The organism is Vibrio sinaloensis (assembly GCF_023195835.1).
GTDB lineage: Bacteria > Pseudomonadota > Gammaproteobacteria > Enterobacterales > Vibrionaceae > Vibrio > Vibrio sinaloensis_C.
This window is the reverse complement of record NZ_CP096200.1, coordinates 1,038,087-1,153,429: the sequence shown is the minus strand read 5'-3', so window position 1 is coordinate 1,153,429 and position 115,343 is coordinate 1,038,087. Positions and strand designations below refer to the sequence as shown.

At 47.5% G+C, this 115,343-nt stretch carries 101 protein-coding genes, 1 other RNA gene and 1 pseudogene (2 of these 103 cut by a window edge); 35 read left to right on the top strand and 68 right to left on the bottom strand.

Going from position 1 to position 115,343, the window contains the following annotated elements; genetic code table 11:
- The 5 genes from MTO69_RS18695 to MTO69_RS18675 all read right to left on the bottom strand — a co-directional run.
- On the bottom strand, positions 1-2,671 hold the 5' portion of the coding sequence (locus MTO69_RS18695) for a hypothetical protein (RefSeq protein WP_248334918.1). The gene continues 863 nt to the left of window position 1, outside the view; the window shows 2,671 of its 3,534 coding nt (coding positions 1-2,671); it begins with the start codon at positions 2,669-2,671; its stop codon lies beyond the left edge, outside the window.
- Positions 2,672-2,717: 46 nt separating this feature from the next.
- The gene (locus MTO69_RS18690; protein WP_432715666.1) at positions 2,718-13,712 is read right to left on the bottom strand and encodes a DUF11 domain-containing protein; all 10,995 of its coding nucleotides are present in this window, start codon (positions 13,710-13,712) and stop codon (positions 2,718-2,720) included.
- Positions 13,713-13,980: 268 nt separating this feature from the next.
- Positions 13,981-14,448, bottom strand: a complete 468-nt coding sequence (locus MTO69_RS18685) for a DM13 domain-containing protein (RefSeq protein WP_248334916.1) — start codon at positions 14,446-14,448, stop codon at positions 13,981-13,983.
- 155 nt (positions 14,449-14,603) lie between these two features.
- Positions 14,604-14,771: a hypothetical protein gene (locus MTO69_RS18680; protein ID WP_248334915.1), complete on the bottom strand. Its 168-nt coding sequence runs from the start codon at positions 14,769-14,771 to the stop codon at positions 14,604-14,606.
- Positions 14,772-14,783: 12 nt separating this feature from the next.
- Positions 14,784-15,992: a NupC/NupG family nucleoside CNT transporter gene (locus MTO69_RS18675; RefSeq protein WP_248334914.1), complete on the bottom strand. Its 1,209-nt coding sequence runs from the start codon at positions 15,990-15,992 to the stop codon at positions 14,784-14,786.
- A 532-nt stretch (positions 15,993-16,524) separates the two neighbouring features.
- Between MTO69_RS18675 and MTO69_RS18670 the strand changes: the two genes are divergently transcribed.
- A complete protein-coding gene (locus tag MTO69_RS18670) occupies positions 16,525-16,980 on the top strand; it encodes an exoribonuclease R (RefSeq protein WP_248334913.1) in 456 nt (151 codons plus the stop codon).
- A gap of 57 nt (positions 16,981-17,037) precedes the next feature.
- Here MTO69_RS18670 and tdh read toward each other — a convergent pair whose 3' ends face one another.
- Together tdh and MTO69_RS18660 are read right to left on the bottom strand one after the other, a co-directional pair.
- Positions 17,038-18,069, bottom strand: a complete 1,032-nt coding sequence (gene tdh / locus MTO69_RS18665; protein ID WP_248334912.1) for an L-threonine 3-dehydrogenase — start codon at positions 18,067-18,069, stop codon at positions 17,038-17,040.
- Positions 18,069-19,265 carry a glycine C-acetyltransferase gene (locus tag MTO69_RS18660; RefSeq protein ID WP_248334911.1) on the bottom strand — a complete coding sequence of 399 codons (1,197 nt, stop codon included), beginning with the start codon at positions 19,263-19,265 and terminating at the stop codon, positions 18,069-18,071. The genes tdh and MTO69_RS18660 overlap by 1 nt, the downstream gene beginning before the upstream one ends.
- A gap of 232 nt (positions 19,266-19,497) precedes the next feature.
- On the opposite strand from MTO69_RS18660, the gene MTO69_RS18655 reads away from it, so the two are divergent.
- On the top strand, positions 19,498-20,436 hold the full coding sequence (locus MTO69_RS18655) for a LysR family transcriptional regulator (protein ID WP_248334910.1): 939 nt from the start codon (positions 19,498-19,500) through the stop codon (positions 20,434-20,436).
- Here the strand turns inward: MTO69_RS18655 and MTO69_RS18650 are convergent.
- The 4 genes from MTO69_RS18650 to MTO69_RS18635 form a co-directional block, all read right to left on the bottom strand.
- Entirely contained in the window at positions 20,382-20,780 is a 399-nt protein-coding gene (locus MTO69_RS18650) for a hypothetical protein (RefSeq protein ID WP_248334909.1), read from the bottom strand. The two genes, MTO69_RS18655 and MTO69_RS18650, sit on opposite strands and share 55 nt — an antisense overlap.
- 96 nt (positions 20,781-20,876) lie before the next feature.
- Positions 20,877-21,260 (bottom strand): cytochrome b562, encoded by a 384-nt coding sequence (locus MTO69_RS18645; protein WP_248334908.1) that lies wholly within the window; start codon positions 21,258-21,260, stop codon positions 20,877-20,879.
- 81 nt (positions 21,261-21,341) lie between these two features.
- Positions 21,342-22,085, bottom strand: a complete 744-nt coding sequence (locus MTO69_RS18640) for a phosphatase (RefSeq protein ID WP_248334907.1) — start codon at positions 22,083-22,085, stop codon at positions 21,342-21,344.
- A 34-nt stretch (positions 22,086-22,119) separates the two neighbouring features.
- A complete protein-coding gene (locus MTO69_RS18635; RefSeq protein ID WP_248334906.1) occupies positions 22,120-22,566 on the bottom strand; it encodes an SRPBCC family protein in 447 nt (148 codons plus the stop codon).
- Between the two features lie 162 nt (positions 22,567-22,728).
- Between MTO69_RS18635 and MTO69_RS18630 the strand changes: the two genes are divergently transcribed.
- The 5 genes from MTO69_RS18630 (at position 22,729) to MTO69_RS18610 (ending at position 29,991) form a co-directional block, all read left to right on the top strand.
- On the top strand, positions 22,729-25,596 hold the full coding sequence (locus MTO69_RS18630; RefSeq protein WP_248334905.1) for an HD domain-containing phosphohydrolase: 2,868 nt from the start codon (positions 22,729-22,731) through the stop codon (positions 25,594-25,596).
- Between the two features lie 366 nt (positions 25,597-25,962).
- Positions 25,963-27,465 carry a glucose-6-phosphate dehydrogenase gene (zwf, locus tag MTO69_RS18625; RefSeq protein ID WP_248335619.1) on the top strand — a complete coding sequence of 501 codons (1,503 nt, stop codon included), beginning with the start codon at positions 25,963-25,965 and terminating at the stop codon, positions 27,463-27,465.
- Positions 27,462-28,178 (top strand): 6-phosphogluconolactonase, encoded by a 717-nt coding sequence (gene pgl / locus MTO69_RS18620; RefSeq protein ID WP_248334904.1) that lies wholly within the window; start codon positions 27,462-27,464, stop codon positions 28,176-28,178. The genes zwf and pgl overlap by 4 nt, the downstream gene beginning before the upstream one ends.
- A gap of 35 nt (positions 28,179-28,213) precedes the next feature.
- Positions 28,214-29,662 carry a decarboxylating NADP(+)-dependent phosphogluconate dehydrogenase gene (gene gnd / locus MTO69_RS18615; RefSeq protein WP_248334903.1) on the top strand — a complete coding sequence of 483 codons (1,449 nt, stop codon included), beginning with the start codon at positions 28,214-28,216 and terminating at the stop codon, positions 29,660-29,662.
- A gap of 191 nt (positions 29,663-29,853) precedes the next feature.
- Positions 29,854-29,991: a hypothetical protein gene (locus MTO69_RS18610; protein WP_248334902.1), complete on the top strand. Its 138-nt coding sequence runs from the start codon at positions 29,854-29,856 to the stop codon at positions 29,989-29,991.
- 58 nt (positions 29,992-30,049) lie between these two features.
- On the opposite strand, the gene MTO69_RS18605 is transcribed toward MTO69_RS18610, so the two are convergent.
- Entirely contained in the window at positions 30,050-31,801 is a 1,752-nt protein-coding gene (locus MTO69_RS18605) for a sigma-54-dependent Fis family transcriptional regulator (protein ID WP_248334901.1), read from the bottom strand.
- A gap of 247 nt (positions 31,802-32,048) precedes the next feature.
- On the opposite strand from MTO69_RS18605, the gene exaC reads away from it, so the two are divergent.
- A complete protein-coding gene (gene exaC, locus MTO69_RS18600) occupies positions 32,049-33,569 on the top strand; it encodes an acetaldehyde dehydrogenase ExaC (RefSeq protein WP_248334900.1) in 1,521 nt (506 codons plus the stop codon).
- A gap of 49 nt (positions 33,570-33,618) precedes the next feature.
- On the opposite strand, the gene MTO69_RS18595 is transcribed toward exaC, so the two are convergent.
- The 3 genes from MTO69_RS18595 to MTO69_RS18585 form a co-directional block, all read right to left on the bottom strand.
- A complete protein-coding gene (locus MTO69_RS18595; protein ID WP_248334899.1) occupies positions 33,619-33,789 on the bottom strand; it encodes a hypothetical protein in 171 nt (56 codons plus the stop codon).
- A 116-nt stretch (positions 33,790-33,905) separates the two neighbouring features.
- Positions 33,906-34,676, bottom strand: coding sequence for a sulfite exporter TauE/SafE family protein (locus tag MTO69_RS18590; RefSeq protein WP_248334898.1), 771 nt, complete (start codon positions 34,674-34,676; stop codon positions 33,906-33,908).
- Between the two features lie 80 nt (positions 34,677-34,756).
- Positions 34,757-35,584: a DUF6279 family lipoprotein gene (locus tag MTO69_RS18585; protein ID WP_248334897.1), complete on the bottom strand. Its 828-nt coding sequence runs from the start codon at positions 35,582-35,584 to the stop codon at positions 34,757-34,759.
- Positions 35,585-35,779: 195 nt separating this feature from the next.
- Here MTO69_RS18585 and MTO69_RS18580 point away from each other — a divergent pair, with 195 nt between their 5' ends.
- On the top strand, positions 35,780-36,208 hold the full coding sequence (locus tag MTO69_RS18580; RefSeq protein WP_248334896.1) for a DUF3010 family protein: 429 nt from the start codon (positions 35,780-35,782) through the stop codon (positions 36,206-36,208).
- A gap of 74 nt (positions 36,209-36,282) precedes the next feature.
- Here the strand turns inward: MTO69_RS18580 and choV are convergent, their stop codons facing one another.
- The 12 genes from choV to MTO69_RS18520 form a co-directional block, all read right to left on the bottom strand.
- Positions 36,283-37,467, bottom strand: a complete 1,185-nt coding sequence (gene choV / locus MTO69_RS18575) for a choline ABC transporter ATP-binding protein (RefSeq protein WP_248334895.1) — start codon at positions 37,465-37,467, stop codon at positions 36,283-36,285.
- A gap of 2 nt (positions 37,468-37,469) precedes the next feature.
- Complete coding sequence (choW, locus tag MTO69_RS18570) at positions 37,470-38,312, bottom strand: choline ABC transporter permease subunit (RefSeq protein ID WP_248334894.1); 843 nt, start codon at positions 38,310-38,312, stop codon at positions 37,470-37,472.
- Between the two features lie 54 nt (positions 38,313-38,366).
- Complete coding sequence (locus MTO69_RS18565; protein WP_248334893.1) at positions 38,367-39,305, bottom strand: choline ABC transporter substrate-binding protein; 939 nt, start codon at positions 39,303-39,305, stop codon at positions 38,367-38,369.
- Between the two features lie 30 nt (positions 39,306-39,335).
- Positions 39,336-41,036: a choline dehydrogenase gene (betA, locus tag MTO69_RS18560; RefSeq protein ID WP_248334892.1), complete on the bottom strand. Its 1,701-nt coding sequence runs from the start codon at positions 41,034-41,036 to the stop codon at positions 39,336-39,338.
- A 22-nt stretch (positions 41,037-41,058) separates the two neighbouring features.
- Positions 41,059-42,519 carry a betaine-aldehyde dehydrogenase gene (betB, locus tag MTO69_RS18555; RefSeq protein ID WP_248334891.1) on the bottom strand — a complete coding sequence of 487 codons (1,461 nt, stop codon included), beginning with the start codon at positions 42,517-42,519 and terminating at the stop codon, positions 41,059-41,061.
- A 14-nt stretch (positions 42,520-42,533) separates the two neighbouring features.
- Positions 42,534-43,130, bottom strand: coding sequence for a transcriptional regulator BetI (betI, locus tag MTO69_RS18550; protein WP_248334890.1), 597 nt, complete (start codon positions 43,128-43,130; stop codon positions 42,534-42,536).
- A gap of 447 nt (positions 43,131-43,577) precedes the next feature.
- Entirely contained in the window at positions 43,578-46,022 is a 2,445-nt protein-coding gene (locus MTO69_RS18545) for an EAL domain-containing protein (RefSeq protein ID WP_248334889.1), read from the bottom strand.
- Positions 46,023-46,395: 373 nt separating this feature from the next.
- Complete coding sequence (locus tag MTO69_RS18540; RefSeq protein ID WP_248334888.1) at positions 46,396-47,505, bottom strand: linear amide C-N hydrolase; 1,110 nt, start codon at positions 47,503-47,505, stop codon at positions 46,396-46,398.
- 244 nt (positions 47,506-47,749) lie between these two features.
- On the bottom strand, positions 47,750-48,163 hold the full coding sequence (locus MTO69_RS18535) for a GFA family protein (protein WP_248334887.1): 414 nt from the start codon (positions 48,161-48,163) through the stop codon (positions 47,750-47,752).
- Positions 48,164-48,296: 133 nt separating this feature from the next.
- Positions 48,297-49,304, bottom strand: a complete 1,008-nt coding sequence (locus tag MTO69_RS18530; protein ID WP_248334886.1) for a DUF2955 domain-containing protein — start codon at positions 49,302-49,304, stop codon at positions 48,297-48,299.
- Positions 49,294-50,358, bottom strand: a complete 1,065-nt coding sequence (locus MTO69_RS18525) for an HlyD family secretion protein (protein ID WP_248334885.1) — start codon at positions 50,356-50,358, stop codon at positions 49,294-49,296. The genes MTO69_RS18530 and MTO69_RS18525 overlap by 11 nt, the downstream gene beginning before the upstream one ends.
- Before the next feature lie 512 nt (positions 50,359-50,870).
- The gene (locus MTO69_RS18520; protein ID WP_248334884.1) at positions 50,871-51,389 is read right to left on the bottom strand and encodes an ATP-binding protein; all 519 of its coding nucleotides are present in this window, start codon (positions 51,387-51,389) and stop codon (positions 50,871-50,873) included.
- Positions 51,390-51,551: 162 nt separating this feature from the next.
- Between MTO69_RS18520 and MTO69_RS18515 the strand changes: the two genes are divergently transcribed.
- Positions 51,552-52,613, top strand: coding sequence for an N-acetyltransferase (locus tag MTO69_RS18515; RefSeq protein ID WP_248334883.1), 1,062 nt, complete (start codon positions 51,552-51,554; stop codon positions 52,611-52,613).
- Here MTO69_RS18515 and MTO69_RS18510 read toward each other — a convergent pair.
- Positions 52,610-53,008, bottom strand: coding sequence for an ASCH domain-containing protein (locus MTO69_RS18510; RefSeq protein ID WP_248334882.1), 399 nt, complete (start codon positions 53,006-53,008; stop codon positions 52,610-52,612). The two genes, MTO69_RS18515 and MTO69_RS18510, sit on opposite strands and share 4 nt — an antisense overlap.
- 156 nt (positions 53,009-53,164) lie before the next feature.
- Here MTO69_RS18510 and MTO69_RS18505 point away from each other — a divergent pair, with 156 nt between their 5' ends.
- Positions 53,165-54,196, top strand: coding sequence for a phage integrase (locus MTO69_RS18505; protein WP_248334881.1), 1,032 nt, complete (start codon positions 53,165-53,167; stop codon positions 54,194-54,196).
- Positions 54,197-54,319: 123 nt separating this feature from the next.
- Here the strand turns inward: MTO69_RS18505 and MTO69_RS18500 are convergent, their stop codons facing one another.
- From MTO69_RS18500 to MTO69_RS18490, 3 genes are all read right to left on the bottom strand, one after another.
- The gene (locus MTO69_RS18500; RefSeq protein ID WP_248334880.1) at positions 54,320-55,363 is read right to left on the bottom strand and encodes a GMP reductase; all 1,044 of its coding nucleotides are present in this window, start codon (positions 55,361-55,363) and stop codon (positions 54,320-54,322) included.
- A gap of 438 nt (positions 55,364-55,801) precedes the next feature.
- Complete coding sequence (locus MTO69_RS18495; RefSeq protein WP_248334879.1) at positions 55,802-57,430, bottom strand: methyl-accepting chemotaxis protein; 1,629 nt, start codon at positions 57,428-57,430, stop codon at positions 55,802-55,804.
- Between the two features lie 377 nt (positions 57,431-57,807).
- Positions 57,808-58,248 carry an Lrp/AsnC family transcriptional regulator gene (locus tag MTO69_RS18490; RefSeq protein WP_248334878.1) on the bottom strand — a complete coding sequence of 147 codons (441 nt, stop codon included), beginning with the start codon at positions 58,246-58,248 and terminating at the stop codon, positions 57,808-57,810.
- Positions 58,249-58,388: 140 nt separating this feature from the next.
- On the opposite strand from MTO69_RS18490, the gene MTO69_RS18485 reads away from it, so the two are divergent.
- The 8 genes from MTO69_RS18485 (at position 58,389) to MTO69_RS18450 (ending at position 65,247) form a co-directional block, all read left to right on the top strand.
- The gene (locus tag MTO69_RS18485; RefSeq protein WP_248334877.1) at positions 58,389-58,973 is read left to right on the top strand and encodes a LysE family translocator; all 585 of its coding nucleotides are present in this window, start codon (positions 58,389-58,391) and stop codon (positions 58,971-58,973) included.
- Positions 58,974-59,040: 67 nt separating this feature from the next.
- A complete protein-coding gene (locus MTO69_RS18480) occupies positions 59,041-60,720 on the top strand; it encodes an RluA family pseudouridine synthase (RefSeq protein ID WP_248334876.1) in 1,680 nt (559 codons plus the stop codon).
- Between the two features lie 29 nt (positions 60,721-60,749).
- Entirely contained in the window at positions 60,750-61,238 is a 489-nt protein-coding gene (locus MTO69_RS18475; protein WP_248334875.1) for an OsmC family protein, read from the top strand.
- Positions 61,239-61,319: 81 nt separating this feature from the next.
- Positions 61,320-62,519 carry a DEAD/DEAH box helicase gene (locus MTO69_RS18470; protein WP_248334874.1) on the top strand — a complete coding sequence of 400 codons (1,200 nt, stop codon included), beginning with the start codon at positions 61,320-61,322 and terminating at the stop codon, positions 62,517-62,519.
- Positions 62,516-62,830, top strand: a complete 315-nt coding sequence (gene yqfB / locus MTO69_RS18465; protein WP_248334873.1) for a N(4)-acetylcytidine aminohydrolase — start codon at positions 62,516-62,518, stop codon at positions 62,828-62,830. Before MTO69_RS18470 ends, yqfB begins: the two co-directional genes overlap by 4 nt.
- 99 nt (positions 62,831-62,929) lie before the next feature.
- Positions 62,930-63,514, top strand: coding sequence for a TetR/AcrR family transcriptional regulator (locus MTO69_RS18460; RefSeq protein WP_248334872.1), 585 nt, complete (start codon positions 62,930-62,932; stop codon positions 63,512-63,514).
- A 74-nt stretch (positions 63,515-63,588) separates the two neighbouring features.
- Positions 63,589-64,620: an NADP-dependent oxidoreductase gene (locus MTO69_RS18455; protein WP_248334871.1), complete on the top strand. Its 1,032-nt coding sequence runs from the start codon at positions 63,589-63,591 to the stop codon at positions 64,618-64,620.
- 9 nt (positions 64,621-64,629) lie between these two features.
- On the top strand, positions 64,630-65,247 hold the full coding sequence (locus MTO69_RS18450) for a glutathione S-transferase family protein (protein WP_248334870.1): 618 nt from the start codon (positions 64,630-64,632) through the stop codon (positions 65,245-65,247).
- A gap of 279 nt (positions 65,248-65,526) precedes the next feature.
- Here MTO69_RS18450 and MTO69_RS18445 read toward each other — a convergent pair whose 3' ends face one another.
- The gene (locus MTO69_RS18445) at positions 65,527-66,405 is read right to left on the bottom strand and encodes an NAD(P)-dependent oxidoreductase (RefSeq protein ID WP_248334869.1); all 879 of its coding nucleotides are present in this window, start codon (positions 66,403-66,405) and stop codon (positions 65,527-65,529) included.
- A gap of 289 nt (positions 66,406-66,694) precedes the next feature.
- Between MTO69_RS18445 and MTO69_RS18440 the strand changes: the two genes are divergently transcribed.
- The 3 genes from MTO69_RS18440 to yghU all read left to right on the top strand — a co-directional run bounded on the left by MTO69_RS18440 (position 66,695) and on the right by yghU (position 69,921).
- On the top strand, positions 66,695-68,092 hold the full coding sequence (locus MTO69_RS18440) for an alpha-amylase family protein (RefSeq protein ID WP_248334868.1): 1,398 nt from the start codon (positions 66,695-66,697) through the stop codon (positions 68,090-68,092).
- 151 nt (positions 68,093-68,243) lie between these two features.
- Entirely contained in the window at positions 68,244-68,894 is a 651-nt protein-coding gene (locus MTO69_RS18435; protein ID WP_248334867.1) for an HAD family hydrolase, read from the top strand.
- Between the two features lie 166 nt (positions 68,895-69,060).
- Positions 69,061-69,921, top strand: a complete 861-nt coding sequence (yghU, locus tag MTO69_RS18430; RefSeq protein WP_248334866.1) for a glutathione-dependent disulfide-bond oxidoreductase — start codon at positions 69,061-69,063, stop codon at positions 69,919-69,921.
- Between the two features lie 35 nt (positions 69,922-69,956).
- On the opposite strand, the gene MTO69_RS18425 is transcribed toward yghU, so the two are convergent.
- Both MTO69_RS18425 and MTO69_RS18420 read right to left on the bottom strand, forming a co-directional pair.
- Positions 69,957-70,103: a hypothetical protein gene (locus MTO69_RS18425; RefSeq protein WP_248334865.1), complete on the bottom strand. Its 147-nt coding sequence runs from the start codon at positions 70,101-70,103 to the stop codon at positions 69,957-69,959.
- 85 nt (positions 70,104-70,188) lie between these two features.
- A complete protein-coding gene (locus MTO69_RS18420) occupies positions 70,189-71,118 on the bottom strand; it encodes an endonuclease/exonuclease/phosphatase family protein (RefSeq protein ID WP_248334864.1) in 930 nt (309 codons plus the stop codon).
- 253 nt (positions 71,119-71,371) lie between these two features.
- On the opposite strand from MTO69_RS18420, the gene MTO69_RS18415 reads away from it, so the two are divergent.
- The 5 genes from MTO69_RS18415 to MTO69_RS18395 all read left to right on the top strand — a co-directional run bounded on the left by MTO69_RS18415 (position 71,372) and on the right by MTO69_RS18395 (position 79,546).
- Positions 71,372-73,855, top strand: a complete 2,484-nt coding sequence (locus MTO69_RS18415) for a bifunctional diguanylate cyclase/phosphodiesterase (RefSeq protein ID WP_248334863.1) — start codon at positions 71,372-71,374, stop codon at positions 73,853-73,855.
- A 122-nt stretch (positions 73,856-73,977) separates the two neighbouring features.
- On the top strand, positions 73,978-74,307 hold the full coding sequence (locus MTO69_RS18410) for an EF-hand domain-containing protein (RefSeq protein ID WP_248334862.1): 330 nt from the start codon (positions 73,978-73,980) through the stop codon (positions 74,305-74,307).
- A gap of 168 nt (positions 74,308-74,475) precedes the next feature.
- Complete coding sequence (locus MTO69_RS18405) at positions 74,476-75,135, top strand: TetR/AcrR family transcriptional regulator (protein ID WP_248334861.1); 660 nt, start codon at positions 74,476-74,478, stop codon at positions 75,133-75,135.
- Positions 75,132-76,445: an efflux RND transporter periplasmic adaptor subunit gene (locus tag MTO69_RS18400; RefSeq protein ID WP_248334860.1), complete on the top strand. Its 1,314-nt coding sequence runs from the start codon at positions 75,132-75,134 to the stop codon at positions 76,443-76,445. The genes MTO69_RS18405 and MTO69_RS18400 overlap by 4 nt, the downstream gene beginning before the upstream one ends.
- Positions 76,445-79,546 carry an efflux RND transporter permease subunit gene (locus MTO69_RS18395; RefSeq protein WP_248334859.1) on the top strand — a complete coding sequence of 1,034 codons (3,102 nt, stop codon included), beginning with the start codon at positions 76,445-76,447 and terminating at the stop codon, positions 79,544-79,546. Before MTO69_RS18400 ends, MTO69_RS18395 begins: the two co-directional genes overlap by 1 nt.
- A 53-nt stretch (positions 79,547-79,599) precedes the next feature.
- Here MTO69_RS18395 and MTO69_RS18390 read toward each other — a convergent pair whose 3' ends face one another.
- The 5 genes from MTO69_RS18390 to MTO69_RS18370 form a co-directional block, all read right to left on the bottom strand.
- On the bottom strand, positions 79,600-82,725 hold the full coding sequence (locus tag MTO69_RS18390; protein WP_248334858.1) for an efflux RND transporter permease subunit: 3,126 nt from the start codon (positions 82,723-82,725) through the stop codon (positions 79,600-79,602).
- Positions 82,726-82,728: 3 nt separating this feature from the next.
- Positions 82,729-83,880: an efflux RND transporter periplasmic adaptor subunit gene (locus MTO69_RS18385; protein ID WP_248334857.1), complete on the bottom strand. Its 1,152-nt coding sequence runs from the start codon at positions 83,878-83,880 to the stop codon at positions 82,729-82,731.
- 478 nt (positions 83,881-84,358) lie between these two features.
- On the bottom strand, positions 84,359-84,967 hold the full coding sequence (locus tag MTO69_RS18380) for a YitT family protein (RefSeq protein ID WP_248334856.1): 609 nt from the start codon (positions 84,965-84,967) through the stop codon (positions 84,359-84,361).
- 154 nt (positions 84,968-85,121) lie between these two features.
- Positions 85,122-86,486, bottom strand: a complete 1,365-nt coding sequence (locus tag MTO69_RS18375; RefSeq protein ID WP_248334855.1) for a diguanylate cyclase domain-containing protein — start codon at positions 86,484-86,486, stop codon at positions 85,122-85,124.
- 4 nt (positions 86,487-86,490) lie between these two features.
- Positions 86,491-87,486: an ABC transporter substrate-binding protein gene (locus tag MTO69_RS18370; RefSeq protein WP_248334854.1), complete on the bottom strand. Its 996-nt coding sequence runs from the start codon at positions 87,484-87,486 to the stop codon at positions 86,491-86,493.
- Positions 87,487-87,714: 228 nt separating this feature from the next.
- On the opposite strand from MTO69_RS18370, the gene MTO69_RS18365 reads away from it, so the two are divergent.
- Entirely contained in the window at positions 87,715-88,425 is a 711-nt protein-coding gene (locus MTO69_RS18365; protein WP_248334853.1) for an SDR family oxidoreductase, read from the top strand.
- 11 nt (positions 88,426-88,436) lie between these two features.
- Here the strand turns inward: MTO69_RS18365 and MTO69_RS18360 are convergent, their stop codons facing one another.
- Positions 88,437-88,577, bottom strand: coding sequence for a DUF2256 domain-containing protein (locus tag MTO69_RS18360; protein ID WP_248334852.1), 141 nt, complete (start codon positions 88,575-88,577; stop codon positions 88,437-88,439).
- The gene (locus tag MTO69_RS18355; RefSeq protein WP_248334851.1) at positions 88,567-89,805 is read right to left on the bottom strand and encodes an NADH:ubiquinone reductase (Na(+)-transporting) subunit B; all 1,239 of its coding nucleotides are present in this window, start codon (positions 89,803-89,805) and stop codon (positions 88,567-88,569) included. The genes MTO69_RS18360 and MTO69_RS18355 overlap by 11 nt, the downstream gene beginning before the upstream one ends.
- A 162-nt stretch (positions 89,806-89,967) precedes the next feature.
- Between MTO69_RS18355 and MTO69_RS18350 the strand changes: the two genes are divergently transcribed.
- Positions 89,968-90,447 carry a peptide-methionine (S)-S-oxide reductase gene (locus MTO69_RS18350; protein WP_248334850.1) on the top strand — a complete coding sequence of 160 codons (480 nt, stop codon included), beginning with the start codon at positions 89,968-89,970 and terminating at the stop codon, positions 90,445-90,447.
- Between the two features lie 44 nt (positions 90,448-90,491).
- On the opposite strand, the gene MTO69_RS18345 is transcribed toward MTO69_RS18350, so the two are convergent.
- Together MTO69_RS18345 and MTO69_RS18340 are read right to left on the bottom strand one after the other, a co-directional pair.
- Positions 90,492-91,181, bottom strand: a complete 690-nt coding sequence (locus MTO69_RS18345; protein ID WP_248334849.1) for a flavin reductase family protein — start codon at positions 91,179-91,181, stop codon at positions 90,492-90,494.
- A 70-nt stretch (positions 91,182-91,251) separates the two neighbouring features.
- A complete protein-coding gene (locus MTO69_RS18340; RefSeq protein ID WP_248334848.1) occupies positions 91,252-91,749 on the bottom strand; it encodes a fasciclin domain-containing protein in 498 nt (165 codons plus the stop codon).
- Positions 91,750-91,983: 234 nt separating this feature from the next.
- Here MTO69_RS18340 and MTO69_RS18335 point away from each other — a divergent pair, with 234 nt between their 5' ends.
- Both MTO69_RS18335 and MTO69_RS18330 read left to right on the top strand, forming a co-directional pair.
- Positions 91,984-92,289, top strand: coding sequence for a DUF6482 family protein (locus tag MTO69_RS18335; RefSeq protein ID WP_248335617.1), 306 nt, complete (start codon positions 91,984-91,986; stop codon positions 92,287-92,289).
- 105 nt (positions 92,290-92,394) lie between these two features.
- Positions 92,395-93,270, top strand: coding sequence for an AEC family transporter (locus tag MTO69_RS18330; RefSeq protein WP_248334847.1), 876 nt, complete (start codon positions 92,395-92,397; stop codon positions 93,268-93,270).
- Here the strand turns inward: MTO69_RS18330 and soxR are convergent.
- Positions 93,235-93,708 (bottom strand): redox-sensitive transcriptional activator SoxR, encoded by a 474-nt coding sequence (gene soxR, locus MTO69_RS18325; protein ID WP_248334846.1) that lies wholly within the window; start codon positions 93,706-93,708, stop codon positions 93,235-93,237. The two genes, MTO69_RS18330 and soxR, sit on opposite strands and share 36 nt — an antisense overlap.
- A 93-nt stretch (positions 93,709-93,801) precedes the next feature.
- Here soxR and MTO69_RS18320 point away from each other — a divergent pair, with 93 nt between their 5' ends.
- Positions 93,802-95,010 (top strand): MFS transporter, encoded by a 1,209-nt coding sequence (locus MTO69_RS18320; RefSeq protein WP_248334845.1) that lies wholly within the window; start codon positions 93,802-93,804, stop codon positions 95,008-95,010.
- A 32-nt stretch (positions 95,011-95,042) separates the two neighbouring features.
- Here MTO69_RS18320 and MTO69_RS18315 read toward each other — a convergent pair whose 3' ends face one another.
- Together MTO69_RS18315 and MTO69_RS18310 are read right to left on the bottom strand one after the other, a co-directional pair.
- Positions 95,043-96,956, bottom strand: a complete 1,914-nt coding sequence (locus MTO69_RS18315) for a methyl-accepting chemotaxis protein (protein ID WP_248334844.1) — start codon at positions 96,954-96,956, stop codon at positions 95,043-95,045.
- A 240-nt stretch (positions 96,957-97,196) separates the two neighbouring features.
- Positions 97,197-97,532 carry a zinc ribbon domain-containing protein YjdM gene (locus MTO69_RS18310; protein ID WP_248334843.1) on the bottom strand — a complete coding sequence of 112 codons (336 nt, stop codon included), beginning with the start codon at positions 97,530-97,532 and terminating at the stop codon, positions 97,197-97,199.
- 164 nt (positions 97,533-97,696) lie between these two features.
- On the opposite strand from MTO69_RS18310, the gene MTO69_RS18305 reads away from it, so the two are divergent.
- The gene (locus MTO69_RS18305; RefSeq protein WP_248334842.1) at positions 97,697-98,173 is read left to right on the top strand and encodes a peroxiredoxin; all 477 of its coding nucleotides are present in this window, start codon (positions 97,697-97,699) and stop codon (positions 98,171-98,173) included.
- A 129-nt stretch (positions 98,174-98,302) separates the two neighbouring features.
- On the opposite strand, the gene MTO69_RS18300 is transcribed toward MTO69_RS18305, so the two are convergent.
- The 9 genes and pseudogenes from MTO69_RS18300 to MTO69_RS18260 all read right to left on the bottom strand — a co-directional run bounded on the left by MTO69_RS18300 (position 98,303) and on the right by MTO69_RS18260 (position 104,102).
- Positions 98,303-98,881: a DUF1294 domain-containing protein gene (locus tag MTO69_RS18300; protein WP_248334841.1), complete on the bottom strand. Its 579-nt coding sequence runs from the start codon at positions 98,879-98,881 to the stop codon at positions 98,303-98,305.
- Positions 98,882-98,977: 96 nt separating this feature from the next.
- Entirely contained in the window at positions 98,978-99,502 is a 525-nt protein-coding gene (locus MTO69_RS18295) for a DUF4823 domain-containing protein (RefSeq protein WP_248334840.1), read from the bottom strand.
- 194 nt (positions 99,503-99,696) lie between these two features.
- Positions 99,697-100,341: a lysophospholipid acyltransferase family protein gene (locus tag MTO69_RS18290; RefSeq protein WP_248334839.1), complete on the bottom strand. Its 645-nt coding sequence runs from the start codon at positions 100,339-100,341 to the stop codon at positions 99,697-99,699.
- Positions 100,342-100,350: 9 nt separating this feature from the next.
- Positions 100,351-101,283, bottom strand: coding sequence for a phosphatidate cytidylyltransferase (locus tag MTO69_RS18285; RefSeq protein WP_248334838.1), 933 nt, complete (start codon positions 101,281-101,283; stop codon positions 100,351-100,353).
- Positions 101,276-102,037, bottom strand: coding sequence for a CDP-alcohol phosphatidyltransferase family protein (locus MTO69_RS18280; RefSeq protein WP_248334837.1), 762 nt, complete (start codon positions 102,035-102,037; stop codon positions 101,276-101,278). The genes MTO69_RS18285 and MTO69_RS18280 overlap by 8 nt, the downstream gene beginning before the upstream one ends.
- A gap of 317 nt (positions 102,038-102,354) precedes the next feature.
- Positions 102,355-102,663: a transposase gene (locus MTO69_RS18275; RefSeq protein WP_004413754.1), complete on the bottom strand. Its 309-nt coding sequence runs from the start codon at positions 102,661-102,663 to the stop codon at positions 102,355-102,357.
- A gap of 190 nt (positions 102,664-102,853) precedes the next feature.
- Positions 102,854-103,282, bottom strand: a pseudogene (locus MTO69_RS18270) (GNAT family N-acetyltransferase).
- 254 nt (positions 103,283-103,536) lie between these two features.
- Positions 103,537-103,824 carry a type II toxin-antitoxin system RelE/ParE family toxin gene (locus MTO69_RS18265; RefSeq protein WP_248334836.1) on the bottom strand — a complete coding sequence of 96 codons (288 nt, stop codon included), beginning with the start codon at positions 103,822-103,824 and terminating at the stop codon, positions 103,537-103,539.
- Positions 103,821-104,102, bottom strand: coding sequence for a type II toxin-antitoxin system Phd/YefM family antitoxin (locus MTO69_RS18260; RefSeq protein ID WP_000086647.1), 282 nt, complete (start codon positions 104,100-104,102; stop codon positions 103,821-103,823). The genes MTO69_RS18265 and MTO69_RS18260 overlap by 4 nt, the downstream gene beginning before the upstream one ends.
- Positions 104,103-104,397: 295 nt before the next feature.
- Here MTO69_RS18260 and MTO69_RS18255 point away from each other — a divergent pair, with 295 nt between their 5' ends.
- Entirely contained in the window at positions 104,398-104,640 is a 243-nt protein-coding gene (locus MTO69_RS18255; protein ID WP_045957228.1) for a type II toxin-antitoxin system Phd/YefM family antitoxin, read from the top strand.
- A gap of 6 nt (positions 104,641-104,646) precedes the next feature.
- A complete protein-coding gene (locus tag MTO69_RS18250; RefSeq protein ID WP_248334835.1) occupies positions 104,647-104,943 on the top strand; it encodes a type II toxin-antitoxin system RelE/ParE family toxin in 297 nt (98 codons plus the stop codon).
- Positions 104,944-105,026: 83 nt separating this feature from the next.
- Here MTO69_RS18250 and MTO69_RS18245 read toward each other — a convergent pair whose 3' ends face one another.
- From MTO69_RS18245 to MTO69_RS18180, 13 genes are all read right to left on the bottom strand, one after another.
- Positions 105,027-105,878, bottom strand: a complete 852-nt coding sequence (locus MTO69_RS18245) for an IS3 family transposase (RefSeq protein ID WP_248334819.1) — start codon at positions 105,876-105,878, stop codon at positions 105,027-105,029.
- Positions 105,875-106,183: a transposase gene (locus tag MTO69_RS18240; protein WP_004413754.1), complete on the bottom strand. Its 309-nt coding sequence runs from the start codon at positions 106,181-106,183 to the stop codon at positions 105,875-105,877. The genes MTO69_RS18245 and MTO69_RS18240 overlap by 4 nt, the downstream gene beginning before the upstream one ends.
- A 2,731-nt stretch (positions 106,184-108,914) precedes the next feature.
- The gene (locus MTO69_RS18235; RefSeq protein ID WP_248334834.1) at positions 108,915-109,337 is read right to left on the bottom strand and encodes a GNAT family N-acetyltransferase; all 423 of its coding nucleotides are present in this window, start codon (positions 109,335-109,337) and stop codon (positions 108,915-108,917) included.
- A 138-nt stretch (positions 109,338-109,475) separates the two neighbouring features.
- The gene (locus MTO69_RS18230; RefSeq protein ID WP_248334833.1) at positions 109,476-109,904 is read right to left on the bottom strand and encodes a GNAT family N-acetyltransferase; all 429 of its coding nucleotides are present in this window, start codon (positions 109,902-109,904) and stop codon (positions 109,476-109,478) included.
- A gap of 423 nt (positions 109,905-110,327) precedes the next feature.
- Positions 110,328-110,388, bottom strand: an RNA gene (locus MTO69_RS18220) — hammerhead ribozyme type II.
- 79 nt (positions 110,389-110,467) lie between these two features.
- On the bottom strand, positions 110,468-111,319 hold the full coding sequence (locus tag MTO69_RS18215) for an IS3 family transposase (protein WP_248334825.1): 852 nt from the start codon (positions 111,317-111,319) through the stop codon (positions 110,468-110,470).
- Positions 111,316-111,624 (bottom strand): transposase, encoded by a 309-nt coding sequence (locus MTO69_RS18210; RefSeq protein WP_039453493.1) that lies wholly within the window; start codon positions 111,622-111,624, stop codon positions 111,316-111,318. The genes MTO69_RS18215 and MTO69_RS18210 overlap by 4 nt, the downstream gene beginning before the upstream one ends.
- 186 nt (positions 111,625-111,810) lie before the next feature.
- Positions 111,811-112,257, bottom strand: a complete 447-nt coding sequence (locus tag MTO69_RS18205; RefSeq protein ID WP_248334832.1) for a GNAT family N-acetyltransferase — start codon at positions 112,255-112,257, stop codon at positions 111,811-111,813.
- A gap of 152 nt (positions 112,258-112,409) precedes the next feature.
- A complete protein-coding gene (locus MTO69_RS18200) occupies positions 112,410-112,712 on the bottom strand; it encodes a type II toxin-antitoxin system RelE/ParE family toxin (RefSeq protein WP_248334831.1) in 303 nt (100 codons plus the stop codon).
- Positions 112,700-112,957, bottom strand: coding sequence for a type II toxin-antitoxin system Phd/YefM family antitoxin (locus MTO69_RS18195; RefSeq protein ID WP_248334830.1), 258 nt, complete (start codon positions 112,955-112,957; stop codon positions 112,700-112,702). Before MTO69_RS18195 ends, MTO69_RS18200 begins: the two co-directional genes overlap by 13 nt.
- Positions 112,958-113,147: 190 nt before the next feature.
- Positions 113,148-113,579 (bottom strand): GNAT family N-acetyltransferase, encoded by a 432-nt coding sequence (locus MTO69_RS18190; RefSeq protein WP_136678155.1) that lies wholly within the window; start codon positions 113,577-113,579, stop codon positions 113,148-113,150.
- Between the two features lie 604 nt (positions 113,580-114,183).
- Positions 114,184-114,648, bottom strand: a complete 465-nt coding sequence (locus MTO69_RS18185; RefSeq protein WP_348983346.1) for a GNAT family N-acetyltransferase — start codon at positions 114,646-114,648, stop codon at positions 114,184-114,186.
- A 618-nt stretch (positions 114,649-115,266) separates the two neighbouring features.
- Positions 115,267-115,343: the 3' portion of an IS3 family transposase gene (locus tag MTO69_RS18180; RefSeq protein WP_248334819.1), read on the bottom strand. The gene runs 775 nt beyond the window's last position; 77 of the gene's 852 nt are visible here — the last part of the coding sequence; its start codon lies off the right edge, out of view; its stop codon occupies positions 115,267-115,269.

Sequence of the window (115,343 nt, the reverse complement as noted above, 5' to 3'; positions counted from 1 at the left end):
CGATCCGTCCTTTTCCGTTGTTCTCATCAACAAACTGATTTTCTTGATAAAAGTCGACATTGGAAGTCAGGTCAGCTCGCTGGCCTACTACCAGATTGTTTTTGCCTTCGTAATTATCATCAACATAGGTAATGTATGGAGTATAATTTTCGGTAATGTCGTAACTGACTGTTGCTTCAGTCGCCTCCCCTCGATCGCCAGTGGTGTATTGCGCACCAAGTGACAGATCTTGAAATACACGGAACTCAGTACCCACCGAAACACTGTCGTTATCATCGTACTGACTGGTTTTATCAACGGTCGACTGACCCTTAACGTAAACGCTGTTGTCGCTATCCCAAATATAGTCCGCTCTTAAACCGGCTAACGTTCCCTTGCCTTTTTTGTTTTCACGATTGAGCTCATCAACTTGCTTAGCTGCAGCAGACAGTTTTACGTGATCGGTTAACTTAAACTGAGCTTCCAGTTCAGCCTGTTGGGTATCGGTCTCTTTAGTGCCGTCAAGCTCCGTTTCTTCAATCGACGTATATCGAGTCGCAAAGCTCAATCGATCCGATGCTTGCAATCTTAGCTCTGTACCATAGGACAGTTGCTCTAAATCATCACTCTGACTGGCATAACTGTAGCCCGCATCTTTAGATTTATACCAAGCTTTCACATCGTTACCCACCGCGCCAAAGGTGCTAGGTGCGATGTCGTATAAACTAGCCACACCCTTGATCTGAATCGAGTCACCTTTGCGCTCATCGAAGCCTTCACCAATTGGAGTGAAGGTCAAACCGCCATCAAAGGAGACAAAGTTAGAGTCGGTTTGACGACCTTCACTATGGGCCCATTCCGCTTTGATGTATGTCCCTTCGGTTGCGCGTAAGGTTAAATCAGCGCCAGATGATTGATAATCTTGGGCATCACGCTCTTCCGTGGCGTAATTAAGGCCAACACCCACATAGTCGTTTAACCAGCCTTTGGCACGACCGCCATAGGTAAGCGATTCTTTTACCGCTGAGCCTTTGGGCACATACTCATAGTCAACCGCCAGATAATTTTCAAAACCATCGGTAGGGGTATCATCGATTACACTACCAAAGCTATCGGAGATGATATTGCTCAGCGGACGCAATAAGATGATGCGCCCTTGATACGGGTTAATTTCATAGTCCCGTCCGGACTGGAGTGGTACTTCTCGCTCCGAGATTCCCGAGTCTTTATTCACTACCTTAACGTAGACTTTATCGCTTCCCGGTACTAATTCTCCATGGCGCAAGAAATACAACGAGCCGCCTGTACCGAGAAACTCATCGTGTGCAAACGATGAATCAGCGGAAGCAGCAAAGCCCACAATATTGAGTCTGTCCTCGCCATATTTGGTGGTGGAACGGGTGCGGTAATCCCCCTTAAAACCATACAAACTACGGTTATAGTCGTTATTGTCTGTACCTGTGAGACCTGTGTTGTAATTGCCCCATAGTACCCGCGATTTATCGTACTCTAGGTCGAGATAGACTTTACCTTTAGTATTGACCACCTTTTTAATGTTGGCGCCATCACCGTAATCACCATAATAGAGTTCGTCATCCTCTTCTAAAATGTCGAAAACTGTTGAGCTTTCTGCAGCAAATGGATGATTAAAGATGTCTTTTATACGACCATTTTTACTATCGAAGTGGGTGGTCAATCTCAGTTTGTCGCCAAACTTGCCTTGACTAAAGTAAGCGATTCGCCCTTGGTTATATATGTCGTATTGGTACTGATCATTAACCCTAAGCGCGCCAGTACTACCCGTTACTTCATTCCTACCGATATACACATCGGCCAAGCCAGCTTGGGCGTAATACACATCGGGGATACGCACATATAACTGATAACGGCGCTCATCACCGTTATCAAAGATAACTTTTGTTGGGAAAAGATAAGCATCCGCAGGTAAGAACTGCTCGGCGTAGAGTTCTCCGTCTTCAACTTCAAACTCATCTTCACCAATCACGACCTTGTCGACACCTTTAAGCCCAGTACCGATAAATTTTGCCAGACCTGAATTAGTGGGAATGTTGTGCCGCATTAGCTGAGCACGACCAAAGCTTCGCGCCAACTGCTCTTCACTTTGGTTACGATCAATATCGACTTCGGAATCGGGACGAACCAAATCAATAACACCGATGGTGGTGATATCCATATTGTCGTCTTTGTCCCACGCCTTGAATCTGAATTGCAACTGATTACCGACTTCAAATGCGTAGTCGATATCGGTACTACCATCCCAACTGATATCGATGTCGTTCGCCACCTCGGTACCTTCAATCACTTTAAGTGGCTGAGATAAACTACGATCTTCACCTCGGAAGATCTCGATTTGGTAGCGCTTCATGTAGTAGCTGTAGTTTGAGCTGACCGTAAAATTGACCGAATCCGATAGCTTGCCTTGATCAACCTCCAGTTCATCACTGACACTGACATCCAATACAGGCTCAAAACGAGTGATATCCCGGCTGGCCCAAATCGCACCTTCATCAAGGTAGATGCGTGAGCTATCTTCTTGCTGATGGACCTCAACCTCGATGCCGGTGGTATCGGTATCAAGCTTTTGCAACTGACTAGTATCTTTTGCCACTGCCATTATCGGAATGGCAGCGACAATACTTACTGCCAAACGTGTCATGTTGAATGTTTTCATAATTCTTCCACCAATCGCGTTTGTTTGTCGTTATAGTTGTTCACGATTAATCTTCATCCTCTACCGCCACACTGAAATTGAACTTTGTCAGTTTGTTCGGTGATATTCTCTGCACACGTGGGTTCTCACTAATGACTTTCATCCCTGTCGGTAAAGAGTCGGTATCTACCTTAATCAAGAAGTTTTGTCCCTTCTTATCTAATACCCACTGATCGGGCACGTGATAACGGCCATACTCATCGGTTTCAATCACAATTCCCTCAACCGTAAGCAAGCGAACACCAGGCACACCGTCTTCGTAAATCCCCTTGTTCTCAATAACGATCTCCCAAAGGTAGTGATCGCCATCCTTATAGAGATGTCGAGTTACATTGAGATTCTCCGCCGACAAACCTTGCTCTCGGTCGCCAATGTATTGCGTCGAGCGGAGCTCTTGCTTATCAAACACAATTCGGGTGCCCGACTTGGTTACGATGCTGAAATCAAAGCCCTGATCAGTGCGCGTTTCGAACTGAAATACCACTTTATTGCTGTGTGGCAAGGTACGGTTATTCGATAGGCCGAATAGCTTATCTACTCGGTAACCTGCCACCAGTGCCGAGTCTTTCACTACTGTTGATTTCGGCGTATAGGTGCCTGTGGTGTAGTTGTACTGGTATTGACCAGGGTTCATTATCTCGATGCCATAAACTTTAGCCGAATGCTGGCCCTTGTTATGCTCGGTGTCTTGCAAATGCTTTTCAGTCCCTTGATATTGAATGGTGGTCGTACCCGCGATGTAATCTCGGTCATCAATATCCACATTAATGTCAACGTCGAACGCCGTCGCATCCGCCTGGAAACCATCTCTGTTATGGTCTTCAAACACCTTACCTATAATGGAGGCGGTATCGAACACCTTATCAGGCATTACCTCAACGGTTGCTGTGGCTGTGTTGGACTTCTCTTCCAGCGCTCCTAATGCCTGCCCTTCCGGTGGCGCCATCACTACCGCTGAGTTGACATATTTACCAAAAGTCGCGCCGACAGTAACACGTAGTAGGTAGCGGATGCGTACTTGCTCGGTAATCGTCTTCTCTGCCCCACCATAGGCAAGCATGTCACCAACGTTAAAGGTTAGAGAGTTGGTGACTGCTGGATCATCAGTACTGATTACGTCATCGTTGGTATCAAACTGACCGTCCGGACCACTATTGGTTATCTCGGTTGAGCCCGGAACATAGGCAAAACCGGACGGGTAGCGGTCAACCAGCTTAACATTCTTAAATTCTGACTCGTTGTTGTTGACGATGGTCACTTCATATTCAACCACATCACCTACTTGAGCCTCTGTTTTCAGCGCTTGTTTAGCAACAACGAGATCACCTTCGTTATCGGCAAATTTCTTGACGTGAATAGTCACATCGTCCGAACCACTGATTCCCGTCGCAGGATCAGTCACGGTGAAGGTGTTGGTAATATCGTCATCAAGCCCTTTGTTCAGCTGGCCAGTAATCTTAATTTCGTAACCGTTACCCATATATGGCAGCAGATCGAGCGAAAGTGCACCGTCAGGCAACATCAGATCTTTATCAGTAAACTCAGCTTTTTTCTGACCACTTGGCCACTCTTCGATAGTGCCTTTCCAGGTTGTGAACAAGGCATTGCCGTTAGCCCCCACCAGCTTAGTGATTTCATCAACCATTTGCGCGCCAGTGATGGTTGCCGAGCCCTCATTACTCACACGCAGAATGTAAGTCAGCTCTGAGTCGTCGTTTGTGTACTCAGCGTTATCACCTTTATCCGTAGTTTTATCTATAGCAAAGCTAACGGCCTGTGGCGTGATCATCGCACTGACGGTTTCCACTGAAGCATTTCGCGTCGTCGCCGTTGCTGACTGCGCTTCGTCAATCTTATGCGTGGTGTTAACAATCTCACCCATTGCGCGCGAGTCTGTCGTACCCGTTATCGCGATCTCCACCGTGTCACCAGGCGCAATGTCACCGGCAATGTTTATGTCATCATTAGCTGACAAGGTGCCGACGTTAATATTGGTGCGCGGGTCATTACTGGTTGCGCTAATTGTCCAATCGGTAAAGGCACCAACGACTTCACGGTTACCGCTTGCGATATCTGGCCTTGTTGGAACCTTCATTCCTGAGATGGAATTTCGCAGGATAATATCGTTGGCGAAACCTTTACTGTCGTTAAACAGATTAATACGGAAGGTCGCTTGCTGACCTGCGGTGTAAATCGGGTTATCAGCAGATTCGCTAATGACGACGTTGTCAGGCTCAGGAAGCAGAGTTGCCACCGCGCTAGACCGCTGAGGACGGCCACTGTTGTTGATCACCATGGTCGCTTTGTTGTCGATTTGACCGTTAGCAAACTCATTGACCTTGCCTGTGATCACAAGCTCTAAGGTGTCGTTAGGTGCCAGATCTACAGTAGCGTCTACCTCTTTGTTGCTGCCGCTTGGATCCGGAGCGATCTGAGTCAGGTCGCTCCCTTTTTTAACTTCTATATTCCAAGTAGAGAATGCGGCTTCTTTGGCACCGTTGACCGTGTCTACCGTCATGGAAGCGAGTAAATCCTTAACTTGGATACCAGCAACAAACGCTTCGTTCTGGTTGGCAACAATAACTCGGAACACTGACTCTTTACCCGGCTCATAAGTCATCTCGGTATCCGTGCCAGTTTCGCCAACATACTTTTCGAGGGTCAATGAAACCGGTCGATGCTTGATGATCGCCTGAGCAGCTAAGGTTGGTTGACCAGCAAAGTCGACACTCGCCTGGTTGATAATATCCGTTGTCGCATAACGATTCACTGTGCCATCAATGGTAAAGGTCACCGAGCTGTTTGGCGCAATATCAGCCAAGGTATCAATGTCTGGGTTACGACCACTTGGCGTAGATGACAAGGAAGAACTGACATCACTAAACTCGGTCTTAATTGTCCAGCTTTCAAATGCGGTCCCGTTAGTACCATCAACCAGGGTAACCAGTACATCGCTGATGATATCTTTGATTTCCACATCATTAGCAAAGCCTTCACCATCATTGCTCACCGTCACGACAAACTGAGCGCTCTGCCCGGCCTGATAAAACTCGCGGTCGGCCGTTTTCGTTAAGGTAATATCCGCGGGCTTAGGCTTAATGGTCGCGCTTGGCTCGAACTCTTTGCCATCGTATGTCACTTTCGCTCTGTTAACGATTTCGCCAATGGCTTTGGCATCCACCTCACCGTGGATAGTGAAAATCACGGTATCATTCGGAGCCAAATCGATGTTGGTGTTGATATCGCTATTCCAGCCATAGGTTGAAATGTCGACGGAAGTCATCGGGTCGTTGGCCGAATAGTCAACCGTCCAGCGACTAAACGCCTGTCGGTCAACGCCATCTGCAGTCGACACCATTACAGCAGAGATGAGGTCTTCTAACACAATATCATTAGCGAATGCCGCATCCTTGTTGACGATTTTGATTTCAAAACCATTCACTGTTCCCGGAGTGTAGAGTGGGTCGAATGGTTCTTTAGTCACTTCTATAGACGGAACAAGCGGTGTGCTAACGGCATCATCTTCTAGTGTTTTGCCATCGTACTCGACGGTCACCAGATTTCGCACTTCACCAATAATTTCAGGCTTAAGCTGACCTTTAATGGTAATAGTGACAACGTCTTGCGGCTCAATATCGACACTGTGTTCAATGAAGTTAGCCGATAGCGCGGGCAAGTTTGTCGTTCCGTTGGCTGATACCCCACTGATTTCAATTGTTGCAGGGTCGAACACTGAAATCGTGCTGCCATAGATGGTTTCGGCACTGATGCGGTCAACCAAATCAACAACCTTCACGTCGGTCGCCCAAACGCGTTGCGTATTGGTCAAGACAATCGTGTAAGTTAAGGTGTCTTGCGCTTGATAAACGCTCTTATCGACGCTCTTAGAAACCGTCACTTCCGCATCAAGAGGCAAGTATGTTGCTTCATCACTAGAAGGTTCAACATTGTCTGCGGTGACGTTTACACGGTTAGTAATCGCTCCAATCACGTTACTGTTCACCGTCCCTTCTAGGTGAAGTTGGATCTGTGACCCTGGCGCTAAGTTAAACTCACCACTAAAGCCATCAGGTGCGTCAAAGTCAGTTTGCGAAATCACCGCCGTTTTGCTTGCTGTAGGATCAACAATTGTCATCGAGCTTGCTGCTTTGTCCCACGAATCGAATACAGATCCGGTGAGTAGGCTATCTACTACATCAGCGCGAATAGTCGACGCAATATCTTCTACTTTGACGTTTTGCAGGTAACCCGCACCAGTGTTTTCAATCACAATATCAAAGCCGATTGAATCACCCGGTGCGTAAACGGCTGGAGACAATGACGCTTGCTTGGTTACTTTCAGTGCCCCTAGCTCTGGATAGATGAAATGTTGTTGCAGGTCGTATTGCTTATTGTTGACATACAAGGTGTTACCAAACTTGCCAACCGCATCATCTCTGACTTTGCCAACCACTTCAATTTTCAGCACCGTCGGCTCTGAGCCTGCCGCGCCTAATTTTACTATCGCATCAATATCACCGGTGGTTTGAATCGCACTGGCATCATTGTGCACCGCCGTTACATTCGATACGAAGGTTGCTGTCGTCGACCAAGATTGCAATGCTGTTTGCATCGAGCCGTCAGCCGTCTCGACCATGAACTTAGAAACTTCATCTTCAACCCGTACATCAGCATTCGAGTCAGCTCGGTTGGCGATATACATGGTATAACGTACTTCACTACCCGGCGTGTAACTTGGGGTGTCTGTTGACTTAGCAGCGATAATATCCGCTTCGCCCTGTCCCAGCACAATCGAGTTCGAATCCTGTCCATCAACTTTAGCAACATTGGTAATGGTGCCCGTTGCGTCAGCATCCACTGTACCCAACAAACCAAACACCACTTTGTCACCTGGCATCAAGTCGAATGTCGCATCAAGCGGTTTGTTACCCGCGTAATTACCCGAGATTGAGAATCGGTCACTGCTTGGCTGTTCAAGAATCGTGGTTGATAAGCCGCTGAACGCCTTAGCACCTGTTGAGGTGTTGATAGCATTCAGCTTGTCGATAATAGCAACGTCATTAGCGATACCTTCACCACGGTTCTCAACCGTAATTGTGTAGCTCACCTGGCCAGCAGGGTTGTATTCACAGCCACTACCACTATCCGATGGGAAGCGACAGCTACCACCATCCGCCGTCGTATTGGTAACCAGTTTCTCGAATACGAGATCTGGCGCCACTGGCGGGATTTCTGGCGTGGTGACTTCATTGTTGCCAGCCGTTGCCTGGTTAGCATCGATAACACCGAGTGCGTCAGGTCGAATAGTGCCTTTAATGACGAACTTGATCTCTTCACCCGGCGCAATATCGGCAACAATATCTAAATCACCGTTGGCGTCATAAGACGGTAGATAAGTGTCGACATCGCTGTCTATACCATTCGTTATGGTGTGAGTTATTTGTGTATCGTTCAGCGCCTGAGTAACGCCGCCACCTAACACTTCTACCGTGATGTTCGACAGCATGTCACGTAACACGGCGTTATCACGCCAAACAGGTTGAGTATTGGTTACCGTGAAGTGGTAGATGACTTCTTCGCCAGGCTTGTAAGTATCGCCGTTCGAGTAGGGTCTGCCACCAATTGAAATGATCTCTTTACTCACCTCCAGACTTGAGGTTTCTGGCTTGATTTGCGACTTACCAAATCCAGACCCGTTATATTTAGGCGTAATGGTGACCGCGGTCATCGCATCATCACGGATTTGTGATTCAACTTTGATATCAATCCAACCACCCGGAGCAATCGATAGCTTCGCAATGTCGATATCCACATCGCTGCCACCAATGAACGATCCAATATCGGTCACTTCTTCAGTTGATGTCTCAACTGTTACTATCCAACTCGCAGGTTGATAGACCACACCTTGTTGGTTATCGGGTTGGCCTGCTGCGATCTGTGCTAACTTCGATTTCAGCTTACTGAAGCTCTCAGTCAGACTCGCGTCATACTCTGTGCCTTTGCCTTTGTTGTCGAGACGCAAATGGTAGACAACCTTCTGACCATCTGGTGTGTGGTTATAAGTCGTTTTCTGTGCCGCATAACTCGCATCTGTGTATGCTTTGTGCAGCTTTTTCACATCTGGAGCCAGCATATCTACCCTTTCAGAAGGAAGATTATGCTTGTTATTTACCTTAGCGGTGTTCTGGATTGAGCCAACCGCTTTTTCCGAGATCTTAGCTTTGATGGTGTATCTAACAAATGTTCCGTCCGGATCAAACGTACTGCCCGCCAAATCAAATTCAGTATCGATGTTAGCGTTATTCGTCACACTTCCCGCATCCGAGAGAGTTGATTTGTCGACATCGGTTTTGATGGTCCACTGAGTAAAGGCACGACCTGTCGATCCGTCAAAGTACTCTGTGGTGATACCCGCGATATCATCAAAGATCGGCACATCCTTGAGGTGGACGTTGTTCTTGTTGTTAAGCAAGATTTGGTACTCGATGTAGCCGCCCGGAGTGTAACCGCCAGTCAGTTCAGTGGTGCCATCAACATCGTATATTTTGCTAACATGTTTCTCGAACTCGTATTTCTCAGTATCCGCTTTAGACTCGGCACTCACGGTATCGCCATCGACCTTAAGCAAGTTAACAATGTTGCCAACCGCGTTCGGGTTTACCTTTGCTCGGACGATATATTCAATGGTCTCGCCCGGCGGAATTGAGGCGTGAGTATTTATGTCTTGGTTATCAGCAATCGTCTTGTCGAGATCAACTTCAGCATTTGGATTGCCACCAAGCACTTTAGGTTCAATCGTCCAGCCATTTGGGAAAGCTAACCCTTCACTACCATCAATCAAACCCACTTTGATCGTCGAAAGTGTATCGACTACCGGAATATCGTAAGCGCCCCCCTTACCGTCATTCTTGATCGTTAGGTGGTAAGTCAGCTCTGAATCTGGTTGATAGTTTTTCTGCTCTACGGTTTTGGTAAAGGTTAAGTGATAATCGTATGGCTCAACCGTGATACCGCCAATCGTGATGTCACCAACCGCATCATCACGGACTACACCCTCTACGGTGTATAGCACATAGTCTCCACCCGCGACGTCAATCGTTGTGGTTATGTTTTCGTTATCCTTGACGACACCATCTAAAGTACCGTCAGTCGTACCGTCGCCGCCATCGCTGTCTTCTTTTTCTACAGCAACAGAGAAGATGTCATTAAACGGATTAGCATTGGTACCATCGAGCAGCAGAACGCTAATACCCTTGATATTTTCAGCGATTCGATGGTTGTTAAAGTAACCTGTATTTGAGCTCACTTTAACTTTGTAAGTTAACGTATCACCCGGTGCATAAAAGGCACTCTCCTTACCATTTACCAGCAATTCACGAGTCGTCGTGCCACCACTGTCTACTCGCTCCATTTCATGATGAGAAACGTGTGACTCTTCCGTTACCTGTTTGTAATCACGGAAAATATAGGCATCGTTCGCAATGATAGGTTCTAAGACCCCTACACCATTACGTGAACCAATGACATTGTCCTTTACACGAGCTTTGATCTTAACGGTTCGCGTTTCTCCCGCATCAAGAGAAAATGATTCGTTAACACCTCCTGGTGGATAGACCAAGTCTTCATTGGTTTGAGCCTGCCAACCCGCGCCGTCACCATAGTCGAACTGCCAGTATTCAAACGGAGACTGGTCTTCATAGTCTTCAAACTGATTGTTCTTTTGGTTAGCAAGAACCGACTTGATCTCTTTTAGCGGGTCAACCAATTTTAAGTTGTCCGCATTGTTTTCACTGTTGTTTTGCAGATAGATGAAATAGGTAACATCTTCGCCAGGCGTAAAGCGAGTCACATCCGCCGTTTTGAGGATAGAAACGTTCAGCTTAGCGTCACCGCTGTCGCCGATTTCAGCTGTCGCTGATTGATCAAGGTTATTAACCGGGTCGTGAATCTCTACCGTGTTGGAAATTTCTTCCCTTTTATAGTCATTCTTTACCAAACCGCGAATGGTATAGCTGACATAGCCTACACCTTGCGTAGTTTGAGGATCGATATCAATTCGTGTGTCTATATTGCCATTGTCTGGGTAGTTTGACTTAACATCTGGATAGCTACCCGTTTTGAAAGGCGCGTTGTTACTGTCGGTACTGGCTTTAATGGTCCAATCCGAGAAAGCATCCATGCCCGCTATGTCGTCGCTGACTTTCACTTCGTTCGCGTAGCCTGCACCACGGTTGTATACCGTTACATCGAACTCGACCCACTGGCCGGGCACGAACTCATTCTCTTTGGTTGTCTTCACCACCACCACATTGGGCGCTTTCGGATAAACAACCGCCGCGTCCTGCATACCAGACTGTGAATCGGAATCCGGGGTTTCAATCACCGCGCTATTATCAATTCGCTTATAGATGATTTCATCGCCATTGCTGCGGTCAATCTGCGCAGTAATGGTGTAAACCACTTCAACGTTGGGTGCGATCTGAGCAACCGTATCAAGATCTTTGTTATCTTCAAATGTCCCGACATCAGTATATGCGCTGTTACCGTTCAGCAGCGGGTTGTCCGAGATGATGTCGGCGCTAATCGTCCAGGAAGAGAAAACTTTCTTGGTTACATTATCGGGCTCTAGTATCCCAGCCTCAATTGACGAGATAGCGTCTTTGACTTTTACATTGGTCGCGTAGCCATTTCCCTTTGCGTTTATCAGACGTAAACGGTAGGTAATCTCGTTATCGGTTTTCGAGTAACTGGTTCGCTCTGAATGGAAGTTAGCGTCATTGTTGGTTTTGACCTCTTTGATCAAATTGATACTGAAATCACGCGGATCTGACCCTCTGTCAGCATAGACAGAGTCATCCACCGTTACGCTATTCTGGATATGACCGTTTGCCAACGGATTTGTCTTGGCTTCAATGGTATAGATGATGTAACCATGGGGTTCGATAGTCGCGTCGACATCGAGAATATCAGGGCTATTGATGCTACCACTGATACCTGTGTCTGATGCGGTTGAAGGCGAGCCATTTTGTTTGAAGGCTTGCGCCGTAATGGTCCAACTATCAAAGGCTTTGATTGTTGTACCGTAGATATCAACCGTCTCAAGCGTATCGATAGCATCTTCAACATGGACTTGGTCAGCAAAGCCATCCCCATCGTTATCGACACGAATAGTGTAAGTGAGCACATCACCGGAAGAGTAGTAACGTGAGTCAACATCTTTACTCGCGCGCAGGTTATCTTCAGGCATCTGAACACCAGAGCCCTCTTCAGTGACGTTATCGCTACACGCTGGATTGTCATCAACAATTAACCCGACACTCGACTCGTTTACTTCCGCGGTGAGTTTGTAGCTAACAAACTTACCTGGCGCAATGTCTGGTGACACTGTCACTGGAGAGGTAGTCCAAGTGCCATAGCTGTACTGGCCGTGATCGGTGCCCAAATCATCTTCAGCACTAACCGGCTCCAGCTTCCAGCGCTTAAATGCTTGCCCCTGCCCCGCGCCTGCCGCCATATCAGTTTGGACACAGGTTAAGTCATCGACCACTTGTAGGTTGTTAGCAAAATATTTGGATGAGGAGTTAGACACCTTAATCTCGTACTCAACCGTATTGCCCGGAATGTACTCAGACTCTTTGGTGGTTTTTACAATTTTGATTTCCGCGTCGGTGACGTTAAGCGTACGCTCTGCACCAAAAATGTTGCTGATTTGAGCATCTTGCTCTAAATCCCCAGCAGCGCTAAAAATGGCTGCATTGGCGCCTTTAACTTCACCAATAGCGACAGGCGATATGTTGGCTTTGATCTGGTAAGTAATCGACTCATTAGGAAAAATTGAAACCTGGTCATCAAAATCCACATCTGTTTGCGAGCCTAAGTCTTTGTAGCTCGATTGAGAGTTAGCGCCGATATCAGCCACCTCAATACTCCAGTAAGCGAATGGATTACCCGAAAGGTCGCTACTGTTATGTTCCGGCTTAAGGTTATTACCTAAGCCCAAGTCTGAAATCAGTTCATTGATGTTGTGCTTAACATGGTAACCATAAGCAATGCCCTGACCCGTGTTACTGACTTCAACAGTAAAGAGACGTTCAGAACCAACTAGATATGGCGAAGTTTTGTTGAGCGTGTGCTCAATGCTCACAATAGGCTGTGCGGGAGGCGTCGTTCTCTGAGGAGTTTCGATGTCACCATCTTTAGTATGAGCAGTCGCTGAAGTGACAATATCACCAACCAAGTTATCAGCCACCGTGGTTGATATCGTGTAGGTAAGTTTGCCGCCTACTGCCACTTTCGCATCGCTAACTTCTAGATCACCACTAGCGGCAAAGCTGCCCAGTTCGCTGTCACTACCGGTTTTTTTGCCGCTAATGGTGACATTGCTAAATGGGGAGGACGCAGAGCCAGTCACATTTTCTACCGCTAACGACTGAAACGCCTGACTGATATCAAGCCCTTGTACTTGGTAGCTGCCGGTATTGGTTACCGTCAAGGTATAGGTGAGCTGAGCACCAACCTGATACTCACTTTTATCAACCGACAGGTCTAATTCATATTGATACGGGACTGGGGTAAAAATGCTTGGCGTTGTTGGTACGAAGACTTCCGAACTGCCATCACCATCGATATCCGCTCGGACGGTAGTCTTATCGAGGACAATCTCCCCAATAGCCTCACTACTGACGTTTGCCTGCACTTGATAGACAATGTGGCCATATGGAAACAAAACCGCATTTTCAACATTAAGATCGGCATCAACACTGCTAAAAACACCAGGTTTTGAACCCCAACTGCTCGATGCTCCAATGGATAAAGCGCTGAATGCGTTTACGCTGCCCGATTCGCTTTCCACTTTAGTCTGCCAAATGGGATCACTGACTGTAATACCTCGCAACGTTTTGGCGGAGGTATTTTTAATCAAGACTTGATAATCGATCGTCTGCGAGTTTTGATAGTTAGCACTAACAGGACTCACCGTTACTTCGATATCCGCTGCAGACACAGCAAATACCGAGAAGGCTGTCAAAACAGTTATCCAGGTTGAGAAGTAAGAGAAAAGTTGCTTTAACAAAACGTTGTAATCCTATGAGCAATAATCATCTGCACACGATACGTAATCTGGCGAAAGGTGGAGGAAGCTACGCATTATTAGTTTCAGCACTCTAAAAATGTCATTGCTTTGTCAGACTGTATCCGAAGACTGCAAAATGTATCTAATTGTAACAAGCCCAATAAAAACATTAGCGAATCAGTGTTGAGCCGTTGTTGACCTATCGGTAGCGCGCCGAAGTAATAAACTGACCGAATGTTTCACACCAAACCACCACAGTGTTGTAATTTTCGAGTGGAAAATTCTGGGGTAATACCAGCATAAACCGATCAAATGTTTTCACCTCTCCCACTTCAACCATTTGATGTTTAATAGCAGTAAAGTCTTTCTCAGTTTCGATAAAAGTAGGAGAAAAATAGAGGCGGTAATCGGGCCCAGGAGCAAGCTCACCGATAAAAGCGACATGATCTTCGCTTATCGACAGCGAGCCTTCGCCCCAGTGCAGCAAGTCACTATCTCTGCGATCGCGCTGGAAAGTACCGGTGTATAGGGCGTGGTCGGTAATACGCTGAACGTCGTCGACATCCGGTGAAGGCGGTTGAATAACAATAGGCAAGGCGTACACTCCGAGCGCAAAGCCTATCGCTAAACTCATCAGATGGGTGATGAGTAGCAAAGTCCTTTTCATAGCGATACTCACTACATAACATATACAGTCAAATGTATATGATTTTTAATGAGATATCAGCTAAATGCGATTGAGTTACTGGGAAGTTAACACTGTTTTTCTGCCAAAGTCACATTTACATCAGTTATAGACGGCGGTGTAACAACTAAACCGTCTTACGCAATCAGTGCGGCACCGTGCAAAACAATCACCGTGGCCGTCAGTTTGGCGCGCATCGATTGGTAGCCTGTCGGTTGGTCTTCTTTCTCGGTTTTGCGCACCACTTGCTCGGCAAACCATACTAAGCCCGAATAATTTTCTATTCGGGCTTTTTGTTTAGTCATGGCGCAGTTGAATTAAAGCAAGATAAAGATGCCGGCCAGACAAGCGCTCATTAGGTTGGCTAACGTACCGGCAAGGACCGCTTTAATGCCGAGATTGGCCACTTCAGAGCGTCGATCTGGCGCAATAACACCGATTGACCCTAGTTGAATTGCGATTGAACCAATATTGGCGAATCCACATAAGGCGAAGGTTACAATCACTTGAGTATGTTCAGACAATAGTGCTTTGTGTTCGACAAAGTCGATAAAGGCCACAAATTCATTCAAGACTATCTTTTGGCCGATGTAGGAGCCGGCCATCAACACCTCGTTGGCGGGTACACCAATCACCCAAGCAAGTGGGGCAAACAGATAACCAAATAGTGCTTGAAGGGTGATGCCACCAAAGCCCACAGCTTCGCCAAGAGTTTCTAGCCCTGTATTGACCATAGCAATCACGCTAACGAAAGCGATGAGCATAGTACCTACAGCGACCGCCACCTTCATGCCATTCATGGCACCGCTTGCCAACGCATCGATCACATTGCTCTCTTGCGCTTTGTCCATTTCGATATCGGACTGATCGATAGGCGTGTCGCGCTCGGGAACAATGATTTTTGCCATCATCAAACTGCCCGGAGCCGCCATGAAACTCGCCGCAATCAAATATTTCAGCTCTACACCTAAGCCCGCATAGCCACCTAATACGCTCCCCGCAACGGAGGCCATACCACCAGCCATCACCGCAAACAGTTCAGAGCGTGTCATACGCGAAAGGAAAGGACGAACTAGCAGTGGTGATTCACCTTGCGAGAGGAATATGTTACCCGTTGCCACCAAAGACTCCGCTTTGCTGGTTCCCAAAAATTTCTGGATGGCACCGCCGATAAACGCGATGACTTTTTGCATTATGCCCAAGTAGTAAAGGGCGGAAATGAGAGCACTGAAAAAGATGATGATAGGAAGAACGCGAACCGCGAAAATGAAACCGCTGTTGGCAAGATCGCCAAAGAGAAATGCGATCCCTTCGTCGGCAAACCCGAGCAAACTTGAGACGCCACCACTCAAACTGGTTAGCGCCGCTTGCCCCCATGGGAAATAGAGCACTAATGCGGCAAACGCGACTTGAAGCAGTAACGCGCGCGACACGGTTTTCCAATTAATCGCACCACGACTTTCTGACAACAAAACAGCACAAAGCAGCAGAACCGCGATTCCGATTAAACCAAATAAAACATTCATTAAAGATTACCTCTACAAGCATTGAATTAGCAGCTGGTCCGGTCCGTGGGGTCATTCACCATTCCGTGTGACGGCTTGTATTGGTAGAGCTGTGATTCTCAACCGGGCGGAAAGTATAGCGCCCCAAATGAGACTTTCATCACATATTTTCACGCAAACGTTCAAGCGCACAATAAACGTTCAAAAGCGAGCAAATTAAGTAGGCAATAAAGGTCACTGGTTTAAATTAGTGTTTACTTATATGGAGTTAGCGCGATAAATATTTTGGACAGAGATCACAGTGACATAAAAATCGAGCGTTTTTTTAGCCGATTTACTGGCGTAATTATCAATAGCTTCTAGTTTTAGTTAGGTAATACTTAACGTGCTCATCAGAACAGGCTGGCACACTAATAACGTCTAGGCTAAACCCACACACAAACCCCGCCAATGTGCGGGGTTTGCCGTTTCTAACACTCTGGCTGAGGGGCAACTGGTAATTTGTCGCCACCACGCTAGAATACCCAGCTAAATTTCTTGCCTGAGAGCGATTATGTCACTTGATTATACTTACGATGCCCTATCTTCGATGCGCCGAGAAGAGCTTGAAGAACTGAGCTTACGCATGATTCATCGTCTGGTTCCAGAGGAATCGATGTCAGAGCTGTTTACGTTTGATAGTGATGAGGTCACCTCACCAGATAAGCAGCAAGAAGCGCAATTTGATGCCATGTTGCGCATGAGTGCGATTGCGCTGAGCGAACTTCCCGCACTGTTTTCAGAATCAGAGAACAAGCAGCAAAACATCCTACGCATGCAACGCTTATTGCTGTGGCATTTCTACGCGGTCTCTTTTCACTTAGAACAAGCCATTGCGCTTGAAACCCACTGTAATCATGTTGAGGTGCTACTCAAGCAGCCACCACAGAACGCGTTGGAATGGGTCACGACTCTGACCGCTCTACTTCGTCAATATGCACAAGTCGCACAAAAAAAAAGTAACAATTAACAGTAAAAAGCCGAGCGTTGAGCTCGGCTATAAACACTTTCTTTATGCTGTTGGGGATTACTCCCAATCAAGAATAACTTTACCAGACTGGCCGCTACGCATAACGTCAAAGCCTTGTTGGAAGTCGTCAATCTTGTAATGGTGAGTTATGATTGGCGATAGATCTAAGCCAGACTGAATCAAGCTTGCCATCTTGTACCAAGTCTCGAACATTTCACGTCCGTAAATACCTTTGATGACCAAGCCTTTGAAGATAACCTGGTTCCAATCGATGCCCATGTCTGATGGTGGAATACCGAGTAGCGCAATACGACCACCGTGGTTCATTGTCTGTAGCATTGAGTTAAATGCTGAAGGTACGCCAGACATCTCAAGACCCACATCAAAGCCTTCCGTCATACCAAGCTCACCCATCACGTCTTCAAGTTTCTGCTCAGCAACATTGACTGCGCGAGTGACACCCATCTTACGAGCCAGGTCTAGTCGGTATTCGTTGACATCAGTAATCACCACGTGACGCGCGCCAACGTGTTTCGCCACTGCCGCGGCCATAATACCGATAGGACCAGCACCTGTGATCAGGACATCTTCACCGACTAGGTCGAACGATAACGCTGTGTGTACCGCGTTACCGAACGGGTCAAAAATGGAGGCTAGATCGTCAGAGATCCCCTCAGGGATCTTAAACGCGTTGAAGGCTGGGATCACTAGGTATTCGGCAAATGCCCCTTCACGGTTGACGCCCACGCCGACTGTGTTGCGACACAAGTGAGTACGGCCGCCACGACAGTTACGACAGTGGCCACAGGTAATGTGCCCTTCGCCTGACACGCGGTCACCGATTTCAAAACCACGCACTTCTTGACCAATACCGACGACTTCACCCACATACTCGTGGCCAACAACCATAGGTACAGGAATGGTCTTTTGCGACCACTCATCCCAGTTGTAGATATGAACGTCAGTACCACAAATCGCGGTTTTCTTAATTTTGATCAGGATGTCGTTGTGACCAAGCTCAGGCTTGTCGACTTCAGTCATCCAAATGCCTTCTTCAGGCTTCAATTTTGAGAGTGCTTTGATTTTCATTATTTGATGATCTCCATGTCAAGGCCCACTTCAATAAAGGCATCGATAGCGCGATCGAGTTGCTCACGAGAATGTGCCGCTGACATTTGGGTACGAATACGAGCCTGACCTTTTGGTACCACAGGGAAAGAGAAGCCGATAACGTAGATGCCTTTTTCTAGCGCGCGTTCAGCAAACTCAGCCGCGACTTTTGCATCACCCAGCATGATTGGGATAATAGCGTGGTCAGCGCCGCCCATAGTAAAACCCGCCGCTTCCATACGTGTGCGGAAATGTGCCGCGTTTTCCCATAGACGGTCGCGCAGGTCGCCGCTCTCTTCAAGTAGGTCAAGAACGCGGATGGACGCATTCACGATTGCTGGCGCCACTGAGTTAGAAAATAGGTATGGACGCGAGCGTTGACGCAGCCAGTCGATCACTTCTGCTTTGCCAGAGGTGTAGCCGCCAGAAGCGCCGCCCATTGCTTTGCCTAGGGTACCTGTGATGATGTCGATACGGTCGACAACATCGTGATACTCGTGCGTACCTGCACCGGTTTTGCCCATAAAGCCAACCGCGTGCGAGTCATCGACCATAGTCAACGCGCCGTACTTGTCAGCAAGGTCACAGATGGCAGGAAGGTTAGCGACTACGCCGTCCATTGAGAATACGCCATCCGTAACGATGAGAATATGGCGCGCACCCGCCTCTTTTGCAGCGATAAGTTGCTGCTCTAGCTCTTGCATGTTGTTGTTTGCGTAACGGAAACGCATCGCTTTACACAGACGCACACCGTCAATGATTGAAGCATGATTCAGTGCATCAGAAATGATCGCATCTTCTTTGCCGAGAATGGTTTCAAACAGTCCCGCGTTAGCATCGAAGCAAGAGGTGTAAAGGATAGTGTCTTCTTTACCCAAGAACTTAGACAGCTTTTGTTCGAGTTCTTTATGGATGTCTTGAGTACCACAGATAAAGCGCACCGATGCCATACCAAAGCCGTGCACATCCATGCCCTCTTTACCAGCTTCAATTAGATCAGGATGATTCGCCAGGCCAAGATAGTTGTTGGCGCAGAAGTTCAATACTTCCTCACCACTGGCGATTTTCACTGCCGCTTGCTGTTGAGAAGTGATAACACGCTCTGATTTGTAAAGACCTTCCGCCTTTACTTCTTCAATTTGTTGTTTGATTTGGTCGTAGAATGCAGAGGACATTTCCAATTCCTTGTTCGTTATTGTCGTCAGCTAGGCTGATGCATTGTCTTCAGCATAGCTGTTGAAGACAGAAATTTGGTTTGATAAGTGTAATCTAAGCTTAGAATTTTCATTATCCGTTCAGTTGGAAAAACATTAGTGAATCCAAAGCACAAATAATGGCGTTTAATGATGACGCTAAAGGAGCCGCAGGGTAAACTAGCTCATCCCTACTGCAACCCGATGTAAGCTGATGAAAAACACCCAACTGATTGCCCTGCTGCCCGATCTCGCCAGTTTTATCTTGATCGTCGATGAGGGCAGCTTTACCGCCGCCGCGAAACAGCTCAACGTCACCCCTTCGGCACTGAGTAAACTGGTGACAAGGTTGGAGGGCGCACTCTCGGTTAAGCTGTTTGAACGAACCACACGCAAATTGATCATTACTCGCGCCGGGCAACAGGTGTACGATCAAGCTAGGGTGATGGTGAATGCCGCCAAACAAGCGGTTGAGATCTCAACCACCCAGCATCAAGCGTTAAGTGGCGCGCTAACCGTCGCGGCGCCAGAAGCCTTCTTAAACTCTGTACTGCAGCCGCATGTGATGCCCTTTTTAAAGCAGTACCCGGATATTCAGCTCAAGCTTCGTGTCGCCGATGGCGAAATCGACTTAATCCGTGATGGCATTGATGTGGCGTTCAAGCTAACCGATAAGCCAGACGAGAACTTAGTATTAAAAGAAGTGAGCAAAACCAATCTGGTGCTGTGTGCCAGCCCGCAATACATCGCTCAACGAGGTATGCCTAATCATCCGACGCAGTTGCTCGATCATGACTGCTTGTATCTAGCCGAAACCGACCGCGACCATATTTGGGATTTTTTTAAAGAAGACGAATATCACTCGGTACCCGTCAGTGGCCGATATGCAGTCAACCATTCGCAGATGCGTTTAACCGGGGTAAAAAACGCACTGGGTATTGGAATTTTCCATGATTTCGTGATTGCCGATGCACTGCAAAAAGGTGAAGTGGTCCCTGTATTGGCCGACTGGACGATCAAAAGTAATTATCATGGTGCGATCGCACTGCAATACGCACAGACCAAATACATGCCGGCAAGATTAAGAACGTTTATTGATTATATCAGCGAGAAGTTAGTGGGAGAGAGTCGTAACGGGACAGCATTGAACTGAGCACGCGGCGGCGCGCGTGGGATAGCGAGCTGAAAGCGTTCACTTAGAGCCAAAAAAGTGTACGCATCGAACTTCGCTAAAGTGGTTCTGCGTGCGTGTTGGGGTGTTGGAAAAGCATCTTGATGAAAGCAAGAGAAATGGCTGAAAGGACACGGCTTACTGTGTTGAGTTTGTGCCGTACCCTCTTCAATCTGAACCAGTTCGAAACCGTTAATGGTACAGAGCGTCGCCCATACGCCAGCACTGGCGCCGTGGGCATTAATCACTGGCATCAGAGTCACAAGCACCCAGCTAAGGGCACTTGCAAACAACATGTTACGCTTGAAGTTAGACGCTCTGATCATGGTCGCTCTCAACGGTTAGAGCGCCAATATATAATTTCTTGTTAACAAGCTCAGTAAGTTAGAGTGAAAAATCCTGCTTTGATCATGGTTTTTCTGTTAACCAAAAATCTTGCTCCAGATACTTGGGTTACGCTTATCATGGTACTCTTCACGTAACGCATCGACTTCTCTAAGCGCTTGTTTCGCCGCAGCCAAATCTCCATCGCTCAGCTTAGCATCCACTTTTGCTAACGCTACTGAGAGCTTGTTGAAGCCCTCTAAATAGAGATCTGTTTTCTCTGGTGGGTACTCTCCTTGCTTGGATTGCTCAACAAGCGAGGTTAAATTGGCAATGGCAACCTGCATCGGCTCGATTTGCTCGGCCTGAGCCGCTTGCTTGAACTCGACTTTCATCTGCTTCATTGTCGCTTTTAGGTCAAAGTCTGCTGCGTACGTTTGGGCCGACAAAGCGATGGCAAAAATGGGAAGTAACTTTTTCATTGTTGTTATTCTGTCTAAGTGATCCGAAGCGACAAGTCTACTGGAAGCGCAGAGCGATAATAAATCGATTTTTGTATCAAGTTATAAATCTTGATACTCGCTGATCGTATCTCGGCCACGCAGCGCCAAAAAATCCAAAAATTGCTTGGCGGAATGAGTAATGACTTGTCCGCTTTCTACCCCGACTTCATCAAGCATTTGTGACACTAAGTTCAGATTGCCTATATCTGCACAAAAATGTGCATCACTGCCGGTGGTAAAGAACACACCGATTTGTTTACCCAGCTCTGCTATCTGATAACACCTCTCGACACTCCCCACACGGCTATTGCCTTTTAAAGTGGTGTTGTTGATTTCAATCGCCACATTGTACTGTTTCGCGCATTGCAGCACTGGTTCAAAATCGAAATCGAAGTTGGGATTGCCAAGATGACCGAGCGCATCCACATTGCCACTCTTAATGGTATTGATTAATGCTTGGGTATGGGTGTGCTTATCACTTGGGATAAATACTGGCTCGTGGAAACTGCCAATCACCCAGTCCAGGCTTTTATAAGAGCTAGGATGGACATCTATGTCGCCAGCAAGATTGAGAATGTTCGCTTCAACGCCTCGAATGACCGCGATTTCGTCAATAAACCGAGGTAACACACGTTGATTGGAAAAGAACCAGTAGTGCGGCGCGCCGGGCATAGACTCGGCATGATCCGTAGTACAAAACATGGTAAGGCCATTCTGTTTTGCGCTGCGCGCATTTTCAATCAGGGTGCTATACGCATGACCACTGGCATAGGTGTGCGTATGAGTATCAACGACTAATTTCATTTTCTACCACATTGTCTAACTAGGAAGCGCTATGTTAACAGTCTTGCTCGGAAAGTGCCTTAATCAATGGCAGCGCCTGTTCCCAGCCACGGTTAAACATAGCGACAAAATCTGGATGCGTTTCTATGGTTACGGTCAGCAACACGGATTCGTCCGTTTGCTCGATATGATAACACTCTTTGCTACCGATCCATTTTGTCGCCGAGTCGCTATCGAGCTGCTGCACTCTGTCGGGGCTAAACACCGCAACGTGGTGATATTCTAGACGCTTGTTCGGCTCAATCACGTCAATGACGGCGCGAGTACCACCGGTATCAGGGTCAAAAAACAAGATCTGCTCGCCTTGTGCCCACTGGCCTGAAAACTGTGATTTGGGAGAAAATGCGCTCGCCCACTGGCCATAGGACTCTGGGCTGATCAATGTCTCCCAGACGGTTTCCGCTGTGGCATCCACCTCGATTTGATAGGTCAAACTCAACATAAATATCCCTTTTTAGTTAGTTCTTATTGGTTATAGACCACTTTTTGCTCTTTTCTAGCGTTCGCTACTGTAAAACAACGAGATAACAGAAATATGGCTGACTTTTTTGCAGGTTGGTGAGTTTGTTCGATACTTAAGAGGTGTTCACTTTGTGGTGTTTTTATGAAAAAGCAACGCTACTCGCTTAGTATGCATATTACAACGCTGTTTTTGGTTCTCACCTCCTTGGTGGGGGTTGTGCTTATTGCCATTAGCTATCAGCATGCACAACAGCTATTAACTAGCAGCGCAAAAGAGTTGAGTCGAGAAAATAGCCGTAAGTTGGAGTCGACGTTCCAAGTGAGAGCAGGCCCTATCTTCACCACCTTGGACTTTATGGCGCTCAGCGATAGCATAACAAACTTTGCTGCGCCCTCTAATCACCCTAGATTTTGGCGCTCTTTGCAACTCATCTTTGAGCGCAACCCGGGCGTCGTCGCCCTCTTTTATGTCAATGAGCAAGGCGACTTCACTATCGCAAGAGAGCTTCGTAGCAGCAGCGACTATAGCGAGTTTGACGCTCCGCTATCAGCCTCAATTATGGTCAATGTCGCGCTCCACAGCGGCAGTAACGAATTCTTCTTTTTAGACAAAAACCTAGAACAAGTCGGCTATCGAAATAGTAACGACAATACGTTTGATCCACGCAACCGTTCTTGGTATCAAAACGCCGCTGCGGACGGGCTTATCCGGCTGTCTGAGCCTTATGCCTTTTACTTTTTAAAGACAACCGGAGTGACCCTGTCTCGACGTTCAGCCGACGGCAAAAGCGTGGTTGGCGCCGATTTTACCCTGTCATCGCTGTCAGAGCAGTTGAGTCAAATGGGCTACTCTTCCAACACCCAACTGATGCTATTCGACGACCAATTTGAGGTACTGGGCCACCACAATACTGGCCTCAAGGACGATCAGTTGACCCAGCCACATTTATCTAAGACAGTGTTCGCGTCAGTGCTTAACCGTCTTTCTAGTCAAATACTGTATGAAACACCTGAATACCAGCAGCAGCGATGGTCGGTGACTCTCACGCCAGTTCAGCTCAACAGCACTACGAGACTATTATTGGCCGAGGCAACGCCGCAAGACGATCTCCTCAGGCCACTACTCTCACTGCGTGACAAGCAGGTCACGGTCGCCATGGTGTTATTGTCGCTGAGTTTCGTAGTGGTTTGGTTTGTGGCCAAAAGGCTAGCTCAACCACTGCAAGCTTTGATGCATCAAACCGACAATATTGCCCGCTTTGATTTCAAGAAAACCCGCTACTCGCGCAGCATGATAAAAGAGGTGGCCAACCTCACTAAGTCAATTGAGCTGATGGAGCATACTCTGTTTGACTTGCTCAGGTTGCTGCGTGAAACCGCCAGCAATCAAGACTTCTCGGTACTGGCAAAAACTATCGCTCACCAAAGCTTTCTGGTCACTCGCGCAGAAACCATAGTGCTGTTTACCAAAGATGAAAAACAACACCTTTTAACCAGCGTGGCCAATCACGCCATCATACCATTCAAAATCGATATCAATACCTTGATCGACTCTATTCCCTGGGTAAGAACGGAGCTCAAGAAAGGCGAGATAGTTCACCTAAACCGTGACGACGTCGGGTTAGCCAAATTCCGTGAGCAACTTTATAATTCGGATGTTTATCTGTTTCCATTACACAACCGAGAGAAAGCCTTAGTCGGCGTACTATTGCTTGGCTACGAACGTGCTATCACTCCAGAGCAGTCAGACAAACACGCGTTCCTCAAAGAGCTATTGAGTTTTGGTGAAATTGCCAAAGAAAACATCGACCGCATTGAGCAACAAAAAGAGATGCTCAATGCCTTTGTTGAGCTGATCGCCTCGGCCATCGATACCAAGTCGCCCTACACGGGCAGTCACTGCCAACGGGTACCTGAGCTGACGAAAATGTTAGTCACCGCTGCGGATAAAGATAAGCAGTATTTCCCCATATTTTCCATGTCCAAAGATCAATGGGAGGCACTGCATCTTGCCTCTTGGTTGCATGACTGCGGCAAAGTCACCACACCAGAGTATGTGATTGATAAAGCGACCAAACTCGAAACCATCTACGACAGAATCCACGAAATAAGAATGCGCTTTGAGCTGCTCAAGTCCCAAGCCGAGATTGAATATTGGCAAGGCATCGCGGGCGGCGGCGACGAAATACAGCTTAAGCAGGCGTTGAGCGATAAGCACCAGCAACTGGATGATGATTTTGCCTTCATTGGCCAATGTAATATTGGCAGCGAATCAATGAGTGATGAAGCGGTAGAGCGTCTGAAGCGCATCAGTCAGTACACCTGGACAAGAACACTGGATGACCAAATCGGGGTGTCCTGGATTGAGAAGCAGCGCGCCGGTCACAAAGCTCAACTGCCAGTGCAAGAGCCTCTGCTCAGTGACAAACCGGTCCACTTCGTGACTTGGCAACAAGACGCCAAACCGCAAGATATCTGGCAAGAGACGTTTGTGCTAACGCCAGGCGAGCTTAAATACAATCGCGGCGAACTGTACAACCTCTCGGTCACACGCGGTACGTTAAACGATGAAGAGAGATTCATTATCAATGACCATATTATTCAAACCATTATGATGCTGAACCGCCTACCCTACCCAGAGCATCTCAAACAAGTGCCCGAATATGCGTGTGGGCATCATGAGCGTATGGATGGTAAGGGCTATCCGAGAGGTCTAAGTGAAGAGCAATTATCTATTCCTGCCCGAGTCATGGCGATTGCCGATGTGTTTGAAGCACTGACATCCAGCGACCGTCCTTATAAGAAAGGCAAAACGCTCTCTGAGTCGGTCGACATCATGACCGATATGGCGATTAGCGGACATATCGACCCGAAACTCTATTTGCTGTTTTTAGAGCAAGAGATAGATCAAAGCTATGCCAAGCGTTTCTTAAATGAAGAACAACAAGGTTCGATTGACCGAGCTCAGCATATTCTACGGGTCAAGAGCTATCTGAGAAGTCAGTTTTAAACCCAACGCTGAAGAGTCAAATTTAGAGTAAAAACGTAAAATTAGTCTATTAGGCTTAAAACGAAGTGATTAGCGTAATATCAATGCCTTAGCTAACAAATGTGTCATTATTTAATCGATTGCCCGCTCAAAGGTTGATGTATATCAAAGAGTCATAGACAATACCCTGCCAACTGAGGATTCAGCTCTCAATTTTCACACCATTTTTTGTGATACGGAGAGGTTTGGCGTGTTTATTCTGTTTTGCCTATTAATACGATAGGCAGAGCCGACTTTATACTTTTAGGTGTCGTTGATACGGTTGGTGACCTATTGGTGCCAACCCATGAGGCACATGCTAACTACCTCGTTTTTAAGGGAAAGATGATGGTAATACCAGAAAACAGCAGCATCGTTATTTTTGGTGCTTCGGGAGACTTAACCTACCGCAAGTTAATCCCAGCTTTGTATCACCTCTACTCAAACAAACAGCTACCAGAGAATTTCGCCATTCTTGGTGTCAGCCGCACTGAGTACAGCGATGAGTCTTACCGAGAAAAGCTTAAGCGCTCGCTGCAAGAGATGGAAAAGACCGAGCCAGCCACTCTTGATGCCTTTATCAATCATCTTCACTATCAAGCCATCAACACCTCTGACAGTGCCGACTACAGTAAGCTCTGCACCAGACTTGACCAGCTTTCTGAGCAATATCAGTTCGATCAGCGCAATACTTTGTTCTATCTCGCGACGCCACCAAGCCTTTACAGCGTTATTCCGGCCAGCCTTGCTGAACATGGTCTTAACAACGAAGAAGACGGTTGGAAACGACTGATCATCGAGAAGCCGTTTGGTTACGATTTGGCCTCTGCACAAAAACTCGATAAAGAGATTCATGAGCACTTCCAAGAGCACCAAATTTACCGTATCGACCATTACCTAGGAAAAGAGACGGTCCAGAACCTACTCGTGTTCCGCTTCTCCAACGCGATGTTTGAGCCACTATGGAACCGCAACTTTATCGAGTATGTCGAGATCACTGGCGCAGAATTTTTAGGCGTCGAGGAACGTGGTGGCTATTACGATAACTCAGGCGCCGTGCGTGATATGTTCCAAAACCACCTGCTGCAAGTGTTGGCGATGGTTGGCATGGAGCCGCCGGCGCAAATAAACGCTGATTCGATGCGTGATGAAGTGGTCAAAGTGCTGCAGTGTTTGAAACCGCTCGATCAAGACGACTTACGCAACAATCTTGTGCTGGGTCAATACACTGAATCCGATGTTCGCGGCGAGTTCTTGCCAAGTTACCGCAATGAGCCGGGCGTGGCAGAAGATTCACGCACGGAAACCTATGTCGGTCTTAAAGCGTACATCAACAACTGGCGTTGGAACGGTGTGCCTTTCTACGTGCGCACCGGTAAACGCCTACCAACGCGCGTGACCGAAGTGGTTATCCACTTTAAACAAACGCCACACCCAGTGTTTGGTCACAATGCGCCTGAGAATAAGCTCATCATTCGAATTCAACCGGATGAAGGCATTCAAATGAGCTTTGGCCTCAAAGAGCCTGGCGCTGGTTTTAACGCTAAAGAGGTGAAAATGAACTTCCATTACGCTTCTTTGCATGAAACACAAATGTTAACCGCCTACGAACGCTTACTGCTTGATGCGCTGAACGGTGATGCGACCTTGTTCGCTCGCAGTGACGCCGTAGAAGCGTGTTGGCAATATGTACAACCGATTCTCGATTTCAAACAAGATCCACAAGCGCTGTTTGGCTACGCTTGCGGCACATGGGGGCCAAAAGAGTCTGACGACCTATTGCAACGTGATAATCGTGCGTGGCGTTTCCCATGTAAAAACCTAACTGACACGGATTACTGTGAACTATGATCAACCACAAGATTTTTCAAACAGCTCAACACGTTGTAGAAAGCTTAGCCGATGATATGCAAGCACTGAGCGAGCAAAATCGCCCTGTGCATATTTCTTTATCTGGTGGCAGCACGCCGAAAATGCTGTTCAAGCTGTTGGCGCAAGCTCCTTATGCGCAAAGTATTCAATGGCATAACCTACACTTCTGGTGGGGTGACGAGCGCTGTGTCGCACCGGATGACGCAGAAAGCAATTACGGCGAAGCTAATGCATTGCTGTTTAGCCAGGTCAATATCCCAGCAGAAAACATCCACCGTATTCTGGGTGAGAACGAGCCTATGGGCGAAGCCGAGCGCTTTGCCAAAGAGATGAGCGATGTGATTCCATGTGAAAATGGCACACCTGTTTTTGACTGGATTTTGCTCGGTGTCGGCGCTGATGGTCACACCGCTTCACTGTTCCCTGGTCAGACTAACTACGCAGACGAGAACCTATCTCTGGTTGCGTCTCATCCTGAATCTGGTCAGCTTCGCGTGTCAAAAACCGCGAAAGTGCTCGAAGCAGCAAAACGAATCAGCTACCTAGTGTTAGGCGCTGGCAAAGTCGATATCGTACACGAAATTCATACTACTCCGGCCAGTGAGTTGCCTTACCCGGCAGCGAAGATCCAGTCTAAGACTGGTGAAACAGAGTGGTACTTAGATTCAGACGCAGCAGCAAAAATCGCGTAACGCGAGTGCGCAAATAAATAGATTGGAGAGAAATAATGAAAGGTGATATCGGTGTAATTGGCCTCGCAGTAATGGGTCAAAACCTTATCCTAAACATGAACGACCACGGCTTTAAAGTGGTGGCTCACAACCGTACTGCTGCGAAAGTAGACGAGTTCCTACAAGGCCCAGCAAAAGGGACTAACATCATCGGTGCTTACTCACTTGAAGAGCTCGTTGAGAAGCTAGAAGCGCCACGTAAAGTGATGCTAATGGTTCGCGCCGGTGAAGTGGTCGACAAGTTTATCGAAGCGCTAGTACCTCTATTGGACAAAGGCGACATCATCATTGATGGCGGTAACACGAACTACCCAGACACTAACCGCCGCGTGGCTGCCCTGCGTGAGAAAGGCATTCACTTTATCGGTACTGGCGTATCTGGTGGTGAAGAAGGTGCGCGTTTTGGTCCTTCTATCATGCCAGGCGGCTCACCAGAAGCGTGGGAAGCGGTAAAACCTATCTTCCAAGGTATCTCTGCGAAAACTGACGCTGGCGAGCCTTGTTGTGATTGGGTTGGTAACGACGGCGCTGGCCACTTCGTTAAGATGGTACATAACGGCATCGAATACGGTGACATGCAGCTTATCACTGAAGCTTACCAGTTTATGAAAGATGGCCTAGGTATGTCTGCAGACGAAATGCAAGCCGTTTTCGCAGACTGGAACAAGACTGAGCTAGACAGCTACCTGGTAGAGATCACCGCTGACATCCTTGGCTACAAAGATGAAGACGGCGAGCCTCTGGTTGAGAAGATCCTCGACACTGCCGGCCAAAAAGGTACTGGTAAATGGACAGGTATCAACGCACTAGACCTAGGTATTCCACTGACGCTTATCTCTGAGTCTGTATTCTCTCGCTGCCTGTCAGCTCTTAAAGACCAACGCGTTGAAGCAGAGTCTCTATTCGGTAAGACAATCACACCAGTAGAAGGCGACAAGCAAGAGTGGGTTGATGCACTTCGTCAAGCGCTACTCGCTTCTAAGATCATCTCTTATGCTCAAGGCTTTATGCTGATGCGTGAAGCGTCAAACCAGAATGGCTGGGATCTAAACTACGGTAATGTTGCCCTAATGTGGCGCGGTGGCTGTATCATCCGCTCAGCGTTCCTAGGCAACATCCGCGACGCGTACGAAGCGAACCCAGATATCGCTTTCCTTGGTTCTGATGACTACTTTAAAGGCATCTTACAAAGCAGCCTACCAGCTTGGCGTAAAGTGGCGGCCAAGTCACTGGAAGCGGGTATCCCAATGCCTTGTACTATCTCAGCGCTTTCGTTCCTAGATGGTTACACGACCGCTCGCCTGCCAGCGAACCTACTTCAAGCTCAACGTGACTACTTCGGTGCTCACACTTATGAGCGTACTGACCGTCCACGTGGTGAGTTTTTCCACACTAACTGGACCGGTACAGGTGGCGATACGGCATCGACTACCTATGATGTATAACTGAAGGGATGAGTTTGGGGTTTATTCATACCCCACACTCATACTATAATTCTCGACCCATGGAGGATGTTAACCGAGTTAACATCCTCTATTTTTTGAAACCTGCAACAAGGAGTCTTGCGTCACAGTGATGCAGACAGTGGTGATTTACGTAACCGGGACGGTTATCACTCATATTTGAGGTTCTTAACATGACTATTAATAAGTACTTTGTTTTTGTTCCAAGCGCACAAAATAACAAGCTAACAAAGGAAGAACAGCAATTGTTAGAGAAGGAAGCTCAACGTCAGGCTTTAGTAAAACAGGCGCAGCAACAAGGCGGACTGTAAGGCTAGGTTTCAAAACAAGAAGGAGCTCGATTTGAGCTCCTTTTTTTGTCCGCGATTATCAGACACCCAGCGCTTTTAGCTTGCGATAGATGGTATTTCGGCTCACCCCTAGCACTCGTGATACTTTACTGATATTGCCATCATGGGCCCGATAAGTATCAAGCAAGGTTGAGTTCACCGTCGATTGTAGATCCTTGGCCGGTTGCGCTCGACTCAGCGACTGATGTTGCAAAATCTGTTTCGACAAATGGCTGGGAATATCACTCAACGTCAGTTGCGCTTGCTCACTGGCAATCAGGCAAGTGACTTTGAATAAATTGTCCAGTTCACGCAAGTTGCCGGGCCAGTGATATTCACACAAGGTATCGAGCAAAGCGGGTGACAGGGTTTGATGATGTGGCTTGTACTTGCTGTGCAGTTGTACGATAAGGGCACGTTTATCACTGCGTTCTCTTAGCGAAGGTAACTCGATAACCAATCCGTTGAGACGGTAGTAAAGATCTTCTCGAAAACGCCCTTCAACCACCAACTTTGCAAGGTCTTGGTGCGTGGCGGCGATGATTTGCAGATCCACTTGATGGCTGCGCGCCGAGCCAACAGGCATCACCACTTTTTCTTGCAACACGGTTAGCAGCCGGCACTGAGCATCCAGTGGCATTTCACCAATCTCATCCAAAAACAGGATGCCGCCGTCGGCTTGGCGAATTCGCCCTACATACCCTTTGCTGTTCGCCCCCGTAAAGGCGCCAGGCGCGTAGCCAAACAGCTCTGATTCGATCAGATCTTTAGCCAGCGCGCCACAATTTACCGTCACCAAAGGCGCACGGCTTCTCTCGCTCTGCTTGTGTAGCGCTTTAACGAACTCTCCTTTGCCGACCCCGGTCTCGCCGAGGATCAGTAGACTAATGTCTTTGCCTAATACCTTGTTCGCTTGCTGCCACGCGCTTTCTACCTTGTCTTCGCCACTATGCAGCTCACTGGCCGCAGTGACGTATGATTTACTCACCGTTGCGTGATTTAGCGAATGTTGCTTAAACACCAACGCCGTTTGCCGCTTTGAACGCTCCAGTAGCGTATCGATTTTTTCTCCGAGCATATTGGTTTGACGTGTCAGCTCACAAGCTACGTGATTGTGAGCCACAACTCGCCCATCGTGGTCGGCAATGACAATCCCTTGCCAACCTGTATTGAGCACCGATTCACTTAACGCTAGGTCGATTTGGATTGCCGCCTCTGGAATATGGGTCAACAAGCGGTTTTCTACTAGCTGCACCATATTCTGCACCAGAAGCTGTGTGGTCACATCGTGTTGGGCTTGCTCACTGGTGACATCCAATATGCCAACCAACTCTCCGCGATGATCAAACAATGGGCTAGCAGAACAACTGATAAAGCGATGTTGTTTGATAAAGTGTTGCTCTCCAATCACTGATACCGCTCGTTGTTCATACAAAGCCGTACCGATGGCGTTGGTCCCTTTCAGCCGCTCTTGCCAACAGTTTCCCGACTCCAATGCAATCTCGAGCAGCTTTTCGCGAAAGCGATCTTGACCCCAGCTTGCAAGAATCACCCCCTCGTTATCGGTCAGAATTAAACGGCTATCTGTACGGCTCAACACCTGATTAAACAGAGGCAGAGCGGCTTGCTCTACTGCTTCAATCACAAGCTTGTTTCGGTAACGTCGCTCTTTCATCACTGAATTGGACAGCACAGTATCTTCAGGACGTTTGATCTCTCTTAGCCCCGCATCACTACTGCGGCTCCAAGAAGAGGTGAGCCAATCATTCGCTTGTCTGTTTTGTAATTGCATAGTTGTTCCATTTTTGAGCAAAAGGAGTGTGCCATTTTGGAGCAGTTGAACATTTTGTTAACACTTCCCATCGTTAACAAGTGCTCAGCATCTCGCAACCCAAGCCTTGTCTACTCTAGCTCGGCCAATAGAATGCAACAAGTTTTTAACACTTGGTCTGTGATTTGCGTTTAGTCCATTCAACACTTCGGTGTTTGAGCTTGCTTAATCATTCAATACAACAACGAGATATCAATAAGGAAATAGTATGATCTACGCACAACCGGGGAGCACAGAGTCTGTTGTTTCATTTAAAACGCATTACGATAACTACATTGGTGGAGAGTGGGTGAAACCTGTTAGCGGCGAGTACTTCGATAACACTTCGCCCGTCAATGGACAGCCCTACTGTAAAGTCGCTCGTTCTGGAGAGGCGGACATCAATCTTGCGCTCGACGCCGCGCACAAGGTTCGCGCAAGCTGGGCGACAACCAGTGTCACTGAACGTGCCAACATCCTACTCAAAATTGCCGATCGAATTGAAGAGAACCTCGAGGAGCTCGCGGTCGCAGAAACATGGGAAAACGGTAAGCCGGTGCGAGAGACACTAGCCGCCGATTTACCGTTAGTGGTCGATCATTTCCGCTACTTTGCCGGTTGTATTCGCGCACAAGAAGGCAGCGCCGCAGAACTTGATGCCACCACAGCCAGCTACCACTTCCCAGAACCAATTGGGGTCGTTGGACAAATCATCCCTTGGAATTTTCCAATGCTAATGGCAGCGTGGAAGCTGGCTCCTGCCCTCGCTGCTGGGTGCTGCGTGGTGTTGAAACCCGCCGAACAAACGCCGACCTCCATCTTACTGTTGATGGAAAAAATCGGTGATTTGATTCCTGCCGGGGTGATCAATGTGGTCAATGGCTATGGTGACGAAGCGGGCCAAGCATTAGCCACCAGCAACCGCATTGCAAAACTGGCGTTTACTGGCTCGACTCAGGTCGGTAACCACATCCTAAAATGCGCCGCCGATAACCTGATACCGTCGACAGTTGAGCTAGGCGGTAAATCGCCCAACATCTACTTTGCCGATATATTCGACCATGAAGACGAGTATCTGGATAAATGTATCGAGGGCACCTTACTAGGCTTCTTTAACCAAGGAGAAGTCTGTACCTGCCCTTCCCGCGTTTTAGTACACGAGTCGATTTACGATAAGTTTGTCGCCAAGCTCTCAGAGCGCGCCAAAACCATTAAGCAAGGCAACCCACTCGATACCGATACGCAGGTGGGTGCTCAAGCTTCGCAAGAGCAGTTCGATAAAATCCTCAGTTACTTAGAGATTGGTCGCCAAGAAGGGGCTAAGGTGGTGTTTGGTGGTGGCATCTCCGAGCAGCCGCAATCACTCAATCAGGGATACTACATTCAGCCGACCATGTTGGAAGGCCATAACAAGATGCGCATCTTCCAAGAAGAGATCTTTGGCCCAGTGATTGCGATTACTAAGTTCAAAGACGAAGCCGAGGCGCTCGAAATTGCCAACGACACGGAATATGGACTAGGAGCAGGCGTCTGGACCCGTGATGCTAACCTTGCCTACCGCATGGGACGCAATATCGAGGCGGGACGAATTTGGATCAACTGTTACCACGCTTACCCAGCACATGCGGCGTTCGGTGGCTATAAGAAGTCTGGGATTGGTCGTGAAACCCATAAGATGATGCTTGATCACTACCAGAACACCAAAAACCTACTCATCAGCTATGATGTCAATCCGCTCGGTTTCTTCTAGAGATTAGGCAACAAATTAACCACTAAGAGCGCCGCAAGGCGCTCTATTTTTATGCGAAAAACCTATCTTTTACAAACAAGGCGGCGCTCGCCAACAAAGCCACGACCGACACCCAAAATAGCGCTGGCATGTTAAGTACCCATGCCAAGGTTGCTGATAAAAATGCGACAAAGGTAATCATGCGGCTACTGGACATGACTCTGCCTAGTTTTCTACTCATAACGCCTCCTTTGCAGGGGAAAACCCGTGCGGTTTTTGCTATTGCTTTGAGGCTATTATGCAGCGAAACAAGGTAAAATAAGCTAAAAGATCCTCAATCTGACGCCAAACGTGAAGCTAAGCATAAACGTCGACAAAAAAGTACAACGTCATAAAGATACTCGACAGGGCCACAAAACCTTTTACGTACTTTTGCTCTACTTTTCGCGATACTCGCGCCGCCACATAGCCACCGACTAACGTCCCGATCATAACGGCAAAGCCCTTTTGCCAATCAATCACACCGTCAAGCACAAACACCGCAATGGCTATCACTGAGACACAAGAGGAGACCAGCAGCTTCAAACCATTCATTTGGTTGATATCGTTATATCCAGCCAGTACTAGATAGCTGAGCACAATCACCCCTAAGCCAGCATTAAAAAAGCCACCATAAGAGCAAACCAGCAGCAGTAACAATCCAATCGCGACTTGCGACCAGAGCGGATGCAAAGAAGAAGCGCGAGCGGCTCTGGTTAGCCAAGCGCTGAGGTGATGACCAAACAAAAACAGCAAAGTCGCAAATAGCAAAAGCCAAGGGATAGCAATGATAAATTGCTGCTCTGAAACATTGAGCAGCAAATACGCCCCCAGAGCACCACCGAGCAAGCTAATAACAATGATGGTCGGTAACTTAGTCGCAGAGTGCGCAATATCTTGGCGAAAACCGTAGGCGCCGCTTAAATAACCGGCACACACAGCAAACGTATTGGTCGCATTGGCAGCGATTGCAGGTAAACCAACAAACATCAGCGCCGGGAACGTGATAAAGCTGCCTCCCCCGGCGATACTGTTTAATATGCCGCCCAGCACGCCTGCGCCAAACAATAGAATCCATTCCATAAGCAAACTTTTTTGTTTCCAAGATGTTATAGCTTAACGCGTCCTATGTTAACGCCAAACCATCTTGCACAAAAATTGTGCGCTGCTTATTGAATATCCATCGCCAATTGTTTCCAGTCAGTGACTTCGTCACGAAAGTGCTCAGTTTGCCTCTCTGTCATCAGATTGATCACTTCGGTGAGATGCACTCGTGCGACTTCGCGATTGTGCTCTATCTTGTTGGCTAACGTAGCCGAGTAATAACTCTCTGGCGCTGATATCAAGGTGTTTAAACGAGGGTTAAACACATCAGGGTTGTTTCTTTGTTCTAACAACGCATTGACCTCGACACGAACCTTGGTTTGGTGCGCGATCCAATCTCGTGAGGTGATTTGCAATCCATCCACCCAGCGTGACAACACCTGCTGCTGCGCTTCTGTGAGACGACCAAGCCAGCGTTTAAGGTTTTTCTCGATTCGCGCCTGATAGCGCTGTTTTATCTCGCTGTCTGATAAGTCTTGATAGCGATTTTTGTACTTAGTGTGCCTGACGCGCAGGCTATCCATGAACTCTTCAACTTGCTGATCAGAAAGCTGGCTTGCCAATAAGGCTATCTCAGGCGCGACCTGATTCGCCAAGCGCTTGGTGTAAGTGCGTATCTTATCTTCGTGATAGCGCATTTGCTCGAGCGTAAAAGCACTGGGCTGAACCGCTAACAACTCATCTAAGTAAGCGACATAACTGGGGATCTCTTGTTGGCGATGCCAAGCCGTCAGCTGCGCGACTTTATCACTCAACAGTTGCTCTTGGCTTTCATCTAGCTCAACGTAGTCTTCGACATATTCCACCGCCAGCCAATCGATATGATTGTACAAAAATGAGGTGCTGCATCCCGCAATCACCAGTACGACCAATAGCAGCAAGAGGTTTTTCATAGCTTGGCATATCCTTATAAAAAGCGGTTATTTTTGGCGTCGCTAATGTTCTGCCATTATTGACAGAGTTTAGCAACTCAACTCAGTTTATACGCATTTCGTCAGCGAATAACTCACTGCTGCCGCCGCATCACACTGTATCCATTGTCAGCATTGGCCGCTATAATGTCAGCTCAACAATAGATAGGGTTAAACATGAAAATCTGTGGCGTAGAACTTAAAGCAAATGACGCAATTATTTGTCTTCTCTCTCATGAAGATAATGTGGTTCATTTACCTGACTGTCGCGTAGCTAAACTGACGATTGGCAATGCAAACGACACGCAAGAAGTACGCAAATTCCAATTCGACTTCGCCAAGCTCGTCGAAGATTACAAAATTGAAAAAGTGGTGATCCGTCAGCGCCAAACTAAAGGAAAATTTGCCGGTGGCGCGGTTGGTTTTAAACTAGAAGCGGCCATTCAACTGATTGATGGATTGAAGGTCGAAGTCGTTTCTCCAAACACCATCAAAGAGAGCTTGAAAAAGAACCCTCTTGGTATCGCTTTCAAAGAGACTGGGCTAAAACAGTATCAAGAACAAGCCTTCACCACCGCCTACGCGTGTGCGATGAAACGCGGCTAGTAGTCAATAACATCACTGGCTAACAATGAAAAACCCAGCGTATCGCTGGGTTTTTGCTAGCTATGACTTGCGGCTTAAGCCACCTGGCGCTCTTTAAAGTTACCAAGCAATGCGTCATACAGCTCGTGATCGGTTAACACCCCTACCAACTGGTTGTTTTCGACCAGCAAAATCGGCTGATTGCTACGCTGTTTCAGTTCTATCGCTTCGCGCATACCGATATCGGGGCTCGCTTGAATCACATTGGTATGATCAATATCGTGCATTTTTACCTGCTGATCGTTCCAATCCAACAGAGTTTTGTCTGAGTTAACCAATACCAAGCCGCTTGCCTGTTGCTCCACCCACAGATCATCACGGGAGCAAATCTGCCAACGGTCATCTTGGTTGACCAGTTTTTCGCGCAGTTGCATCAGTGAGCGCCCTTTCAGCACGTTGAGAGGGTTAGTGTGCGCGACAAAGTCCTTCACGTATTCGGTTTCCGGCGCCAGTACGATTTGTTCTGGCTTGCCATGTTGGATGAGCTTGCCTGACTCCATAATGGCAATGTTATTACCAATTTTGAGTGCTTCATCTAGGTCATGACTGACAAACAAAATCGTCTTATTAAGTTTTTTCTGTAGTAACAAGAGTTCGTCTTGCAGTTGAGCGCGAATTAGCGGATCGAGCGCAGAAAACGGCTCGTCCATTAGCAGAATATCCGTGTCCATGGCAAAGGCACGCGCTAAGCCAACACGTTGCTGCATCCCGCCCGATAGCTCATGGGGATATTTGCTTTCCCACTCCGCCAAGCCGACCATTTCAAGCTGTTCGCGCGCTTTGGCGCGGCGCTGTGCTTTTGCCATACCTTGCATCTCTAGGCCAAATGCCACGTTGTCGAGTACGGTTAACCACGGCATCAACGCGAACTTTTGAAACACCATAGACACACGGTGAGTGCGCAGGTGGCGCAGTGTCTGCTCATCGCAATTGGCCAAATCTACGCTTTGATCGCCATCCTTGAGCTCTAAACTGCCACGCGAGATGGTATTTAAGCCATTAACAGCGCGCAGCAAGCTTGACTTACCTGAGCCTGACAAGCCCATCAACACACAAATCTCGCCCTCTTTGACCGTCATCGAGACATTATCCACACCGACCACTTGGCCAGTTTGATCAATGATTTCTTGACGCGTTTTGCCTTGGTCAAGCAGGTCTAACGCCTGTTGCTGTTTGTCACCAAACACCACGTCAAGGTTTTTTATAGTGATTGCATCCATGATTAAGCCTCTTTCTGGTTAGGTGTTTTACACAGGCGGTCTAGAATGATCGCGACCAATACAATCGCCAATCCAGCTTCAAAGCCTTGCGAAATGTTGACCGTGTTCAACGCTCGAACCACCGGTTTACCCAAGCCATCAGCACCGACTAGCGCGGCAATGACTACCATAGACAGTGACAACATAATGCACTGCGTCACACCAGCCATAATGCTTGGCATCGCCGCTGGTAACTCGACTTTAAACAGCAGTTTTCTGCGACTTGCACCAAAGGCTTTACCTGCTTCAATGAGCTCTTCTGGTACCTTAGTCATACCAAGGTAGGTCAGACGAATTGGCGCTGCGATTGCAAAGATAATGGTCGAAATCAGACCCGGTACAATCCCCAAACCAAACAGGACTAAGGTTGGGATCAGGTACACAAACGTTGGCACGGTTTGCATCAAATCAAGAATCGGTCTTAATAAGGCATAGAGCCATGAACGGTGCGCAGCCATAATTCCAAGCGGCACGCCAATTAATACGGAAATCGTTGTCGCTGCAAACACGAGAACAAAGGTTTCCAGCATCTCTTGCCAATACCCGAGATTAAGAATTGTTAGCAATGCACCCACGATGAACAATACCAAAGGAATGCTTCTATGCAGATACCATGCGATAGCTGCGGTCAGTATGATCGGCGCAGCCGGTGGCATCCATTTGAACACATCGACAACAAACATAATCACAGTTTCTAGAAAGATAGAGACCGCATCGAAAAAGCCAGCGCCGTTGAGCGTTAACCAATCGACAACCGTTTCCATCCATTCACCCACAGGGATTTTGTTGTTTGTAATAAAATTCACAATAAGACCTTTTTTAAATAGGAGGAGCCAAAGATCCGCTCCTCCTCAATGAGATTACGCGTTTGATTTAATGTAGTTGTTTACGGCTGTAGCTGCGTCACCACCATCAAGCGTTTTCACGCCTTCTAGCCAAGCTTCCACTTGTTGTGGATTTTCTTTTAACCATTGCTGCGCCGCTTTGGCAGGTTTTACATTTTGGTTGAGGATCGCTTCCATCAACTGGTTTTCCATCTCGAGGCTAAACTCAAGATTTTTGAGCAGTTGACCCACGTTTTGACACTGGTTTAGGTAACCCTGACGCACGTTGGTGTAAACATTGGCGCCGCCGTAATTAGGGCCGAAGAAGTCATCACCACCGGCAAGATATTCCATCTCAACATTGCTGTTCATCGGGTGTGGAGCCCAACCTAAGTACACAATCCACTGGTTACGACGCACGGCACGGGATACCTGTGACACCATGCCAGCTTCGCTCGATTCAACTAGGTTAAAGTCTTTAAGACCAAACGCATCGCTGTCGATCATCGATTGGATTAGGCGGTTACCATCGTTACCTGGTTCAATACCGTAGATTCGGTCTTTGAACTTATCCGCGTGTTTGGCTAGGTCAGCGAAGTCTTTCACCCCAGCGTCGTACACGTATTTAGGCACGGCGAGGGTGTATTTAGCGCCTTCTAGGTTTGCGCGCACGGTTTCAACTGTGCCTGCTTCACGGTATTTAGCGATATCTCCCTCCATCGTTGGCATCCAGTTGCCAAGGAAGATATCGATATCACCGTTCGCCATTGATGAGTATGTCACTGGCACTGAAAGCAGATCGGTTTTGGTGGTGTAGCCCATGCCTTTTAGCAGCTCGCTGGTGACTGCCGTTGTCGCGGTAATATCGGTCCAACCTACATCAGCGAAACGCACTGTCTCACATTGATTAGCGTAAGCGTTAAAAGCGAACGTACTGATCGCGAGGGTAGTCATTGTTTTTGTCATCATAGACATAGTGATTTCCTTGTAATGATTGCTGACTAGTTACTTGGCTGTTTCAACAGCCCTTTTTGGAGTTTTAATTCGTTGTTTGTTTTGCCACTCAGGGGCTAACCAAACTGGTTGATAGTCTTGTTTGAGCAGCTGTTTACCCAAAATCATGTCGGCGGCACGTTCGGCCACCATGATCGTCGGCGCATTGAGGTTGCCATTAGGAATGGTTGGGAATACGGATGAATCCACCACACGCAATGCTTCGATGCCACGCACACGACACCTCTCATCGAGTACCGCCATTGGATCGTTGTCTGCGCCCATTTTGCAGGTGCACGATGGGTGGTAAGCACTCTCAACGTTGTGTTTAACCCAAGTGTCGATATCGGCATCGGATTGAACATCCATGCCTGGCTGAATTTCTTCACCTCGATACTTATCTAACGCCGGCTGCTGCAAAATCTCACGGGTTAAACGGATGCAGTCACGCCAGTCTTGCTTGTCCTGCTCAGTCGAGATGTAGTTGAACTCGATGCGAGGATGGGCGTGCGGATCGGCACTGGTAATTTCTACACTGCCGCGACTTTCTGGTTTATTTGGCCCAACATGCACTTGGAAACCATGACCATCAAATGCCGCTCGGCCATCGTAGCGCATAGCTGCAGGTAGGAAGTGGTACTGGATGTTCGGCCACTTAAGCCCTTCACGTGAGCGAATAAAAGCACACGACTCAAAGTGGTTGGTCGCCCCTAACCCTTTGCGCGTCAAAATCCACTCGGTCCCAATTTTCGCTTTGCTAACTAAGCCCAGTTTGCTGTTCAAACTGATGGGCTCTTTACAGTGATATTGGAAGTAAACCTCTAAATGATCCTGTAGATTCTGCCCAACGCCTGGTAGGTCGTGTTTTACTTCAACACCCGCTTGCTCAAGAACCGATTTCGGACCAACACCCGACAACTGCAACAGTTGTGGCGAGCCAATAGAACCGGCGCAAGAGATCACCTCTTGGTTGGCGCTGATCTGGTGGATCTTGCCTGATTTTTCGAACTCAAGGCCCACCGCTCGGTTGTCTTGAATCATGATTTTTCGCGCCACCACACCTTTAATTAGGGTAAGGTTGTCACGCTTTAGCGCGCGCCTTAAGTAAGCGTTAGACGTGGAAGCTCGTACGCCTTTATCCACGGTCATATGCATCTGGCCAAAGCCTTCTTGCTGATAACCGTTGTAGTCTTCAGTCTCTGGGTATCCCGCTTCTACACCTGCATCAATAAATGCACGATACAAGGGGTTAAGTTGCATGTCGTTGCCGGCACAGGTCCCTAGCGGGCCGTCACCGCCACGGTAATCATCTTCACCACCAGTCCACGACTCCGCACGCTTAAAGTACGGCAGACAAGCTTGATAGTTCCAGCCCGATGCACCGTGCTGCTCCCACTCATCAAAGTCACAAGCGTGACCACGTACGTAGACCATTCCGTTGATCGAAGAGCTACCGCCCAGCACTTTGCCGCGCGGACAGTGAAGTTGGCGACCATCAAGCCCTTGCTCTTGAGTCGTTTCAAACTGCCATGCGTAACGGTCGCTATTCATTGGGTAAGAGAGTGCCGTTGGCATTTGGATAAATATGCTTTTATCTGTGCCACCCGCTTCAACGAGCAGCACCTGATGCTGACCGCTTTCGGTTAAACGGTCGGCCAAAACACAGCCGGCCGAGCCCGCACCGACGATAATGTAATCGTAGTGTTGTTGCATTTGTGTCTCTCCAAGGTTTGGATTAAGCGTAAGGGCTTTCGAAGCCGCCTAGTTCGATAAGTACGCTTTTCGTCTGGGTGTAGCTGCGCAAGGTTTCTGGCCCGTTTTCTCGGCCGATGCCTGAATGCTTGTAGCCGCCAACCGGCATTTCCGCTGGTGAGTCACCCCAAGTGTTGACCCAACAAATCCCCGCTTGCATTTGATGAATCACTCGATGAGCGCGGCTCAAATCTTGAGTAAATAGCCCTGCTGCCAATCCGTAGTCGGTGTTATTGGCTCGAGCAATCACCTCAGATTCGTCACTAAACTTAAGCACCGACATCACAGGGCCAAAGATTTCACTTTGCACATGAGGCATCTCATCGTCACAGTCGATGAACACCGTGGGTGCGACGAAGTTACCTTCGGCCAAACCCTTGTCAGTCACTTGGTAACCGCCAGTCAATAGCGTCGCGCCGCTCTGCTTCGCCTCCTCAATCGACGCCAGCACTTTGCCTAAATGCTGTTTCGAAATCAGTGCACCGATTTGTGTCTCTGGGTTCATAGGCTCGCCGACAATCAGTTTTTCAGTGCGCTGCTTCAATTGAGCAACAAACTGATCATAAATCGACTCGTGCACAAACACGCGAGTGCCGTGGGTACACACCTCACCTTGGGTATAGAAGTTGGCCACCATCGCCGCCGAAACCGCGTCATCCAATTTTGCATCTTCAAATACGATCATCGGTGATTTGCCACCCAGCTCCATCGTGACCTGCTTGAGCGTTTTGGCGCTATCGGCCATCACCTGCTTACCCGTACCCGACTCACCAGTGAACGATACTTTCGCGATCTCAGGGTGTGCGGTGAGCATTTGACCCACTCGGTGGTCACCTTGCAGCACATTAAACACGCCATCAGGTACGCCGGCTTCACGATAGATTTCAGCCAGTTTTAGCGCCGTCAAAGGCGTTTCTTCTGAAGGTTTGAAGATCATCGCGTTGCCCGCTGCCAGCGCGGGGGCCGACTTCCACATCGCAATCTGGATTGGATAGTTCCAGGCACCAATACCTGCGCAGATACCCAAAGGCTCACGGCGGGTGTAGAAAAACTGGTTTTCGCCAAGTGGTTGCTGCTCTCCTTGCATCGCTGGAACAAGCCCTGCGTAGTATTCAATGACATCAGCGCCGGTTGCGACATCAACTGCGACTGCTTCTTGGATGGGTTTACCCGTATCGGCCACTTCTAGCGCGGCCAACTCGTCATTGCGCTCACGCAGCAGTGCAACCGCTTTAAGCAAAACTCGGCTGCGCTCGACTGGTGTCATCGCAGACCAAACAGCAAAGCCTTTCTTGGCGGCTTCGATTGTTCGAGCCAAATCTTCGTGGCTGGCTTGTTCAATCGTCGCCAACGCCTCGCCCGTGGCGGGATTGTAGGTGATAAAGCTTTCATCCGATGTGGCATGACATAGCTGCCCATCAATAAATTGTGATTTCATATTCATGTGTCTGACTTTACTTATTTTTGTGAATAGAACGTAAGCTGCTTATCCAAGTAATCGTTGATAATGAGTCGCGCCTTTTCAGCGTCTATACCTTGTGGATTGAGCGTTCCACGTAGCCAAATACCATCGATGAGTGCGGCGATTCCGTTAGCAATGGTTTCCGCCTGCTCGTTGTCGAAAAGTGCTTTCAGTTCAATTTTTAGGTGAGACAGCAAGCGCTTTTCATTCACCCTCTGTAACCGCTTAAGTTCTGGGTCGTGTACCGAATAAGACCAAAACGCCAGCCAAGTTTTCGCCACTTTGTTTTCCGCCTGAAAGCCAACAAAGTTGCCATCAACAATGGCATTGATGCGCTGTTGGTGCGCCTCTTTAGGTAGCGCCTTTAGCTTGGCGGTGACCGTCTGTGACAATTGACGCAAGATCTCGCGCATTGTCTCTTCCAGCAGGCCATGCTTGCCACCAAAGTAGTGGTTGATGATCCCTGTAGAAACCCCCGCTTCTTTAGCGATCAAAGCGATGCTCGCTGCATGCAATCCAACACGATCAATCACCGACATGGTGGCATTAACCAACTGTGGTTTACGAATACTTGGCATCCCCACTTTGGGCATTTTTGGCGTCCTCATTTTTTTAATTGAACGATTAGTTAAATATAAAATGCCAAAAAAACCATTCGAGTTCAAATTATTTTTTGGTATTTTTCATAAATGAAAGATTAGATTTCGACGGATACCGCCAGGACACAGCCACAAAAACTCAACCAGCTCATAGCAAAAAGCCTCTCTTACCCAACAATAAAACCCTTATATTTCAGGGTTTTGATGTGAGACTCTAGTTGAGACAAAGTTTACCACAACAAGGCAGTCACCTTTTCATCACTCTGAATTAAATTCTTACAACAGGATGGCAACACTAATAGTTAGTTTTCGAAGCATAAAACCTCAAAGACAATACTTTTAACACTAACCATCAAGGTTTTATCCCAGATGACAAAAAGGGCTACCCTTGATTGGGTAGCCCGAGCGGAGGCAATAACTTTAGGTGGTTAGATAGACGCTTTAAGTCATTGTTCGTTGTTGAATTAACCGGCCAGCGCTGCGCGCTAACCAATCACTAAACGAGGCTGGTTTACTAAAGTAATACCCTTGTATTTTCGGACAGCAGAGCGACTGGAGAGTCTCAAACTGGCTTTGGGTTTCAATCCCCTCAGCGACGATGTCGAGTTCCAAGCTCTTGGCGATTTTGATTACCGCGGCGACAATCGAGTTGTGAGCACTTTCTGGGTTAAGCTGCTCAACAAACATACGGTCGATTTTGAGACAACTGACCGGCAGCTTGACCAAGTAAGCGAGAGACGAAAAACCGGTACCAAAATCATCAATCGCCAGTTCGACCCCAAGGGTGCGCAATTGCAGCATGTTGTCCAATACTACTTTTTCACTGGTTACCAACTTAGATTCAGTGATCTCCAATGCCAAGTTGCTAGCAGGCAACTTCGCCAGAAACAACGCATCGCGGACCAAATGAACAAAATCAGGCTTAGCCAGTTGGTCAATGGTAATGTTGACGTGTACCTGAACATCCTCAGGCCATATTCCTTGCTCGATCGCCTGTTGAGTATCAATGCAGGCTTGCTGCAAAATCTGCTCGCCAATTTGATCAATTAAGTAGGACTGTTCGGCAATGGGAATAAACTCACTAGGCGGAATTAACCCCTGCTGTGGACATATCCAACGGGCCAGTGCTTCTACAGCGACCAATTGTTGGCCCTCACTGGCAACGATGCCCTGATAAAACGGCACAAACTCATGATTTTCTATCGCTCGATGAAGGCGCTCAATCGTCGCTTGACAAGCAATGGTCGCGAGCCCCATTTGACGCTCAAACACGCTAAAACGCTCCGGCATTGCCATTGCCCAAACACGAGCGATAGAGGCGTTGCGCAGCCAATTCTCATTCGACAAAGTCACATTGTACTGTGCCACACCAATGCTAATCATCAAATGCGCCGCTTCTTGCCCATAACAAACCGACGCCGTTGTCGCTTGTCTAATCCAACTACTTAAATTATTTAGCGTCTCTAACGATTGGAAGTCGGGCAAATAAATTGCAAACAAGTCACTATCAAAACGGCCAATGATCGCTTGTTGGGGCAAGACATCTTTTAAACGCTCAGCCGTTATCTTCAGAACCTGATCGCCACCACTCCGTCCCTGGCTGCAATAAATGTCTCGATAGTTGTCGATACCAACCATCATAATACTGGCGTTGTACTTGTTCGATTGTTCGCCCAAAACTCGCAATAAACCCTCATGACTGTAGAGCTGAGTTAGCTTGTCATAGGCCACTTGGTGTTCCAAAGATTGAATTGAGGTCGACAAGTTGTTGGCCATCAGATTAAACGCAGAAACCAGTTGGTTGATTTCTCTAATTGGGCTTGAACTAGGCTTGACTATTTGCCAGTTCCCCATTGCGATTTGTTGCGCTTGCTGGGCGGTGTTGGCGATAGGCCGGGTAATTCGCCTGACAATCAACACAGCGACAATGGTAAACATCACCGCAGCTATCGTCACCAATACTAGGTTGATCATTTGACCATTGCGCAATTGGCCAATCAGGTTCTCTTCTGACGTAAAGGCAGCCACCACCCAATCGATCTCATGTTCATCGGTGTAACGGGTCAAGCGAACATAGTGTGTTTGGTTATCGACATCAGTGGCAAAGTCGTAGGAGGAATCTTTTGCCTGGCGAGTAATCCGAGTTAGTTTGTTACTAATTTCCGCGCCAATCGCAGAGGCTTTACTGACATCCGAACTACCCATCGAATCGGCGATCACTTTACCATCAGCGGTCAAAATCAAAAAATGACTGCCTGACCGTACATGCTGCTCATTGAGAAAGTGTCGGATGGTATCCGTTTTGACATCGGTGACGAGTACGCCTAAGAACACGTCGTCACTATAAACAGGGCTGGCCGCCGATAACGTCATATCTTGTCGTTCGTCCGCATTGGCATACACGCCTGTCCATACCGGCTCCTGTTTGTCGGCCGCAGGCGCATACCAAGGACGTTGACGCGGGTCAAATATCGCTTGGCGTTCGAGCTCTGGTGTCATAACACTCGAACCAGAATAGATCACTAATTGGTCGTCAGTCCTGTTCGATTTAAGGATCAGTGAGTACTCCTTGTTGCCATCGTGGCGAAACCCCACCATCTGACCTTGGTGGTTACCAAACCCAATCACATCGATATGTTCTACCGCCTGCTCCAATGCTTTGAAGCTGGTCAGAATGAGCTTTTCAACTTCAACAAGATTATCCGGTTGATGGCTCAATTGCTCGCCGATATTTTGAGCGAGGCTAGTATTGACCAAAAATGGCGCATTGAGAAACCACTTAAGGTGCTGCGTCACGTTGCTGGTGATGGTCGTCAGGTGATTGCGGCTGGTTTCCTGAGCCATTTGGTCATAACTGTTGTTTTGTACCCAAGAAGAAATTGTCATTAAAACAATTACTAACAAGGTAATTGTCAGTGTAAACACCGATTTTAAAGTTAATAAGCGAAGCATCATAATACTACTCAATTTATCCTTACCCGCTAAACTGCGCTCGCGGTTTGTATCGCTACCAATAAGACGTGCCACAATAGCTGAATGGCGATTTCTTCATCAACTGCTCACAGGGCTAGCACTGATCCAAATCAAACTACTATTTGTAACGATGCGTGTACCTATAACCATCAAAAATGGTTAACTTTGGTTCAATCATGCTGCCTCTTTGGCTACTATATTTTGCTTCGTGAAATCAGGGCGACAGGTACGACAAAAGCCACAGTCGAAACTGTGGCTTTGTCAGGACTACCTAACGAACTAGGTATTACTTACCGTGTTTGTACTCGACTGGGTCTGAACACTCAGTCCACTGCGGAGTACGGAAGTTTGGTGATTGCTCAACCATGTCGGCACACATCGCGGTCTTAAACTCGCTGGTGTCATCAAAGTTGAACGACATCTGGTAACCATACTTATGCATATCCACCAAAATCTCTTTGCTGTCTAGGTTGGTGGTGAACTGCACCCAAGTACCGTAACGGCTCTCTTGACCTAGTGGCGTATCTTCATCTGGTGCATCCATCGCATTCACCGCTGCCATTGTGAAGGCGTTGCGCGCTTTACCCATTGACTCGTTGTAGTTCAAGTTGTCAAAGTTAGTGACTTCTGCCAACCACTGTGAGCGAACAAAACGGCCAATCGGTGATGGCGAGGCTGGAAGCCCTTTGGCAATCTTAGGATTGTTTAGGTCACCGTACGTTTCCAAGATGCGGCGTGCTTCATCCACCAACGGATCGTTGCCGTGAACGCGCAGCAGTTTGCCCTCTTCTGTTTTGATGTTGCCGAACCAAGCCTTCGCCGTACCGTCTTTCAGTAGCTCAAGTTGGAACACATCGCCACTTGGGTCGCTGACCGAAACGTGGAATGGGTGTTTGTGACCATTAGTTAACTGGTTCCAGCCCACTTGCCACTCGCCATTTTGGTATGCGTCATACACTTCTTTGGCGTTTTTGTAGTTCTCAAGTAGGTAGCTTGGAGAATCTGCAATGTGAACCGCTGGTACGCCATTGTCTTGGTGTAGCTCTAGCGCATCTTCAGACCAGCCTTGGTAAAGCAAGTCAGCTGACATGCCATGCTCGTTGATACCGTGGCCGGTCGCGCCAGCTAGCATGATAGTTTCAACAAATGAGATTGAGCGGTATTTCGCTTCCCACTGCAACACATTTTTGTAGTTGTCGAGTGGCTTAGACGCATTTTTAAATCCGACCGGACGGAAGTTCGCAACATTATCTAGCTCAGTAGACCAGTCAAACGAGCGAGTGTTGACGATACCGTGGTTGGTATCAAATAGGATACGAGTACACGCATTTGCAGTAGACACGATACCAGCAGTAGCGACAGCGGCGATAGCTAGGTTAACGAGAGACTTTTTCATAATTTTGACCTCAATAGTTCGTTACTAATCCATTTGGATTGTTGTCCTGACAGTCGCAGCTAACTCTGGTTGGGTTATCGTTAGTGCGCCTTGATGGGTCTATAATAACCGAACCTAGCCATTCTCAAACTTGCTTAGAATGGAATTCAACCATTCTTAATTCTATCGCGCTTCCACTGCGTTTTCGCGCAATAAAAAAGGAAGCCATGGGCTTCCTAGTCATATTGAGCTGTTATTAGATAAATTAGGGTTGCTTTTCAAACACCTTGGCACTCTTCGGAATCTCAACCCAATCTTGTTTCTCGCTGGTCCAAACATGGACAGTAGGTTCAAACACGTGTCTGTCTTGAGGGCTAGCGGACTTCAACTTGAGTTTAATCGTAGACGGGTCATCAGGATTGAAATGGTAAACGCGATTGCCACAACCTGGGCAGAACTTAGCGTAGTTCTTGTTTCCACTCTCTGCCATACGCTGCCACTCTGCGAGTTCTCCTTTGAACTCAATATCCTCACTCGCGACAACCGCAGTGACACTGTAAGGCGCGGTAGAGAGTTTCTGACACTCAATACAGTGACAAGCAATCACCATTTTAGGTGGTTGTTTTAAGCTATAACTGACATTACCACACTGGCACGACCCTTTTACGTTGTACGTCATCCTTGCTTCTCCTAAATTTATATGCGTCATATAAGCGAACACGCGCGACTCTGGTTTTCAGACTACTGCTGTCACAGCAGGTTTTCCATCACAGTTAGCTTAGATTAACCAGCAAAACTGTACTGCAGAGCGATCACGACTTGGGTGATTGAATCACTTTAGGCTCAACAGACAACAGGTTCAATAGCAAGGTGGCAATAACAATCGCTAAACTAATCGACACCAACCGCATTAGTTCCGCAGACAAAGGGGCATCGCCCTGGTAGGACAGAATCTGGTTCACCAACACGATAAAATTGGTGAACAGCAGTTGATAGATACTCAAGCGACACCCACGGCGAATAGCGTAACAAGCAAGCTGTAACCCTAGAAAGCAAGTCACACCAAGCAAAGTCCACATGGGTAATCCGACCGTATTGAGCAGCATGATCGGAATCGTCATCAAGATCCCCACCGTGGTCGCAATTAAGCGGTTATTGCGAAATACGCGTTGGTCTCTCGATACAGGGATCTTGATCATGCTGCCGATGGTGATCGCAATTAACAGGGTTTGTGAACTTCCATAACCGATCAGTGCATACAACACTAGCAGTAGCGCCGTCGCTTTAAAGCCAATCACGCCTAGGTGTAGCTCCGCGCCCGCCATGTCTTGCTCATCTGGCAGGATCGCTTTTTCGTCACCAGGAAACAGCAAAAAGCTGGCATAGGTGATCAGCAGAGCGGTGAGAAAGACCTCCAGCATAACGAGTGGCAGACTGGAGATTGAAACACCGAACTGCAGATTCAATACGCAAGTAATGATGACAAACAGTAAGGCAAAGGTGGCGATCATATCTTTTGGGTCTTTATGGCTACGATAGAAACTCCAAAACAAGACCAGCCAGCAAAACAGGCCAAAGCCTGTCGGTGAATCGACCAGAACTTGACCAAAACCAATCACACCTACGCTCACACCAAGCATCACCGCCATGAGCTTGAGCATCATCGACAATGGGGGTCTTGACGGCATAATGGTGAGGAAGATCACCACAAACATTGGCGCTAAAAACGGCACCGGATTCCCTTGCGCTAACAAGTAGAACAACAGCAAGGTGGGTGCAAACACCAAACGAATAATAGGATTGGCCGCGCTATGAAACATAAGTCCAGATACTCAGTACTCGCATCCAAATTCCAGCCAACCACTCCCCAAGAGCGCTTTGCTCTGTATAGAAGGCCACCGTTGCCTGAGAACCAAAACGAATGTTATGTAGTTCATCGGTACTATCAAACACGATCCTCACCGGATAGCGCTGCGGGGTAAACGAGTTCGAACCCGCATTTAAAAAACCAGTGGCAGGATCGATGTCATTAGTGCCGCCGGTCCCCCAGCCTATGCTCTCCACTTTGCCATTCAATACTCGCCCCGGTAACGCATCTAAAACAATTTTCACCGTTTGACCGGGCTTAACAAACTCAAGCGAGTTTTCACGTGCCAAAGCCGAAATCCAAACACTGCGCGGGTCGATAAAGGTCATTAGCGGCGACCCAACCGAAGCGCTTTGGCCTAACGTGAGCTGCATATTTGTGATAACACCATGCGAAGGGGCATAAACGTTGGTCTTTTGTAGATCGAGTTGCGCTTTCTCGAGGCTCGCCATCGCTGCACGTATCTGTGGATTACTGCTGCCCGTCGGACCAAGATTCTGCTCCGCTTGAACCAAAGACGCTTGAGCGGCTTCAAGACCAGCCTGAGCACGCTGTTTTGCTTCAATCGCATTGTCTAGGTCAGCTTGGCTTAGTACCCCTCGCGCGGCCAACTCTTGAGTTCGATTCGCCTGCTCGCGGGCATTATTTCTTGCGGCAAGTGCATCCACTACTCGAGCTTGAGCCACTTCCACCGCAGCCGTGTTGGAGCCGATGTTTTGTCCGGCCAAGGCTAAATTAGCCTGAGCTGAGGCAAGCGCTATTTCATAGTTTCGCGGATCAATGCTAAACAGCAATTCCCCTGCTTCGACAATTTGGTTGTCTTTAACGCCTACCTCTACAATGTTGCCCGACACTTCTGGTGCCACTCTCACTAAATAGGTATGCACGCTTGCATCACTAGTGATCGGCGCAACACGATCGGCCCACAAACTATACAGCCAAATAGCAAACACGGCGCTGATGATATAAATACTGAGTTTTTTTGAAGATTGTTCTGCAGCTGACATAAGGTTCAAGTCCAATGAAACACTAGTCAACAGTATAAGCGAATCAGTGAGTTATACTAGTTGCGGAGATCAAGTCCTGTAGGTTTAGTAGGATGGAAGAGCCACTAAGAGGGGCGCTTCAAAGTGAGAATGTAACAACTGAATTGAGCCTCTCCATTACTCAACTCACCTCCCAATAAGTACATTTTATTGTTGGTTGAAATCGACACACCATAAGCAACCCCCTCCGGTATTGAGGTAGCTCGGAGCCACTTGCTGCCATCGAATCGCGAAAGTAACAGAGTCAGATCTTGTATTTTGCTACTATTTGACACTTACACCTTATCCGTCCGTCTATACGTTTTCTGATACAAAGTGACCTCATTGATAAGGCTAAGTCACTCTCGCCAAAAAGCAAAAGGCAAGACCTGACCCCATTAACTCTCGCGTAACTCTCGTAACTCTCGAAAGAGTTTGTTTCAATGCATCAAAATCCGTAAATAATAGCCCAACGTTACAGGGCTATTTGGGCTTCATTTCCAAACTGACAACACCTTAAACAAGTCGCCAAGATGGTTGGGGGAACAATATTCAATTAACTGACAATTGACGTCGTAACAATAACTCTTTGACCGCTCGACTTCATGCTGTTGCAGCTCAACTATTTTTCCAAGAGCTAAAACATGTCCACCGCGTAATTCTAACCGTTGATGTATCGTTTCTTCGTCACAGGTTGCCAGCAAAATAGCAGACGGTGAAATCGCATCGAAAACTTCAAACGGTAACTCAATCACTTGCTCATCTTTATCGAGCAGGCAAAAGTGTCCATCAAGCAAGACCACCTCTTCCGTCAATTTACTAAGCCCCATAAGTAACGCTTGCTGATTCTTATCAGCAGTAGAGACAAGTTTAGAACTCTCAACATAATCCGAGTTCTCTTTTATCAAGTCGCTGCATGAATAATGCGCCCATCCAAACTTCTCTGATAGCTTTCCGCACAGCGTCGACTTCCCTACTCCGTGCACTCCTGAAACAAAAATTATCTTTGGCATGTCTCATTCCTGATATTAGGTTGACGAACAGATTTTAAACCTTTGTCACATCAATGAATTTGACTCAACGAACATTTATGCAACTTATATATATGCATCACTGTTTTTAGTATTGCAAAGAGTAAACTTGCCCCATATTAGTAAGCAACGTCGGTGGCAAAAATGGATAACCTATTAATTCAAAAATTCTCTGAGATTAATCTCAACGACAAATTCTTCGACTCTCTCAAAGCTGGTTACGCTGAGTTCTCTGAATGGTTTCAAAAAAAAGCAGATGACCATGCCTTGGTGCTATACAGCAATGAAAGGACTATTGAAGGGTTTCTATACTGCAAATTTGAATCTGGTCCAGGTGACGACACCAACCCTCTTCTTCCAGATACTGACCATATGAAGGTGGGAACTTTCAAATTTAATCCGAAAGGAACACGTCGCGGTGATAGGTATTTAAAAAAGATTTTTGATTATGCATTAGCTCATCAGTCGAAGCCTAGTGACATCTATGTAACCGTCTTTGAGAATGAGCATGGGTACTTAGTTGAATTGTTTGAACGTTATGGCTTCGAACGTTACGGAACAAAGACTGGACAGAATGGTACCGAGTTAGTTCTCCTTCGAGATTTAAACAAACAATTTGGCGATATCAATAAAGATTACCCTTTTATATATACTGAGGGTTGTAAAAAATATCTGCTTAGCGTCTATCCCAAATATCATACTGTTCTGTTTCCAGACTCTAAGTTACTTACCGAATCTCCGAATATCGTGCAGGATATTTCTCATTCAAATAGCATCCACAAGATTTACATTTGTGGTATGGATGGAGTAACTGCGATGAAACCAGGTGATGTTCTCGTTATCTATAGAACTGGTGATGGACAAGGTGCCGCTGAATTCAGGGCAGTTGCGACTTCACTATGTATCGTTGAGGATGTACATACGATTAGTGATTATGAGAGTGAAGAGCATTTTGTTAGCGAATGCGTGAAATACAGCGTTTTCACCGAAAAAGAGCTAAGAGGATTCTATAGAAGCCAGAAATACCCTTATGTCATCAAGTTCACCTACAATGCAGCCTTACCAAAGAGACCTATCAGACGCAAAATTGCCGATGAAGCAGGAGTATCGAGGGACGATTATTGGGGTGTATTGGAACTGTCAGACCAACAGTTCCAGCAGATAGTTAACATCTCAGAAGTTCGACCTGAACTCATTCGAAATTAAGCTAAGCAAAGATTCGAATTCAAATCGATATACTTAAATGACTGAGGGGCTTTAAAGCCTCTCTCTTTTTGGTACGGATCTATCGGATTATCGTACTTTTTGAAGTCTTTGATTTGTATAGCGTAAGCCACTTCTCTATTTGAGAAGTACTCGTCAAAGAACGATTTCTTAATACCAGACGCAGATTTGGTTTCTTCCCATAGCTCTTCAGGATGCTTAGCTAAGATATCCCCGATAGTAAACTCACCAACGATCTTACCTTCTGGCATGGTCGAATAGATTACTACTGACTTCACGTCAGGTCTTTTGAAGATAGCTTTGCGATACTCGAACAACTTCTCGCCCGAGATAATCTTTTCTACGAATTCTGGTTTAATCGACAATAACGCTTTCATGATAGAGCTCTTATTTTTTCTAGGTGCGAATATTAAACTCAAACACGCAAGATTTCATCAGGAAATCTGACATTGTGCGAGTTTATCCCAACTAAACATTGAATGTACCAAAACGGATGATACTGTATGTATATACAGTATATGAGTATATTTTCTATGTCTATCCGTAACTTAAAAGATGGTTCAACCAAACCTTGGATTTGTGACTGCTACCCTAATGGCCGCAATGGGAAACGCGTTCGCCGACGCTTTGCTACCAAGGGTGAGGCTATCGGGTTTGAGAAGTTCACAATGAAAGAAGTGGACCAAAAGCCCTGGCTTGGCATGAGTAGCGATCATAGGCGGCTGTCTGATGTTGTGGATACCTGGTTCAGCCACTACGGCCGAACGCTCACCAACGGCGAAGTCATCTACCAAAAGTTTAACCACATGGTTAAAGCCATGGGTAACCCGCCCGCTTCCTTATTTAACGCCAAGCAATACGCTGAGTTTCGCAGCTTAAGGATAGCTGGCCAAATCAACTTTGTTGATGACCGCTGGCAAAAAGGCGCCCCAAGTGTTTCTACCCTCAATTCGGAGTTAGCGCGCTTTAAAGCTGTATTCAGTAAGCTAAAAGAACTCGGTGAATGGAACCTCCCCCACCCTCTAGAAGAACTCAAGCAATTCAAAGTAGCAGAACGAGAGATGGCTTTTATTCCTAAAGCGAAGCTTCCCCTACTGCTCGAGCTGGTTGGCCAGCATCAGCGTGGAGACATGCTCAAAATAGTAAAGATATGCTTAGCCACAGGTGCACGGTGGAATGAAGCGGCAAAGCTGCGTGGAAGCCAGATCAGCAAGTACAAGATCACCTATACCAATACTAAAACCAAGAAGAACCGCTCAGTACCCATCTCTAAGGCGCTTTATGACGAGATCTACAAGCCATGCTCCGACTTAATGTTTGAAGAGTGCTACACCCCTTTCTGTTACCTACTAAAGCACAAGCTAGGGATGTCGTTGCCAAAGGGTCAGGCTTCGCATGTACTGCGCCATACGTTCGCCAGCCACTTTATGATGAACGGTGGTAACATTCTGGTACTGCGTGATGTTCTTGGCCATGCCGATATCAGCATGACAATGCGCTATGCGCACTTTTCCCCTGACCACATTTCTGAAGCGATCACCAAAAACCCTTTGGCGGGTTTATAACTGTCGCCACAAAAATATTTTTTGCGAGTGTCGCCACTTTGTCGCCACTTACTGATTTTGAGGCAAAAAAAGAGCCGCTAAACGCGGCCCTTAACAGTTCGTATTTTCCGAAGAGTTATTGAATTACTCTTTACCGAATATGTTGTTCTCTTGCTCTTGTACACGGATGAAAGTGGTACGCTTCGTTAGCTCTTTAAGCTTTGCTGCGCCTACGTAGGTACACGTTGAACGTACACCACCAAGGATGTCTGAGATAGTGCCGTGGACAGAGCCACGGTATGGCAATAGTACGGTTTTACCTTCAGCTGCGCGGTACTTAGCTACGCCACCGGAGTGCTTGTCCATGGCAGACTGAGAAGACATTCCATAGAACTTCATGAAAGTTTCGCCGTCTTTCTCGATAATTTCGCCGCCTGACTCTTCATGGCCGGCCAGCATGCCGCCTAGCATCACGAAATCAGCGCCGCCGCCGAACGCTTTTGCTACGTCACCCGCACATGAACAACCGCCGTCGCCGATGATCATTCCGCCTAAGCCGTGCGCTGCATCACCACATTCAATGATGGCCGAAAGCTGAGGGTAGCCAACGCCTGTCTTAACGCGAGTGGTACATACTGAGCCTGGGCCGATACCGACTTTGACAATGTCCGCACCTGCAAGAATCAGCTCTTCACACATATCACCCGTGACGACGTTACCGGCAGAAATCACTTTGTCTGGAAAAGCGGCACGTACTTTTTCGATGTACTCAACCAAATGCTCTGAGTAACCATTGGCGATATCAATACAGATGAAGATCAACTGCTCTGAAAGTGCCATGATTTGTTTGGTCTTTTCAAAGTCAGCATCCGACGTGCCGGTTGAAACAAACACATTGTTTAGTGTGTTCTGATCCGCTGACTTAACAAAGTCTGCCCACTGCTCTACGGTGTAGTGTTTGTGAACCGCTGTCATCACACCATGTTCAGCGAGCGCTTTCGCCATTTCGAAACTACCCACAGAATCCATGTTGGCGGCAATAACGGGAGTGCCAGACCATTGACGGCCGCTATGCTTGAAGGTAAACTCGCGGGTTAATTCAACTTGAGAGCGGCTTTTAAGCGTTGATCGCTTTGGGCGAAAGAGTACGTCTTTAAAACCTAACTTAAGTTCTTGTTCGATACGCATTGATTACAGTTCCTTTCTCTTAAAATCGGAGTGTCGGTGCGTTTTCGGTAAGCGTTGGCAGACGCTTTACTGAGTTTCGGACACAAAAAAACCGGAGCGTTGGCAGACGCTCCGGTTTTCAGCATTATAGGCTGTGATTTATTTCCCGCAAGACTGATATTTGCATTTTTTTTATGCTACAGTTCGGTTAAGTTGCATACCTAATCAACACCCATCTCAAGATTCTCATCAACATTATCCTTATATTACAATCAGTTAAACATCACCTCGCTTAACGTTTGCGCAAACCATTGCGCTACTAAACAGGGTGAACTTGTTGGTAATGACGACGTTTTAGTTAACATTGTTCGACTTTTAATGCCTGTGCGTCCGCCAAAAGGAAGAAATCAGAGATTAAAAAAGCAGTCTTGAGACTGCTTTTTCCGGATAGTTTGGACTTTAGAACTTAAAAAACGCCAGCTGTGCTTTTTGTTTTTCTGCCAAGGTTGATAACTCTTGGCTGGCAGCAGCACTTTGACAAATACCCGAGACGTTTTGGTTCACCAGTTCAGACATATTGACTACATTGCGGTTAATGTCTTGAGTAACTTGGGATTGCTGCTCGGCAGCGGTCGCCACTTGTGTATTGGCATCGTTGATGTTGGATACCGACTCGGTGATGCCTAGCAGCGCGCTGTTGGTCTGCTCCGCTAATTGATTGTTTTTATCGAGAATGTCGAGGCTAACTTGCATGCTGTCATTGGCGCGGCCCGACTGGGTTTGCAGCTCTTCGATGATCGCTTGAATTTCACCAGTTGACTCTTGCGTTCTCGCAGCGAGCATTCTCACTTCGTCAGCCACGACAGCAAATCCGCGTCCTGATTCTCCTGCTCGCGCAGCCTCAATCGCCGCGTTAAGCGCTAGCAAGTTGGTTTGTTCAGACACACTGCGGATCACTTCAATCACATCGTTGATCTGCTCAGATTGCTGCTTTAAGTTCCTGACAACCTGTGCGGCCTCGTTAAGTGCGCTACCCATCTGTTGGCTGGCTAATTTGCTCTCTTGGGCTATGCTCATTCCCGACTGGGCCAGTTGGTCAGCCTCGCGAGCGGTAGAGTCTGCCAATTGCGCATTGTCGCTGACATTATCTGCGGTACTCGACAGCTCATTCACCGCCGAAGCGACTTGCTCAATTTCCGCTAACTCCTGCTGTGCATTCGCTTGTGCCTGGGTCATAACCGCGGCCAGCTCCGTAGAAGCAGACGCCACCTCCTCACTGATCCGGCTTAACTCTTCAACCGTTAAATGCAACTGCTGCGCGGTTTGGTTGACATCATTGCCGAGCATAGCGATTTCATTGGTTCCTTGTACTTCCGCACGGACAGACAGCTGACCTTGGGCGAGTTTACGCATCACCTGTTGCAACATCAGAATCGGGTTTACGATCATACCGGACAGCAGCCAAGCAACGATTAGCGATATCGACAGAACGCTCAGAACCAACACCATTGCGGTGTTTTTTACTTTGGCATTTTGGGCATCGCTGCGTGCCATCGCTTGATTGGCAAACTCATTGACATTGACCGACAGACGATTGATGGCAGAAATCATCGCCCCGCCCGACTGACGATATTGGGTTACGAAAGCGCTGTACTCTTGCTCAGTCACTTGACCAACATCGCGACGCGCAAACATATCGACCGCTTGATTGGAAAACTGCACATAGTGTTCGATGGCCTCTCGCACCACTGCTACTTGTTTTACGAACTCAGGCTGTTTGGCCATGATGTCGAGATCTTTATAAATTTGCGTCAGTGCGGTTTGTAGGTCCTGAAGGAACTGCTCACGACGCGATGAGTCGTAAATCGCATAGACCGCACTGATACGTAATGGATAAACCTGATCATCGATATCAGCCAGCATGTCTTTATATAAGACTAAATTATTGGTCGTGCTTTTTACCGCTTGCTGCTCGTGATCAAGATTGATTTTTGTAACCCACAATGCCACCACGAGTGTAAGTGTGGTAAACAGAACAGGCAGCAACACCTGCGCTCGAATAGACAAGTTTCTTAAGGAGATATTCATTGTTATTGGTTCTCATGACGTTGTAATGGCTGATAGTGATTTAAACAGCGTTATATGGAGGATGACCTAACCAAAAAGGGCGCATTCACTGTTAAAACTCGATATGGTTTTTCAAACAGTGTAATAGCCCTTATCCGTAGCAAGGATACTCAAACCCAGCTATGCAATCAATTGATAAAATTGATGAATAGCGTCAATTTGAATAGTTATTAATCAATCAGTTACAAAAATCCTAGCCCGACGTAGAACAGAAACTGGTGAAGAAAAGTGTAACAAGAATTAATAGCAATCAACAATGAATACAAAACGATCAATAATTAAAACTTATTAACTAGATGGCTCATCGCCCACTAAAACTTAAGTTTAGCTATCGACGACTATCGATTATCTTTGGGTGAGTCCATGACCACCATAGTGGTGATAGATTGAACTTGACGACACTCGCCCAATACATCGGCATGAAATCGCTTATAACTGGGGAGATCGCGCGTCTCGACACGCAGCAAGTACTCGTTGGCCCCGGTGATGTTGTGGCACTCCACCACTTCGTCGACAAAGCGCACATGTTGTTCAAACTCGTGTTGCGCTTGTTTACTGTGGCTCGCCAAGCCAATAGACACGTAGGCGATAAAGCCCACACCGAGCATGCTGTTGTCTAGCACCACTCGATACCCTTTTATCACGCCACTCTTTTCCAGCTCTTGCACTCGTCTTAGTGTCGCGGAAGGGGACAAACCAATCCGCTCCGCCAACTCTACGTTGGAGATCTTTCCGTCGCTCTTGAGCTCATGCAATATTCTTTCGTCAAACCGATCCATTGTTCACCTTTATTGCGCAAATACCGTTTTAATGTCGAATAAAAGCACACAATTGCCACAAAATCCACATAAGCTAAATATTGAACCAACTACTAGCCAGCTTCACGCAATTTTATTGTGTAAAACTTTAGGATCATGATATGGAAATTGAACAGTTCGCGGCGCTTATCGTATTTGCCTTTGTTTCGACGTTTACCCCCGGGCCCAATAATTTGATGCTAATGACATCAGGTGCCAATGTCGGCTACAAACGCACTTTGCCACACATGTGCGGTATTGCGTTTGGGTTTGCGTTTATGGTGCTCTTAGTCGGGCTCGGGCTTTCAGCGGTGTTTGCTGCCTACCCCCTCGCGCACATGATCCTTAAGTACGTCAGTTTGGCTTACCTCGCCTATCTCGCATTGAAAATTGCACTCAGTGGTCAAAGTAAAGATGTCACCAACTTCAAACCCATGAGTTTTCTAGCCGCTGCGAGCTTTCAGTGGGTTAACCCCAAAGGCTGGTCGATGGCCCTCAGCGCTGTCACTCTCTACAGTAACGGTGGCGGCGTTCTAGAACTGGCCGTTATCTCGCTCACCTTTCTTACGGTCAACTTTCCGTCCGGCTCGTTTTGGATATTAGCTGGTCGCGAGCTTCAACGCTGGCTGACTACTCAGTTCAGAGTGCGAAGCTTTAACATCGCCATGGCTTTACTCCTGGTCGGCTCAACCCTGCCGATGATCTGACCTAGCAATCCCGACACAAACGGGTAAAATCAGCGTCAGTTGATTTTGCCCGATATTAAATAGTGATATGTCGCACACCGATCCCCGCTTTACCCGCTTCAACACACCGATTCAAGGTGTCGCGTTGCCAGAAAAATACACTTTCCCTTTTTACTACCAGCCTCATCCACTATGTGTACAGGCGGCAGAGCAGTTGCAACAACACCTCAGCACCCAAACACATTGGCAGCATAACTTTGGCCTTGACGGGGCGAGAGATGGCGCAGGCAAAATGTTTGGTGTACTCCTGGTTAGAAACCCTACCGGGGAGATCGGTTTTCTCTCGGCGTTTTCGGGTAAAGTGGCGGAACAGAATCTACTGCCCGGCTTTGTGCCACCGGTGTTTGACATGTTGACTGAGCAAAGCTTTTTTAAAGCCGAGCTGGCTGAAATAACCGAGCTGAGCAAACAAATCGCCCAGCGAGAAAGCTGCCCGACAACCGCACGGCTTAAAGACCAGTTGAATACGATGCAAACCACCTATCAGCAACAAGAAGCCGCGCTGAGAAGCACCATGATTGAGCGACGCGCAGAGCGCAAAGCGAAGCGCTTGCAGGCCGAGGGCACACTCGATGCTCAGGCGCTTGCCGAGCTCAATCATCAGCTAGGTAAACAAAGTGTCGCTGACAAAAACCAGCTTAAATACCTCAAATTGGAATGGGAGCAGAAACTTGCGGTTGTCGAAGCTGAGCTATCACAACGTGAGCAGCAATTGGTTAAGCTCACCAGCCAACGCGCGAGCTTGTCGAATGCACTGCAAAACAAATTGTTTGAGCAGTATGTGTTTTTAAACGCTCGCGGCGAAACTCGCTCACTCAAATCCATTTTTGCTGATACTTCTTCGCCCACTCCACCGGCAGGGGCTGGCGAATGTGCCGCGCCAAAGCTACTTCACTATGCTTATGCCAACGGATACCAACCTCTCGCCATCGCCGAGTTCTGGTGGGGCGTATCGCCAAAATCAGAGATACGCCAGCACGGTCAGTTTTACCCATCTTGCAATAGCAAATGTCAGCCAATTCTGGGCCATATGCTGCAAGGGTTAACCGTTGACGACAACCCGTTAGAGGAAAACTGGGCTGAAGATAAACCGCTGGAAATACTCTATCAAGATGATGCGATGGTAGTCGTTAACAAGCCATCTGGTCTACTGTCGGTGCCGGGAAAAGTGGTCACCGATTCGGCCTACAGCCGATTGCAGACGCAATTTCCCGACGTGGAAGGCCCATTTGTGATTCATCGCCTTGATATGGCGACCTCTGGCCTGTTAGTTTTCGCCCTCACCAGACGCGCAAACAAAAGCCTGCAAAAGCAATTTATGTCTCGTGCAGTGAATAAGCGCTATGTGGCGCTGCTTGAAGGGGATATTGCAGACGACCAGGGCACGATTGATCTGCCGATGCGAGGCGACCCTGTCGATCGGCCGCGCCAGCTGGTGTGCTTTGAGCATGGTAAACCTGCCTTTACTACATGGCAGAAAATCGCGCATAAGAGCGGGCGAACTAAGCTCTATCTAGAACCCAAAACTGGCCGCACTCACCAATTGCGTGTCCATTGTGCCCATCACCTTGGTCTGGCGACACCCATGGTGGGAGATACCCTATACGGAGAAAAAGCCAATCGCTTACATTTGCATGCTGAACGTCTTGAGCTTGATCATCCGTACACCAAACAGCGAATGACGTTTCAAGTCGACGCTGAGTTCTAAACGCGCAGCTATTACAGGGAAGAAGCATCATGTCCGAGCATCAAGCCAAAATTGAATGGCAACGTCAACCGAACGAAGCTTTTCACGACAACCAATATAGCCGAGCACATACTTGGCACTTCGATGGCGGAGTGGTGGTCCCCGCCTCCTCTTCTCCACTAGTGATTCCTCCCCCATTATCAGAGGAAAGTCATGTCGATCCGGAAGAGGCTTTCATTGCGGCGATTTCTAGTTGCCACATGCTGACGTTCTTGGGCATTGCCGCCAAGCAGCGCTACGTCATTGACGCCTATCTTGATACCGCCATCGGAGTCATGCAGGCAGATAACCAAGGCCATATGAGCGTAACTAAGGTCACGCTCAAACCAGAAATTGTCTTTCTGGGCGATAAACAACCCAGTCTCGAGCAGCTAGAAAAGATGCATCATTTGGCCCACCAGCACTGTTTTATTGCCAATTCGGTCAAAACTGAAATCGTCACTGAGGTGATCGCGCCAGTCAAGGTGACACAAAGCTAATCATTGTTTCACGCTTCGTGCTACACTCTGCGTCAATTAAGGGCATAGCGCCCTGTTACAACCATGATTCAGAGTGTCACCATGTCTTTCGCAAAACTTGGCCTTAGCCAACCGCTTGTTGCTACCGTTGCCGAACTCGGCTACGACAAACCCACCACCATCCAAACCAAAGCGATTCCTGTTGTTTTACAAGGTCAGGACTTGATCGCTGCCGCGCAGACCGGTACCGGCAAAACCGCGAGTTTTGTATTGCCTATTTTGCACAAACTGAGCCAAGGTGAGACGCAGCGTAAAAAGCGCATCCGCGCCTTAGTGTTGGTGCCGACACGTGAGCTGGCGATCCAAGTCGCGCAAAAGGTTGAAGATTATGCCAAACAATTGCCCATTACCTCACTGGCCATGGTCGGTGGTGTCGATGAACGAGCGCAAAAGCAAGCCCTGATTGAAGGGGTTGACGTACTGGTCGCCACCCCGGGGCGTCTTATTGATATGTACGGCAAACGTGCGGTGCACTTTGACGAAGTGGAAGTGTTGGTGCTTGATGAAGCTGATCGCATGCTCGATATGGGCTTTATCGACGATATCAACAAAATCCTAGACAGACTGCCAACCGATATTCAGCACCTACTGTTCTCTGCAACCCTATCGAATAAAGTGCGTGATCTGGCCAAAACGGCGGTGCACAATCCTTATGAGATCAGCATTGCAGCCAACCAAGCATCAAAGAAGAATATTGATCAGTGGCTGGTCACCGTTGATAAAGACCAGAAATCGTCATTGCTCAGCCACTTAATTCAGTCAAATGACTGGGATCAAGCATTGATATTTATCGAGACCAAACACGGAGCAGCCAAGTTGGCCACTCAGTTGGAAAAACGCGGCATCCATGCAGAAGCGTTCCATAGTGGTCGCAGTCAAGCCGTTCGCACTCAACTGCTCGAAGACTTTAAAGCAGGCAAGATCAAATACATGATAGCGACAGGTGTTGGCGCACGCGGTATCGATATTGAAGGTCTCTCGCGCGTCATTAACTATGACTTACCTTTCCCTGCTGACGAGTATGTGCACCGTATCGGTCGTACCGGTCGAGCTGATGCACAAGGTGAGGCAATCTCCTTTGTCTCAAAAGACAATTTCAAAAACTTGTGCATGATCGAAAGCCGACTCGGCCACTTGATTGAGCGCAGAGAAATAGAAGGCTTTACCCCGCGCAAACCCGTACCAATCTCGATTCTCAACTATGTGCCAAAACACAAACGGCAAGCAAAGGAAAACTCATGAGCGCACCAACCAAAATCACTTTTTTCGAGTTTCTGACTCCTCTGATTACCGCTGGGAAGAAAACCATTACCATCCGTGACGAGTCTGAGTCGCACTATGTCCCTGGCACTGAGGTGGAAGTGTTTACCTTAGAAACGGATAAAAAAGTGTGTGATATCCGTATTCTGTCGGTTAAGCCGCTCAAATTTGACGACATCAATGAGTTTCATGCCGAGCAAGAAGCGATAGAGCTTGCCAAACTTAAGCCGCTTATTCGTGAGATCTACCCCGATACCGACGCCCTGTTTGAAATCAGCTACGAATTAATTTAATCGTCTATCCCCAAGCCAGACTCTAGTCTGGCTTGAATCTTTCTCAATCAGCTAAAATCAAAACTAGACGACTGGTCTAATTTAAGCTATAGTCTGCCCATGAACGCAAAAACTCAAGACACGCGCCAACATATTCTCGACGTCGGTTATCAACTTGTGGTCACCAAAGGTTTTACTGCCGTTGGTTTGAGCGAGTTGCTAAAAACCGCCGATGTCCCTAAAGGCTCGTTTTACCATTACTTCAAATCGAAAGAGCAATTTGGTCAAGCGCTGATCGAGGAGTATTTCAAAACCTATTTGGCTCGCTCGCATGCTGTGCTTCACAATGGCGAGGGCAACGGACGTCAACGGGTTATTGATTACTTTTCACGTTGGCTTGAGATTGAAAACGGCGTGTGTAATGCCAACAAATGTCTGGTGGTGAAACTGAGTGCTGAAGTCTCTGATTTATCAGAAGCGATGCGCGTTACCTTGGCCCAAGGCGCCGATAAAATTATCGAACAGTTGGCGAGCAGTATTGAGTCGGGCGTACAAGATGGCTCGATTGCGACACTAGACTCTGCCGCTACCGCTCGTATTCTTTACCAGCAGTGGCTCGGTGCAAGCTTGCTCAATAAGCTAAACCAAGATCAGGTGAATCTTCACCAATGCTTTGCAGCTACCGAGCGGATGCTAAACGCATAACACCTCCCGTCGACGCTACGACGGGATTTTTTAAAACCATAACTAGACGACTGGTCTAATAATAGGAAACAACCATGACAACGACGACAAACCGACGCATTGTATTGGCTTCAAGACCCGTAGGTGCACCAAAAGAGTCCGATTTCCGCCTAGAGAGCGTGGACAAACCGCAACCAGGCCAGGGTCAAATGCTACTGCGCTCGGTCTATCTTTCTCTCGATCCCTACATGCGCGGCCGAATGAGTGACGCCAAATCCTATGCCGAGCCTGTGGCACTTGATGAGGTCATGGTCGGTGGTACCGTGTGCCAAGTTGAGCAATCCAACCACGCAGACTTCGAAGTTGGCGAATGGGTACTGGCGTACACTGGCTGGCAAGATTACGGCCTCTCTGACGGCGAGGGCTTGATTAAACTAGGCAAGAACCCAAGCCACCCTTCTTACGCCTTGGGCGTGATGGGCATGCCGGGCTTTACCGCCTATATGGGATTGCTCGACATCGGTCAGCCAAAAGCAGGGGAAACGCTTGTAGTCGCAGCGGCCACAGGCGCGGTCGGTTCAATGGTTGGACAAATTGGCAAGCTTAAAGGCTGTAAAGTTGTCGGCATTGCTGGCGGCGAAGAGAAGTGCCAATTTGCAAAAGAGCAGCTCGGCTTTGACGAATGTATCGACCACAAGGCCGACGATTTCGCCGAGCAGCTAGCCAAAGCTTGCGACCAAGGAATTGATATCTACTTTGAGAACGTAGGTGGCAAAGTGTTTGACGCCGTGATGCCTCTACTCAACACCAGTGCGCGTATTCCGCTGTGTGGCCTGATTTCTCAATACAACGCGACCGCACTGCCTGAGGGTCCAGATCGTATGTCGATGTTGATGGGACAACTGTTGGTCAAACGCATTAAGATGCAAGGCTTCATCATTTTTGACGACTACGCGCACCGCTACAACGAGTTCGCCACCGACATGACTCAGTGGTTAGCACAAGGGAAAATTCACTACCGTGAACACCTGGTTGAAGGTTTTGAAAACGCGCCACAAGCCTTTATTGGTCTGCTTGAAGGGAAGAACTTCGGCAAATTGGTGGTACAAACCAATCAACCACTATAAGGAGTCAGCATGATTAAACTACATCACCTTAATCAATCTCGCTCAATGCGCATTATATGGTTACTTGAAGAGCTTGGCGTCGAGTACCAGATTGTGCCTTATAAGCGTGACAGCGTCTCCTTTTTAGCCCCGCCAGAACTGAAATCGGTGCACCCGCTGGGTAAATCACCGGTGATTGAAGAAGACGGACGTATTATCAGCGAATCTGGCGCCATCACCGAGTACTTGATTGAAAAATACGCACCAACTGAGCTCGCTCCAGAGAAGGAAAGCCCTGAGTACATCGACTACCTACAGTGGCTGCATTTTGCCGAAAGCTCTGCCATTTTACCGCTGCTGCTCAAAGTGTTCATCGCGAAAGATGGTGCGCCGACCAACTTTGTGGCGGATTATGCCGACGCAGAAATCAAAAAAGTGATGACTTACGTCAACGAGCGATTGGAAGGAAAAACCTACCTGGTAGAAGAGCGTTTAACCGGAGCGGACATCATGATGTCGTTTGTGTTTGATGTATTGACCAAGTTTGGCCTACTCGAGCACTACCCTAATATCGCCCAATATCAACAGCAACTGGCTCAACATCCGTGTTACCAAAAAGCACTGGAACTTGAAGTCAAATATGGCTGACAACACTAAGGGGAGCTGCATGCTCCCCTTTTTCATCACTTTGGCCTATCAAACTAATCCGAACAAGCGATTAGCCCCCCCTTACTCCCGTCCTATTCTCTCTAGTAACCCAGCACCTTGTGGCGAAAGCAACAAAGCTGCACTAAATTTAAAGAGCCCGCACAGATAAGTGCAAAGATGCATAATTATCGCTGCGGATGGAAGCCGATTAGAGAAGGAAAATGCGATGAGTGATTTCAACTTCTTCAAACTATTTGATACCAAAGAACTGTTTATCTTTTACTGATCCTTGGCCACGGCTTTGATCAGCACCGAGGTGTCCATTCGGCCTAACCCCTGTTGCTGGAGCTCTGCGTACTGTTGATCCACTTGCTGAGTCAGCGGTAGCGTCAAACCCACACGCTTCGCTTCATCAAGACAGAAGCCTAGGTCTTTGCGCATCCAATCAATGGCAAAGCCAAAATCAAACTGACCTTGCGACATAGTGATCGCGCGATTTTCCATTTGCCATGATCCGGCAGCGCCATGTTTGAGTGTCTCGACCACCTGCTCGATGTTTAATCCTGATTTCTCCGCCAGCAGCAGAGCTTCACTTAAGCCTTGTAAAATACCACCGATGCAAATTTGATTGACCATCTTACAGCGCTGTCCTTGGCCATTCTCACCCATCAAAGAGATCTGCTTGGCATACACGTCCATGACCGGACTGACCTTGTCGAACACCGCTTGCTCGCCGCCACACATGATAGTGAGCACACCATTTTCCGCACCCGCTTGTCCTCCAGAGACTGGAGCATCGACAAAAGCGTTGCCTTGCTTTTGCGCTGCCAATCCCAGTTCAACCGCTAGCTCAGCCGAAGTGGTGGTATGGTCGACAAGAATCGCCCCTGGTTTCAGCGCTGACAAAATTCCGTTTTCACCGTAAACCACACTGCGCACGTCGTCGTCGTTGCCGACACAAACAAAGACGATGTCAGCGTTCTCAGCGGCTTGCGCTGGCGTTTCACACGCTTGACCCTGATACTCTGCGGCCCATTGCTGAGCCTTAGCTTGAGTGCGGTTATACACCTTAGTGGCATACCCTGCTCGGCTCAAAAAACCCGCCATTGGATAGCCCATAACACCTAGGCCGATAAAAGCGACATTGTACTGACTCATATTCTTCCTTTATTTATCGATGTAGTAGTCCATTACTGTAGCACTAGATAGCCATTAATTTACAGTACGTTATAAACGTGATTGAGCGCGCGCTTTGTGTATGTAAACCACCACCCAAGCGGTTATTAGTACATTTATTAACCAGCTCACACAAACCACAATCGGGCTAACAGATTTTATATTTGCGTCCCTACCGATTGTGATCATGATTCCGCAGCCTTCTCTGACCGCTACACATCAAAACCAAGAAAAATATCATTTTGATGAATACCAATAACGAGAACATACTATGAAAAATATAATACGACTTTGTGCTGCCAGCGCTATCCTCACGGTGTCTCACGCCAGTTATGCCGACGCGATTTTACACGCGTTTAACTGGAAATATACCGATGTCACCGCCAATGCAAATCAAATTGCCGCAAATGGGTTTAAAAAAGTCCTCATTTCACCTGCAATGAAATCCAGCGGCAGTCAATGGTGGGCTCGCTATCAACCGCAAGACTTGCGTGTCATTGATTCTCCGCTCGGCAACAAACAAGATTTAGTCACGATGATCAATGCGCTCAACAGCGTTGGGGTCGACGTGTATGCTGACGTGGTGCTTAACCATATGGCTAACGAGTCATGGAAGCGCAGTGACTTAAACTACCCGGGTAGTGAGGTGCTCAACGACTATCAGTCCCGCAGTGCTTACTATCAAGGGCAAACACTTTTCGGCAATTTACAGGAGAACCTTTTTTCCGAGAATGATTTCCACCCAGCAGGCTGTATTACCAATTGGAATGATCCTGGCCATGTCCAGTATTGGCGCTTGTGCGGTGGGCAAGGCGATACTGGGCTACCGGATCTCGATCCTAATCAATGGGTTGTGAGTCAGCAGAAGAGTTACTTGAATGCACTAAAATCAATGGGAATCAAAGGGTTCCGTATCGATGCTGTCAAACATATGAGTCAATATCAAATAGACCAAGTGTTTACCCCAGACATTACCGCTGGTATGCATATATTCGGAGAAGTCATTACCAGTGGTGGTCAAGGTGATAGCGGCTATGAGGCTTTTCTTGCCCCTTATCTCAATAATACCGATCACGCCGCTTATGACTTCCCGCTTTTTGCATCGATTCGAGCCGCGTTTTCATTCTCTGGTGGGTTGAATCAGCTACACAACCCACAAGCCTATGGCCAAGCGTTGCAGGACTCACGCGCCATCACCTTTACGATTACCCACGACATACCAACCAATGACGGATTCCGCTACCAGATCATGGATCCAACCGATGAACAGCTCGCCTACGCCTACATCTTAGGTAAGGACGGAGGAACGCCACTTGTCTATAGTGATGATCTACCTGACAGCGAAGACAAAGATAGTGGTCGTTGGGCAAATGTGTGGCAAGACCCTAACATGATTAACATGCTTGCCTTCCACAACGCGATGCAAGGACAAAGCATGACTGTAATGGCTAGCGATCAATGTACCTTGCTATTTAAGCGTGGCAAGCAAGGCGTTGTCGGAATCAATAAATGTGGCGAGAGTAAGTCGGTAACTGTCGATACTTACCAGCATGAGTTTAACTGGTACACCCCGTATCAAGACGTTTTGAGCGGCGACATCACCACAGTGAGTTCTCGTTATCACCAATTTGCATTGCCAGCGCGCAGTGCAAGGATGTGGAAACTGTAAGCTAAACTTGGCCCGGCCAGTAGACTGGGCCAATCTTGCATTAGTTAAACCAATACACGGCATTGTTTTTTAAGTACATTCAATCATTTTTACTCTCAGTTACAACTGTGCCAGAATACTCGGCACTTTTGTTGTGGATAGAGTGGTACCTATGAAACCTCAAGCCGCTATCTTTGATATGGATGGCCTACTCCTCGATACAGAACGCCTCTGTATGCGCGTTTTCAAGCAAGCCTGTCAAACCGTTAATGTGCCTTTCTATGAAGAGACTTACCTGTCGATCATCGGTCGCAACTCTGCAGGGATCGAACCTATTTTTCGCCAAGCCTACGGCGACGACTATGAACGCGTTCAGCAAGAGTGGCGTACTCAATATGATAGCGTTGTCAAACATCAAGCGATTCCCGTTAAAGAGGGGGTAGTCGAGCTGCTTAAGTGGCTCAATGCGCAGCAAATCCCAGTTGCAGTGGCCACTTCAACCCATCGCGAGGTCGCCCAAGTGAAGCTCGAACTCGCCAACTTAAACCAATACTTCGCCCATCTCACCTGCGGCTGCGAAGTCAGTCATGGTAAACCCCACCCAGAAATCTATCTATTGGCGGCTTCAAGGCTTGGGGTCGACCCTAAACACTGCCTCGCTTTTGAAGACTCAAACAACGGCGTTCGCAGCGCGGTTGCTGCCAACATGGAAACGTTTCAGATCCCCGACTTGGTCGAGCCTTGCGATCAAGTCAAAGCGCTCGGGCATCACATTATGCCTTCGCTGCATGATGCACTTCACTACCTTAAGTCCCGCGCTTAACACCAACAGGTGCAGCACAAGCTGCACTTGTCTCAGCTTGGCATTATTCCCTTTGCTGTTGTTCCATAACCAAGCGTTCTAAATAAAACCCTCTCTAAGGGTTTAGATCGCACTCGCCTATCCCAATCTCTGATCATGCCGGACAATAACCAAAAAAGGATTCACAATGACAAACCAATATGTACCGCCAAAAGTATGGGTCAATAATGTCAGTGGCGGCAATAAGTGGGCCAACATCAATAGCCCAGAATCTGGCGCTCGCTACGAGCGAAAGCTGCCAGTGGGTGAGCATGCCCTGCAACTTTATTCGCTTGGCACGCCAAATGGGCAAAAGGTGACAATTATGCTGGAAGAGCTGCTTGCTCTTGGCATTAAAGAAGCCGAATACGATGCCTTTTTGATCAACATCGGTGAAGCAGATCAGTTCTCTTCTGGATTTGTTGAGCTCAATCCGAACTCTAAGATTCCTGTGTTACTCGACCGCAGCGGCGACGAGCCAGTGAATGTGTTTGAGTCTGCGTCTATCTTGGTTCACCTCGCTGAAAAATTCGGCCATTTTTTACCAAAAAGCGGCCCCGAACGAACGCAAACTTTTAACTGGTTATTCTGGGCACAAGGCTCTGCGCCATTTCTTGGCGGTGGTTTTGGTCATTTCTACGCTTACGCCGATGAGAAACAAGAGTACCCAATCAACCGCTTTGCAATGGAAGCCAAACGTCAGCTTGATGTGTTGGATAAGCAGCTAGCTAAACACCCTTACGTTGCGGGTGATCAGTACACCATCGCGGATATGGCAATCTGGCCATGGTACGGAAACTTGGTACTGGGCAAACTGTATGATGCCGCTGAGTTCTTACAAGTCGAGTCGTATACCCATGTTGTGCGCTGGGCTAAGCAAATCGAAGCGCGTCAAGGGGTTCAACGCGGGCGCATTGTAAACCGTTCATTTGGTGAAGAGTGGGAGCAACTTGCCGAGCGCCATTGCGCCGAAGATATCGACCAGGTTCTCGCGCGTAAACCTAAATAGGATAAAGCACACATCCTTGTGCTGGGTGTTCATGGCTAGATCCAAGCCATTGACAATAGCAAAAATGGTAACGCAAGCAGCGATGCCATTTTTGCTAACGCCAAACTCTCACGCAGTACGACTTCGCCTTTCGGTGAAGTTACATGCGCAGAGCAAGACGCCGCAGCGTGTGCACTGTACATAGTTCTGATCTCAATCAGAGTGATAGGGCTGCGTATTCTAACCAGTGCACCCTGACAACACAACCTGTCCTTCCACTGACTTCGCTTAGTAGCCCATCTCAGTCACAATCAGATTGTGGTCAGAGCCCTTAGGTAACTCGCGGCTCTCGCGTTGACAAATTTTTCTCCCGGTTTCCGTGGCTTTGAGCCATAGATGATCAATCGCTATCTTGAGAAAGCTCGGCATGTCAAAGGCTAGCGAATTGGGCCAACTAGCAACCGGTGCCGTCTGAAAGCTGGGCAATATTTTTCCAAAACGCAAGCTGACCGATGAAAGATTGAAGTCTCCAATCACCAGCAACTCATTACTCGGATAGATCTCAATCAGAGACTCGATAGTGCGAATAAGCGCATTGCGCCGATACCATAAAGCTTTGGTTCGCGGTGACGGTGGATGAGCGGCAATAAAATCGATGGCTTTTTGCGTATTGGGATACCATACTCCGCGGATTATCGCCTGTTGGTCGGGGGTCATATAAACCGACACCTGTTCAAGCGGAAAACGGCTTAGAATCATTTGGCTAGAGGGATAACCGACGCCCTCTTGACCACCGAAATAGTGGGGATAGACATCGTCGAGCATGTGCAGTTTATCCCCTACCTCGGGCGCGACCTCTTGCAGTACCACTAAATCATGAGGAGCAGAGAGCAAATAGTTGATAAAAGCGTTGATGTCTGGATTTTGGTAGTAAAGGTTATACTGGGCAATGGTGACCGGATTGACACAGTTGGCCACCAAACTTTGTTGCGTTTTCGGGCTAAGCAAGAAAAAAGCGCTGCAAAAGAGCGCGCACAGCACCGCTGGCGCCCATGCGCGCAGCGCCGCCATAAGTAGCATTAGCACTAAGTTCACAATAAGAAATAGCGCTGGAAAAGCCACCAAGTTTTCAATCCACCATGTGGCTTCATAAAAGGTCAACCCGACCCACAGCACAGTCGGGGTAAATACCATCAACCAAAGCAGTACACGCTTCACTCACCATCACCTTTTTACAATACTTTCATCAAGTATGGTTGAAAATACCCAGTGGCAAGAAAAACACGCGATCAACAAAACAATGACTAAGCTTTTCTATCTCAAAAATAAGACGCCGCTTCAAATTTATGCAAAAAGCAGCTTGCGAGACTCAAATTTTCACTTTTATCGACCAAAAGCTAATATGAGTGTAATAAAGTAATCCATCATTATAACTAGAACAAATACTTATTTGCCTGATGCGCGGAGCTCTATGACCACGTTAACCGACAAGAAGCTACTCAATCTCATCACCTACGCCCCAGCGTTAATTGTCGCGATTTTCACATTGGTTTGGGTCGCAATTGCGACGAGAGATCAGCTGCTTAGCTCACAGCAAGAGCTACTTTCGCTCAGGGAAGATTCAGAGCAGCGCCAATATGTCACGCTGACCAATCGCGTCGAGTACGTTCAGCAGCAAATTGCTCATGCCAGAGCTCAAACCGAGCAACAGTTAGAAAGCACCATTCAAGCGCGCATTTATGAAGCACACAACATCGCGACCCGCCTCTACGAGAGTAACAAAGACAAATCAGAAGCCGAAGTCACTCAGTTGATTACCGACGCGCTGCGTGATATCCGTTTTAACAACGGCAGAGGCTACTTTTTTATCTATAAGACCGATGGTCTCAGTGTCATGCACCCGCTATTGCCGCGCGTTGAAGGAACATCACTGTGGGATTTTAAAGATGTGCGAGGCAGCTACATCGTTCGCGAAATGGGAGAAGTCGTCAAAGCCCAAGGTGAGGCATTTTATCGCTGGTGGTTTGTTAAACCCGACAACAAAAACAAAGAGTTTGAGAAAATCGGTTTTGGTAAGTACTTCGAACCCTACGATTGGTTTATTGGTACTGGCGACTATGTGGTTGACGTAGAGAATGACATCAAGCAAACCGTGCTTGGTTGGTTAACCAATCTGCGTTTTGGCGATTATGGCTATGTGTTCGTGCTTGATAGAGATGGCACGATATTATCGCATGTCAATCCCAATTTACTCGGTGAGAATGCCCTCAATGTGGGGAGTGAAGCCAATATTGAAGGTGCCAAAGCTTTGATGTCGGCGAATGAAGAGTTTGTTCGCTATATTGCCCCCTCAGGTCCACCAGAGCTAGAAAACCTAGCCAAGACTAGTTACGTCATTCAAGACCAAAGTTGGGGCTGGAGCATTGGCGCCGGCGTCTATGACGAGCTCAGTCAGCGCTTTATCGCTCAGCGCGAAGAAGCGCTGAAAGATGAGCAGCAACAAAGCCTGCAACAAATGGTCATTATTGGTCTGAGTACCACCTTGTTTGTCGGCATTTTCTCTATCGCCTTGAGCCGCATGATCGCGCAAAGGTTCAAACGCTTTGAGCGTAGGATCAATCAAGACTTCTCCAGCCTACAAACCACCAAAGACCAACTGGAATACCTTGCCAGTCATGATGAACTGACCGGTTTGCCCAATCGTTCCAAGTTGCATCAGAAGATCGCCCAAGGCATCGCATACTCCACCGAGCACTGTCAGCAGTTGGCGGTCATGTTTGTTGACTTAGATGACTTTAAAAAGGTCAACGACCTTTATGGCCACAGCGCGGGTGACCGGCTCTTGAGTGAAATAGGACATAAGTTTGAAAGTTTTATGGGGCCAAATGATTTTGTTGCTCGATTCGGTGGTGATGAGTTTATCTTCTGCTTTGCTGGCTTGAACAATATCGGCGAAACACAAAGCAAGGTGGAAGACATCAAGAGCGTATTCAAGCAACAATTTGTCATTGATGGCAAAGTGCTGTTCGCCAGTTGCTCGATTGGTGTGTCTATGTTCCCCAATGATGGTGACGATCCTGAACAGCTGATCTCCAAAGCCGACATCGTGCTTTATAAGTCTAAAGCGCGTCAGAAAGGCGATGTCCTGTTTTTCGATTCCTCGATCAACAAACAAGTGCAGTATGACTTTATGCTCGAGCGTGAATTAAGAGGCGCAATAGAGCGTGGTGAACTGTCACTGGTTTATCAGCCGCAGGTCTATGCGGGCTCAGGCGAGCTCTACGGCGTTGAAGCTCTACTACGCTGGCACAACCGTCAATTGGGTCATGTTTCTCCGTTGGAGTTTATTACTCTGGCGGAAGAAATTGGCTTAATTGGGGAACTGGGCCAATTTGTACTGGATCGCGCTTGTGAAGAATTCAGCCGCCTGTTCCCTTCTCCAGATTGCACTACCATGCTGTCGGTAAATATCTCACCAGTGCAACTGATGAGCGCTGGGTTTACCCGTCAGCTCAGTACCATAGTTGCCAAGCACAATCTGCCGACTCATCGCATCACGCTAGAAATCACCGAGAATGTGCTGATCAGTGATTTGCCTAAGGCAGGGCCGATTATCAGCCAATTGAAGGAACTCGGGTTTACCATCTCTCTTGATGATTTCGGTACCGGATACTCTTCTCTGAGCTACCTCAGCAGCTTGCCACTAGACGAACTCAAAGTGGACCGAGTCTTTGTTGATAAAATGGTGACATCTGAACACAGTGATTCGTTAGTTAAAGCCATTCTCGCCATCGCTAAGTCGGCGCAAATGCGTGTGGTCGCCGAAGGGGTAGAAACCGAGGCGCAAAAAAGCGTGTTAGAGAGCTATGGCTGCGACGTACTACAAGGCTTCTTAATTGAACGCCCGATCACCATAGATCAACTGACTGCAAAATATCGCCCAACTCAAGAGTGAGGACATTTTTGTCTTAGCAGTGAGAGTCGACTGGCTCTTCTCTGCATCTTTACATAACCTTACATTTATCATGGTTACTGGGTTGTATAATTATAGTGAGCCCCAAGTCATCGGAGGATGCCATGAACCGTTATATCGTCTCAGCGATGCTCACTCTGGTTGTGTTTTCGTTACCTTTTGCCCTACTCGCAAAAGGAAACGGACCGATGAGCATGCAACAACCCCCCCTCTTTTCCGATATCGACCTAAATCAAGACGGCGTGATCACTCAGCAAGAGTTCGCTGACTTTCAGCAAGCGAAAAAGCAAGCACGCCAAGCCGAAGGTCGATTGATGAAAAACAGTAACCAAAGTGAATTGATGTTTGAGCGCATCGACACTAACCAAGATCAACTCATTGACGAGCAAGAATTTCAGTCTCATCGCGGCATGATGAGACGTTCAAATTCCTAATCCAACTGATGAGGCGCGATTCGCGCCTCTTTACGCTTCAAAACAGAGATTTGTGACATCGCACCAATTAATTATCCACTTGATTAAATATCGGTTAATTATTGTCATATCGCGCTATGAGGCAGCCCACTATAATTAATCATCCGATTAATTTTTTGAGGAGGCCGTGTGACACCATCTAACCGTAAGGCGGGACGCCCCAGCGCGACCATCGATGTGCGCGAGCAACTGATTCATCACGCCAGAGAGCTGTTTACTGTGATGCCCTATGACAAGGTGTCGACTCGGCTGGTCGCCACACGTGCAGGCGTCAATGCCGCGATGATTCGTTACTACTTTGGCTCTAAAGAGGGCTTGTTCGAAACCATGCTCCGCGAAACGCTGGCGCCGATGAAGCGTCAGATGCAAATCCTGCTCAAAGAGAGCTCGCAGCAGAACTTTATCGAGCTAATGAAAACCTACTACCGCGAGATGATTAAGGTGCCGCAGTTTCCGCGTTTGGTCGCGCAAGTGATGCATATGAACCCCTCTGAAACCCAAAGGAAATTGCTTGAAAAGGTCTTTGTCGACATCACTCAGCCGATGCAACATGTGATGTTTGAGCGATTGGTCAGCAGCGGCATTTTACGCGCTGATGCGGACCCAAGCCTTTGCCGAGTGTCATACATCAGCTTGATGGTTTTTCCATTCATTGCGCCACCCGCGCTGCTCGCCATCCACGGCATCGAACTCAATGAGCGCTTTTTAACCCAACTTCTCGAACACAATATTAATTTGATGAAGCATGGATTTCTTCAAACTCACGACAATCAGGACGCATCACAATGAAAATCAATAGAAAACTGCTATTTTTCCCAGCGCTCGCCGTTGGGGTATTGGTACTGGTGATGGCGGTTAAACTCAAACCCGATCTGCCCGTCAAACCTGCGGGAGACCGCGCCCGTTTGGTGGATACCATGCCCCTTGAACTGCGCGCCATCGCACCTGTCGCGATCGGATTTGGCAAAATCACACCAAAAGTTGAGTGGGAAGCGATTGCTGAAGTGACAGGCAAGGTGGTTTATCGCCACCCAAAACTGGAAAAAGGCCAAATGCTTAAAGCGGGAACTGAGATCCTGCGCATCGACCCGCTCGACTATGAACTCAAACTGGTGCAAGCCCAGGCAGATTACAAGTCGGCTCAAACCTCTTTGGCTAAGCTGTTTCAAGAACAAGCCAACCTAAAACAGACATTGAGTATTGAACGCAGCCGTTTGGAGATCGCCAATAAAGAGCTAGAACGCAAAACCAACCTGCGAAAAAAAGGCTTAACCTCTCAATCAGATGTTGACCAGCAGCAGCAAAGCGCCCTGTCGCAACGCAAGCTGGTGCAGGACATTGAAAACCAGATCGCCCTAATCCCGGATGAGAAGCGCGTCGCCGAAGCACTGGTTAAAGTCAATGCTTCCAAAGTCAGTGAAGCAGAGCGCTCGCTGAATAAAACCATTATCACACTGCCCTATGATTTGCGCATCGCTCATGTCGATATCGAGCAGGATCAAGTGGTCAACCTGCAGCAAACCATGGTCACCGCCCACGGCATCAATATGATGGAGGTCGAAGCGCAGCTATCCATACATGACATGCAGACTCTAGCTTCAAGTATTGGCGAAATTCATCGCGATGAATCCGGAATCCCTCAACCGAATATGACCTTTATCGATGCGAGCATTGAGCTGAGCAGTGGCAACCTTCAAGCAAGTTGGCCAGCAAAAGTGAGCCGCATCAGTGAAACAGTCGACCCGAGCCAAGCGACGGCTGGGGTGATTCTGGAAATAGAGCAAGACTATCGTCAACTCAACCCGGCTGACGCGCCTCCATTGGTCAATGGCATGTTTGTGCGAGCAGTCATTGAAGGACAATCCAACCCTAGCTGGGTGATCCCTGAGCGCGCTCTACACGGTGACAAAATTTATCTGATGACCGAAGACAACACCTTAGCAATAAAGCCAGTACAGGTTTTGTATCGTCGTGATAATCAAGTGGTCATCGACGGCGAATTTGAACAAGGTCAACGCTTGATCCTCAACGACTTGCTGCCTGCTATCGAAGGTATGTCGCTTAAACAGTCTGAGCGTACTGCACAGGAGTCATTGTAATGATTCGATTTTTCGCCAAGCATCCCACCGCCGCCAACTTATTGATGCTGACTCTGCTGCTATTGGGGATCACTTCACTGCCTAATATCAAACGCGAAACTTTTCCTGAGTTTGACCCTCCGTACATCATGGCAGGCGTCGTCTATCCTGGCGCATCACCGCAAGAAGTTGAGGAGAGTTTATGTGTACGCATGGAAGATGCCGTTGATGGGTTGGCCAACATAGAAGAAACCCAATGTGAAGCGATCGAAGGCTCGGCTCGCCTGATCCTAAAGCTGAATGAAAAAGCCGATATTGGTCGTATGTTGGTCGACGTTCAAACGCAGATCAATTCAATCAATGACTTTCCTCAACAAATTGAGTCTCCCGTGGTTCAAGAGTTGGATTGGAATGAACCTGTCGTTGATGTTGCCATTACCGCCGACACCTCTTGGCCCGAGCTAAAAGCCTACGCAGAACAACTTAAGCGTACGTTAAAGCTTGATTATGATGTCTCTTTGGTGGATGTGGCGGGCTTTTCCGACCACCAATATCGCGTTGAGCTCGATACTCAAGCGATTCGCCAACTTGGATTAAGTGTGGTTGATATCGCTGATCAAATTGGACGACAAAACATCAAACTGCCTAGTGGTAATGTGGAAACGCCAGATAAAAACTTTCTGATTCGTTTCGATGAGCGCCGCACCACACCGCAGCAACTGGAGAGCATCGTGGTTGCCTCGGGTGCCAATGGGTCGTTGATTCGTCTAAAAGACATCGCCACCATCACCGACCGATTTGAGTTAGACGAACAGAAAGTCCTGTTTGATGGCCACCCGTCCGCACTGCTTAAAGTAAGCAAAAACAAAGAAGATGATGCACTGAGAATCAAGGATCGCGTGGCTCAATTCGTTACCGACCAGCAAGCGATTGCTCCTGCCGGCGTGAAACTTGAGCTAACCAACGACCTGTCGTCAGTACTTTGGGACCGCCTGACAATGATGGTGCGCAACGGCTGGCAAGGTATCGTATTGGTATTTGCCACCATGTGGTTATTCTTCACGCTGCGCTACTCATTTTGGGTGGCGGCGGGACTACCCGTTGCCTTCCTAGGTGGCCTATTTTTGATGGCGCAACTGGGCCTATCCATTAACATCATGTCCCTCGTCGGCTTGCTGATGGCGATTGGGATTATGATGGACGATGCCATTGTAATCGCAGAGTCGATCGCCGCCCATCTCGACCGGGGAGAGGATATCGATAATGCAGTGATTAAAGGGGTCAAGAAAGTTCTGCCCGGGGTAATTTCCTCTTTCCTCACTACCGTGTGTATTTTTGGTAGCTTGCTGTTCTTGCAAGGTGAAATGGGAGCAGTACTTAAAGCCGTCCCTCAGGTATTGATCTTAGTGCTGACGCTAAGCCTAGTCGAAGCCTTTCTGATTCTACCTAACCATCTATCCCATTCACTGCACAAAGAAAAGCGCGACAAACCAAGTGCCAAATTTAAGCAAGCCCTACTTACTCGCTTCGAGCATTTTCGTAACACTCGCCTGGTCAACGGCGTCGAGCGAGTGGTGGCGTATCGCTACGCGTTTTTGGGTAGCGTTTTGGCCTTACTGCTCATCTCAATTGCCACTATTGCTGGGGGACTGCTTAAGTTTCAGCCCTTCCCAGAGTTAGATGGCGACATTGCCGAAGCGCGGATTATTTTGCCGCCAGGTTCGTCGCTTTCCCAAACCGAAGCCGTGGTGGATCACATCGTCGCTTCAGCGCACAAGCTTGGCGCAGAGCGGACACAGCAGTTCGAAAACGGCACGCCGCTGATTGAGCATGTGACCAGTCAGTTTAATGCCAATGCGGATGCCAATGAATCTGGCCCTCATATCGCCACGGTTCGCCTTGACCTGCTTGGCGCTGAGAGTCGAAACACCATCATCGATGAGTTTATCGCCGCTTGGCGTGAGGACGTCGGTGAGCTGGCAGACCCGATATCTTTGGTCTTTAAGCAGCCGACCATGGGCCCTGGTGGCCGAGCGATAGAGATTCGAGCCAAACATGACGATCTGGACGCCTTAAAAGCCGCTTCCATTGACATTCAGCAATATCTCAATGAGTTTGATGGGGTGCACGGCGTGCTCGATGATATGCGCATGGGTAAGGAAGAAGTGTTGGTAAAACTTCGCCCCGGCGCCGAGAGTTACGGGGTGAATGGTCAGTTGATAGCGAATCAACTTCGCGCGGCATTTTTCGGTCAAACTGCAGACGAAATCCAAGTGGGGGTTGAGAATATTTCGATTGAAGTGCGCCTTAACAAAGTGCAAGCGGGTGACTTACAGCAGTTGGCAAACTTTCCGATTATCCTGCCCGATGGCAGTCAACTGCCACTGGCCACCATCGCGACCCTCGACTTTCAACGAAACTACGTGCGTATTCAACGCATCGACGGCTTACGTACCATCAGTGTGTTTGGCGATATCGACAATACCAAAGCCAATTCCACCGCTATCATTGCCCAGTTTCAAAACCAAGAAGCGCCAAAGCTGATGGCCAAGTATCCAGGTTTACGCTTTGATTTTGAGGGCGAAGCGAAAGATACCGCAGAGACAGGTGCTTCGATGGGTAAAGGATTTCTGCTCGGGCTATTTGGTGTGTTTGCGATCTTAAGCTATCAGTTCCGCAGCTATTTGGAACCTTTTGTGGTGATGCTTGCCATTCCGCTCGCCTTTATCGGTGTTGTGTGGGGGCATATTCTGCTTGGGCACTCGCTCAGCATGCCAAGTATGATGGGCTTTGTCTCATTGGCAGGGATCGTGGTCAACGACTCGATATTGTTGGTGCAATACATACGTCACCACGTTGATGAGGGCGATAGCGTGCATGACTCTGTGGTGAAAGCCAGCCGCGAGCGCTTTAGAGCGGTATTCCTCACCTCGATGACCACCGCCGCAGGCTTGTTGCCACTGCTTACAGAGACCAGTCTACAAGCTCAAGTCATTCAGCCATTGGTGATTTCTATCGTGTTTGGCATTTTCGCCTCAACCTTGCTGGTACTGTTTATGATCCCTGCAGCCTACGCGGTGTTGGCTGATTTTGGGCTAGTGCGCAAACACCAACAAATATAGCCGCGACTCGGCTACACTCACAAAAAAAGCGGGCTTGACGCCCGCTTTGCCATTTATACAGAAGAGTGCGCTGTGCTATTGCGCCTTGGCAGCCAATGCTTAAGCTTGCCAAATAGCGCCTTGATATCCTCAAGAATAAGGTACAAACACGGCACTAAGACCAAGGTAAGCAAGGTCGCAAACAAGACCGCAAAGCCCAAAGCCACTGCCATTGGAATCACAAAACGTGCCTGCAAGCTGGTTTCAAACATAATTGGCAACACCCCAACAAACGTGGTAATCGATGTTAAGGTGATCGCTCTGAAGCGGGCACAACCCGCCTCAATCACCGCCTGTTTAATGCCTACCCCTTCGCGCCGAACTTGATTGACGTAATCAGTCATCACCAGTGAGTCATTAACCACCACACCAGCGGCCGCTATCAGACCAAAGGTCGACATCATGCTCAGGTCGAGTCCAAACCAATAGTGTCCCCATATCGCCCCTGTCAAACTAAACGGGATCACCGACATAATAATCAGTGGCTGCGTATAGCTTTTTAGTGGCACCGCCAACAGGATATACACCAAGATCATACCAGCGACAAAGAAGATGATCTGCTCATTTTGCTGAGCTTGCTGCTCTTCAATCGTGCCGCCCAACTCGCTCTTCACACCCGGATAATCCGCCAAAATATCGGGAATGATTTCGTCGGAAACACGCTCGACAATGGCATTCGGCTCCACCAGCTCTTCATCAATCGAGCCGTAAACATAAACGCTGCGATACCCCTGCTCACGGCGAATACTGCTCACACCCGGTTTTTGGTCAATCTCAACCACGTCGCCGAGCATCACTTTCTTGCCCTCCGGGGTTGTGATCACTGCGTAACGCAGCGAAGAGAAGGCTTCACGGGTCAGCTTTGGATAGCGCACCATGACTTTAACTTCTTCACCGTCACGCAGCACCCGCTCCGCCTCGCCACCATAGAAACTGCCGCCCACTTGAGTGGCAATATCAAACAGGTCTAGCCCTAGGTTATAGGCAACTGGCGCCAGCGAGAGCTGTACCTCTTGGCTACCTGAGTCAATCGAGGAAGAGATATCGAACAACCCTCGCTGCTGTTGCAATGCGACGATGAGCGCTCTACCAGCACTATTGAGCGAGTCGATGTCTGAGCCATAAAGCAAGAAACCAAACTCATCGCCTTTGCCGTCATCGTTGACGTTGTCCGAGACAGTAAATGTCTTCATCCCGGGAATGGTCGGAATACGTTCACGCCAGCGTCTCGCCAGTTCAAAAGTGTCAAACGGACGCAACTCTTCGTCAACCAGCGGAATCACCAACGAGCCCTCTTTGCGTCCTTGGCTGAAGGTCAGAATGTCGCGTACCATCTTTTGCCCGGTCTGTTGCTCGATCTCCTGGTCGACCTCAAGCACGGTTGATTCGATAAGCTTCAGCGCTTCAATGGTCTGCTGGCTTGAGATATTGTCATTCATCACTAGTTTAATGTTCGGAAAGTCATGCGGCACTTTGGGCGATGGCACAATACGTACGTAGTTGGCCAACACCAACGACACGCTAATGGTCAAAAGCGCCACGAAACCGGCCAGCACACTCCAACGCCAATGGGTACACCACTCGATAAAGCGCTTGTAAGGGCCATTGATAAAGCGGAAGAAGCGTGTATTGAAACGTTCGCGCCAACTGCCCTGCTTGATCGGGTCAAACTTAGAGTGCGCAAGGTGCGCCGGAAGAATCAATTTAGATTCAATCAAACTAAACAGCAGACAAAGAATAACGATAGAGGCAATACCAAAGAAAAAGGCACGCTCTATCCCTTTTGACATCAAAAATGGCGCGAATACCGCCATGGTAGTCAATACCCCAAAGGTGGCTGGCGTTGCTACTCGTTTCACGCCACGCACCACGTTTTCAACCCCGCCACCTTTTTTCTCTATCTCACTGTAGGCACTCTCACCGATGACGATCGCATCATCCACCACGATGCCCAGCACCATGATAAACGCAAACAGCGAGACGATATTGATACTCACGCCAATCGCAGGCATCAGCATCACGGCACCAAGGAAACAGACCGGTAGCCCGATCATCACCCACATCGCCAACTTAACTCGTAAGAACAAACTTAGCATCAGCGCCACTAACACCGCACCTTGCAGTAAGTTCTTCAACATCATGTCGAGACGAGCGTTGAGATAGTAGGTCATGTCGACCAAGGTTTTAATTTGCAGATCGCTCGGCAGCGCCTGGTTTTTCTGCGCAATGTAGGCTTTGACCGACTCGGCCACCGCGACCATGTTTTGATCTTTGGTCGCCTTCACCGATAGATAGATGGCATTTTGCCCTGAATACTTAAAGTAACGATCTTCTTCGGTAAATCCGTCTTTGATGGTCGCAATGTCTTGGAGAAGCACTTTGCCGCCATTGGCCCCGATTTTAACCGGGATGTCGCGAAACTCTTCGCCGCGGTAATATTGGTTTTCGATCCGCACCGAGATCATGCCGGCGTTGGTTCTCACCTCTCCTGCTGAATAGTTAGCGGAATAACGCTGAATGGCGTTGACCACATCATTAAGCGTTAAGCTGTATTTTTGTAGCATTCGAGGCTCAACCTCAATCGCAATCTCGTAGTCAGGCGCGCCCAAATCGACTAACGCGACGTTGCCCAGTTGCAGCAACTCGTTTTCAATCTGCTTGGCAATCGGCTTGAGTTCCAGTAGATCCCGATCGCCCACCAGCGCCATTTCGATAACATCTTGCCGAAATTCATACTGATAAACTTGAATCGGTTCCATACCCGCAGGTAGATTGGAGACGGAATCAATCTTCTGCTTTACCTTGACCAGCACATCGTCAATGTCTTCATCCACATCAATCTCAAGCTCGATGTTGCCACTGCCACGATAAGCGCTAGAAATCGCCTGTTTAATCCCCGTCACATCCTTGAGCGACTCTTCAAGCTTGATCAGGATGCTCTCTTCCACCTCTTGTGGAGAAGCGCCCGGATACTGAGCACTCACATTGATGTAGTTCACTTCAATATTGGGAAACATCTGGCGCTGAATAAAGAAGAAACTCACCGTGCCCACTATCAGCACAAATACCATCAACAAGTTGGCCGCGACCGGGTTGTTGGCAAAATAGGCAATTAAGCCTGTCTGTTTAGTCTGTTCCATCTGTTAATCCTGGGCGTGTTGCTCGCTGTCCGTATGATTGATCGTGACTTCTAGTCCTTGCTGAGGGTATTCGGGCACCGTAAGGACGATTTGGTCGTCATCTTGCAAACCTTGATTGATCAACATGAACTCTTTTTCGGCGCGCAGCACATTGACCGTTCGTGGTTCAAGTTGGTTGTCTTGGTTTACCACCCAAACTTGGCGATTGTTGACCAACTCTTGTGGCAAGCGATAGATATGCTTGAGTTCCTTACCGCTAAACTGAACTTCAACGTAGGAGCCAAATTGCATTGGAGGTTGCTCACTATCGATAGCGTAAGGATTATCGACTCGCACCACTAAACTGGTCATGCGCGTGCTACTGTCTACGATACCGAGATCCCTATCAATCGAGCCATCACGCTGAGTTGCCGTGATTCCACGTTGAATAACGCGAGCGGGTTGGCCAACAAAACTCACCGGCAGAAACTCGCTGTCAAAGCCGGCGATTGGGATGTGCACCTCGCCCGCTTCGACATTATTTAGCGTCGCGACATGACTCCCAGCGGAAATAAACTGGCCAACACCAATCGATTTTTCAACCACTAAAGCATCATAGGGAGCCACAACTTGGCAGTTTTCAAGATCTCGTTTGGCGCGTTTTAACGCCGCTTGAGCGGATTTCAACTGCGCCTGAGCGCTGAGTAATTGTGGCTTACGCAGATACAAATCCGTCACTTGCTGTTTTGGCAAGTTACGCGCCTGACGCTTGGCGACTTCGGCGCGCGCACGCTCTTCGATAAGTGCTGCTTGGGCCACCGCTAACTCCGCCTCTGCTTGCAGCACCGCTGCCTGATAGTTGTCACTTTCGAGGGTAAACAGCACCTCGCCACGCTTGACCACCCCTCCAACAACAAAGTTGGGGTGCCAGCTGGTGACTTCCCCCGACACTTGAGCCGAAAGCTGCGTCACTTCAACCGGCTTTAACTCGCCATGACCGGTTATGACAACGCGATGGTCGCTTGATTGTGCTTGAATCACTTGCACCGATGGCGGCGCTTTAGGTGGTTTGTTGTCGAGAGGCTCAGGTGCGCTTGAAGCAATCGCCGCGTAACCTCCGTAAGCCCCAGCTAAAATCAACAACGGCAGTAGCCAACGTAACGGCTTGATCATCATGTGAATTCCTTATCCGTTTGTCATTATTTAAATAATCTTCAAAAATCAGAACGTTATTATGGTTGTTATACGTGTGAACAGAGCTTGGACACCAATATGCGCAGAACTATCCATTGTCACGATGACTTTTATATGAATCCTGTATGGATTCTCAAGTGCGATGCGCCATCAACACTCTGATTGAAGACAAAACGGTTCAGCAAGAATGATTCCAAAAATAAAACCAATCCTTTCAGGCACTTAAATCCATACTACGAAAAAACCATCAATAAGCATGGTGAATATCTCCTACCTTTGGCGAATTACGCCTAATTGATAGCTTGATTACTATTTTGTTTACTTTGACGTTCGGTTTATGGCCATCCCGCACGGGCATCGTCAATCTGGCGTTTCATTTTCTAATGCAGTGGTAGATCTTTAATCGATGACTCAACCATAAAAAAAGGCTTAGCCGATTTGGCTAAGCCTTTATTATTGATTAAGCGGTGGTGGGTTGGGGTTGATAGCGACCCGGCTTGTGGTTCATCGCCAGTATCAGATTGGTTGCTACCGCGCCCATCACTGACAGCAGAATGATCGAGATATCGACAATAAATAGCGACAAGATCACAATAGTGCAATCCAGTGCCATCTGCACTTTGCCGGCTCGAATACCAAATCGCTCTTGTAAAAACAGCGCCAGAATATTAAAGCCACCCAGGCTCATCTTATGGCGAAAGATCACCAGCATACCAATGCCTATCATGCCTCCACCAAGTAACGCCGCATAGAATGGGTCGATGCGCGCTATCTCAATCACATGGTGGAGGTGGTCAACCGCGAAGGATACGATGGTTACCGCCACAAAGGTGTTGAGGGTAAAACGCCAGCCCATGCGCGTTACCGATAGAATGTAGAACGGCAGGTTAAGGGCAAAAAAGATCTGACCAAAGCTGAAATCACTGATTTTGGTTAGAAAAATCGCCAGACCAGCGGTTCCACCGGTCAACAAACCCACTTTGTTGAAAAAGATAACGCCCAGAGAAACCAAGGCACTACCGAGTAATAGCGCGAGCAAATTTTCGCGCAAGCTATGTTCTTTATCCATTGTAGACTTCCTATCCCTTTGCGATCCGCGAAATAGGCGCAGATCAAACCCGCATAAGATGTCGATTATTGATATTGATGTCGAGAGGGGGCAGAAAATACCCGTGATAAAGCAGTGTTAACTAATTTTTACACTGTTGTTTTTTGACTGGGGGTTAATGTTTGCTGCCATGTAAGCTAACAACATTAATATCGTCGGCTGGCGACTCACTGTCCAACTGATCCTCTACTGGTTCGCGCGGTTGCTCTTTGGCTCGATACATGGCTTCATCGGCCAAGCTCATTAGGGTCTCTTTGTTCTTACTGTCATCGGGATAGTAGCTTACGCCAATACTGGCGCTCACTTGCAAGCTGCGATCATTGAAATGGATTGGTTGATGAATCGCACTCTGGATTTGCTCCACCTTGCGCGCCACTATATCGAAGTTGTTCAACAAATCGAGACAAACCACAAATTCATCACCGCCCAAGCGCCCAACAAAGTCAGACTCTCGAATACACTCTTCGAGCCGCTGCGCTACTGTTGTCAGCACCAGATCGCCCGCATTGTGGCCGTAGGTATCATTAACTTGTTTAAAGCCGTCGAGATCTAAGAACATGATCGCCAGTTTACGCTGGGTTCGATTGGCCTTGACCAAAGAGCTCTCGACTTGTTTATCGAATGCGCGTCGATTCATTAAGTTGGTGAGTGGGTCGTGTTCAGACAGAAACAGCAGTTGCTCTTGCTTGCTTTGCAGTTGTTTGGTTTGACGTTTCACCTCCTCTTCCAACTCTTTCTTGGTGACTGTCGATTGACGCAATGAGACCGTCATTTGATTGAAGAAGCTAGAGATCACTTTGAACTCACTGTCCATTTTCACCTCTTCTACCTTGGTATCAAGCTGACCACTGGCAAGGTTTAATATTGCTTTTTTGATCGCCCCGGCGCCAGATTTAAAGCGGAACAAAATCAGCCAAGCCACGCCACTGACCAAGAGTGAACAAGCGATCAACCAAACGGCGGCAGTGCGCATAACCTGCTGGAGGCCAAGAGTATTGTTGTTTAGAACCTGCTTGTGAATGTATGCCAGCTCCTCGGTCATATTTTGTACGATCATGTTGTAGCGAGATTGAAGCAATACTCTGGTATCGAGCGCATTGTTGAGGGCTGGGTTGTCACCCTGCGCGCGTCCAAAGAAAAGTGATTTCTCTTGCTCAAGTAGGTTAAGAAGACCGGCGTTCATGCGCAGCAGGTTGTCTAGTTGAATGTCTGCGTGTTTGTAGGCGGTCAACTTAGTGTCTAGCTCGGCTTGCGCCATTTCAACTTGCTCTAGGCTGGCTTTATCACGAAACTGCATAAACGCCCATAGTTGACTACGCAGTAAATCAACGGCTAATTGCAGCTCTATCACTTGATCCAGTTCGACCTTGGTAGATTTGTGTTCGGCATGGATTTTGGAGAACGACACGACAATAAACAGAGTCAACAACATGGTGGTCGTTGATAAAACAAACATCTTCTTAAACATCGAATCAAGCATGATGTCAGTTCCTCTCTGCGAGCATTTGTTGATAAGGGTGGGAGTAAAACACTCGCCTAAAATCCGGTGGCGATTTACTGACCAAGCCGCTATCAATTGCCCAGCGTGCTTGCAGTTGTAGGTTTGATAACAGTGAGTTACCCAGAGATAAGCGGAACACGTAGTCATCCCATGACCAGTCGATTTGTTCAACGGGCACCTCGAGGCGTTGGGAGAGTAAAGTCATGGTTTGATCAGGGTGGGCCTTTATCCAATCAATCGCGTCTTGTAGTGCTTGCAGCAGTCGGGTCGGCTCATCGCCCGCAAACTCGAGATGGGACGGTCTTGAAATAAGATTGAACGACAGTTGATAAACTCCTTCAATCCCTAGATTGTGCACACGCGCAACCGACAGCAGGTCAACTTGAAACCCCATCGGCTCCCATGCCGAAATCGCATCCACATTGTAAGCCAATAGCGCCGGAACCAACTCTTTTGGTTGCAGATACACTTTCTCAACCCTAAGGTCACGCAGGTTGCTTCCAATTAACACCGAGTCAAAATAGAATTCGCTGGCGGAGCCTTTTATCACGCCTACCCTCTTGCCCTCGAGTTGTGCCACACGTGAGATTTTAGAAGGCACCAAACTCAACAGTTTCAGGTCGTTGTCTGACTCAACAAAACTCGCTAACAGCAAGATATCATCCCGCTGAAAGCTTTTGAACATCACCACAGATTCCGAGGCCGTAGCGTAGTCGACATCGCTGCTGAGCATAAGATCCGCGCAACTCACACCGCTTGAGCACGGCAACAAACTGACATTCAACCCATACTGCTTAAATAGCCCCATTTGATCAGCGACGAAAAAAGGCGCAGAGAGCGGGGTTAATGAGACGCCTATTTTCGTTTCATCGACCAGATCCTCAGTGCGTATCTTATGCTGATAAAACAGCAGTGCAGAGACAGTCAACACTAGGATGACCATCCCTGAAGCCCAATGTTTTTTTAACCAAACCTGCATTCAGCGCGCCCATAAATACGAAACTTTGCTCATATAAATTTAGACCACTATTCGCCAAGCTGGTATCAATCGAGGTTCTGCTGACGTAATGAAGGGGATCAACAACAAGAACCATGCGCTTGATCACACTGTTGCAGCCCATTTGACAACTTCACGCTGGTTTTACGTACCTAGTCACATTGAAAAGCAATTTCGCTACTCGCATTCAAAAAAGACTGAGATCCGATCATGAAAATTTTAGTTATCGGTGCCAGCGGTGGTATCGGCGCAGCCATTGTTACGCATTGTCAGCATCGCTTTCCAAACGCTGAATTACATACCACCTACTGCTCAACACCACCGCAGCCTAGCGCCTCGCCCAATCTCGTGTGGCATCAGCTCGATGCGAGCTGCGAAACGTCTGTCGCTAACTTGAGCCAAACGTTTACCGAGCTAGACTGGATCATTAACTGTGTTGGTTTTCTGCACGATGGCGACAAAGGACCGGAGAAAAACCTCAGTAGTGTCGATACCCACTTCTTCTACCAAAACTTCAACCGCAACACGCTTCCGACCTTGTTGCTGGCCAAGTACTTCTCGACGTCACTTAAGAAAAGCAACGCGCCTAAACTTGCCTGTCTATCGGCGAAAGTCGGCAGTATCAGCGACAATCGTTTAGGAGGCTGGTATAGCTACCGCGCCTCGAAAGCAGCGCTCAACATGATCATTAAGACCATTGCCATAGAATGGAGTCGAACAATGCGAAAAGGGGTGATTCTTGCCCTGCACCCAGGCACAACCGACACTCAGCTCTCCAAACCTTTCCAAGCCAACGTGCCGCCAGGCAAGTTGTTCTCCCCAAAAAAAGTTGCTGAAGACTTGGTCGCCATTATCGAGCGCAGCACGCCCAACAACAGCGGCCGCTTTTACAGCTACAGTGGCGAAGAGCTGCCATGGTAACAGCGGGCTATTTAACGCTTGCTACGACACCGTTTCGAACAGTATTTCACCTCTTCCCAACAACTTTGCCATTTCTTTCTCCAAGTGAATGGACGCTGACAGGCAGCACATACCTTCTCAGGCAGGTGCTGCTTTTTGACTTTACTTGGCATAGCGCGATTGACGACGAGTGATGTTGGCCTCTTTGACCGCATGGTCGAACAGTGGCGCGAACAAATTGGCAAACAGAATCGCGAGCATAATGCCCTCAGGGTAAGCTGGATTGAGCACGCGTATTCCAACCGTCATCACCCCAATTAAAAAGCCATACGCCCACTTACCCTTATTGGTAAACGCGGCAGACACTGGGTCCGTTGCCATAAAGAAGGCACCAAATGCCACCCCACCCAAAACGAAATGCCAGTAGAAAGGCATAGAGAACATCGGGTTAGTGTTAGAGCCTATAGAGTTGAGTAGCATAGAAGAAACAAGCAACCCAGCCAGTACGCCAACAACGATGCGCCACGAGGCAATGCGCATTGCGATCAATACCGACCCGCAGAGCACAATCAATAGCGTCGACACTTCGCCCATCGAACCTGGCATCTGACCGAGGAACGCTTCCCCCCAGCTTAGCGCTTGACCTGTGGAATGATTGATAAGGTTGGACACGCCCCCCTCATACCATTGGCTCAAAGGCGTCGCCCCGGAATAGCCATCGGCGGCAACCCAAACACTAGCGCCGGACATATTCGCAGGATAAGCAAAGTAGAGAAACGCACGCCCCGCCAATGCAGGATTGAGGAAGTTGCGTCCCGTACCACCGAATATCTCTTTGGCCACCACGATACCAAAACTGATACCAAGCGCCGCTTGCCACAGTGGGATCGTCGGCGGCAATGTGAGTGAAAACAGCACGGAACTGACAAAGAACCCTTCGTTGATTTCGTGTTTGCGTACCGTCGCAAACAGCACTTCCCAAAAGGCGCCGACCACAAATACCGTGGCGTAGACAGGTACAAAATAACAAGCCCCCAACCACATCTTGTCCACCCAGTTGGCGTTTAGCACTGCTTCACCACTTGCGAACACCAGATCGAGTCGCCAGGATTGCTCAATATTGGCTGCGATCTGCTCTAGTGAAAAGCTACTCATCGCCAACACGGGTTGGTTACCTATGTTGTACATTCCCCAAAACATCAGCGGAAAAGTAGCTAACCAGACCATGATCATAATCCGCTTTAGATCGATGCTGTCTCTGACGTGGGTTTGCCCTTTATTGACCATTCCCGGGGTATAAAATATCGTGGCGACCGCTTCGTAAAGAGGATAAAAAGTTTGGTACCGACCACCAGATTCAAAGTGAGGGGCGAGTTTTTCAAGCCGTTTCTTTAACGTCATGTAACCACCTTGTCGTTTATGATTAATGGATTTTTCTTCTCTTTTTTTACGTGAATACGCGCGATTTTGACCAAAGACAGCGGCAAAATTTCACGCCTCTAGACTCGCTATTGCTTTACAGGCACACTTCGGGCGAGATATGACGTCACGATGGAGATTCAGATGTTTCAAGAAGTCTATTTTGCGGGTGGGTGCTTGTGGGGCGTACAAGAGTTTATGCGTCACTTACCTGGCGTAATGACAACCGAAGCCGGACGCGCCAATGGCTCCAGCAACACCACACAAGGTGAGTATGATGGTTATGCTGAATGCGTAAAAACGCGTTTCGATCCCAGTCGCGTGACGCTTGAACAGCTTATCGACCATCTGTTTGAAATTATCGATCCCTATAGCGTGAATCAGCAAGGACCCGATGTGGGCGAGAAATATCGAACTGGCATCTATAGTCGGGACCCAAACCACCTAGAAGCGGCTCGACAGCATCTCAATCGAAGGCCCGACGCAGGCAAAATTGTGGTCGAGATACTCCCCTTGAGCAATTACGTGAAAAGTGATGAAGAGCATCAAGATCGATTGACCCGCAACCCCAATGATTATTGCCACATTCCCATCGACCTGCTGCATAAATATCGTCAGCAGTAGCGGACCGGCGTAGTAATGATCTTGGTACATGCTACCGATTGGAGTCAGCAAAGTTCGTCATTGCGACTCGGCCACTCCGCTTGCTCTCCCGCAACCGACAGTGGTTTTAACGCTTTATCGGGCTTAGCGTATTGCAAGCGAAACAGGCGTTGAGTGACGTGGTAGCTGTCTAAACCACTGATAGTGACCCACTCCATCGCCTCAATGTCGAGATAGCCGTCTGCCTTAATGATGCCAGTTGGCAAATGAATGTGTTCAATCTCACCGATGACCATTTCCGTATTGTTCGCTTGGATAGTGTGATGCTCTTTAAGGCGAAGGCCAATGTTGATGTTGCTTTCTAAAACAAATGGGGCGGCGAAGCCTGAGTGATAGTGCGGCGTCAGTCCAACCGCTTCAAACTCGCTCTGCTGTTTTGGATACCTAGCCGAGGTTTGATGGGCCAGCGATGCGAAATCCGCCTCGACCGAGTTTAAACTGAACACCCCTGTTTGGAATATGTTCTCTAAGGTATGGCGCTCTACCGAATTGGGACGGCTAATGAAGCTGAGTAAAGGCGGGTTAGAACCAATATGCGTCACTGAACTCACAATGGCGAGATTCGGCTGACCATCACTATCTACCGTTCCAACCAAGTTAGCACTTTTAAATCCGCTTAAACTGTTGATCAGTCGCGCTCGATAGCGACTTTCCATGTCGTTAATTTGCTTGGCGTTCAAGGTTTGTTGCTGCATTATCCGTACCTTATAAACAAATAAAGGGCAAAGCTAAGCTTTGCCCAGGGGAACGTAGCGTGGGTGGGCGCTACTTAGGAAGAATCACTTGGTCAATGACGTGAATCACACCGTTGCTTGCTTTGACGTCGGTAGCCACCACATTAGCGTTATCGACCATCACTTTACCGCCCATGGTTTTGATCATCACATCTTGCCCTTGTACTGTGGTCGCCTTGTCTAGCTTGACCACGTCAGCTGCCATCACTTTACCCGCAACAACATGGTAAGTGAGCACAGCCACCAGCTTATCCTTGTTTTCCGGCAGCAGCAGTGACTCTACGGTCCCTTCTGGCAATTTGGCAAAAGCCTCATCTGTCGGTGCGAACACGGTGAAAGGACCATCGCCTTTGAGTGTTTCGACAAGACCCGCGGCTTTGACTGCCGCAACCAATGTATTGAATGAGCCATTTTCAACTGCGACATCGACGATGTCACCCTTCATACCATGGTCATGAGCCTGCGCTGGCAAGATGTAGGCAAACAGTGCGACGAACGCGACGGCAAGTGATAGTGTGTATTTAAACATGATTCCATCCTTAAGTTGGGAGCTAAGCTCCTGTTAGCTGTTTTGTTGCTTCGAAGGATGTTACGCAGGCGCTATGAAAACAGATCAATTATTGCGCACATGGGTGGCCAAAACGTTTTGAGGCGCGGCTCGCGCTTCAACCAAACTAAGTTAATCTTTTTCATCATATTCCCCGTAACAGCCCTGTATACGCAAAAAAACCAATCAGACATCAACGGCAATAAGGGACAGATGATGAAAATGGCGTTAAGCAAACTAGAGCAGTTCTTCTACGTGGATAAGCTTGTGATTCATTCTCTGGACATGGCGCTATACCATGCGTCAGTTTTGGTTGACGGAGAAGAGTATTATGTGACCGATGATAAGGGACAATTTCTGAGAGCCCATTCAATCGTCGACTTGCAGCGGCAGTGCTGTCGAATTAAAGCTAAGTCGCAAGTGTTGCGCCAGCAAAGCGCCTACGATGAAATGATAGGGGCGCCAGTGCGCCAAGAGAGTAACCAACTCGAAGTTCCGCTCCAGGATAATCAATACTACTGACGACCAGTTTGACGAGGTACGCAGCGTTTGACCATTTTTGCTGTTTTATTGCCCATAAATCAGGTAGTTTGAACGCAAGGAATAGATGCAGCCTCAGGAAGGAAGATGTTTGAGCAAGTCGTAGGAATACTGTTTCCAGTATTCGCACTGGTATTGGTGGGCTTTTCGGTTGGCAAATGGTTAAAACCTGACTTTAGGCCAATCAATCGCATCAACATGGATACGTTTACGCCTGCTCTGGTCTTTTCTTCATTGGTCTCTATGCCGCTCGACTTTGAACAAGTCCCACTGCTCAGTGCTTCACTGGTGGCAGTATTGCTGCCCGGCTTGGTAATGATTCCTATCTGCCGCTTGTCTGGGCTAAGTTTCAAAGCTTGGGCACCGCCACACATGTTTCGCAATAGTGGTAACCTTGCTATCCCGCTGTTTACTTATACATTCGGCGACGGCGCTCTCGCCTCCGCGGTGTTACTGTTTGTTGTCTCCGCCTGTATTCATATCAGCCTTGGCTTGGCTCTGCTTAGCGAGGGTAACCCTTTTAAACAAATCATCAAGATGCCGATTTTCTTAGCGGCGTCCGCAGCGCTCCTTCTCAACTTGTCAGGCACTCAAGTGTGGAGCCCACTGTACGAAGCGACCGCGCTGCTCGGACAAGCGGCAGTACCTGTGATGTTACTGTCACTCGGCGCACAAATGTGCAACATGCGCTTGAGCGGCCTTAAGATTGGCGTGTTGTGTACCTTGCAGTCACTGTTTACCGGCGCATTGGCTTTTGCGGCTATTTACTGGTTTATCCCCTTGCCAACTATGCAGCTTCAAATGATGGTGTTATTTACCATGCTCCCTCCGGCAGTGATGAACTACTTGTTTGCCGAGCGATTGCATATCGAACCGGCGAAAGTGGCCTCTATGGTATTGTTTGGCAACTTCTTTAGTATTTTGACCTTACCCTTGTTGCTTAGCTTCGCTCTGTCCTTGTAGCCACTCTTCAGGATGACTGAGTAACGTCTTGCCCTGGTAGGTCTCGGCTCGGATATCTTTGGGATTGTAAATCGCACACGAGTCCATCGATAAGCAGCCACACCCGATACAGCCTCCTAGGTCTTGCTGCAAGGCTTTTAGTTGTTGAATTCGGTGCTCTAACATCTGTTTCCAACCCGACGCCATTTGCTCCCACTCGCGGCGATTTGGCGCTTGATGTTTCGGCAAATGAGAAAGCGATTGAACAATCTCTTCCAAGGTTAGCCCCACCTCTTGCGCCGCTTTTATCACCGCAATTCGTCTCAATACGCTACGGTCATAGCGGCGCTGATTGCCCTGATTGCGCCAACTATGAATCAGGCCTTTTTGCTCATAAAAATGCAGCGCCGACACATTAACGCCAGCCCGTTTCGCTACTTGGCCAACACTTAAGTCCATTTCCGTTCCTCGAATCAAAAAAAACACTTTACCTTAAGTTAACTTGAGGTTTTAGAGTAGCAGTCAGACCTGAAATGACACAAGGAAAAGATCATGATGACTGTTTTCACGGGTAAAACCGCTACCTATCTAAGCGGGCGCTTTTTCGATGGGCTCTCTTCTGGATTGTTTATGATGGCGCTACCTTGGATCATGCTGCAAACACCAGATGCTGGCTCATTCGTTGCTTTAGTGGCGTTAGCCTGCACACTAACTTCTTTTATTCTCACCCCTTTTTTCGCGACGCTGATAGACCGTCATTCACGAAAGCAGTTGCTCATTCTAGTTCAAGCCGTTCAAGTCACGGCAGCGCTGTCAGTCTTACTGAGCACGGCAATCGATGGATTAAACTTGTGGGTTTTGGCCGGCGCACAGCTAGTGTTTTGGGTCTCGAGTAACCTTGCCTGGGCGACCAATAATGCGTTCACCCAAGAGAACTACCAAAGCCACGAATATGCCTCGATTTCGGGTAAACAAGAGGTGGTAATGCAAGTCACAACGTTGGGCGCTGGCGCGCTGGGAGTGTTACTCCTTCAACATTGGGGAGTGGCACAGTTCGCATTCTTTGCGGCGGCGGCCTCGACTTTGTCTGGACTAAGTTACGCCGTCACTCCTTATCAACGCCAATTAACTCAATCCACCACACAACCCTTCTTCACTCAGCTCACGCAGAGCCGAAGCATCTTTGCAGCGCAGCCTAAGTTCTTTGCGTTCTTGTTGCTCTCGTGTTTAAGCTATCCAATCCTGACATTCTTACTCAAGTTAGTCCCTATCTGGTTTGCTGAAACTGGCGTATCTGGAGAGTGGTTTGCTGGCTACAGTATGGCTTTTGGTTTTGGGTCGCTGCTGACTGGGTTGATGGTATCAAGGCTCCTTGCGTCACGCCCAAACCCGACCACTATGCTCTATTCGATGTTCGCTGTTGGCCTAAGTTTAGTTGGGATGAGCCTGGCCATGCATCCAAGTCATTTGTTGATGTTCACTCTGGGATTCGGTTTCTTTAACGCCCTTAATCGCATCGCTCGTACCAACTGGATGCACAATCGGATTGACGTTGGTCAACGTGGGCGGGTAGACGGAGGATTGGCGCTGTTCTCTACCTCGATGCAAAGCATCAGCTACGTGTTAATAGCCTTATTGTCAAAATGGGGACTGACTCAATATGGGTTCGCTCTCGCCGCAGTAACCGTATTTGCAGCAGCCAGCTTGATGTGGTTCATCAGCCGTACACCGGCACTTTTACTGCAATCGCAAAACGAATAAAGGCGCATGATGCGCCTTTATTTCAACGTGGATTAGCTGAGTTTGAAACGTCTGACGATACTGGTCAGGGTTTGGTTCATCTCCGAGATGGTTTGCGCCTCCTCTAGCGCCTGTTGGCCATTGCTGTCGAGCTCGCCAACAATGTCATTAATCGCCGCCATATTTCGACTCAACTCTTGGGTCACGCTGCTTTGCTCCTCAGCCGCGGTCGCAATTTGGGTACTGAGGTCATTGATATCGGCGACAAACTGAGTCATCACATCAAGGCTTTCCGCGACCTCTCCTGCGCCTTCCGCCGTTTGTGCACATTTCTGCTTGGTGGTTTCCATCGAACTCACCACGGACTGACTGCCTCGCTGTAGGCTCGCCAATGCCGCTTCAATTTCTTCGGTACTGGTTTTGGTACGGCTGGCTAAGTTGCGCACTTCATCGGCAACCACCGCAAATCCGCGTCCTTGTTCCCCGGCTCGAGCCGCTTCGATGGCTGCGTTCAATGCCAATAGGTTGGTTTGTTCGGCAATGTCGCCAATCACACCAAGAATGGTATTGATACCATCGGTTTCCGATGCCATTTTATTCACATTTTCCGAAGCAGCGCTGACATCATCCACCAGCTCCTGCACATTGGCTTTCGCTTGGGTCACCGTACGTTTTGACTCAGCACTGGCTTCATTGGCTTTATTGGTCAGGTCTGCCGTGTTGGCCGCATCAGTAGCCATAGAATCCGCCGTAGAGTTCATCTCTTCAATCGCCGTAACCACTTGCTCGGTCTCTTGCACATGATTTTGCAAGATCACGCTGTTGCGTTGGCTTTGATCTTTCATTCGATCAACATTTTCGTTGAGCTGGTCGGTGACCTGACGAATCTCCAGCATCATCGATTGTAAATTATCGATAAACACATTCACGCCTTGTGAAATCTGGCCTAGATCGTCATCCGTTTTCACTTCAATGCGCTGAGTCAGATCGCCATTACCTTGACTCAAGCTCAAGACTGTCTCTTTGAGCACTAATATAGGGCGATACAACACGCGCAAAATCAGCAGCGCCACGATAATACTGACCACGGTTGCGATCACAGCCGTGACAATCGCATTGCGCTTGGCAGCAGACAGATCACTGAACACCACTTCACTGTCTAAGCCAACCAGTAAGTACCAGCTCTTATCAGCGATACGGATCTGATGAGAGAAAAACAGTTTCTCGCTATCGCCCACAGTGGCTTCGAGACTGGCACTCTCTTTACCCAATACCTGCTGTCCAACATTAGCAAGCCACGGATAACGGTCGGTTTTATCACCCGCCTTCACCTCTTTGATGGATGAAGCCAATATGGTGCCGTCGTGATTTAAGATGAACGCGGTTTTCCCTGCCACTTGGTTGGCCGATTTGACGATTTCGTTGAGAAAGTCCAACTGCATATCCACGGAGATCATGCCACTAAAGGTTTTGCGCACCACCGACACCCAATAAATACCCCCCTCTTCACTGCCTAGATAAGGTTCAGTGATACTAGTGGTGGTGGCTCGGCGCCCTGCTTGGTACCAGCCGCGCGTGGTCACATCGCCATCAAACTTATGATTGGGCCACGTGTTCGCCGTTTGGTTCCAATAGGCGTCACCATTGGTAAAGGCAACCACAGAGCTATTGAGGTTCATTGCTGCCGCAAATATGTGGGTCATTTCAATGAAGTCTTGCGGCTCACCGGTAATAGGCTCATTTTCATAACGTTGCCCTAGCTTCTCCAGCCCAGCGACCTTTTCATTCAAGCGGTTGGCAATCTGCTGTGCTTCTGCATCTACGTAGTTTTGGTTACTTTTGGTGATAAGATTAACCAAGTCGTCTCGTTGCTCAACGTACGCCACATAGCTCGACGTAGAGACAGAGACAACCACCAAAGCAATGATTGCAATAAGCAGCAACGTCTTAAATCCTAAATTTCGCATTGCTCATGATCCTTATAAAAAAGCGTTATTTTAGACAGCGCCAATTGATGATTTAGAACTAATTATTGTTAGTTTTATTACTAAATTGTGGCCGCAAAATGACAAAAATCCAGATTTTGCCAAAAATGTTGACTGTAGCTGGTTATACAAACTTAAACAGTAAGAATAAGCTGTGAGATAAGTGGAGAGTCAAATGAGGCAGCGTGATGCTGCCCTGAAAGTTGAAGCTACTGGCATGGCCTAGGCTTTTTTTACAAACTGAGCGGTAATCATCATCTCGCCAGCGCCATCGACTTTGCAATCGAGTTGATGATCTTTGCCATCGACAATGCGTCTTACCAATGCTTTGGTACCAATTTTTAACACCAGTGAGCTGCCTTTTACTTTTAAGTCTTTCGCCAGCGTCACCTTATCTCCTTCAGCCAATAATGTGCCATTGGCATCCTTGATAGAAAGCGTCTCATCCTCCGCGACTTGGTCGGGATTCCATTCATAACTGCATTCTGGGCAAACCAGCAGTGATTGATCTTGGTAAACATAGTTTGATTGGCAATTTGGGCAAGGTGGAAATGACATGCTGTACTCTCTAACGCAAAAATGAACGCTTATGGTAACCAGAGTAAGCCCATCACTCAACTCACACAGGCCTGCAACAACCTGCCTGGCAAATCTGAAATAAGTGGTCGGTTTATGCTCTTACCGCTACACTGATTGGGTCAAATAACACAAGGAATGCGGACATGATTCAGAAAGGCCAAGCAATACCTAATGCCACCCTCAGTGAACTGAAAGATGAGGGTATGGTAACCCACAGCACCGAGACGCTTTTTGCTAATAAACGAGTGGTGTTATTCGCGGTTCCAGGCGCGTTCACCCCAACTTGCTCCGAAGCACACCTACCGGGCTACGTAGTGCTTGCTGATCAAATCAAAGCCACGGGTATCGATATGATCGCCTGTGTCTCTGTCAATGACGCCTTTGTCATGCACGCTTGGGGAGAGGCTCAAAACGCCTCGGAAATCTTGATGCTCGGCGATGGGGATGCAAGTTTCACCAAAGCTCTGGGGCTGGAAATGGACACCGGAAACTTCGGTGGTGTGCGTTCGCAACGATATGCGATGATCATCGATAATGGTGTCGTCACCGAGCTTAATGTCGAACAGCCAAAACAATTTGAAGCAAGTAAAGCCGAAACCATTTTGGCCGCGCTGAAGTAAGCGGTGTTTAGCATCGGGGCGGGTGGAAAGCCTTGCCCGCCCCTTCTCTCAGTTCGTTATCGTCAGCGAAAGATTACTATAACACGGTGAGTTCACTGCCTGTACATACGCCATATCTTGAAAGATTGGTTAGAACATTAAAGCTTGAATGATTCTCCTCGCTGATTCGCTAAATAACCAAACAAATCCCGCTACATTGAGTATGATGGTTATCCACAAAATCAACTTAAAAGGCTGCTTACTAGATTTATGCCGCAGTTGGAACTGAGCCAATAGCGCTCCAGGCCAACCCCCAAGCAAAGACAGCATATGCAATGTATTTTCAGAAGTTCGCCAACGTCCGGATTGCGCAGCCTGTTTGTCCCAAGCAAACATCAAATAGGTGAAAACGCTCATCAATAGATAAACTGGGATCAGTAGGTGCTCTCCATTAAACACTATGATTGAAGCGGTCGCTGCCACCAAAAAACTGAAGCCAAACAATACAGTGAATGGAAATCCATTCGCACCGGGAATCACGACATTTTGAGCATTGAGCCGACCCTTGCTGTCTTCAACCAAGTCGTAAATAACCCCATCCGATTTTTTAGGCCGGTAACCACGATTTGTAACTGATGAAATATGGAAGAACACCCTCAGTTGACCATCAGCAGAAGAGATGAAGCCATAACCTTTACTGTCATTCCATTCTACGACTTGTCCTTTCATGGTCTTCCTCCACTCGTTTGCCATGTCCTACCCAGTCGCACAATCCAGTGCCAAATGTTGAGAATTACCCATGGCGGGTTTACTGTGCTCTTCAGTTTAAAGCATGTCAGTAAAGAACTCTTTTATCGGAAGTGGTAACAAATCTTGCGGTTTGTCTCCTCCAAACGTCGCGATGCCACTTTTCCCATCGATAATACCCGACTTCACTACTGCGCCAGATTTTGCATCCACAACGACTATTTTCACCTCAACCTTGTCAGGCTTTGCTGACCACTCGGTAGCTCTGTCTTCCCAATGTAAAATAGTTGGGTATACCAGATAATCAAATTTACGCGAAGAAGCAAAGTCCAATGCCGTGTTGTAATCTTCTGGAACCTTCGCTATTACAACATTATTCAGCGTTGTTGCTAATTCACTTTTGATTGTTTGACTAAGCATTTTCCCAGAACCTGCATAATAATGGCTACCATATTGGCCATCATGCGATAAAGCGATGTAGACAGCACTGGTTGGTTCTAACCGAACATTGCTGTCCAACTGATTTACCTTCAATGAATGAGAGTCGGCACAACCAAGCATTGCCAACAAAACAGTTAAGACTAAAAGTATTCTTCTGTTCATCTATATCCCTTTTTTTAAGTTCAGCCCTAGGGCACCACAAAAAATGATTTAATCATTTCTTTAACGTCTAAACCGGGATCAAGCCGAAACATTGTTGAACAGATCAAACACTTTAACCAGTGCCCGATTCTAGACTAAGAACTCGGGCACTCTGCTTAGGAGCAATTAAAAAGAAATCACGCACTAAAACTAAGCTACTGTTCGCTGCGCGTGACAATACACGCTTGGGCTAGCTGCTGATATTCTGCTTGCATGGTAGTAAGAAAGTCATCCGCACTTTTGAACTTCGCGATTGGTGCTCCCAAAACCACATCACAGTTAAAGGGGACAAACATCGCGGTACCTTTGGGTAACGCCCGGCCAAGTCCGCGCATCACCACAGGAATGACAGGACAGGCTTGATGCTCATTCACTAAATGATAAATCCCTTTTTTTAGCCCACTCATGGTTTCGGGTTCGCCTCGGCTTCCCTCAGGAAAAATAATCAAGATATCTCCTTGATTGAGGGCCTTGTGGCACTCATCAAATACAGCATGACGATCACTTTTACTCGGTGAACGGTGGATGGGAATAATGCCCAAGATATTGAGTGATAACCATGCTGAGACTTTGTTCTTACAAAAGTAGTCCGCTGCCGCCACGGGGCGAACCTTATGCACCATACTGATTGGAAAAAGCGCCAATAACACCAAAGTATCGAGGTGACTATTGTGATTAGCAGCCACCACCATGGGTCCATTAAGAGGCAGGTTTTGTCGATTGATGATGTTGATGCCCAAACCAACAAATACCAGTGGCTTGACAAACAGCAAGACGAACAGAACTTTGAAAACTTTCATCGCGTCCTCTTAGTAGTAAAGATAATAGATATAGTGAAAGAACAAAGGAGCGGTGAACATCAGGCTATCGATACGATCCAAAATACCGCCATGGCCGGGAATGAACTGGCTGGTATCCTTAATTTGCAAATCACGTTTAACCGATGAAATAACTAGGTCACCAATAAAGCCACTCAAGACTATGATCATCCCCGCGACTAAACCTTGGACTGAGGTTAATGGTGTCAGGTAAGGCGCAACAAAGTAACTGATCAGAATGATGGTTGCCGCGCCACCAATAAAGCCTTCCCATGTTTTATTAGGACTGACTCTCGGTACGATTTTATGTCTACCGAAACTCTTACCCCATACGTATTGGCAAACATCATTGAACTGAGTGAATACCAATAAAAACAGTAGCATTCCCATTGAACCGGCCTCAGGATTCTTGCTTGGCAAGACCAACAGGTAGGCCATGTGGCTAACACAAAAAACCGTTAACATCAGCGCCCAATGAATGATGCCAGCCGAGCGGATGAAACCTTTGGTGTCACCAATCAGCACCGCAACCATAGGCAAATAAAGGAACATGTAGACTGGTATAAATATGATGTACATGCCATACCAACCGAGTGATAACCAGTAGTATTGGAACGGGATCGAAAGGTAAGCCCAGAAAATCACGCGTCGGTCTGTCATCCGCGTTGGTACAATCGAGAGGAACTCTTTCAATGCCATAAAACTTAAAAAGGCGACAAAGATCAGCGTGTATTGAGTAGGCAGATAGAGCACGACAAAGACGATTCCGATCATCCACAACCAAGAGCGAATGCGCAGTTTTAGCTCGTGGTAGTCCTTATCTAAATTGCGGCGTGACAAATATAAGTAAACCAGGGTGCCAACCACCAAAACCAACGTAATGGTAGCCATCATGTGTAGCGAATTCGTAGGGATATTAATCATGATGAAGCTCACTCCACGGCTTATCAGCAGAGCCGTCTAGCGCATGCGCAGACTGCTTGGCCTGGTGACTGTTTTCTTCACTCGATGATGAGGTTACGAGCTGCTGTTTAGTCTTAAAAATCGACAGCAATCGACGCCAGCAGGTGATACTGCAGCCGATAACCATGACCGCAAGTGCAATATCCATCATATAATCACTAACGCTTGGCAACATCTCTAGCCACTGGCTAATTGCAGTCACTAACAATGTGACAGTGAGCAAAGCCATTCGATGCTGCTTAGCCATTGGCCCGCGAAAGTCAGCAGCACACCCCATACTCACTCCCAATACGCGAATGTAAGCGCTAAGTACTGCCAACAATGCCGCAGTCCAAGCCAGTGACATTGCAAATGCGGAGTGGGCTACCCAGCCTGCTGCAACTATTAGCAGCGGATCCGCAATACGATCTGGCACATCATTAAACAACTCACCAGCTGGTGTTTTCTTTCCGCCTTCTACAGCGACCATGCCGTCGAACAAATTGCACAACAAGCGCATTTGAATCATCAGAGCGAACAACACCAACCAGGTTGGCTCAGGCTGGAAGTGATAACCTACGGCAAACGCGAGACCACCAGTGGCAAACAAGATGCTCATCAGTGAAATTTGATTGGGGGTTATATTCTTCTGACTCAACCAAACAGCAACGCGTTTGATCACCGAGATATCGCGCACAGCTAGAGGGCGACGATTCGATTCAGGTTGAATAGACATGTGGTCAATATCCTTGATATGAATGATGTTCCGTTGTAACTACTTGTATTGTTGAACGTTAATGTTTTTGGCCGCCACCAGTGGATTTGAATCTGAGGGTTAACTTGATACCCAATCATCACTCTGCTCACGACGGACAAATAGAGAAACCTTGGCAGCTTAATACAAAAAACGACGGGGCAAAAATTAGCTCAACAAGCAAGATATTGCCTGGTGTTGAAAATGTTAGAGCATGACTCAGATTGAAGTTAGGATACTTAAGGTTAATTGCGAGAAAGGAAGATGAGCCGTATATGCAACTGGAACGAACTCTTACTTCACTCTTGCTGCTTCGCGAAGTACGCCGAGACCTTTTTTAGGAATTCCATTTCATCTTTGAGTCGCTTATTCTCGCGCCTTAGCGCTCGAAGCTCTTCGGACTCTTTCTTTGAATAATCGACACCGTCTAAGGTGTTAAACTGTTTATCAGATAGGCGTGTGAACTGGCGCTTCCAGTTCCGGATTTGCTGGGCACTGATGCCCAATTCCTTGGCAACGGAGACAGCTGTTCGGCCAGGAAGACTGGCCAGGCGCACTGCTTCTTTGCGGAACTCTTCGGTGTACGCTGGATTACGATGTTTAGCCATAAATCACCTCTCAATTAGACCCTAGATCTAACTTAGTAAAGTGTCTACTAAACGTGGGGTACTCGGGTCGCATAACGCTGCGTTAAGTGGTGAGCAACGCAACCACCCTACCTAAACCATTGTGCCTTAACCACTAAATTTACTGCAAACCGAAAATGCCAAGCGTTGTGAATCCGTCTTAAACGCTTTGTTAGCCGTTTTGGACGCCAACTATAGAAAAGTGGTGACTAGCGATATTGAAACCTTCGCGTAAATAGAACTAATGTGCTAGAAAACGCTGAACACCAGAATCCAAATGTATTTGTTCGCAACCGCTTTCTAAAGCATATGTTTTAAACCAATCGATAATAAATTTGCCTACACCACTCGAACGAAATTGCGCATTAGTTACCAAGTCTTCAATGTAAATATGCTTACCCCAAGCAAGCTTTTCACCTACGCTAAAGCCTGCTGCTAGTACGCCTTCTGGCGATTTGACCTAGACGACTTGGTAACCATTTGATTGCTGCTTCTCGATCTGACCAGACAAAGTATCTAAGTTGTAATTTGGGCGAAGTTGTAACAACACTTCTAGGACTGACTTGTAATCAGAATTTTTCTCTAAAAATTGTACTTCCATGTTTTCTCCATTTTGACGGCTAACTTGCCATGGTAAATAACACTAATACCAATTTTCCCGATATATGAGAACTCATGTCTCGAAACATATTACTTCCTTGTAATTCAAATATTCCGTTAAGTAAGCTAACGCCCAATTAAGTAGCCCGAAACGCACTGACTCACCTTCCGCATTGCTCGGCAACACCAAACTCGACGCAAACCAAAAGTGCTGAGCGTTGAGGGTCTGCTTGAATTGATTGTTATAACACAGTTTTATACATCATCTTCCGACAACATTTGACGACAATTACGTACTGTTAGTACGCGGATCTCATGAGTTAAGCTGTAGATAATACGATAGTGACCAAAAATGATTTCGCGATAATTCGTATGGGGCATTTCAGGAACAAAGCGCCCCATTTCAGGCATACTTCCAAGTAGTTCAGTTTTATCAAAAACTTCGTTCACCCACTTTTCTGCGGCAGATGGATTATCCAAAGAAATAAATTCCGCTGCATCGCCTAGCTTCTGAAGCGCTAAAGGAGACCAAACTACTTTCATTTCTTAATGCGCCCTAATACTTGAGCACGAGCATCATCATTGGAAACACCAAGACCTGAAGCTAATTGAGCTTCAGCTGTGCGCATTTCTTCTAGTAGTTCGATTTTCTCTTGCATTGCTTCATACTCTGCAACATCGAGAACAACTGCTACACCTTTACCACGTTGTGTGATCACCAATGGGCGGCGAGTCTCATTGATTTGTTTGATGTAAGAAGCTACACCTGCACGAAATTCAGATAATGGCTGAATATCTTGATCGAAATGAATACGGCTCATATTGAACTCCAGTCAGTACAAAATAACGTACAAATAATAGTTCAAGTCACGATTTTGAGCAAGGATTTGATTTTGTGTTATAACGCCCCATTAAGGGGTGAACAACGCCTCCACCCTACCTAAAGCATTGTGCCATAAACACTAAACTAGCTTGAAGTGAAAGTGCCAAGCATTGTGAATCCCTCTTAAATTGCTTGTTAGTTTACATTTCACACAAATCGCACGATTCAATCGTATTGACCATTTTGTGCGACAAACTATAATCTTACTGTAATTCCAAATTTGGAGATTGAGTATGCACACACTAACAGCAAATGATGCAAAGCGTAACTTTGGTGAGTTGCTTCTAAGCGCCCAACGTGAGCCAGTAAAGATTAGCAAAAACAGTAAAGATGCCGTAGTGGTAATGTCTATCAAAGACTATGAAGAACTAGAGGCAATGAAAACTGATTACCTTAAACATTGTTTCGAGTCGGCTAAACAAGACTTAGCACAAGGCAATGTAGTTGATGGTGAAGATTTCCTAAGCGCCTTGTAACCCACTATGCAAAAGAATAAATACAAACTAAGTAAATTGGCTCAGGCTCATTTACGAAAAATTAAAAGTTATACCGTCAATAACTTTTCTGAAATGCAGTGGAACAACTATAAAGATACATTGCTAACTGGGTTTCAAATGCTCGCCGATAATCCAGCCGTAGGTCGCAGTTGCGATGAGATTTATCCAAGCGGCTTCTTTTTTCCGGTAGGAAAACACACAGCTTACTTTACAAAAGAAGACGGTTTTATTTTAGTTGTGGCTGTACTTGGTCAATCACAACTCCCACAAAACCACTTGTAGCGAAGACATCACCCGAAATAAAAACTAGGGTGATGATCTTGATTGGTAAATGGTGTACCCCACAAAAAGTAGACAGTACATAACTACATACTTTCGTACTCAACCGGGCTGACATGCCCCAACGCTGAGTGTCTTCTCTTGCGATTGTAAAATACCTCGATGTATTCGAAGATACCCATTCGGGCTTCTTCGACAGTTTGATAGTCTTCTGCGTATATCAGTTCGACTTTCAGTCGACTGTAGAACGACTCCATCACCGCATTATCCCAACAGTTGCCCTGTCGACTCATGCTCGGTACACCTCCATGCTTGCGCATGAAGTCTTGATATTTATAGGCTCTGTATTGTACACCCCGGTCTGAGTGGATAATGACGCCCTTAGGCGGCTTACGTGACTCAAACGCCATTTTTAACGCATTAGTGATGAGCTCGACGGTCATGGTTGTCCCTAGCGACCAACCCACGATGCGCCTTGAATGCAAATCCATCACAGTCGCCAAGAAGAGCCAACGGCTCTTCACCCAGATATACGTGATGTCCGTGACCCACTTCTGATTCGGAGCCTCAGACTCAAAGTCTCTACGCAGTAAATTATCAGCAACATTCGTCATAGCCGCCACATCCTTGCTGTATTTAAACCCTTTACCATTACGAGCCCTGACACCTTTTTCATTCATGATATCAGCCACATAGTTCACGCAGCAGGCATAGCCTGCTTCGTTTAACTCTTCTGCTATTCGCACTGAACCGTAACGCGCCCGATATTGGGCAAAGGTACACATGATTAGTTGTTCAAAGCGTTCGCGCCGCTGTGAACGCTCACTTGGCGTATGATGGCACCACTTGTAGTAACCACTTCGACTGACTTCTAACGTGCGACACATTAAGCTAATCGAGTACTCACTGGTATAACTTTCAATGAACTCGTACTTCACTCTTGCTGCTTCGCGAAGTACGCCGAGACCTTTTTTAGGAATTCCATTTCATCTTTGAGTCGCTTATTCTCGCGCCTTAGCGCTCGAAGCTCTTCGGACTCTTTCTTCGAATAATCGACACCGTCTAAGGTGTTAAACTGTTTATCAGATAGGCGTGTGAACTGGCGCTTCCAGTTCCGGATTTGCTGGGCACTGATGCCCAGTTCCTTGGCAACGGAGACGGCTGTTCGGCCAGGAAGACTGGCCAGGCGCACTGCTTCTTTGCGGAACTCTTCGGTGTACGCTGGATTACGATGTTTAGCCATAAATCACCTCTCAATTAGACCCTAGATCTAACTTTGTAAAGTGTCTACTAAACGTGGGGTACTCGGGCATATAACGCCGCGTTAAGTGGTGAGCAACGCTACCACTGCACTCAAGACATTATGCCATAAACACTGATGCATATCTTTGAACTGAAACCGCCCAGCGTTGGGAATCCGTCTTAAACGCTTTGTTATGTGTATAGTCTAGAAGTTACTCGGCTATACTTGATACAAGGTTGCTCAGTGGTAAATATTATGGCTGCTCAGAAATACCAAAGACCAATATCCCCAGATCTACATGCATGGGGCATTCTTTTGTTCGCCATAATCGGGATGATTCTCATATTGGTGCTAGGAATCAAGTTAGTCAACTTATACGTAGCGTCTAATGGTTATAACGATTTAGCTGCCGTTTTTATTGCTCTCATCGTGATTGGCGTGTTGGCAATGCTAGCTCTAGCATTTTTTTCTCAGCGTATATCCGTATATTACTACCGAAAAAGAGATCCAAGTTAATACACATAACGCCCAATTAAGTAGCCCGAAACGCCCTGGCTCACTTTCCGCAATACTCGGCAACACAAAACTCGACGCAAACCAAAAGTGCCACGCGTTGAGGGTCTGCTTGAATTGCTTGTTATGCGAATTCATCGACCAAGGCAAACTGGGCAGATGAAGATTACCTCAGACACGAAAAACCACAAACAAACCAAACACTTTTTGTGATTCACTGAACAACCGGAGTCACTATGTTACAGACCAACTTCCAACAAGTGACTAATGGTGAATTTCAGCTAGTGACTAAACTTTTACTCCGAGAAACTCGACGCGGCGGAAGACCAGTAAATGAAGAACTTCCGATAGTCTTGCTCTTCCAGCGATTTGAGCCAGCCAACCTCACCACCAACTAACTCCGAAAATCAATGAGGCAACCCACGAACTTTTGCATGTTTTACGGCCTGAGTGATTCAAGAATTTGAGCCGACAATCCTGAACTGCCGACACCGCGAACCGACCGCCAAAGAGAGCGAGAAAGAGAGATATAGAAGATTTCTTGCTTAGTCGCATAACGCCCAATTAAGTAGCCCGAAACGCACTGACTCACTTTCCGCATTGCTCGGCAACACTAAACCTAACACAAACCAAAATCGCCGAGCGTTGAGGGTCTGCTTAAATTGTTTGTTATGCGAATTCACCTGCATAAGCCAAGTTGGGCAGTGAAAGATTACCTTAGACACGAAAAACCACAAACAAACCAAACACTTTTTGTGAGTCACTGAACAGCCGAAGTCACTATGTTACAGCTTCACTTCTAACAAGTGACTAATGGTGAATTTAAGCTAGTGACTCGGCTTTTGCTTCGGGAAACTCAACGCTGAGAATAAACAGCGAAGATGAAGCTCCGATAAACTTGCCATTGCAGCGCTTTGAGCCAGAGAAACTCACCACCAACTAGCTCTGAAAACCAATGAGGCAACCCGCGAATTTTGGCATGTTTTACTGCCTGACTGGTCCAAGTTCTTGAACCGACAATACTGACTTGCCGACACCGAAAAACAGATGGCCAGAGAGAGCGACAAAGAGAGCCAGAGAAGATTTTTGCTCAGTCGCATAACGCCCAATTAAGTAGCCCGAAACGCACTGACTCACTTTCCGCATTGCTCGGTAACACCAAACCCGACGCAAACCAAAATCGGCGAGCGTTGAGGGTCTGCTTGAATTGTTTGTTATGCGAATTCACCGACCAAGCCAAGTTGGGCAGATGAAGATTACATCAGACACGAAAAACCTCAAACAAACCAAACACTTTTTGTGAGTCACTGAACAGCCGAAGTCACTATATTACAGACCTACTTCCAACAGGTGACTAATGGTGAATTTCAGCACATGGCTGAGCTTTTGCTTCGAGAAACTCAACGCTGAGAAAAACCAGCGAAGCTGAACTGCCGATAAACTTGCCCTTTCCACACTTTACGCCAGCCAAACTCACAACCAGCCAACGCGGAAAACCGATGGCCCGAGAGAACGAAAAAGAGAGCCATAGAGGATTTTTGCTTAGTCGCATAACGCCCAATTAAGTAGCCCGAAACGCCCTGGCTCACTTTCCGCATTGCTCGGTAACACCAAACCCAACGCAAATCAAAAGTGCCACGCGTTGAGGGTCTGCTTGAATTGTTTGTTATGCGAATTCAACGACCAAGCCAAGTTGGGCAGTGAAAGGTTACCTCAGATAAGAAAAACCTCAAACAAACCAAACACTTTTTGTGATTCACCGAACAGCCGAAGTCACTATGTTACAGACCAACGCCCAACAAGTGACTAATGGTGATTTTCAGCTAGTGACTCAGCTTTTGCTTCGGGAAACTCAACGCTGAGAACAAGCAGCGACGATGAACTACCGATAGACTTGCCCATACAGCGCTTTGAGCCAGCGAAACTCACCCCCAACCGACTCTGAAAGGTAATGAGGCAACCCACGAACTTTGGCATGTTTTACGGCCTGAGTGATTCAAGAATTTAGGCCGACAATACTAAATTGCCGACACCGAAAACCGACTGCCAAAGAGAGCGAGAAAGAGAGATATAGAAGATTTTTTGCTCAGTCGCATAACGCCTTGTTAAGTAGCAGCTAACTACCACTGCACTCAAACGAAGCTACCGTAATCACTAAACCCAACCAAACCAAAATCGCCAAACGTTAGCTGTCTGCTTGAACAATTTGTTATGAGCACTAGTTGCACATATGAACAAAGTGCTCATCTTGATGTGTAACCCTGAAGCCATGTCGCTCATATAAGCTGTGGACTTGATTACCTACTAGGTAACACAGAGTTATAGGTTGCGACTTCGCTTTGCCAATACAGTCTTTGATAACAGCACTTCCAATACCTTTACCTTGATAGTCTGGAAGCAAAAAGAAACGACCGAAGTAGTAGCCACCGCCCTGCGGTTTGAATAGGTAGCTCCCGATTCTCTTACCATCGATTTCAATTATTGTCGGTTTAGCCTTAGACCATTCAACTTCGTGCAAGTGACGCTGAAGTGATTCGTCCCAACCAAAAACACGTGACACCGCCTCGTATTCTGCCGCTTTCTTTAACTCAAACAAAAAGTCGAAGTCGTTACTACGGGCTGCCCTTTCTGAGTACTTCATTTATCCGCAGACTTCCTTTCTTGCGTGTGCTCATAACGCCGCATTAAGGTGTGAGCGACGCTTGGCTATACTTGAGCGAAGCGAAAACGCCAAGCGTTGCGAATCACTCTTAAATGCTTTGTTATACGCGTGCTGACACTACAAAGAAACTTTCATAACCTTATGATTTAGCCCACTTTCAATGTCAACTGCTAACCAACCTAATGACTCGTACAACGATGGTACATTGGTGTAAGCATACAGGTTACTTTGAGTTGCTGCTGATACTTGGCTAACACCTCGGTTAATCAGTTCGCTAGCAATACCTTGACCACGCCACTCTGGTGAAACATAAACAGCATTAAACCAAATAACTTCTGAGTCACCATGAGGTTCTTTAAAGCGCGAGCAAGCAAGACCACCGATAACTTGATTGTCTCTGAGAGCGACAATTACCGGTGGAAGATTAGATTCTGGCTTATAAGTATCTGCGAACAGAAAATTAGACCATTCTGTTTGAAACAACTTCTCTAGAGCAACCCAATACTGACTATTCTCATCGCAATTTCTGAATACTACCTTGTTCATATTGGGCTATTTCCTCAAAAGCGTATAACGCCCAATTAAGGTGTGAAGCACGCGATCACGACACTCAAATAGACCACCGTAAACACTAAATTCACCCCAAACCAAAAATGCCAAGCGTGCTGAATCACTCTTAAATTGTTTGTTATATTTCAGTGCACTATAGGTGGTTTGGGCTATGCGCACCTACTAATTTGCTCTTTTCACTGGAGTTTCACCAGATCATCAGTAAGTTAAACTTAAAAGAGCGGTGGTTCTCCCAAAACATGGCAACACATTTTGAAAGTTTCTTAAATTTACTACTAATTTTGTTGATAATTTTCATACCCATAAGCTCTCCCTCCTTAGTCTGACTAGTTAAAAACCCCACAGTTTCCGCTAAGAGAAACTGCACCACAAAAACAGGTGGATTTGACGCAAAGTAAATCGAGGCTGCCATCATCAGTCTCAGGAGACCACCACTGAGAGACGTATTCACGTTTCGGCTTTCGACTTGATTTTTAACATTATAACGTACTGAACCAAAAAGAAATTGGTGTACCCCACAAAAAGTAGACAGTACATAACTACATACTTTCGTACTCAACCGGGCTGACATGCCCCAACGCTGAGTGTCTTCTCTTGCGATTGTAAAATACCTCGATGTATTCGAAGATACCCATTCGGGCTTCTTCGACAGTTTGATAGTCTTCTGCGTATATCAGTTCGACTTTCAGTCGACTGTAGAACGACTCCATCACCGCATTATCCCAACAGTTGCCCTGTCGACTCATGCTCGGTACACCTCCATGCTTGCGCATGAAGTCTTGATATTTATAGGCTCTGTATTGTACACCCCGGTCTGAGTGGATAATGACGCCCTTAGGCGGCTTACGTGACTCAAACGCCATTTTTAACGCATTAGTGATGAGCTCGACGGTCATGGTTGTCCCTAGCGACCAACCCACGATGCGCCTTGAATGCAAATCCATCACAGTCGCCAAGAAGAGCCAACGGCTCTTCACCCAGATATACGTGATGTCCGTGACCCACTTCTGATTCGGAGCCTCAGACTCAAAGTCTCTACGCAGTAAATTATCAGCAACATTCGTCATAGCCGCCACATCCTTGCTGTATTTAAACCCTTTACCATTACGAGCCCTGACACCTTTTTCATTCATAATATCAGCCACATAGTTCACGCAGCAGGCATAGCCTGCTTCGTTTAACTCTTCTGCTATTCGCACTGAACCGTAACGCGCCCGATATTGGGCAAAGGTACACATGATCAGTTGTTCAAAGCGTTCGCGCCGCTTTGAACGCTCACTTGGCGTATGATGGCACCACTTGTAGTAACCACTTCGACTGACTTCTAACGTGCGACACATTAAGCTAATCGAATACTCACTGGTATAACTTTCAATGAACTCGTACTTCACTCTTGCTGCTTCGCGAAGTACGCCGACACCTTTTTTAGGAATTCCATCTCATCACGTAGACGCTTGTTCTCGCGCCTTAGCGCTCGAAGCTCTTCGGACTCTTTCTTCGAATAATCGACACCGTCTAAGGTGTTAAACTGTTTATCAGATAGGCGTGTGAACTGGCGCTTCCAGTTCCGGATTTGCTGGGCACTGATGCCCAACTCCTTGGCAACGGAGACGGCTGTTCGGCCAGGAAGACTGGCCAGGCGCACTGCTTCTTTGCGGAACTCTTCGGTGTACGCTGGATTACGATGTTTAGCCATAAATCACCTCTCAATTAGACCCTAGATCTAACTTAGTAAAGTGTCTACTAAACGTGGGGTACTCGGAAACATAACGCCCAATTAAGTAGCCCGAAACGCTCTGGCTCACTTTCCGCATTGCTCGGCAACACTAAACTCGACGCAAACCAAAAGTGCTGAGCGTTGAGGGTCTGCTTGAATTGATTGTTATGTGCGTACTAAAGACATTGGCACGAAACGAATTCCGTTGAACTCTGCTTCTTCGCCTGTTGCTAAGAAACCATGGCGATTGTAGAACCCAACAGCATTCACAGATGAACGCAGACTAACCTCACTAGCGTCTGTCTGATTAAGCAAATGATTCAATAGCGTACGACCTAAACCTGAACCCTGCTGCGAACTAGCAACAAACAAGTGCGTTAAATAGTTCCCATCACGCAAAGCAGCAAAACCAAGTATTTCCTCACCCGATACAGCCTTGACTGCTGAAAACCTCTCATCATCGAAAGTGGTTGCTAGGTCAGGTAAGACTCTGTCCTTATACTCTTGCTTTCCTTGTGCATTAAGCAGTGGAAGCACGTCCTTGGCCGAAACCTCTGAAACAAGCCTTGTTACTGCGTCCAAGTCCGCTTTTTGGACTTTCTGAAATTCCATATTTCCTCCGAGCACATAACGCCCAATTAAGTAGCCCGAAACGCCCTGGCCAACCTTCCGCATTACTCGGCAACACAAAACCCAACGCAAACCAAAAGTGCCACGCGTTGAGGGTCTGCTTGAATTGTTTGTTAGCCGCTCATTTCCAAAGGTTACTGCTTACTCAACAAGAACTTTCTCAAATCTCTCTCTGCACGCATAACAAACAGAACAAATACTTTGTCACCGTCTTGTTTATAGAAAACACGACATGGATTAACGACAACTTCACGATAACTTAAATGTTCTAGTTCGGGTGGAATACGACCTGACTCCGGGAAAGTTTGTAGGCGTTCGACCTTCGAGAAGATCGTTTGTACTAACTGCTTTGCAGCTACGATATTTTCAAGTGCGATATATTCAGCGATATCATTGAGGTCAGATAACGCTGGTTCAGTCCAGATTACTTCAACCATTTTGACATTTTGTCCTTGGCTTCATCATGACTTACCACTTTACCGTCAGCTAGCGCACGCTCACCTCTTGCAATACCCTCAAGAATAGCTAAACGATTCTGCATAAATTCGTAATCATCAACATCAACGAGATACGCAGATGGCTTACCATGCTCAGTAATTAACACTGGCTCTTTGCTATCGTGGAGATCGGCGAGGATCTTAGTTGCTTGTCGTTTAAGTGATGTAACTAGTTCTACTTTCATGAGAGCTGCTCCAAAGGAATACTAAAGTGATACTATTCTATCACTTTGAGTATAGCAAGCTCCATGACGGCTAACGCCGCGTTAAGTGGTGAGCAACGCAGACCACCTAACCTAAACCATTGTCTCGTAAACACTAAAACCGATTAAAACTGAAAATGCCAAGCGTTGTGAATCCGTCTTAAACGCTTTGTTAGCCGTCTTGGACACCAACCATAGAAAAGTGGTGACTAGCGATATTAAAGCCTTCGCGTAAGTAGAACTTATGTGCCGGAAAACGCTGAACACCAGAATCCAGATGTATTTGTTCACAACCGATTTCTAAGGCGTACATTTTAAACCAATTGATAATAAAATGACCTACTCCACGCGAACGAAATTGAGCATTAGTTACCAAGTCTTCAATGTAAATATGCTTACCCCAAGCCAGCTTTTCACCTACGCTAAAACCTGCTGCCGCAAGCACACCTTCTGACGATCTAACATAGACGACTTGGTAGCCATTTGATTGCTGTTTCTCGATTTGAGCAGACAAAGTATCTAAGTTGTAATTTGGGCGAAGTTGCAACAACACCTCTAGGACTGACTCATAATCAGAGTTTTTTTCTAAAAATTGGACTTCCATGTTTTCTCCATTTTGACGTTGACGGCTAACGCCCAATTAAGTAGTGAGCAACGCGACCACCACACTTAAACCATTGTGCCGTAAACACTAAAACCAATTCAAACCAAAAATGCCAAGCGTTGCGAATCTGCTTAAATTGCTTGTTAGATTTGTACTTTTTGGTTTCCCGTCACCTAAAATCCACACCATTTAAGGCGACGACCAGAAATAGCAAAAATCCCCCGAAACTGATTGGTAAGAGCGCTATTAACCACAACACCACATGGCTCAGTTTTATAAGAAACGTGTTGCCTCGCTGCCCTCGAGTTGCTTTGCGAAACTTAGTTGCAGCAGTTAAGGAGCCAGCACACCACAGTAGGATAAGCGCCATAATTTGAAAATCACTTCCTCTAGAAAAGGCATGTTCTACTGCAAGAAACAGTATTGCATGTATGGCAAGAGTGATGATTAAAATTGCTTTGATTCTATTCATATTTCTAGAAAAATCTAACGCCCAATTAAGTAGTGAGCAACGCTGCCAACCCAACTAAACCATTGTGCCGTAAACACTTAAACCGACTCAAACCAAAAATGCCAAGCGTTGCGAATCTGCTTAAATTGTTTGTTATGTCCGTACTCTCGACATGATGACGATGTCTACTAAATCCTCTTCAACAAGCACGGCCTTACGTTTTGTACCCTCAACTTCAAAACCAAAGGATTTATATAGTGCCAACGCAGCAACGTTGTTTGCATGCACCTCTAACTCCAAACGCGTCAAGTTTAGCTGCTCATCACAATACGCCAGTAAGTATTCCATTAAGAAACGACCCACACCCTTTCCTCGGGAGGTTTTGGCGACCGCAATACCAAAAGATGCGGAGTGCTTTAGCCTCGGCTTTGACGTTGAGTTAATAGCCAAATGACCTAAGAGTTCTCCATCGCTTTCAACCGCGACAAAATTAAGCTGGCTGTCATTGAACATTAACTCGAACTCTTCCCTTTTGATGTCAGGCAAGTAACGATTGTTGTTCACAACCTCTTTGTCAGTGTAAATATCATACAAAGCTGGCAAATCAGCTGAGCTCATTTTTCTTATTTTCATAGAACCTCAAAAAACCGAAAAGGACATAACGCCCAATTAAGTAGCCCGAAACGCCCTGGCTCACTTTCCGCATTCCTCGGTAACACAAAACCCGACGCAAACCAAAATCGGCGAGCGTTGAGGGTCTGCTTGAATTGTTTGTTATGCGAGTTCATCGACCAAGCCAAGTTGGGCAGATGAAGATTACCTTAGACACGAAAAACCACAAACAAACCAAGCACTTTTTGTGATTCACCGAACAACGGAAGTCACTATGTTACAGACCAATTTCTAACAAGTGACTAATGGTGAATTTCAGCTAGCGACTCGGTTTTTGCTTCGGGAAACTCAACGCTGAGAAAAACCAGCGAAGATGAACCTTCAATAAACTTGCTCTTACAGCGCTTTGAGCCAGCCAAATTCACCACAAACCTACTCCGAAAACCAATGAGGCAGCCCTCGAAATTTGGCATGTTTTACGGCCTGAGTGATTCAAGGACTTGGGCCGACAATGCTGAACTGCCGACACCGAAAAACCGATGGCTAGAGAGAGCGAGAAAGAGAGATAGAGAAGATTTTTTGCTTAGTCGCTGGTGTACCCCACAAAAAGTAGACAGTACATAACTACATACTTTCGTACTCAACCGGGCTGACATGCCCCAACGCTGAGTGTCTTCTCTTGCGATTGTAAAATACCTCGA

Coding starts and splice junctions, on each gene's coding strand:
- MTO69_RS18295 (WP_248334840.1), bottom strand. CDS start 99,502: ATGAACAGAAGAATACTTTTAGTCTTAACTGTTTTGTTGGCAATGCTT.
- MTO69_RS18385 (WP_248334857.1), bottom strand. CDS start 83,880: ATGATGATCAAGCCGTTACGTTGGCTACTGCCGTTGTTGATTTTAGCT.
- MTO69_RS18320 (WP_248334845.1), top strand. CDS start 93,802: ATGATGACTGTTTTCACGGGTAAAACCGCTACCTATCTAAGCGGGCGC.
- MTO69_RS18685 (WP_248334916.1), bottom strand. CDS start 14,448: ATGAAAAGGACTTTGCTACTCATCACCCATCTGATGAGTTTAGCGATA.
- MTO69_RS18470 (WP_248334874.1), top strand. CDS start 61,320: ATGTCTTTCGCAAAACTTGGCCTTAGCCAACCGCTTGTTGCTACCGTT.
- MTO69_RS18200 (WP_248334831.1), bottom strand. CDS start 112,712: ATGGTTGAAGTAATCTGGACTGAACCAGCGTTATCTGACCTCAATGAT.
- MTO69_RS18440 (WP_248334868.1), top strand. CDS start 66,695: ATGAAAAATATAATACGACTTTGTGCTGCCAGCGCTATCCTCACGGTG.
- MTO69_RS18460 (WP_248334872.1), top strand. CDS start 62,930: ATGAACGCAAAAACTCAAGACACGCGCCAACATATTCTCGACGTCGGT.
- MTO69_RS18525 (WP_248334885.1), bottom strand. CDS start 50,358: ATGTCAGCTGCAGAACAATCTTCAAAAAAACTCAGTATTTATATCATC.
- MTO69_RS18450 (WP_248334870.1), top strand. CDS start 64,630: ATGATTAAACTACATCACCTTAATCAATCTCGCTCAATGCGCATTATA.
- soxR (WP_248334846.1), bottom strand. CDS start 93,708: ATGGACTTAAGTGTTGGCCAAGTAGCGAAACGGGCTGGCGTTAATGTG.
- MTO69_RS18240 (WP_004413754.1), bottom strand. CDS start 106,183: ATGGCTAAACATCGTAATCCAGCGTACACCGAAGAGTTCCGCAAAGAA.
- MTO69_RS18230 (WP_248334833.1), bottom strand. CDS start 109,904: ATGAACAAGGTAGTATTCAGAAATTGCGATGAGAATAGTCAGTATTGG.
- yghU (WP_248334866.1), top strand. CDS start 69,061: ATGACAAACCAATATGTACCGCCAAAAGTATGGGTCAATAATGTCAGT.
- betA (WP_248334892.1), bottom strand. CDS start 41,036: ATGCAACAACACTACGATTACATTATCGTCGGTGCGGGCTCGGCCGGC.
- MTO69_RS18415 (WP_248334863.1), top strand. CDS start 71,372: ATGACCACGTTAACCGACAAGAAGCTACTCAATCTCATCACCTACGCC.
- MTO69_RS18235 (WP_248334834.1), bottom strand. CDS start 109,337: ATGAAGTACTCAGAAAGGGCAGCCCGTAGTAACGACTTCGACTTTTTG.
- MTO69_RS18400 (WP_248334860.1), top strand. CDS start 75,132: ATGAAAATCAATAGAAAACTGCTATTTTTCCCAGCGCTCGCCGTTGGG.
- MTO69_RS18375 (WP_248334855.1), bottom strand. CDS start 86,486: ATGCTTGATTCGATGTTTAAGAAGATGTTTGTTTTATCAACGACCACC.
- MTO69_RS18285 (WP_248334838.1), bottom strand. CDS start 101,283: ATGATTAATATCCCTACGAATTCGCTACACATGATGGCTACCATTACG.
- gnd (WP_248334903.1), top strand. CDS start 28,214: ATGAAAGGTGATATCGGTGTAATTGGCCTCGCAGTAATGGGTCAAAAC.
- MTO69_RS18675 (WP_248334914.1), bottom strand. CDS start 15,992: ATGAATGTTTTATTTGGTTTAATCGGAATCGCGGTTCTGCTGCTTTGT.
- MTO69_RS18655 (WP_248334910.1), top strand. CDS start 19,498: ATGAAAAACACCCAACTGATTGCCCTGCTGCCCGATCTCGCCAGTTTT.
- MTO69_RS18380 (WP_248334856.1), bottom strand. CDS start 84,967: ATGGATAAAGAACATAGCTTGCGCGAAAATTTGCTCGCGCTATTACTC.
- MTO69_RS18190 (WP_136678155.1), bottom strand. CDS start 113,579: ATGGAAGTCCAATTTTTAGAAAAAAACTCTGATTATGAGTCAGTCCTA.
- MTO69_RS18365 (WP_248334853.1), top strand. CDS start 87,715: ATGAAAATTTTAGTTATCGGTGCCAGCGGTGGTATCGGCGCAGCCATT.
- MTO69_RS18260 (WP_000086647.1), bottom strand. CDS start 104,102: ATGAGCCGTATTCATTTCGATCAAGATATTCAGCCATTATCTGAATTT.
- MTO69_RS18345 (WP_248334849.1), bottom strand. CDS start 91,181: ATGCAGCAACAAACCTTGAACGCCAAGCAAATTAACGACATGGAAAGT.
- MTO69_RS18535 (WP_248334887.1), bottom strand. CDS start 48,163: ATGACGTACAACGTAAAAGGGTCGTGCCAGTGTGGTAATGTCAGTTAT.
- MTO69_RS18520 (WP_248334884.1), bottom strand. CDS start 51,389: ATGCCAAAGATAATTTTTGTTTCAGGAGTGCACGGAGTAGGGAAGTCG.
- MTO69_RS18305 (WP_248334842.1), top strand. CDS start 97,697: ATGATTCAGAAAGGCCAAGCAATACCTAATGCCACCCTCAGTGAACTG.
- MTO69_RS18505 (WP_248334881.1), top strand. CDS start 53,165: ATGTCTATCCGTAACTTAAAAGATGGTTCAACCAAACCTTGGATTTGT.
- MTO69_RS18435 (WP_248334867.1), top strand. CDS start 68,244: ATGAAACCTCAAGCCGCTATCTTTGATATGGATGGCCTACTCCTCGAT.
- MTO69_RS18315 (WP_248334844.1), bottom strand. CDS start 96,956: ATGCGAAATTTAGGATTTAAGACGTTGCTGCTTATTGCAATCATTGCT.
- MTO69_RS18540 (WP_248334888.1), bottom strand. CDS start 47,505: ATGAAAAAGTCTCTCGTTAACCTAGCTATCGCCGCTGTCGCTACTGCT.
- MTO69_RS18250 (WP_248334835.1), top strand. CDS start 104,647: ATGCAAAAGAATAAATACAAACTAAGTAAATTGGCTCAGGCTCATTTA.
- MTO69_RS18580 (WP_248334896.1), top strand. CDS start 35,780: ATGAAAATCTGTGGCGTAGAACTTAAAGCAAATGACGCAATTATTTGT.
- MTO69_RS18680 (WP_248334915.1), bottom strand. CDS start 14,771: ATGACTAAACAAAAAGCCCGAATAGAAAATTATTCGGGCTTAGTATGG.
- MTO69_RS18605 (WP_248334901.1), bottom strand. CDS start 31,801: ATGCAATTACAAAACAGACAAGCGAATGATTGGCTCACCTCTTCTTGG.
- MTO69_RS18370 (WP_248334854.1), bottom strand. CDS start 87,486: ATGCAGGTTTGGTTAAAAAAACATTGGGCTTCAGGGATGGTCATCCTA.
- MTO69_RS18585 (WP_248334897.1), bottom strand. CDS start 35,584: ATGAAAAACCTCTTGCTGCTATTGGTCGTACTGGTGATTGCGGGATGC.
- yqfB (WP_248334873.1), top strand. CDS start 62,516: ATGAGCGCACCAACCAAAATCACTTTTTTCGAGTTTCTGACTCCTCTG.
- MTO69_RS18565 (WP_248334893.1), bottom strand. CDS start 39,305: ATGTCTATGATGACAAAAACAATGACTACCCTCGCGATCAGTACGTTC.
- MTO69_RS18205 (WP_248334832.1), bottom strand. CDS start 112,257: ATGGAATTTCAGAAAGTCCAAAAAGCGGACTTGGACGCAGTAACAAGG.
- MTO69_RS18300 (WP_248334841.1), bottom strand. CDS start 98,881: ATGAAAGGACAAGTCGTAGAATGGAATGACAGTAAAGGTTATGGCTTC.
- MTO69_RS18610 (WP_248334902.1), top strand. CDS start 29,854: ATGACTATTAATAAGTACTTTGTTTTTGTTCCAAGCGCACAAAATAAC.
- MTO69_RS18280 (WP_248334837.1), bottom strand. CDS start 102,037: ATGTCTATTCAACCTGAATCGAATCGTCGCCCTCTAGCTGTGCGCGAT.
- MTO69_RS18475 (WP_248334875.1), top strand. CDS start 60,750: ATGTCCGAGCATCAAGCCAAAATTGAATGGCAACGTCAACCGAACGAA.
- MTO69_RS18195 (WP_248334830.1), bottom strand. CDS start 112,957: ATGAAAGTAGAACTAGTTACATCACTTAAACGACAAGCAACTAAGATC.
- MTO69_RS18185 (WP_348983346.1), bottom strand. CDS start 114,648: ATGAGCTCAGCTGATTTGCCAGCTTTGTATGATATTTACACTGACAAA.
- MTO69_RS18275 (WP_004413754.1), bottom strand. CDS start 102,663: ATGGCTAAACATCGTAATCCAGCGTACACCGAAGAGTTCCGCAAAGAA.
- MTO69_RS18630 (WP_248334905.1), top strand. CDS start 22,729: ATGAAAAAGCAACGCTACTCGCTTAGTATGCATATTACAACGCTGTTT.
- choV (WP_248334895.1), bottom strand. CDS start 37,467: ATGGATGCAATCACTATAAAAAACCTTGACGTGGTGTTTGGTGACAAA.
- MTO69_RS18670 (WP_248334913.1), top strand. CDS start 16,525: ATGTCACTTGATTATACTTACGATGCCCTATCTTCGATGCGCCGAGAA.
- MTO69_RS18500 (WP_248334880.1), bottom strand. CDS start 55,363: ATGCGTATCGAACAAGAACTTAAGTTAGGTTTTAAAGACGTACTCTTT.
- MTO69_RS18480 (WP_248334876.1), top strand. CDS start 59,041: ATGTCGCACACCGATCCCCGCTTTACCCGCTTCAACACACCGATTCAA.
- MTO69_RS18515 (WP_248334883.1), top strand. CDS start 51,552: ATGGATAACCTATTAATTCAAAAATTCTCTGAGATTAATCTCAACGAC.
- MTO69_RS18210 (WP_039453493.1), bottom strand. CDS start 111,624: ATGGCTAAACATCGTAATCCAGCGTACACCGAAGAGTTCCGCAAAGAA.
- MTO69_RS18340 (WP_248334848.1), bottom strand. CDS start 91,749: ATGTTTAAATACACACTATCACTTGCCGTCGCGTTCGTCGCACTGTTT.
- MTO69_RS18330 (WP_248334847.1), top strand. CDS start 92,395: ATGTTTGAGCAAGTCGTAGGAATACTGTTTCCAGTATTCGCACTGGTA.
- MTO69_RS18395 (WP_248334859.1), top strand. CDS start 76,445: ATGATTCGATTTTTCGCCAAGCATCCCACCGCCGCCAACTTATTGATG.
- MTO69_RS18660 (WP_248334911.1), bottom strand. CDS start 19,265: ATGTCCTCTGCATTCTACGACCAAATCAAACAACAAATTGAAGAAGTA.
- MTO69_RS18545 (WP_248334889.1), bottom strand. CDS start 46,022: ATGACAATTTCTTCTTGGGTACAAAACAACAGTTATGACCAAATGGCT.
- pgl (WP_248334904.1), top strand. CDS start 27,462: ATGATCAACCACAAGATTTTTCAAACAGCTCAACACGTTGTAGAAAGC.
- exaC (WP_248334900.1), top strand. CDS start 32,049: ATGATCTACGCACAACCGGGGAGCACAGAGTCTGTTGTTTCATTTAAA.
- MTO69_RS18530 (WP_248334886.1), bottom strand. CDS start 49,304: ATGTTTCATAGCGCGGCCAATCCTATTATTCGTTTGGTGTTTGCACCC.
- MTO69_RS18360 (WP_248334852.1), bottom strand. CDS start 88,577: ATGCCAAGTAAAGTCAAAAAGCAGCACCTGCCTGAGAAGGTATGTGCT.
- MTO69_RS18335 (WP_248335617.1), top strand. CDS start 91,984: ATGAAAATGGCGTTAAGCAAACTAGAGCAGTTCTTCTACGTGGATAAG.
- zwf (WP_248335619.1), top strand. CDS start 25,963: ATGGTAATACCAGAAAACAGCAGCATCGTTATTTTTGGTGCTTCGGGA.
- MTO69_RS18265 (WP_248334836.1), bottom strand. CDS start 103,824: ATGAAAGTAGTTTGGTCTCCTTTAGCGCTTCAGAAGCTAGGCGATGCA.
- MTO69_RS18635 (WP_248334906.1), bottom strand. CDS start 22,566: ATGTTGAGTTTGACCTATCAAATCGAGGTGGATGCCACAGCGGAAACC.
- tdh (WP_248334912.1), bottom strand. CDS start 18,069: ATGAAAATCAAAGCACTCTCAAAATTGAAGCCTGAAGAAGGCATTTGG.
- MTO69_RS18390 (WP_248334858.1), bottom strand. CDS start 82,725: ATGGAACAGACTAAACAGACAGGCTTAATTGCCTATTTTGCCAACAAC.
- MTO69_RS18490 (WP_248334878.1), bottom strand. CDS start 58,248: ATGGATCGGTTTGACGAAAGAATATTGCATGAGCTCAAGAGCGACGGA.
- MTO69_RS18495 (WP_248334879.1), bottom strand. CDS start 57,430: ATGAATATCTCCTTAAGAAACTTGTCTATTCGAGCGCAGGTGTTGCTG.
- MTO69_RS18645 (WP_248334908.1), bottom strand. CDS start 21,260: ATGAAAAAGTTACTTCCCATTTTTGCCATCGCTTTGTCGGCCCAAACG.
- betI (WP_248334890.1), bottom strand. CDS start 43,130: ATGCCCAAAGTGGGGATGCCAAGTATTCGTAAACCACAGTTGGTTAAT.
- MTO69_RS18640 (WP_248334907.1), bottom strand. CDS start 22,085: ATGAAATTAGTCGTTGATACTCATACGCACACCTATGCCAGTGGTCAT.
- MTO69_RS18485 (WP_248334877.1), top strand. CDS start 58,389: ATGGAAATTGAACAGTTCGCGGCGCTTATCGTATTTGCCTTTGTTTCG.
- MTO69_RS18350 (WP_248334850.1), top strand. CDS start 89,968: ATGTTTCAAGAAGTCTATTTTGCGGGTGGGTGCTTGTGGGGCGTACAA.
- MTO69_RS18425 (WP_248334865.1), bottom strand. CDS start 70,103: ATGTACAGTGCACACGCTGCGGCGTCTTGCTCTGCGCATGTAACTTCA.
- MTO69_RS18455 (WP_248334871.1), top strand. CDS start 63,589: ATGACAACGACGACAAACCGACGCATTGTATTGGCTTCAAGACCCGTA.
- MTO69_RS18410 (WP_248334862.1), top strand. CDS start 73,978: ATGAACCGTTATATCGTCTCAGCGATGCTCACTCTGGTTGTGTTTTCG.
- betB (WP_248334891.1), bottom strand. CDS start 42,519: ATGAATATGAAATCACAATTTATTGATGGGCAGCTATGTCATGCCACA.
- MTO69_RS18310 (WP_248334843.1), bottom strand. CDS start 97,532: ATGTCATTTCCACCTTGCCCAAATTGCCAATCAAACTATGTTTACCAA.
- MTO69_RS18255 (WP_045957228.1), top strand. CDS start 104,398: ATGCACACACTAACAGCAAATGATGCAAAGCGTAACTTTGGTGAGTTG.
- MTO69_RS18445 (WP_248334869.1), bottom strand. CDS start 66,405: ATGAGTCAGTACAATGTCGCTTTTATCGGCCTAGGTGTTATGGGCTAT.
- MTO69_RS18510 (WP_248334882.1), bottom strand. CDS start 53,008: ATGAAAGCGTTATTGTCGATTAAACCAGAATTCGTAGAAAAGATTATC.
- MTO69_RS18650 (WP_248334909.1), bottom strand. CDS start 20,780: ATGATCAGAGCGTCTAACTTCAAGCGTAACATGTTGTTTGCAAGTGCC.
- MTO69_RS18595 (WP_248334899.1), bottom strand. CDS start 33,789: ATGAGTAGAAAACTAGGCAGAGTCATGTCCAGTAGCCGCATGATTACC.
- MTO69_RS18290 (WP_248334839.1), bottom strand. CDS start 100,341: ATGAAAGTTTTCAAAGTTCTGTTCGTCTTGCTGTTTGTCAAGCCACTG.
- MTO69_RS18355 (WP_248334851.1), bottom strand. CDS start 89,805: ATGACGTTAAAGAAACGGCTTGAAAAACTCGCCCCTCACTTTGAATCT.